Origin of the sequence: Streptomyces zhihengii (assembly GCF_016919245.1) — a bacterium.
Classification (GTDB): Bacteria; Actinomycetota; Actinomycetes; order Streptomycetales; family Streptomycetaceae; genus Streptomyces; species Streptomyces zhihengii.
The window spans coordinates 5,389,750-5,505,092 of sequence record NZ_JAFEJA010000001.1; the positions used below are offsets into that span (position 1 = coordinate 5,389,750).

Annotated in this window: 87 protein-coding genes, 2 tRNA genes and 3 pseudogenes (2 of these 92 only partly in view); 47 read left to right on the forward strand and 45 right to left on the reverse strand. The window is 73.3% G+C overall.

The window, feature by feature from the left end; all coding sequences use genetic code 11:
• The 7 genes from JE024_RS22895 to JE024_RS22925 all read left to right on the forward strand — a co-directional run.
• Window positions 1-643: the 3' portion of a dynamin family protein gene (locus tag JE024_RS22895; protein ID WP_205376683.1), read on the forward strand. The gene continues 983 nt to the left of window position 1, outside the view; the window shows 643 of its 1,626 coding nt (coding positions 984-1,626); its start codon lies beyond the left edge, outside the window; the stop codon is at window positions 641-643.
• Window positions 644-650: 7 nt separating this feature from the next.
• Window positions 651-2,465 carry a YfjP family GTPase gene (locus tag JE024_RS22900; RefSeq protein WP_205375379.1) on the forward strand — a complete coding sequence of 605 codons (1,815 nt, stop codon included), beginning with the start codon at window positions 651-653 and terminating at the stop codon, window positions 2,463-2,465.
• A 279-nt stretch (window positions 2,466-2,744) separates the two neighbouring features.
• Window positions 2,745-3,197, forward strand: a complete 453-nt coding sequence (locus JE024_RS22905; protein WP_205375380.1) for a single-stranded DNA-binding protein — start codon at window positions 2,745-2,747, stop codon at window positions 3,195-3,197.
• A 253-nt stretch (window positions 3,198-3,450) separates the two neighbouring features.
• Window positions 3,451-4,911, forward strand: a complete 1,461-nt coding sequence (locus JE024_RS22910; protein ID WP_372449829.1) for a Cys-Gln thioester bond-forming surface protein — start codon at window positions 3,451-3,453, stop codon at window positions 4,909-4,911.
• Window positions 4,912-5,078: 167 nt separating this feature from the next.
• Window positions 5,079-6,743: an energy-dependent translational throttle protein EttA gene (ettA, locus tag JE024_RS22915; RefSeq protein WP_205375382.1), complete on the forward strand. Its 1,665-nt coding sequence runs from the start codon at window positions 5,079-5,081 to the stop codon at window positions 6,741-6,743.
• A gap of 4 nt (window positions 6,744-6,747) precedes the next feature.
• Entirely contained in the window at window positions 6,748-7,230 is a 483-nt protein-coding gene (locus JE024_RS22920) for an acyl-CoA thioesterase (RefSeq protein WP_205375383.1), read from the forward strand.
• A gap of 8 nt (window positions 7,231-7,238) precedes the next feature.
• Window positions 7,239-7,898: a DUF8010 domain-containing protein gene (locus tag JE024_RS22925; RefSeq protein ID WP_205376684.1), complete on the forward strand. Its 660-nt coding sequence runs from the start codon at window positions 7,239-7,241 to the stop codon at window positions 7,896-7,898.
• Window positions 7,899-8,291: 393 nt separating this feature from the next.
• Here JE024_RS22925 and JE024_RS22930 read toward each other — a convergent pair whose 3' ends face one another.
• The 4 genes from JE024_RS22930 to JE024_RS22945 all read right to left on the reverse strand — a co-directional run bounded on the left by JE024_RS22930 (window position 8,292) and on the right by JE024_RS22945 (window position 16,004).
• On the reverse strand, window positions 8,292-9,245 hold the full coding sequence (locus JE024_RS22930) for an ABC transporter ATP-binding protein (RefSeq protein WP_205375384.1): 954 nt from the start codon (window positions 9,243-9,245) through the stop codon (window positions 8,292-8,294).
• On the reverse strand, window positions 9,242-12,028 hold the full coding sequence (locus tag JE024_RS22935; protein ID WP_205375385.1) for an FtsX-like permease family protein: 2,787 nt from the start codon (window positions 12,026-12,028) through the stop codon (window positions 9,242-9,244). The genes JE024_RS22930 and JE024_RS22935 overlap by 4 nt, the downstream gene beginning before the upstream one ends.
• A gap of 1 nt (window position 12,029) precedes the next feature.
• A complete protein-coding gene (locus JE024_RS22940; RefSeq protein ID WP_205375386.1) occupies window positions 12,030-15,395 on the reverse strand; it encodes an FtsX-like permease family protein in 3,366 nt (1,121 codons plus the stop codon).
• Between the two features lie 201 nt (window positions 15,396-15,596).
• Window positions 15,597-16,004: a globin gene (locus JE024_RS22945; RefSeq protein WP_205375387.1), complete on the reverse strand. Its 408-nt coding sequence runs from the start codon at window positions 16,002-16,004 to the stop codon at window positions 15,597-15,599.
• A gap of 148 nt (window positions 16,005-16,152) precedes the next feature.
• On the opposite strand from JE024_RS22945, the gene JE024_RS22950 reads away from it, so the two are divergent.
• Window positions 16,153-17,178 (forward strand): methyltransferase domain-containing protein, encoded by a 1,026-nt coding sequence (locus JE024_RS22950; RefSeq protein ID WP_205375388.1) that lies wholly within the window; start codon window positions 16,153-16,155, stop codon window positions 17,176-17,178.
• A 27-nt stretch (window positions 17,179-17,205) separates the two neighbouring features.
• On the opposite strand, the gene JE024_RS22955 is transcribed toward JE024_RS22950, so the two are convergent.
• The 14 genes from JE024_RS22955 to JE024_RS23020 all read right to left on the reverse strand — a co-directional run bounded on the left by JE024_RS22955 (window position 17,206) and on the right by JE024_RS23020 (window position 36,887).
• Window positions 17,206-18,651, reverse strand: coding sequence for an FHA domain-containing protein (locus JE024_RS22955; protein WP_205375389.1), 1,446 nt, complete (start codon window positions 18,649-18,651; stop codon window positions 17,206-17,208).
• Between the two features lie 72 nt (window positions 18,652-18,723).
• Entirely contained in the window at window positions 18,724-20,085 is a 1,362-nt protein-coding gene (locus JE024_RS22960) for a vWA domain-containing protein (RefSeq protein ID WP_205375390.1), read from the reverse strand.
• A 72-nt stretch (window positions 20,086-20,157) separates the two neighbouring features.
• A complete protein-coding gene (locus JE024_RS22965) occupies window positions 20,158-21,939 on the reverse strand; it encodes a PP2C family protein-serine/threonine phosphatase (protein WP_244883036.1) in 1,782 nt (593 codons plus the stop codon).
• 11 nt (window positions 21,940-21,950) lie between these two features.
• Window positions 21,951-24,494, reverse strand: a complete 2,544-nt coding sequence (locus tag JE024_RS22970; protein WP_205375391.1) for a serine/threonine-protein kinase — start codon at window positions 24,492-24,494, stop codon at window positions 21,951-21,953.
• On the reverse strand, window positions 24,491-25,828 hold the full coding sequence (locus JE024_RS22975; protein ID WP_205375392.1) for a coiled-coil domain-containing protein: 1,338 nt from the start codon (window positions 25,826-25,828) through the stop codon (window positions 24,491-24,493). The genes JE024_RS22970 and JE024_RS22975 overlap by 4 nt, the downstream gene beginning before the upstream one ends.
• Window positions 25,829-25,896: 68 nt before the next feature.
• A complete protein-coding gene (locus tag JE024_RS22980) occupies window positions 25,897-26,964 on the reverse strand; it encodes a glutamate ABC transporter substrate-binding protein (RefSeq protein WP_205375393.1) in 1,068 nt (355 codons plus the stop codon).
• Between the two features lie 11 nt (window positions 26,965-26,975).
• Window positions 26,976-28,379: a GlnX family signal transduction membrane protein gene (locus JE024_RS22985; RefSeq protein ID WP_244883037.1), complete on the reverse strand. Its 1,404-nt coding sequence runs from the start codon at window positions 28,377-28,379 to the stop codon at window positions 26,976-26,978.
• A gap of 559 nt (window positions 28,380-28,938) precedes the next feature.
• Window positions 28,939-29,925 (reverse strand): N-acetylglucosamine kinase, encoded by a 987-nt coding sequence (locus JE024_RS22990; protein ID WP_205375394.1) that lies wholly within the window; start codon window positions 29,923-29,925, stop codon window positions 28,939-28,941.
• On the reverse strand, window positions 29,916-31,181 hold the full coding sequence (locus JE024_RS22995) for a 6-phospho-beta-glucosidase (RefSeq protein WP_205375395.1): 1,266 nt from the start codon (window positions 31,179-31,181) through the stop codon (window positions 29,916-29,918). The genes JE024_RS22990 and JE024_RS22995 overlap by 10 nt, the downstream gene beginning before the upstream one ends.
• A gap of 5 nt (window positions 31,182-31,186) precedes the next feature.
• Entirely contained in the window at window positions 31,187-32,095 is a 909-nt protein-coding gene (locus tag JE024_RS23000; RefSeq protein WP_205375396.1) for a carbohydrate ABC transporter permease, read from the reverse strand.
• Window positions 32,096-32,098: 3 nt separating this feature from the next.
• Window positions 32,099-33,058, reverse strand: coding sequence for a carbohydrate ABC transporter permease (locus JE024_RS23005; protein ID WP_205375397.1), 960 nt, complete (start codon window positions 33,056-33,058; stop codon window positions 32,099-32,101).
• On the reverse strand, window positions 33,058-34,395 hold the full coding sequence (locus tag JE024_RS23010) for an ABC transporter substrate-binding protein (RefSeq protein WP_205375398.1): 1,338 nt from the start codon (window positions 34,393-34,395) through the stop codon (window positions 33,058-33,060). The genes JE024_RS23005 and JE024_RS23010 overlap by 1 nt, the downstream gene beginning before the upstream one ends.
• A 77-nt stretch (window positions 34,396-34,472) precedes the next feature.
• Window positions 34,473-35,675 carry an ROK family transcriptional regulator gene (locus tag JE024_RS23015; protein ID WP_205375399.1) on the reverse strand — a complete coding sequence of 401 codons (1,203 nt, stop codon included), beginning with the start codon at window positions 35,673-35,675 and terminating at the stop codon, window positions 34,473-34,475.
• 141 nt (window positions 35,676-35,816) lie between these two features.
• The gene (locus JE024_RS23020; protein WP_205375400.1) at window positions 35,817-36,887 is read right to left on the reverse strand and encodes a mechanosensitive ion channel family protein; all 1,071 of its coding nucleotides are present in this window, start codon (window positions 36,885-36,887) and stop codon (window positions 35,817-35,819) included.
• A 250-nt stretch (window positions 36,888-37,137) separates the two neighbouring features.
• Between JE024_RS23020 and JE024_RS23025 the strand changes: the two genes are divergently transcribed.
• A complete protein-coding gene (locus JE024_RS23025; RefSeq protein WP_205375401.1) occupies window positions 37,138-37,674 on the forward strand; it encodes an HNH endonuclease in 537 nt (178 codons plus the stop codon).
• A 160-nt stretch (window positions 37,675-37,834) separates the two neighbouring features.
• Here the strand turns inward: JE024_RS23025 and JE024_RS23030 are convergent, their stop codons facing one another.
• Window positions 37,835-40,756, reverse strand: coding sequence for a glycoside hydrolase family 84 protein (locus tag JE024_RS23030; protein ID WP_205375402.1), 2,922 nt, complete (start codon window positions 40,754-40,756; stop codon window positions 37,835-37,837).
• Window positions 40,757-41,027: 271 nt separating this feature from the next.
• On the opposite strand from JE024_RS23030, the gene JE024_RS23035 reads away from it, so the two are divergent.
• The 5 genes from JE024_RS23035 (at window position 41,028) to JE024_RS23055 (ending at window position 45,811) form a co-directional block, all read left to right on the forward strand.
• Window positions 41,028-41,282, forward strand: coding sequence for a hypothetical protein (locus tag JE024_RS23035; protein ID WP_205375403.1), 255 nt, complete (start codon window positions 41,028-41,030; stop codon window positions 41,280-41,282).
• 11 nt (window positions 41,283-41,293) lie between these two features.
• Window positions 41,294-43,423, forward strand: coding sequence for a 4-alpha-glucanotransferase (gene malQ / locus JE024_RS23040; RefSeq protein WP_205375404.1), 2,130 nt, complete (start codon window positions 41,294-41,296; stop codon window positions 43,421-43,423).
• A 23-nt stretch (window positions 43,424-43,446) separates the two neighbouring features.
• A complete protein-coding gene (locus tag JE024_RS23045) occupies window positions 43,447-43,677 on the forward strand; it encodes a hypothetical protein (RefSeq protein ID WP_205375405.1) in 231 nt (76 codons plus the stop codon).
• 235 nt (window positions 43,678-43,912) lie between these two features.
• Complete coding sequence (locus JE024_RS23050; protein WP_205375406.1) at window positions 43,913-44,833, forward strand: DMT family transporter; 921 nt, start codon at window positions 43,913-43,915, stop codon at window positions 44,831-44,833.
• Between the two features lie 54 nt (window positions 44,834-44,887).
• The gene (locus JE024_RS23055; RefSeq protein WP_205375407.1) at window positions 44,888-45,811 is read left to right on the forward strand and encodes a LysR family transcriptional regulator; all 924 of its coding nucleotides are present in this window, start codon (window positions 44,888-44,890) and stop codon (window positions 45,809-45,811) included.
• A gap of 218 nt (window positions 45,812-46,029) precedes the next feature.
• Here the strand turns inward: JE024_RS23055 and JE024_RS42330 are convergent, their stop codons facing one another.
• From JE024_RS42330 to JE024_RS23105, 13 genes and pseudogenes are all read right to left on the reverse strand, one after another.
• On the reverse strand, window positions 46,030-46,338 hold the full coding sequence (locus JE024_RS42330; protein WP_372449830.1) for a cytochrome P450: 309 nt from the start codon (window positions 46,336-46,338) through the stop codon (window positions 46,030-46,032).
• 71 nt (window positions 46,339-46,409) lie between these two features.
• Window positions 46,410-47,498 (reverse strand): annotated as a pseudogene (locus tag JE024_RS23060) (cytochrome P450); the annotation flags it as partial.
• The gene (locus JE024_RS23065; protein ID WP_417842524.1) at window positions 47,420-48,568 is read right to left on the reverse strand and encodes a selina-4(15),7(11)-diene synthase; all 1,149 of its coding nucleotides are present in this window, start codon (window positions 48,566-48,568) and stop codon (window positions 47,420-47,422) included. The pseudogene JE024_RS23060 and the gene JE024_RS23065, both read right to left, overlap by 79 nt.
• Window positions 48,569-48,747: 179 nt before the next feature.
• Window positions 48,748-49,363 (reverse strand): annotated as a pseudogene (locus JE024_RS23070) (GTP-binding protein).
• Window positions 49,344-49,703 carry a DUF742 domain-containing protein gene (locus JE024_RS23075; protein WP_205375408.1) on the reverse strand — a complete coding sequence of 120 codons (360 nt, stop codon included), beginning with the start codon at window positions 49,701-49,703 and terminating at the stop codon, window positions 49,344-49,346. The pseudogene JE024_RS23070 and the gene JE024_RS23075 overlap by 20 nt, the downstream one beginning before the upstream one ends.
• A pseudogene (locus tag JE024_RS23080) lies at window positions 49,700-50,114 on the reverse strand (roadblock/LC7 domain-containing protein). Before JE024_RS23080 ends, JE024_RS23075 begins: the two are co-directional and overlap by 4 nt.
• Window positions 50,111-50,320, reverse strand: a complete 210-nt coding sequence (locus tag JE024_RS42335) for a hypothetical protein (RefSeq protein WP_372449831.1) — start codon at window positions 50,318-50,320, stop codon at window positions 50,111-50,113. The pseudogene JE024_RS23080 and the gene JE024_RS42335 overlap by 4 nt, the downstream one beginning before the upstream one ends.
• Before the next feature lie 180 nt (window positions 50,321-50,500).
• Window positions 50,501-50,983: an ATP-binding protein gene (locus JE024_RS42340; RefSeq protein ID WP_372449832.1), complete on the reverse strand. Its 483-nt coding sequence runs from the start codon at window positions 50,981-50,983 to the stop codon at window positions 50,501-50,503.
• A gap of 25 nt (window positions 50,984-51,008) precedes the next feature.
• Complete coding sequence (locus tag JE024_RS42345; protein ID WP_372449833.1) at window positions 51,009-51,539, reverse strand: hypothetical protein; 531 nt, start codon at window positions 51,537-51,539, stop codon at window positions 51,009-51,011.
• Between the two features lie 338 nt (window positions 51,540-51,877).
• Window positions 51,878-54,451: an aminopeptidase N gene (pepN, locus tag JE024_RS23090; protein ID WP_205375409.1), complete on the reverse strand. Its 2,574-nt coding sequence runs from the start codon at window positions 54,449-54,451 to the stop codon at window positions 51,878-51,880.
• Window positions 54,452-54,610: 159 nt separating this feature from the next.
• Window positions 54,611-55,642, reverse strand: a complete 1,032-nt coding sequence (locus JE024_RS23095; RefSeq protein ID WP_205375410.1) for an aspartate-semialdehyde dehydrogenase — start codon at window positions 55,640-55,642, stop codon at window positions 54,611-54,613.
• 236 nt (window positions 55,643-55,878) lie between these two features.
• Complete coding sequence (locus tag JE024_RS23100) at window positions 55,879-59,196, reverse strand: S8 family serine peptidase (protein ID WP_372449834.1); 3,318 nt, start codon at window positions 59,194-59,196, stop codon at window positions 55,879-55,881.
• 276 nt (window positions 59,197-59,472) lie between these two features.
• The gene (locus tag JE024_RS23105; RefSeq protein WP_205375412.1) at window positions 59,473-60,012 is read right to left on the reverse strand and encodes a CGNR zinc finger domain-containing protein; all 540 of its coding nucleotides are present in this window, start codon (window positions 60,010-60,012) and stop codon (window positions 59,473-59,475) included.
• A gap of 177 nt (window positions 60,013-60,189) precedes the next feature.
• On the opposite strand from JE024_RS23105, the gene JE024_RS23110 reads away from it, so the two are divergent.
• From JE024_RS23110 to JE024_RS23120, 3 genes are read left to right on the forward strand one after another with little or no spacing between them, the layout of a single operon-like run.
• Window positions 60,190-60,645, forward strand: coding sequence for a VOC family protein (locus JE024_RS23110; protein WP_205375413.1), 456 nt, complete (start codon window positions 60,190-60,192; stop codon window positions 60,643-60,645).
• A gap of 13 nt (window positions 60,646-60,658) precedes the next feature.
• On the forward strand, window positions 60,659-61,663 hold the full coding sequence (locus JE024_RS23115; RefSeq protein WP_205375414.1) for a PNPOx family protein: 1,005 nt from the start codon (window positions 60,659-60,661) through the stop codon (window positions 61,661-61,663).
• The gene (locus tag JE024_RS23120) at window positions 61,581-62,048 is read left to right on the forward strand and encodes an NUDIX hydrolase (protein WP_205375415.1); all 468 of its coding nucleotides are present in this window, start codon (window positions 61,581-61,583) and stop codon (window positions 62,046-62,048) included. The genes JE024_RS23115 and JE024_RS23120 overlap by 83 nt, the downstream gene beginning before the upstream one ends.
• On the opposite strand, the gene JE024_RS23125 is transcribed toward JE024_RS23120, so the two are convergent.
• Together JE024_RS23125 and pepN (JE024_RS23130) are read right to left on the reverse strand one after the other, a co-directional pair.
• Window positions 62,024-63,061: a hypothetical protein gene (locus tag JE024_RS23125; protein ID WP_205375416.1), complete on the reverse strand. Its 1,038-nt coding sequence runs from the start codon at window positions 63,059-63,061 to the stop codon at window positions 62,024-62,026. The two genes, JE024_RS23120 and JE024_RS23125, sit on opposite strands and share 25 nt — an antisense overlap.
• A gap of 858 nt (window positions 63,062-63,919) precedes the next feature.
• Window positions 63,920-66,484 (reverse strand): aminopeptidase N, encoded by a 2,565-nt coding sequence (gene pepN, locus JE024_RS23130; protein ID WP_205375417.1) that lies wholly within the window; start codon window positions 66,482-66,484, stop codon window positions 63,920-63,922.
• A 137-nt stretch (window positions 66,485-66,621) separates the two neighbouring features.
• Between pepN (JE024_RS23130) and JE024_RS23135 the strand changes: the two genes are divergently transcribed.
• Window positions 66,622-67,260, forward strand: a complete 639-nt coding sequence (locus JE024_RS23135) for a mycothiol-dependent nitroreductase Rv2466c family protein (RefSeq protein WP_205375418.1) — start codon at window positions 66,622-66,624, stop codon at window positions 67,258-67,260.
• 117 nt (window positions 67,261-67,377) lie between these two features.
• On the opposite strand, the gene JE024_RS23140 is transcribed toward JE024_RS23135, so the two are convergent.
• The 3 genes from JE024_RS23140 to JE024_RS23150 form a co-directional block, all read right to left on the reverse strand.
• Entirely contained in the window at window positions 67,378-68,013 is a 636-nt protein-coding gene (locus JE024_RS23140; RefSeq protein ID WP_205375419.1) for a superoxide dismutase, read from the reverse strand.
• A 191-nt stretch (window positions 68,014-68,204) separates the two neighbouring features.
• Window positions 68,205-69,638: an amino acid permease gene (locus JE024_RS23145; RefSeq protein ID WP_205375420.1), complete on the reverse strand. Its 1,434-nt coding sequence runs from the start codon at window positions 69,636-69,638 to the stop codon at window positions 68,205-68,207.
• A 167-nt stretch (window positions 69,639-69,805) separates the two neighbouring features.
• On the reverse strand, window positions 69,806-71,224 hold the full coding sequence (locus tag JE024_RS23150; protein WP_205375421.1) for an amino acid permease: 1,419 nt from the start codon (window positions 71,222-71,224) through the stop codon (window positions 69,806-69,808).
• Between the two features lie 263 nt (window positions 71,225-71,487).
• Between JE024_RS23150 and JE024_RS23155 the strand changes: the two genes are divergently transcribed.
• Window positions 71,488-72,075: a biotin transporter BioY gene (locus JE024_RS23155; RefSeq protein WP_205375422.1), complete on the forward strand. Its 588-nt coding sequence runs from the start codon at window positions 71,488-71,490 to the stop codon at window positions 72,073-72,075.
• Between the two features lie 72 nt (window positions 72,076-72,147).
• On the opposite strand, the gene JE024_RS23160 is transcribed toward JE024_RS23155, so the two are convergent.
• On the reverse strand, window positions 72,148-73,590 hold the full coding sequence (locus tag JE024_RS23160) for an amino acid permease (RefSeq protein WP_205375423.1): 1,443 nt from the start codon (window positions 73,588-73,590) through the stop codon (window positions 72,148-72,150).
• Window positions 73,591-73,759: 169 nt separating this feature from the next.
• On the opposite strand from JE024_RS23160, the gene JE024_RS23165 reads away from it, so the two are divergent.
• Entirely contained in the window at window positions 73,760-74,254 is a 495-nt protein-coding gene (locus tag JE024_RS23165; RefSeq protein ID WP_205375424.1) for a ribose-5-phosphate isomerase, read from the forward strand.
• Window positions 74,254-75,060: an Fpg/Nei family DNA glycosylase gene (locus JE024_RS23170; RefSeq protein ID WP_205375425.1), complete on the forward strand. Its 807-nt coding sequence runs from the start codon at window positions 74,254-74,256 to the stop codon at window positions 75,058-75,060. Before JE024_RS23165 ends, JE024_RS23170 begins: the two co-directional genes overlap by 1 nt.
• Before the next feature lie 75 nt (window positions 75,061-75,135).
• Here JE024_RS23170 and JE024_RS23175 read toward each other — a convergent pair whose 3' ends face one another.
• Window positions 75,136-76,365, reverse strand: a complete 1,230-nt coding sequence (locus JE024_RS23175; RefSeq protein ID WP_205375426.1) for a GNAT family N-acetyltransferase — start codon at window positions 76,363-76,365, stop codon at window positions 75,136-75,138.
• Window positions 76,366-76,509: 144 nt separating this feature from the next.
• Here JE024_RS23175 and JE024_RS23180 point away from each other — a divergent pair, with 144 nt between their 5' ends.
• On the forward strand, window positions 76,510-77,616 hold the full coding sequence (locus JE024_RS23180) for a PP2C family protein-serine/threonine phosphatase (protein ID WP_205375427.1): 1,107 nt from the start codon (window positions 76,510-76,512) through the stop codon (window positions 77,614-77,616).
• Here JE024_RS23180 and JE024_RS23185 read toward each other — a convergent pair.
• Window positions 77,573-78,817: a cation:proton antiporter gene (locus JE024_RS23185; RefSeq protein WP_205375428.1), complete on the reverse strand. Its 1,245-nt coding sequence runs from the start codon at window positions 78,815-78,817 to the stop codon at window positions 77,573-77,575. The genes JE024_RS23180 and JE024_RS23185 overlap by 44 nt on opposite strands.
• 197 nt (window positions 78,818-79,014) lie before the next feature.
• Between JE024_RS23185 and JE024_RS23190 the strand changes: the two genes are divergently transcribed.
• A complete protein-coding gene (locus tag JE024_RS23190; RefSeq protein WP_205375429.1) occupies window positions 79,015-79,467 on the forward strand; it encodes an HD domain-containing protein in 453 nt (150 codons plus the stop codon).
• A 117-nt stretch (window positions 79,468-79,584) separates the two neighbouring features.
• Here the strand turns inward: JE024_RS23190 and JE024_RS23195 are convergent, their stop codons facing one another.
• A complete protein-coding gene (locus tag JE024_RS23195; RefSeq protein ID WP_205375430.1) occupies window positions 79,585-80,766 on the reverse strand; it encodes an acyltransferase family protein in 1,182 nt (393 codons plus the stop codon).
• Window positions 80,767-81,207: 441 nt separating this feature from the next.
• On the opposite strand from JE024_RS23195, the gene JE024_RS23200 reads away from it, so the two are divergent.
• On the forward strand, window positions 81,208-81,402 hold the full coding sequence (locus tag JE024_RS23200) for a hypothetical protein (protein WP_147986459.1): 195 nt from the start codon (window positions 81,208-81,210) through the stop codon (window positions 81,400-81,402).
• A 322-nt stretch (window positions 81,403-81,724) separates the two neighbouring features.
• Here the strand turns inward: JE024_RS23200 and JE024_RS23205 are convergent, their stop codons facing one another.
• Window positions 81,725-82,126 carry an amphi-Trp domain-containing protein gene (locus JE024_RS23205; RefSeq protein WP_205375431.1) on the reverse strand — a complete coding sequence of 134 codons (402 nt, stop codon included), beginning with the start codon at window positions 82,124-82,126 and terminating at the stop codon, window positions 81,725-81,727.
• A 191-nt stretch (window positions 82,127-82,317) separates the two neighbouring features.
• Window positions 82,318-82,391 (reverse strand) — tRNA-Gly (locus tag JE024_RS23210).
• Window positions 82,392-82,534: 143 nt separating this feature from the next.
• Here JE024_RS23210 and JE024_RS23215 point away from each other — a divergent pair.
• The 5 genes from JE024_RS23215 to clpX all read left to right on the forward strand — a co-directional run bounded on the left by JE024_RS23215 (window position 82,535) and on the right by clpX (window position 87,186).
• Window positions 82,535-82,611, forward strand: a tRNA-Pro gene (locus JE024_RS23215).
• 163 nt (window positions 82,612-82,774) lie between these two features.
• Window positions 82,775-84,169: a trigger factor gene (tig, locus tag JE024_RS23220; protein WP_205375432.1), complete on the forward strand. Its 1,395-nt coding sequence runs from the start codon at window positions 82,775-82,777 to the stop codon at window positions 84,167-84,169.
• A gap of 251 nt (window positions 84,170-84,420) precedes the next feature.
• Window positions 84,421-85,026 (forward strand): ATP-dependent Clp protease proteolytic subunit, encoded by a 606-nt coding sequence (locus JE024_RS23225; protein WP_205376688.1) that lies wholly within the window; start codon window positions 84,421-84,423, stop codon window positions 85,024-85,026.
• Window positions 85,027-85,076: 50 nt separating this feature from the next.
• Window positions 85,077-85,751, forward strand: a complete 675-nt coding sequence (locus tag JE024_RS23230; protein WP_280521566.1) for an ATP-dependent Clp protease proteolytic subunit — start codon at window positions 85,077-85,079, stop codon at window positions 85,749-85,751.
• Between the two features lie 145 nt (window positions 85,752-85,896).
• Complete coding sequence (gene clpX / locus JE024_RS23235; RefSeq protein ID WP_205376689.1) at window positions 85,897-87,186, forward strand: ATP-dependent Clp protease ATP-binding subunit ClpX; 1,290 nt, start codon at window positions 85,897-85,899, stop codon at window positions 87,184-87,186.
• Between the two features lie 76 nt (window positions 87,187-87,262).
• Here clpX and JE024_RS23240 read toward each other — a convergent pair whose 3' ends face one another.
• The gene (locus JE024_RS23240; protein ID WP_205375434.1) at window positions 87,263-88,234 is read right to left on the reverse strand and encodes a BRI3 family protein; all 972 of its coding nucleotides are present in this window, start codon (window positions 88,232-88,234) and stop codon (window positions 87,263-87,265) included.
• Window positions 88,235-88,371: 137 nt separating this feature from the next.
• Between JE024_RS23240 and JE024_RS23245 the strand changes: the two genes are divergently transcribed.
• The 18 genes from JE024_RS23245 to JE024_RS23330 all read left to right on the forward strand — a co-directional run bounded on the left by JE024_RS23245 (window position 88,372) and on the right by JE024_RS23330 (window position 114,773).
• Window positions 88,372-91,020: a valine--tRNA ligase gene (locus JE024_RS23245; RefSeq protein ID WP_205375435.1), complete on the forward strand. Its 2,649-nt coding sequence runs from the start codon at window positions 88,372-88,374 to the stop codon at window positions 91,018-91,020.
• Between the two features lie 117 nt (window positions 91,021-91,137).
• Entirely contained in the window at window positions 91,138-92,661 is a 1,524-nt protein-coding gene (gene folC, locus JE024_RS23250) for a bifunctional tetrahydrofolate synthase/dihydrofolate synthase (RefSeq protein ID WP_205375436.1), read from the forward strand.
• A gap of 6 nt (window positions 92,662-92,667) precedes the next feature.
• Window positions 92,668-93,021, forward strand: coding sequence for a DUF4233 domain-containing protein (locus JE024_RS23255; protein ID WP_205375437.1), 354 nt, complete (start codon window positions 92,668-92,670; stop codon window positions 93,019-93,021).
• Between the two features lie 93 nt (window positions 93,022-93,114).
• Window positions 93,115-93,525: a nucleoside-diphosphate kinase gene (gene ndk / locus JE024_RS23260; protein WP_205375438.1), complete on the forward strand. Its 411-nt coding sequence runs from the start codon at window positions 93,115-93,117 to the stop codon at window positions 93,523-93,525.
• Between the two features lie 308 nt (window positions 93,526-93,833).
• Window positions 93,834-94,853: a rod shape-determining protein gene (locus tag JE024_RS23265; RefSeq protein WP_020610253.1), complete on the forward strand. Its 1,020-nt coding sequence runs from the start codon at window positions 93,834-93,836 to the stop codon at window positions 94,851-94,853.
• A gap of 153 nt (window positions 94,854-95,006) precedes the next feature.
• On the forward strand, window positions 95,007-96,089 hold the full coding sequence (mreC, locus tag JE024_RS23270; protein ID WP_205375439.1) for a rod shape-determining protein MreC: 1,083 nt from the start codon (window positions 95,007-95,009) through the stop codon (window positions 96,087-96,089).
• Window positions 96,090-96,107: 18 nt separating this feature from the next.
• The gene (gene mreD / locus JE024_RS23275) at window positions 96,108-96,779 is read left to right on the forward strand and encodes a rod shape-determining protein MreD (protein WP_205375440.1); all 672 of its coding nucleotides are present in this window, start codon (window positions 96,108-96,110) and stop codon (window positions 96,777-96,779) included.
• Between the two features lie 16 nt (window positions 96,780-96,795).
• A complete protein-coding gene (gene mrdA, locus JE024_RS23280; protein ID WP_205375441.1) occupies window positions 96,796-98,967 on the forward strand; it encodes a penicillin-binding protein 2 in 2,172 nt (723 codons plus the stop codon).
• Window positions 98,968-98,970: 3 nt separating this feature from the next.
• Entirely contained in the window at window positions 98,971-100,170 is a 1,200-nt protein-coding gene (gene rodA, locus JE024_RS23285; RefSeq protein WP_205375442.1) for a rod shape-determining protein RodA, read from the forward strand.
• Between the two features lie 77 nt (window positions 100,171-100,247).
• A complete protein-coding gene (locus JE024_RS23290; protein ID WP_205375443.1) occupies window positions 100,248-101,762 on the forward strand; it encodes a CYTH and CHAD domain-containing protein in 1,515 nt (504 codons plus the stop codon).
• Window positions 101,763-101,860: 98 nt separating this feature from the next.
• Window positions 101,861-103,786: a TIGR03960 family B12-binding radical SAM protein gene (locus JE024_RS23295; protein WP_205375444.1), complete on the forward strand. Its 1,926-nt coding sequence runs from the start codon at window positions 101,861-101,863 to the stop codon at window positions 103,784-103,786.
• 136 nt (window positions 103,787-103,922) lie between these two features.
• Window positions 103,923-105,107 (forward strand): hypothetical protein, encoded by a 1,185-nt coding sequence (locus JE024_RS23300; RefSeq protein ID WP_205375445.1) that lies wholly within the window; start codon window positions 103,923-103,925, stop codon window positions 105,105-105,107.
• A 127-nt stretch (window positions 105,108-105,234) separates the two neighbouring features.
• Window positions 105,235-106,014, forward strand: coding sequence for a TIGR03936 family radical SAM-associated protein (locus tag JE024_RS23305; protein WP_205375446.1), 780 nt, complete (start codon window positions 105,235-105,237; stop codon window positions 106,012-106,014).
• Between the two features lie 233 nt (window positions 106,015-106,247).
• Window positions 106,248-110,174 carry an Rne/Rng family ribonuclease gene (locus JE024_RS23310; protein WP_205375447.1) on the forward strand — a complete coding sequence of 1,309 codons (3,927 nt, stop codon included), beginning with the start codon at window positions 106,248-106,250 and terminating at the stop codon, window positions 110,172-110,174.
• 571 nt (window positions 110,175-110,745) lie between these two features.
• Window positions 110,746-111,066 (forward strand): 50S ribosomal protein L21, encoded by a 321-nt coding sequence (gene rplU, locus JE024_RS23315; RefSeq protein WP_147986440.1) that lies wholly within the window; start codon window positions 110,746-110,748, stop codon window positions 111,064-111,066.
• A gap of 14 nt (window positions 111,067-111,080) precedes the next feature.
• A complete protein-coding gene (gene rpmA / locus JE024_RS23320) occupies window positions 111,081-111,335 on the forward strand; it encodes a 50S ribosomal protein L27 (protein WP_147986439.1) in 255 nt (84 codons plus the stop codon).
• A 127-nt stretch (window positions 111,336-111,462) separates the two neighbouring features.
• Window positions 111,463-112,899: a GTPase ObgE gene (gene obgE / locus JE024_RS23325; protein WP_205375448.1), complete on the forward strand. Its 1,437-nt coding sequence runs from the start codon at window positions 111,463-111,465 to the stop codon at window positions 112,897-112,899.
• Window positions 112,900-113,039: 140 nt separating this feature from the next.
• Window positions 113,040-114,773, forward strand: coding sequence for a stealth family protein (locus JE024_RS23330; protein ID WP_205375449.1), 1,734 nt, complete (start codon window positions 113,040-113,042; stop codon window positions 114,771-114,773).
• 81 nt (window positions 114,774-114,854) lie between these two features.
• On the opposite strand, the gene JE024_RS23335 is transcribed toward JE024_RS23330, so the two are convergent.
• Window positions 114,855-115,343, reverse strand: partial view of a stealth family protein gene (locus JE024_RS23335; protein WP_205375450.1) — the 3' portion only. The gene runs 2,322 nt beyond the window's last position; the window shows 489 of its 2,811 coding nt (coding positions 2,323-2,811); the start codon falls outside the window, past its right edge; it ends in the stop codon at window positions 114,855-114,857.

Consider the following 115,343-nt stretch of genomic DNA (forward strand, 5'->3'; position numbering starts at 1 on the left):
GCTCACCGGGGCCGTCGAGGAGGCGTACGCCGCACAGCGCGAACGGGTCCGCGGAAGGCTGCGGGCCGGCGCCGTGCTGGCCGGTGACGCCCGCACCCGCTGGCGCGGCTACCCCCGTGACAGCTCGGCGGCCGAACTCCTCGACGCCCTCGTCGCCAGCATGTCCGCCCTGCTGCAGTGCGCCGTCGCCGCCGCCGACGAGCAGGTGGAGAACGCCTGGCGGCGCGAACCGGCAGCGGGCGCCTTCGGATCGGACGGCGGAGCCGACCTGGAGAGCGGCGAGCGGATCGGCATCGCCGTCCGGCGCTGGCGGCGGGTCCTGGAGGAGCTCGCCGAGGAGGAGGTGCGCGGCATGGAACGCAACGCGGCACCCGACGCCGAGACCGTCGCCGCCCTCCTCGCCACCGCCCTGCTCGGCGGCCGGCGCGCCCGCGGCGCGGGCGAACGCCTCGCCGAACGCATCGGCGCCCAGGGCGCGCTGCGTCTGCGCGACAAGGGCGGCGAACTCGTGACCACCACCATCGACGACGTGCTGCACAGCGAACGGGACCGCAGGCTCGCCCCCCTCGACGCGCTCGAGGTGACCCCCGAGCCGCAGGCCGAGCTGATCGCCGCGCTGTCCCTACTGCAGAAGGAGAGGTGAGCGCGGGGTGACCGCCATCACCGACGACGCGAACGAGACCGGCGACCGCTGGGACGACGGACTCATCGCCCGCCGCGCCGAGCGCAGGACCTCCCCGGACGGCGAACCGGAAGCGGAGGACGGCGGCTCCGCCGACGGCCACGACGACCACGACGGCCCGGACTCCACGACGGGCGACGAACCCGGCGCCGACGCCTACGGCGGGCCCCTCAAGCACCGGCTCGACGCGCTGCGCGACCTGCTCGGGCTCTCGCAGGCCCGGCTCGACGGCCGCACGCTCGCGGAGGCCGGCCGGGTACTCGACGAGGCCGCCGCCCGGCGCCGGCTCTCCTCCCGCCACACGGTGGTGGCCATCGCCGGGGCGACCGGCAGCGGCAAGTCGACGCTCTTCAACGCGCTCGCCGGGGTCCGCATCGCCGAGACCGGTCTGCGCAGGCCCACCACCTCGGCGCCCATCGCCTGCACCTGGTCCGAGGGCGCGGCCGGGCTGCTGGACCGGCTCGCCGTGCCGGGACGGCTGCGCCGCCGGCCGCTGGCCGGCGGGGACGGCGACGAGCAGTTGCAGGGGCTGGTCCTCATCGACCTGCCCGACCACGACTCGGCCGTGGTCCGCCACCGCGAACAGGTCGACCGGGTGCTCGCGCTGGTCGACGCCGTCATCTGGGTCGTGGACCCGGAGAAGTACGCCGACGCCGCCCTCCACGAGCGCTACCTGCGACCGCTCGCCGGGCACGCCGAGGTCACCTTCGTGGTGCTGAACCAGATCGACCGGCTGCCCGGGGACGCCGCCGACCAGGTCCTCGACGACCTCCGCCGGCTGCTCGACGACGACGGCATGGCGGTCGGGGAGCACGGCGAACCCGGCGCGACGGTCCTCTCCCTCTCCGCCCTCACCGGCGAGGGCGTCGGGGAACTGCGCGAGATGGTGGGCGCGTTCGTCCAGGAGCGCACCGCTGCGGCGCGCAGGCTCTCCGCCGACGTCGACGCGGCCGCCGCCGCCCTGCGCCCGGTGTACGTGGCCGACGGCCGGACGGGGCTGCACGAACGCGCCCGCGAGGACTTCTCGGCCCGGCTGGCGGACGCCGTCGGGGCCACCGCCGCGGGGGAGGCGGCGGAGCGCGAATGGCGCAGAAACGCCGGGCGGGCCTGCGGGACGCCGTGGCTGCGGCTGTGGCGCTGGTACGAACGCACCCGGATGCCCGGTGCCGCGTCCCTCCAGCCGCCGCCGCCCGCCGAGGACGAACTCACCGCGCGCCAGCGCGTCGAGCAGGCCGTGCGGACCGTCGCCGACGAGGCCGCGAGCGGACTGCCCGTGCCCTGGGCGCAGGCCGTCCGGGAGGCGGCGCAGCGCGGTGCCCAGGGGCTGCCCCAGGCGCTCGACGAACTGGCCGCCCGGGAGGCGGCCGCCGTCGGCGAGCGCCCCCAGCGCCCCCGCTGGTGGCCCGCGGCCGTCCTCGCCCAGGCGGCGATGACCCTGCTTCAGATCTACGGGGCGCTCTGGCTGGTGGGCCAGATCATCGGGGTGCTGGAACCGGGCATCGTGCCGCCGGTGCTGGTGATGCTCGCCGGGATCGTGGGCGGGCCGCTGGTGGAGTGGGCGTGCGCGGCGGCCGCCAGGGGTCCCGCGCGGCGCTACGGACAGGACGTCAGACGGCGTCTGCACGAGGCGGCGGCCGGCTGCGGCAGGGCGAAGGTGCTGGACCCGGTCGCCGCGGAACTCATGCGCTACCGGGAGGTGCGGGAGCGGTACGCGACCGTCTCCGGCCCGGCGGGCACCGGCGCCGGCGGCACCCGGGCCAGGACCCGCGCCCGGATCGGCTGAGCCGCCCGCCGCCCGCCGCCCGCCGCCCGCTGCGCGGCCTTCTGCCCGCCGCCGTCCGCTGCGCGCCCGCCGCCTTCGGGGACGGCCCTCTCCGGGGGTGCCCCCGGAGAGGGTGACGGAGTTGTCCACAACGCGGCCTTCGTCCACAGCTCTCGGCGGGATCCCCGCACCCCGGCCAGCATGGAATCCGGATCACCGACGGGCCTCCGCAGTGGCGGCACGCGGGCCGGGACCGGCGTGTTCTCGCCGGTCGGGGAGCAGGACGGGGAGGCGCACGTCATGAACGACACCCTGGTCACCGTGGTGGGGAATGTGGCCACGAATGTGGAGTACCGGGATACGGCCGCGGGCGGGATGGCGCGATTCCGATTCGCCGTCCAGTCACGGCGCTGGGACCGTACGAGCGGTAACTGGACGGACGGGCCGACCAGTTTCTACACGGTCTTCGCCTGGCGGTCGCTCGCGGCCAATCTGGCCGCGTCCGTTTCCGTCGGCGAACCCCTCGTGGTGCACGGCAGGCTGAAAGTCCGGGAGGAGGACGGGGACGGCCGCCGCCGGACGTACGTCGACATCGACGCGCTGGCCGCCGGCCACGACCTGACCCGCGGCACCGCGGCGTTCCGCCGGGCGCCGCGGCCGGAAGCGCAGGTGAGCGCCCGTCAGGAGAGCGCCGACGGGGCGGAACAGGGGGATCCGGGGGGTGGGCGCAAGCAGCCCGCAGCCGCGATGTAACGCAAAGTCGTGACGATTTGTCGATGCGGTGACGAAGAAAGGCGTGGTGGGGGCCGGTTACCGTCCCCGGTGATAACGATTCCGATTCGGAATGGTTGTGTGACGGTATGAAGGGGGACGCGGCATCTCCCCGTCCATAGGATTCCGGCGTGCTCATCGAGCACTTGAGAGTGCTGGCGAGACTCTCCCACCACGCATCACACGTGTGCGCATCCGCGCGTCCATGCGAACGTCTCGCCCGGAGGGGAATTCTGTGTTTGCTCTGTTCTCTGCTACCGCCACGACCGGGCGGCGCAATGCACGCAGGCGGATAGCCGCCGCGGCCGTCGCCACCGGCCTGCTGGCGATGGGCTCCGTCGCGGGCGCCGGCTCCGCCGCCGCCGACGAGCCCGGCCAGAACCCGGGGGGTGCCGTCGCCACGCTCGACGGTCTGAAGACCTGGGACGACGCCATCCTGACGTACAAGGACGGCAACAAGACCAAGAAGAAGGAGATCTCGGCCGGTCTCTTCGAGATGACCGTCGACGGTGGTGGCGTCCTGCAGACGTACTGCATCGACATCCACAACCCGACCCAGGACAAGGCCAAGTACCTGGAGACGCCCTGGGGTCAGACCTCCCTCGGCGCCAACCAGGACGCGGGCAAGATCCTCTGGATCCTCCAGAACTCCTACCCGCAGGTGAACGACCTCGCCGCGCTCGCGGACAAGGCCGGCATCAAGGGCAAGCTCTCCAAGAAGACCGCCGCCGCCGGCACCCAGGTCGCCATCTGGCGCTTCTCGGACGGCGCCGAGGTCGAGGCCAAGAACAAGCAGGCCGAGAAGCTCGCCGACTACCTCCAGGAGAGCGCGCAGAGCCTCCAGGAGCCGAAGACCTCGCTGACCCTGGAGCCCAGCGCGGTCTCCGGCAAGGCGGGCAGCAAGCTCGGCCCCGTCACGGTGCAGACCAACGCCTCCGAGGTCTCGGTCGCCGGCCCCGCCGACGCCGCCGTCTCCGGCGTGAAGATCACCGACAAGGACGGCAAGCCCGTCACCTCCGCCGCCAACGGCACCGAGCTGTACTTCGACGTGCCCGAGGGCGCGGCCGACGGCTCCGGTTCGCTGACGGTCGAGGCCACCACCTCGGTGCCGGTGGGCCGCGCGTTCGCCAGCGCCAGCAAGTCCCAGACGCAGATCCTGGCCGGCTCCAGCAAGACCACGGTGACCGCCAACGCGACGGCGACCTGGGCCACCAAGGGCGCCATCCCCTCGGTCACGGCCGAGAAGAACTGCGCCAAGGGCGGCGTCGACGTGACCGCCGGCAACGAGGGCGACTCCCCGTTCACCTTCGAGCTCGCGGGCATCAAGCACACCGTCGCGCCGGGTGAGTCCAAGACGGTGACCGTGCCGGTCGCCGAGGACCAGGCCTACGACTTCACCATCACCGGCCCGAACGGCTTCTCCGAGCGCTTCCAGGGTGTTCTCGACTGCGAGACCCAGGGCACCCCGGCGCCCGAGACCCCGGAGAACCCGGACGAGGAGACCCCGTCCTCCGAGCCCTCCCCGGCCACGGCCGGCGGCTCCTCCGAGGGCACCACGGGCGGCGAGGGCGACCTCGCGGCCACCGGTGGCTCCAGCGCGACCCCGATGATCGCCGGTATCGCGGTCGTCCTGGTCGTCGCGGGCGGTGCCGCGATGTTCGTCCTGCGCAAGAAGCGGGCGACCGCCGGTCAGTAACGGCTCGCTCACCCCACGTCCCGGGCCCGGCACGCAGCGCGTGCCGGGCCCGCGGCATGCCCGGCCGGGCGCCGGTGAGCGCCCGGCGCACCGCGGTTTTCGTCCATGGCGCGGCGTACGGCAAGATGGGTGTATCTGCCCACCCACTGCCTGCCGGACGGTTTCTCTTGGCTGAGTACATCTACACGATGCGCAAGACGCGCAAGGCGCACGGCGACAAGGTCATCCTCGATGACGTGACGCTGAGCTTCCTGCCCGGCGCGAAGATCGGTGTGGTCGGCCCGAACGGTGCCGGTAAGTCCACCGTGCTCAAGATCATGGCCGGTCTGGAGCAGCCGTCCAACGGCGACGCCTTCCTGTCGCCCGGGTACACCGTCGGCATCCTGCTGCAGGAGCCGCCGCTCGACGAGAGCAAGACCGTCCTGGAGAACGTCCAGCTCGGCGTCTCCGAGGTCAAGGGCAAGCTCGACCGGTTCAACGCCATCGCCGAGGAGATGGCCACGAACTACACGGACGAGCTGATGGAGGAGATGGGCAAGCTCCAGGAGGACCTGGACCACGCCAACGCGTGGGACCTCGACGCCCAGCTGGAGCAGGCCATGGACGCCCTCGGCTGCCCGCCCGGGGACTGGCCCGTCACCAACCTCTCCGGTGGTGAGAAGCGCCGCGTGGCCCTCTGCAAGCTGCTGCTGGAGGCCCCCGACCTGCTGCTCCTCGACGAGCCCACCAACCACCTGGACGCCGAGTCCGTCCAGTGGCTGGAGGCGCACCTCGCCAAGTACGCCGGCACCGTCGTCGCGATCACCCACGACCGGTACTTCCTCGACAACGTCGCGGGCTGGATCCTGGAGCTCGACCGCGGCCGCGCCATCGGCTACGAGGGCAACTACTCCACGTACCTGGAGACCAAGCAGACCCGTCTGAAGGTCGAGGGCCAGAAGGACGCCAAGCGCGCCAAGCGGCTCAAGGAAGAGCTGGAGTGGGTCCGCTCCAACGCGAAGGGGCGGCAGGCCAAGTCCAAGGCCCGTCTCGCGCGTTACGAGGAGATGGCGGCCGAGGCCGACAAGATGCGGAAGCTGGACTTCGAGGAGATCCAGATCCCGCCGGGCCCGCGGCTGGGCTCCGTCGTCGTCGAGGTCACCAACCTCTCCAAGGCGTTCGGCGAGAAGGTCCTCATCGACGACCTCTCCTTCACCCTGCCCCGCAACGGCATCGTCGGTGTGATCGGCCCCAACGGCGCCGGCAAGACGACCCTGTTCAAGATGATCCAGGGCCTGGAGAAGCCGGACTCGGGCCAGATCAAGGTCGGCGAGACCGTCAAGATCTCCTACGTCGACCAGAGCCGCGCCAACATCGACCCGAAGAAGACGCTGTGGGCGGTCGTCTCCGACGAGCTCGACTACATCAACGTCGGCCAGGTCGAGATGCCGTCCCGCGCCTACGTCAGCGCCTTCGGCTTCAAGGGCCCGGACCAGCAGAAGCCCGCCGGCATCCTGTCCGGCGGTGAGCGCAACCGCCTCAACCTGGCGCTCACCCTCAAGCAGGGCGGCAACCTGCTGCTCCTCGACGAGCCGACCAACGACCTCGACGTCGAGACGCTCTCCTCCCTGGAGAACGCGCTCCTCGACTTCCCCGGCGCGGCGGTGGTCGTCTCCCACGACCGCTGGTTCCTCGACCGGGTCGCCACGCACATCCTGGCGTACGAGGGCGAGTCGAAGTGGTTCTGGTTCGAGGGCAACTTCGAGTCCTACGAGAAGAACAAGATCGAGCGTCTCGGCCCGGACGCGGCCCGTCCGCACCGTGCCACCTACAAGAAGCTCACCCGGGGCTGAGCGCATGGCCCGCCACATCTACCGCTGTCCCCTCCGCTGGTCGGACATGGACGCCTTCGGGCACGTCAACAACGTCGTCTTCCTGCGGTACCTGGAAGAGGCGCGGATCGACTTCATGTTCCGGCTGGCGCCGGGGGACGGGTCGCCGTCCTTCTCCGGCGGATCGGTCGTCGCCCGGCACGAGATCGACTACGTGCGGCCGCTGGTCCACCGGCACGAGCCGGTGGTCATCGAGTCCTGGGTCACCAAGATCTCCGCGGCCTCGCTGACCATCGCCTACGAGGTGAAGGAGGCCGACGACCCGGCCACGGTGTATGTGCGGGCCGCCACGGTCGTGGTGCCGTTCAACCTCCAGGAGCAGCGTCCGCGCCGTATCTCCGCGGAGGAGAAGTCCTTCCTCCAGCGGTACCTGGACGACGGCACGGGCGACCGTGCCGCCGCCGGGGCCGCGGCGGAGGACAGCCCGGAGGACGCCCTCGTCGCATGACCGCGCCCATGCCCGTACCCGTGCAGAGCCTGCGTCTCGCCGACGCGAGGGAGGCGGACGACCTCGCCGCCTTCCTCGCCCGGCTGATCCACTACGACCGGGCGGCCGCCGTCCGGCTCGTCGGACAGGGCGGGGGAGCGGTCGCCGTCTTCGGCCGGCCGCCGTCGTTCGAGGTGCTCGCGATCCGCACGGCCCGCCTGGCGGAGCCGGTGGAGCTGGACGTCACCGTGTCCGCGGGTGAACTCCTGGAGTCGGTGCGCGGCGCCGAGTTCGCCGTCCCCGGCGCGGTCACCGGCCCGCCCTGGGCCGGGGTGCTCCCGCCGCGCGGCGGCTGGGCCGAGGTGCCGGGCCTGCCCGGCGGCCACGACATGCGCGGCGCGGTGGCGGCGGCCGTCGCCGAGTTCCGCGCCCGTGACGAGGCACTGCCGGCCGAGCAGCGCACCCGCGCGGAGCGGGACCGCATCGGCCGGGAGATCTGGTCCCGCGAGGTGGGCGCCACAGGTCTGCCCCTGCGCGCCGTCCACGCCGCCCAGTCCCTGGGCTTCCTGCGCCCCGGCGCCCCGGTCGCCCTGTTCTCCTCCGGCGCGTGGCTGCGCCTGCGGACACCGTACGGCTCGGTGGCGGTGCGCCGGAGCGGCTTCGCGGGCTTGTCCGTGACCCCGCGCTGACGCTCGGCGCGGCGCCTCGCCTCCCTACGGCCGCGGCCGGTTCCCGGGGTCCCCCCGTGCTGAGTCCGTCCGCCCCGAGCGGGGTCCGCACCACGCTGCGCGCGGTGTCCTCACACGCCGGACGGGCTGAGTCCGTCTGCCTCGCGCCGACCCCGCACCACGCTGCGCGCGGTCGCCCCCATCGCCGGCGGGGCTGACACAGCCGGACCCGCATGGGAGTACCTCCCACGGCCGCAAGGCCGTAGGGGGGAGATCGAGGCGCGAGGGTGCGGGGGCGCCGCCCCCCGAAGGCGTCGCGGGAGCGGGGCGCCCCGGCCCGGGGGCCCGAGTCCGTGGCGGGAGCGCCCGCCTCGGGAGGCCCTCCCGTCCGAGCGCCCCCCCGCGGCCCCCGCCTCAGACTCCGTGGTCGTCGGGCCAGACCCCGATGTGGTCGGGTTCCAGTTCCAGGGCCACCCGGTCCCGCATCCCGAGGGACGCCGTGTAGTCGGCGGGGAGCTGGAGGCGGCCGGCGCGGTCGAGCATCGCGTACTCGCGGGCCACCACGGACTCCTGGCCGGTCGCCGCGTCCACCTGGGTGCGGCGCAGGACCTCGGAGGAGGTGCGGCCGTCGCGGATGGCGACCGTGCGGCGGACCTCGTCGGCGACCGCCTGGTCGTGGGTGACGATCACGATCGTCGTCCCCAGCTCCTCGTTCGCCCGCCGGAACGCGGCGAAGACCTGCTCGCCGGTCGCCGAGTCCAGCTCGCCCGTGGGCTCGTCCGCGAGCAGCACCGACGGGGAGTTCGCCAGCGCGACCGCGATCGCCACCCGCTGCTGCTGCCCGCCGGAGAGCTGCTCCGGCCTGCGGTCCGCGTAGTCGGCGGCGCCGAGCATCCCCAGCAGTTCACGGGCGCGTTCCGCCTTGCGCCGGCCGCGTCCGCCGCCCCGGCCGCGGAGCTGCATGGGCAGGGCGACGTTCTGCTCGGCGGTGAGGTACGGCAGCAGGTTGCGCGCCGTCTGCTGCCAGACGAAGCCGACGACCTCGCGGCGGTAGCGCAGCCGTGCCTTGGCGTCCATCGCCAGCAGGTCGCTGCCGGCCACCCGGGCGGCGCCCGCGGTGGGGACGTCGAGCCCGGCGAGGATGTTCATCAGGGTGGACTTGCCGCTGCCGGACGCGCCGACCAGCGCCATCAGCTCGCCCTCCTTGACGAGGAGGTCCAGCCCCTGGAGGGCCTGCACCTCCACCCCGTCCGTGGAGAACACGCGGACCAGCCGGTCGCACGTGATCAGGGCGTCGTGTCCGTAGGAGGGCCGGTCGCGGCGGGCCGCGACCCGCCGCTCCAGCTCCTCCAGCGTGGTGTCGGTCATCGCATGTCTCCTGCCCTGAGTTCCTTGACGGATCCGCGCCGCCCCGCCCACCAGGCCTGCACCCCGGCGACGGCTGCGGCCAGCAGCACCACGGCCGTCGCCGGCAGCGCCAGCGACCACGCGTCGGCCCGCAGCGACACGTCGTCCACGGGCGCCACGCCCGGGGCCGCCGCCAGTGCGAGCCGCACCAGGTCCACGCCCGGCGCCAGCAGCCCGATGGTGGCCCAGCCGACGAGCGCGCCGCCCGCCGCGGCGAGCAGCGCCGGCGGCAGCGCCTCCAGGCCCAGCAGGGTCCTGCCCTGCCGGGTGGTCAGGCCCATGGTCCGCAGCCGGGCCAGCAGCGTGGTGCGCTCCGGGGCCGACTGCAGCAGCGACAGCATCAGCGCCAGCACGGCGTAGCCCGCCCCGGCCCCGATCGCCGCCGTGTAGATGCGCTCCGCGCCGGCCTGCAGCGGGGAGTCGGTGAAGCCCGCCCGGGCCTCGGCGCGCAGCCGTACGGTGAGGTCCCCGCCGAGTTCCCGGGCGGCGGCCCGCAGGGCCTCGCCGTCCACCTGCCCGCCGGTCACCAGCAGCGCCGAGGGGGCGCGGCTTTCGAGCCGGGAGCCGTCCACGACGAGGAACTCCTTCGACGCGACGGCGGGCGTCCGCTCCCGTACCGCGGCGATCTCCACGGTGAAGGTGCCCGCGACCGCGTCGATCCGGTGCCGCCCGCTGCCCAGCCAGGCGGCGACGCCGGGGGAGGCCACGGCGCGCAGCACCTGAGGGTCCGCGCCCGGCCGGAGCGCGGCGGCGGGGAACTCGCCGAGATCGAGCCCGCGCGCCAGCGAGGCGTACGCGTCGGGGTCGGCCGCGACCAGGGACACGGCGGGCGCGTCGGCCTGGCGGCCGGCGGCGGGCAGCGTCAGCGCGTGCTCGATCTGCACCGCCGTCACCGAACGCACACCGGGCACGGCGCGGACGGCGCGCTCCGCGCCGGGGGGCAGGGCGACGGAGTCGCCCTCGCCGGACACCCGGGCGTCGGCGCCGGTCGCGAGGAGTGCCGCCCGGGCCCGCGCGTCGTCCACCCCGGCCAGCACCGAGCCGCCGAAGCCGGCCGTGGCCAGTGCCAGCAGCAGGGCCAGCAGCGGCAGCGCCCCGACGGCCGAGGAGCGGCCCGCCCTGGCGAGCGAGAGGTAGCCGACCGCGCCGCGCAGCCGCGCCGCCGGCCGGGCGGCCCAGCGCAGCGGCAGCGGGTAGAGCCGGACCAGGACCAGTGCGGCGATCAGGGCCACCAGCACCGGGGCGGCGCTGGTGAGGTGGTCGCCGGCGTCGGAGGTGCCGCGGCGGCGCAGCGCGGTCACCGCGCCCACGGCGAGGACCAGCAGGGTCAGTTCGGCGACGGTCCGGCGGCGGCCCGGCCGGGCCAGCGTCAGGTCGTCCCGGCCGCCGTGCGCGAGGGGCACCCGGTGCCCCACGACGGCCCGCACCGGCAGCGCCGCGCACGCCACGGCGGCCACCGCCGCCGCGGCCGCCACCGCGTACCCGGTCCGGGCGTCGTCGACGGCGAGCACCGCGAGCGCCAGACCGAGCGCGGCGGCGGGCACCGCCACGACGGCGGTCTCCGCGAGCAGCCGTCCGCCGATGCCCGCCAGCGATCCGCCGCGCGAGCGCAGCAGCGCCAGCTCGGCGCGCCGGCGCGCGGCGAAGAGTCCGCCCGCCATGGCGACCACGACGACGGCGACCGAGCCGATCCCGAACGCCGCGACCGCGACGACGGGGGAGATCGCCGACCGCATCGCCTCGAAGTCGCCGAGGACGCCGTCCAGGTCGGTGGTGACGTCCGCGTTCTCGTCGATCGTGTCCTTCAGCCGGATCAGGCCCGGCCCGTCCTCCAGGGCCGCGAGCCGCTCGGTCAGCTCCGGCACGTCCTGGGCGGTGAGACGGGCGGTCTCCGGCGCGACGCGCCAGTAGGGCTGCGGTGCGCCGAGGGTGCCGAGCAGCGCGGGGGCCGCGTCCGGGGCGAGCAGCAGGGCGGCCCGCCAGTAGACGCTGGGCGGGGACCCTGGGGTGGCGCCCAGGCCGGGGGCGCCCAGCACCTCGTTGAACGACCAGTAGCTCCCCTGCGGCGAGCGCGGCTCGACGATGCCGGTGACCCGCACCGTGAGCGCGGGCCCGTTCGCCCCGCCGACGTGGATCACGGAGCCCGTCTCGATGCCGAGGGTCTTCGCCGTCCGCGTGGTGACGGCCGCCTCGACCTCCGTGGTGCGGGAGGTGACGTCGCCGCCGGCCCGGGGCAGCCGCCCGTCGGTGACGGCGGAGTGCTCGGCCAGCCCGTTCTGGGCCACCAGCGTCATGTGCGGCGGCACCGCGTCGGGGCGGGGCAGCCAGGTGTCCAGGGCGGGCAGCGGCACGCCGGTCTGCACGCCGTACGACGACTCGCCGGGCACGGCGCGCAGCGGGCCGCCCAGGGCGTCCAGCACCTTCTCGTACGCCTCGGCCAGCGCCCCGGACCGCAGGCTCGCCTCGCGCGCCTCCTCTGACCCGGTGAGACCGGGGCCGGGCGTGGTCACCTCCAGCACGCTGCGGGTGGTGGGGGCGTCGGTGACCGTGTGGCGCAGGCCGCGGTTCTCGTAGGCGTCCACGGCGCGCGGGAACGCGGCGGCCAGGAAGGCGGTCAGCAGCACGAGCACGCCGAAGGCGGCGGCCGTGCCGGGCGCGGTGCGCAGCCGGGTCCGCACCCAGGGCGCGACGGGCCGCGGGCGCCGGGAGCCGGCCCCGGGGCGGGATGCGGGTTGCCTGGTCATGTCAGTTGTCCCCCTGGTGGCGCAGTGTCACCGCGGGGTCCGGGCGGCGCAGGGCGATGACGGCGACGATCAGCAGCGGCAGCGCCGCCACACCGGCGAGCAGCAGCGCGACCCGCCCCACGGGCAGTTCGACCAGGACCCCCGGCACCGGCTGGGTCGCCTGCCCGGTCAGCACGATCAGCGGCACGACCGCCCGTGTCAGCACGGCGCCCAGGGCCACGCCGACGAGCAGCGCGATACCGATCAGCACCCCCTGCTCCGCGGCCATCAGCCGGGCGAGCCTGCGGCGCGGGGCGCCGAGGGCCCGCAGCACCGCGAACTCCGACGACCGCTCGCGCAGCGACCCGGCGGCGCTCACCGCGAAGCCGACGGCGGCCAGGGCGGCGGCGACCACGGCGACCGCGAGCAGCGCCGAGCGGGGTCCGGCGCCCAGCGGGTCGCCGTGCAGCTCGGCCGCCGTCTCGTCGCGGACCAGTACCTGCGCGCCGTCCGCGTCCGGGAGCGCGCGCAGCGCCGCGGCCACGTCGTCGGACCGGCCCGGCTCGGTGGACAGCCACCACTCGGACGGGGTCAGCGAGGCGCTGCCGTCCTGGGCGAGGACGGCGTTGACGGTCCGGAAGTCCAGCAGGACACCGCCGCCGTCGGCGGCCGCGGCAGCGGTCCGGTCCGCGCCGTCGAGGGCGGCCGCGCCCGCGCCGGTGCCCGTCGTCGGCAGCCGCCGGACCACTTCCGCCACGGTGACCCGCAGGTCCCGGCCGCCGAACGTGAGGTCCACGCTCTCGCCGCGCGCCGCTCCGGAGGCGTCCAGGAACGCGTCGGTGACCACGGCGGGGATCTCCTCCGGCGCGGGCGGGCGCACGGCGTCGACGCGTACGCCGAAGTCCGCGGCGGACAGGGCGCGGCCCCAGGCGTCGGTGCCCAGCGGGTCGGGCGCCGCGGTCCAGCCGACGCTGAGCGGGGCGGCGGCCGTCGCCGCGGGCCGCAGCGCCACCGGCTCCCCGGCCGTCGTCCCGCTGCTCCCCTGGTACACCGCCTCCCAGCGGGCCTCCGATGCGCCGGCGACGGGGCGCGGGGCGCCGTCCTCCCCGGCGGCCAGGACGCGTTCGACGGTCAGCCGGTGCTTCTCCGCCCGCTCCGGGACGGGGGTGTCGAGCAGCCGTATCCCGGTCAGCGCGAGCGGCCCGGCCGGCGGGGCCTGGCCGCCCGACGCCGTGGTGCCCAGGTCCAGGGTCACCGGATGGACCCGGCCGTCGACGGGGACGGTGCCGGCGGCCACCCGGTGGGCGATGCCGTAGCGGTCCTCCAGCACGGCCACCACCGGGATCCGCGTCCCCGACGGCGAGGCGCCGCCCCGCACGCCCTCGGCCGAGATCCGCAGGTCGAGCACGGCACGCCGCGCGTCCTCGGGCAGCGGCAGACCGGGGCGGCCGCCCCCGGCCGGCTCCAGGGCACCGAGCACCGCGTCGAGGTCGCCGTCCGCGAGGTCGCCGCGCATCAGCAGACGGTCGCCCGCGCCCGTGGTGTCCAGCGCCAGCACCGTCGCGGTGCGGTTCGCCGACAGACCGACGGACGCCCGCACGGCGGGGGCCGCCGCGCGCACGCCGGGCAGGGCCGCGTACCGTCCGGCGTCGCCCGGCCCCGCCGTGCCGGTGTCCAGCACCCGCACCGAGGTGCCCGAGCGGAAGTCGGCCTGGTCGTCCTGCGAGCGGTCCCACGAGGCGCTCTGCCCGATCGCGAGCATGCCCATCGCCACCGCGAGCACCAGCAGCAGCACCGGGCCCGCGCCGCGCAGCGGGCGCCGGCTGAACTGCCAGCCCGCCAGCGCCAGCGGCAGACCGCGGCCCGCCGCCGCCCACCGCTCGGCGAGCCGGGCGACCGGCGGCAGCAGCCGCAGGGTCAGCACGGTGCCCGCCAGCAGGGCCAGCGCGGGCGCCACGACCAGCAGCGGGTCGATCCCGAGCTCGCCCTCCCGGTCGCCGCTCAGCGCACCGCCGCCGGCGGCCCCGGTCTGCCGGTCGAGCTGCCAGAACGCGACCGCCGCGACGGCCAGCAGCCCGAGGTCGGCGCCGGCCCGCACCGGGCCGGGCAGCGTGCGGCCACGGCCCCGCCGGGGCCCCTCGCCGCCCGCGCCGAGCGCGGGGGCCACCACGGCCGCGGCGCAGCACACCGCCACCGCGACGGCCACCAGCCACACCTGGGCGGCCGGCGCGTCACCGACCCGCAGACCGCTGTCGCCGAGCGAGGAACGGGACGCGAGCAGCCGGGTCAGCGGCCCCGCGAGCAGCGGCGCGCACACGGCGGCGGGCAGCGCGAGCAGCAGCGCCTCGACGGAGGCGAGCCCGGTGATCCGCCCCCGGGACGCGCCGCGCGCCCGCAGCAGGCCGGTCTCCCCGGCCCGCTCGCTGCTCAGCAGCCGGGCCACCAGCAGCAGGGTGTAGCCCGCGAGGACCACGAGCTGCACGGCCACGATCAGCAGGGTCGAACGGGCCACCAGCAGGGCCCGCTCGCTCTGCGCCAGCACCGTCGGCAGCGAGGTGCGCACCGTCACGGACCCGGCGAAGACGGGGTCCTTGCCGAGCGCCTCCGGCCCCGCGACGGCGGCCGTGTGCAGTGCGCCGATCCGGTCGGTGGTCATGGTGCGGAAGTCGGCCCGGGCGATCCACGCCGAGTCGCCCGTCCCGGTGCGGCCCGAGGCGAGCAGCCCCGGATCGGCGAACAGGGGCCCGTAGGTGGTGAAGACGGCGGAGCGCACCCCGCGTCCGGCGAGCGGGTCGAGCTGCCAGTACGGGTCGGCCGGGTCGGCGACCCGGTACACGCCGACGATCTCGGCGGCGAGCGGCTTCTCGGTGAGCCGGTCGGTGAGGTCGAGCCGTGCGCCCACCGTCAGGTCCAGCAGCTTCGCGGCCGCCTCCGGCAGGGCGACCTGGACGGGCCCGTTCGCGCCCGCGGGGCCCGGCAGCCGCCCGGCCACGATGTCGACCCGCGCCGGGTCCAGGGCGGCGAAGTGCGTGAGATCGGGTTCGCCCTTGCGCGCCTCGGGGCTCTGCAAGGACCGCGGCAGCGCGTAGGCGCCCGAGCGCTCCAGCTTGCGGACGGTGACGGGCAGGCCGTCGAAGGAGGCCGCGGCACCGCGGGCGACGGCCTCGTCGGCGGCCTCGCGGTGTTCGCCCGGGGTCCGGGCGCCGACGGTGAGGGCGGCGCCGGCCGCCTCCCGGGTGCCGAGGGTGTGGCGCAGGGCGGCGTCGCCGACCGATCCGGAGAAGGCGGCGAGCGCGGACAGCACACAGGTGGTCAGCACGACGGCGAGCAGCGCCGCGGCCAGCAGCAGTCTGTGCGCCCTGACGCGCAGCAGTACGAACCCCGTCACTCGTCCCCCGCCCCGGCCCGCTGCCCCCGGCCGGTCCGGCGAGGCGGTACGGGCGGGCCGCCCCTGAGTACTCCGGAGATGCTTTCAGAGGACACCTGCCGGGGGTAACCGCTTGCCGGACGACCTTGACCCGATCGTGACCGTTATCCGGCGCCCGGTGACCGGAATGTGTGGCTCCGTGAGCGCTGGGTGAGAACGTGGCTACTGATCCGGGGCGTTGACCATCGACGCGGCCGCGTAGGTCAGGTAGCTCCACAACTGGTGCTCGTGCTCGGCGGAGAGGCCCAGCTCGTCCACCGCCACCCGCATGTGCTTCAGCCACGCGTCGTGCGCCGCCCGGTCGACCGTGAAGGGGGCGTGGCGCATCCGCAGCCGCGGGTGCCCGCGGTTGTCGCTGTACGTCCGGGGCCCGCCCCAGTACTGCATCAGGAAGAGCACCAGCCGCTCCTCGGCGGGACCGAGGTCCTCCTCCGGGTACATCGGCCGCAGCAACGGGTCGTCGGCGACGCCCTGGTAGAACCGGTGGACGAGGCGTCGAAAGGTCTCCTCGCCGCCGACCTGCTCGTAGAAGGTCTGCTCCTGAAGCGTCCCGCGCGGAATCTCGTTCACCCGTCCATCGTCTCAGACACCCCGGCCGAGTCCTCAGGCCCTAGGACCCCTGAATCCCCCTTGATCCCGACCGGTCCCGCCCCGCCGCCGCGGGGCACGGCCGCCCCGGCGGCTCGCCCCGGATGTCCGGGCGAAGGACAGTGGAGACATGGCCGCACACGCCGGACCGCCGCACGGCCCGCGCCCCGGCGCCGGGGCGGATCCGTTCGCCCGCGCCGGCGCCGAGGCGCGGGCCGCCATGGTGCGCGAGATCGTCCGCGGCGGAGGACTGGCGGACCCGGCCTGGCGGGCGGCCTTCGAGGAGGTGCCCCGCCACCTCTTCGTCCCCAGCTACTTCGTGGTCGAGGGCGGGGTCTACGAACGGCTCTGGCGCGAGGACCCCGACCCGGGGCGGCGCGCCCGGTGGCTCAGCGGGGCGTACGAGGACGGGCCGCTCGCCACCCGGCTGCGCGACGGCGCCCTGCTGACGTCGTCGAGCCAGCCGTCCCTGATGGCGGTGATGCTCGACGCGCTCGAACTCCGCGGCGGCGACACCGTGCTGGAGATCGGCGCGGGCACCGGCTACAACGCGGCACTGCTCGCGCACCGGCTCGGCGACGACGCGGTCACCACCGTGGACCTCGACCCCGACATCACCGAGTCCGCCCGGTCCCATCTGGCCGAGGCCGGCCGCCGGCCCGTCGTGGTCACCGGCGACGGCGCCCGCGGCTGCCGTGAACGGGCGCCGTTCGACGCCGTCGTCGCCACCTGCACGCTGCCGTCGGTGCCGCCCGACTGGCCCGCCCAGTGCCATCCCGGCGCCCGTATCGTCGCCCCGCTCTCCACCGGGCTGATGGCGCTGCGGGTCGGCGCCGACGCGGACGGGCGGCCGAGCGCCGAGGGGCGCTTCCTGCGGACCTCCGCCTACTTCGTGCCCCTGCGCGGCGGCATGGGGGTGCCCGAGAACAGCGCGGGCGGACTGCCCCGCCGGGCGATCGAGAACGAGCTCTTCCGCTTCCTGCTGACGCTGACCGCCGACAGCCTCGACCCGCGCGAGGCGCTCTCCCTGTGGGAACGCGAGCACCGGCCCCGGCGGGACCGGTTCGGCGTCACCGTCCGCGGGGGCCGTCAGTGGGCATGGCTGGACGACCCGGAGGGTCCGTACGTCTGGCCGCTCGGCGGGCCGGAGGCGTGACGCCCCCGGCCCGGCGGGCCGGAGCCGTCAGCCCCGGCGGACGGTGATCGTCGTCCAGGCGCCCACGTGCACCCGGTCGCCGTCCTGGAGCGGGATCGGCACATAGGGCTGGATCGGGTCCTCGGCGCCGTTGAGCGTGGTGCCGTTGGTGGAGTTCTGGTCGACCACCGCCCAGCTCCCGTCCGGCTGCTGCACCAGCACCGCGTGCTGGTGCGAGACGCCCGGGTCCTCCGGGGGCACCGACAGGTCGATGTCCGGGGACTCCCCGGTCGAGTGCCGGCGGCGGCCGATGCTGACCTGGTTGCCCGAGAGCGGAAGCCGGTGCTCCGGCGAGTAGGCCGGCAGGTTCAGGCCGGTCGCCTCGGGGCCGCTGCGCTGCATCATCGCCATGAAGTAGTCGCGGTCCGGTGCGATCACGGCCGTCCAGCCGGCCGGCCCCTGCGCCTGGGACGGGAAGTGCGGCGGCTGCTGCCCCTGGGGCGCCCCGTGCGGGCCGCCCTGCGGCGGCGCCTGGTGCGGCGGCGGACCCTGGTGCTGCCCCGGCGGGGGCTGCTGCCCGAACGGCGAAGGGCTCTGCGGACCCTGAGGCGCCTGAGGACTCTGCGGACCCTGGGGGCCCTGAGGCGCCTGGGGGCCGGCCGGCGGCGGGGGCGACTGGGTGCGCGACGGGGGCGACAGCATCCAGTCGTCACCGCCGGTGTGCTGCGGCGGCGCGGGCGGCGACGGCTGCGGGTACGCGGGCGGAGCGGGCGGCCCGCCCTGCTGGAACGCCGACGGCACGGGCGGCGGGAACCCCTGCGGGGGCTGCTGCCCGCCCGGTCCCGGGAACGGACCGGGGGCCGCGCCCTGACCGGGGTTCGAGAACGGGCTCGGACCGGGGCCCTGGTCGGGGTTCGGGAACGGGCTCGGACCGGGGCCCTGGTCGGGGCCGGGACCCTGCATCGGGCCGGGGCCCTGACCCGGGGCGGGACCGGGACCGTGGCCGGGGCCCTGGGACGGGTCGTGGCTCAGCGGCTCCGCCGGGCGGTTCATCTGCGAAGGACGCGAGCCCTGGTAGTCGAAGGGGTCCCGCGGCGGACCGGGCGGCGGCCCGGGCTGCGCCTGGAAGCCGGGGGGCAGATTGAGCCCGGGCTGCGGCGGCGGGGAGATCGGGGTGTACGAGGTGGCCGTCTGCGTCAGGAAGTTGTACCGGCACTCCTCGCAGAACGGCGCCATCGCCTCACGCGGCGTACGGCACTGCGGGCAGAGCTCGGCCTGCGCCGTCGCGTGCGGGTCGCCGGCCGGTCCCGGAGGGCCGTCGGCGGGGCCGGGGTAGCCGTCGCCCCCGGGGCCCGGGTAGCCGTAGGCGGGAGGCGGCGGGGGAGGGGGCGGCGGTACGGCTCCGGCCGCGGCGCCGGGGCCGGCCATGCGGTGGCCACAGACCTCGCACCAGTCGTCGGAACCCGACTGGTGTCCGTTCGGGCAGGTCGGCATGTCGGCGCTTCCCCCTCTCCTTCTCCGGCCCGGGGGCCGTTTCGCGTCTGCTCGTGCGTGCTGTCGCGCGCGTTACTTCTTCACGCGAACGGTCTTGGTGGAGCGCGTCTCGAGCGTCATCTCGTCCGCGTCCGCGACCTTCGCCTTCAGTCGCACAGTACCCGTCGCCACGTCGACCACGTCCACCACCTTCGAAAGGAGTTTCGCAGTGTCCTCGTTGCCGGAGCGGGCCGCCAACTGCACGGCGCGGCCCAGTTTGGCCGTCGCTCCCCCTATGTCACCCGATTTGCGCGCTTGCAGCCCTTGTTGGATGACCTGGGCCAGTTCGGCCTGCCCGGTGTAGTGCGCCACCTGAGCGTTGATCGCCGTCGACGCGGCGAGGTCGTCCGTCCACACCGCGCGCACCAGGCCCTGCGAGAGGACCTCCGGAGCGCCGCCGCCGGGAGCGGGCGCGATCAGCGAGACCCGGGCCGCGAGCATCTCCTGCCCCACACCGGCCTCGGGGACCCGCACGCAGACGTGGTAGTCGCGGGACTCGTCGCCCCAGGACCCCGTCGGGTAGTCGCCGGCCCGCGGACCGGCCCCGGTGCGACGGCCGGTGAGGTCCTCCACGGTGGGCGCGACCTGCTTCACGAAGACGATCTCCACGCCGACCGGGGTCCACAGCCGCAGCGCCACGTCCGCGACCCCCTTGCCCATCGCCTTCTCCATCATCGAGGTGAAGTCGGCGGCCAGACCGGCCGGATCGGCGACGATGTCGGCGGTGCCCAGCAGCGCGGAGGCGATGCCGGTGACCTCCTTGACCTCCCAGTCCGTGCCCACCCCGCGGGCGTCGCAGGTGAAGCGGCCCGCGCACGCGTCCAGCGCGGCCCGCAGCTCCTCGGGCGACTCGTGCTCGTTGCGCCCGTCGGTCAGCGCGATGCCGTGCCGGATCGTCAGGTCCGCGGAGGAGAGCAGCCGGTCCGCCAGCCGCAGCCAGGTGCCGATCGCCGTGCCGCCGCCGGCGGTCAGCCGGCGCAGTGCCTCCTTGGCCTGTGCGCGCGTGGCCGGGCCGGCGACCGCGAGCCGGCCGTTGCCCGGGTAGACCTCGGTCGCCTTGTGGGTGCCCGCGACCACCGCGAACGCGACGCCGTCGTGCAGCGTGTCGACGGCGGCGGCGGTCGCGTCCCGGGCGTTGCGCATCTTCGTGGGCGGATAGTCCATCGAGCCGGAGCAGTCGACCATCAGGACCACGCCCGCCGAGGGCGCGGCCTGCCCCGGCAGGGCCGAGGGGGCCGATGTCGCGCCCGTCAGCGGGATGCCGCCCGTCGTGCCGCCGCCGGTGGACGTCACGGTGACGATCGCGTTGACCTCACGACCGCCCTCCGGGAGGTAGGCGTTCTGGTAGACGTCGACGGAGAACTGCGGCACCTGGGACTTGGAGAAAACGGCCATCTGATCGGCTCCTCGGGGCTCCATCGGGCAAGGACGCGGGGGCGGTGCGACGGGCGGGCCGGGGGCCCTCGGCTACGGCGTCGCGGGGACCGGCGGGGCCGGGTCGCCGGCCGGCACGGCGAACGGGAGCACCGCCACCGTCACGTTGTCGTGGCCACCGCCGTCGAGCGCGTGGCCGACCAGCATCTGCGCACTGTGCAGCGGACGCAGCGCCGCGTCCCCGGGCACCACCCGGGCCATGTCGTCGGCGCCCTCGGCGTAGTTCCACAGGCCGTCCGTGCAGACCACGACGACACCGGGGCGGTCGGGCTTGAACGCCTGGGTGTGCGGGTCCAGTTCGTAGGCGTCCGCGCCGAGCCAGCCGGTGATGGCGTGGGCGCGCTCGTCCGCGTACGCCTCCGCCTCGTTCATCAGGCCGGCGGCGACCATCTGGGCCGCCCAGGAGTCGTCCTCGGTCAGCCGGGCGGGCGCCACGCTGCGGTCGTCCGGGACCCAGTAGGCGCGGCTGTCGCCGACCCAGCCGACGATCAGCAGACCGCCGGCCGACACGGCGCCGACGATCGTGCAGGCGGGCGCGTTCCGGTGGCGGCCGGACTCGGGGTCGGGGTCGTCCGAGGCAAGGGAGTTGACCGCCTCCGAGGCCGCGACGATGGCCTCGCGCATCGCCTGCTGCGGGTTGGTGCCGAGCGGCAGGACGGCCAGCAGCCGCTCGTTGGCGGCGCGCGCGGCGGCGGCGGACGCCTCGTCGGGGCGGGTCGCCGAGGACACCCCGTCGCAGACGACGGCGACCACGGCGGGCGAGCCGTCGGGGAGGGCGGTCGACGAGACGGCGAACGCGTCCTCGTTGCGGTGGTGGCGCAGGCCCCGGTCGCTGACGGCCGCGACCGAACCGAGCTCCTGCTCCATGTGGTCGCGCTCGCGCGGCTGTGCGTGACCGCAGTTCTCGCAGTAGCCGTCGGTGTCCACATGGCCCGCCCGGCAGGCCACGCACAGCTTGCCGCCGGCGGCGGCGGGGGCGGGCGGCGGCTGAGCGGTCCGCGGGTCCACGGCGACGGCCGTGCCCGGCCGGGGGGCCGCCAGCTCGAAGTCCTCCGAACGAGGGGTGTCGTAGCGCACCTGGGCGGTGTCCTGCCCGGCGGCGGGGTGTCCGGCCCCGCCCTCGACCGGGCCGGGCGCACGGTCGTGCCCGCCGCCCGAGGGCCCGGGCACCGTGCCGGTGGCCCGCGGCGCCTCCGCCGGCAGAGCGCCGGCGCCGGGGGCGGCCGGACCAGCGGGGCCCGTCGGCGTGCCGCCGTACGCGGCGCCGTCACCGGAGGCCCCCGCCGGGCCGGTGGCCGGGGCGCCGCCGGAACCGGCCGCGGGCGGCACGGCCGGGCCGTACCCGGGGGCGGGGGCCGCGGCCGACGGCGGTGCGGGCGGGGTGGGCTGCGGGCCGGCGGGAGGGGCGGGCGGCATCGGCGGGGCCGCCGGCGCGGCACCGTGCGCGCCGGCAACGGCCGCCGGAGGCACCGGCGGTGGCGGCGGGGTGGGCCGGGCGCCGGCCGCACCGGCCGGAGGTGCCGGCGGCGGGGTGGGCGCGGCGCCCGACGGGGGAGTGGCGGCCTGGGCGCCGGCGGAGGTGGCCGCGGACTCGGCGAGGTCGGCGGGGTGCTGGGTGGGCGGGGACATGCCCGAGGTGTCGGTGCCGGCGGCCGTGGGCCACTCCACCGGGGTGCCGAGCGCCTGGGTGGGGCGGTCGGTGCCCGGCGCCGCGAGGGCCGACAGGTCGTACCCGCAGGCCCCGCAGAACCGGTCGCCCGACTCCACCGGCTCCTCGCAGCCGGGGCAGGACTGCCCGTCGGCCGACTGGTGCATCTGCGCCATCATCACACCCACGTCCGGGGGCGGTAGCGGTTCGCCCGCTCCACCAGCTCTATCCGTTCCTCGCCGCGCTGGGCGAGCCGGGCCAGGACCCGGTACGAACGCTCCAGCCCGAAGCGCAGACCGCGTTCGTCCAGCGGGCTGCCCAGCAGCGCCGGCGGTCCGTCCGGACCCGGCGCGGCGGCGGGCGCCGCCGCCGTGGACGGCCCGGCTCCGGGACTACCGGAGATTACCCAGTCGAGCGCGGTGCCGAGCACCTCGGTCGCCAACTTCTCCCGGCGCACCGCGTCCAGACCGAACGCCGCCAGGGCCTCCACCTGCGCCGCGGACGCCGTGAGGTCGGCGAGCAGCGCCTCGTGCGCGGCGCGTCGCCGCAGCCGCGAACGCACGGCGGCCACCCGGGCGGCCGTGTAGTGGATGGACGCCTCGGGCACCGACTCCAGCGTCCGTACGGCTCCCGGCCGGTCGCCCGCCGCGAGCTGCACCCGGGCGAGCCCGAACGCCGCGCTGACGAAGCTCGGGTCCGTCGTCCACACCAGGCGGTAGTAGTCCGCCGCGTTGTCGAGCTGGCCGAGCACCTCCGCGCACAGGCCGAGCGCCAGCTTGGGCGCGCACTCGCCGGGGAACGCGTCGTACACCGCGTCGAAGGAGAGCGCCGCCGTCTCGTGGTCGCCGTGCACCAGCGAGGCGACGCCCCGGTACCAGACGACCCGCCAGTCGTCGGGGTGCCGGCTCTCCAGGGTGGCGAGCGTGCCCGACGCCGGGGTGGCCTCGCCCAGTTCGAGGCGGGCGCGCAGCTCGCGCAGCAGCGTCTCCGTGGAACTCGCAGGCACCCCCTGGAGCGCGGTGATCAGCTCGGCCGGGGCCGAGGCCATCAGCCCCGCGAGGAAACCGGCGTTGGGGTCGTGGGGGTCGACGCGGGGGACGGGGAGCGCCAGGGCGCCGGCCCGGGTGTCCAGGGGCGCCAGGTGCGCGGCACCCTGCGGGGCCGGTGCCGCGGGGGTGCCCGCCGCGCGCTGCGCGGGCAGCGCGGCGCCCGGGGGCAGCGCGGGCGCGCCGCGCGCCGCGCGGCCGGTCCGCCGTGCGCCCAGCGCGGAGGTGTCCTCGGTGAGCTCGGCGAACAACACGGTGTCCGTCACCCGCAGTTCCGGGCCGAAGAGCGTCGACAGCGCGGGGCGCGGCCGCCCCGTCTGCATGGCGACGACCTCCCGGAGCACCCCGGTGAGCTGGTCGGCCATCTCCTGCGCCGAGGCGAACCGGCGCGCCGGGTCCGGGTCGGTGGCCCGCACCAGCAGCCGGTAGAACGACTCGTAGGTACGGAAGACGGGGATGTTCCCGGGATCGGGCAGGCTGTCGACGAAGACGTTCGTGTAGCCCTGGAAGTCGAACGTCATCACCGCGAGGGTGCGGGCGACCGTGTAGAGGTCGGAGGCGACCGACGGCCCGACCTCGGCCACCTCGGGCGCCTGGTAGCCCACCGTCCCGTAGATCGCCGACTCGTCGTCGTCCATCCGGCGGACCGCGCCCATGTCGATCAGCTTGAGCTGGTCCTGCTGCTGGATGGCGTTGTCGACCTTGAAGTCGCAGTAGAGGAGGTTCCTGCTGTGCAGATGGCCGAGCGCCTCCAGCGCCTCGATGCCGTACGCGCAGGCCTGCTCGACCGGCAGCGGGTCGCGCCGCCCGTCCGGGCCGCGGCGCGCGTTGGCGATCTCCTTCAGCGACTTGCCGCCGACGTACTCCATGACGATGTAGCCGTCGAGGGAGCCGGTGCGCTGGTCGAGGTGCTCGACGAAGTTGTAGATGCGCACGATGTTGGAGTGCTCGATCTCGGCGAGGAAGCGCCGCTCGGAGATCGCCGCCGCCATCGCGTCCTGGTCGCCCGTGTCCAGCAGGCCCTTGAGGACCACCCAGCGGTCCGACACCGCCCGGTCCACCGCCAGGTACACCCAGCCCAGACCGCCGTGCGCGAGACAGCCCGCGACCTCGTACTGGCCGTGGACGATGTCGCCGCCCTTGAGCTTGGGCACGAAGGAGTACGGGTGGCCGCACTTGGTGCAGAAGCCCTCGGTGCGCCCCGGCCGGTCCCCGCGGGCGCGCCCGACCGGCGCCCCGCAGTCCGAGCGGGAGCAGAACCGCTTGCGCTCGGGGACCTCCGGGTCGGTCATCACCGCGGACCGGGGGTCGGGCCGCGGCACGTCCGGCACGGCGACCAGACCCGCGCCGAGGCGGTTGCGCCCCGAGGCGGCCGTCGACGAACCGGAACTGCGCACCGACACCGACCGGGAGGACGCGCTGCCGCCCGTCAGCGAACGCGACAGCCGGCCCGACACCGATCTGCGCGACGTCGACGACCGCGACGACGCCCGCCCGCTGCGCGCCGACACCGAGTCCCGTCCGCCGGCGGTGAGGCCGGTGGGCGGCGAGGACACCATGCCCGTGGACGACACGACGGGCGCGAGCCCGCAGGTGTCGCAGTACAGCTCGCCGCCGCCCATGTCCTCGTAGGAGCCCTCGCAGCCGGGGCGCTGGCAGTTCGTGTTCTCGCTCATGAATCCCCCCTGCTGTCCTGAAGGCCGTGCCCGTCCGCTCTCGGCACGAGCACCTCGGCCGCCGCCTGCTGGTAGCGCAGCACGGCCTGCTCGGCCACGCGCAGATCGCACGGCGCGCTCCAGAGCATCCGCCGCGCCGCGTCGTACCGCTCGATCAGCAGCGGGTCCTCGGCCAGGCCGTGCCGGGCCACCTTCGCCTTGTACGCGTCGAGCCGGCCCCGCAGTTCGGCGCGGACCGCCAGCGGCGCGGTGACGGCGGTCAGCGACTCGCGGGCCCGGTGCAGCTCGTCCTCCGCGTCCCGTTCCAGCGACTCCAGCAGCGGCGACAGCCGGTGCCAGCGGGAGTGCCGGCGGTACTCGGCCGCGGTGGCGAGCCGCTCCTGGAGCGCGGTGGGCGGTCCGCTGACGGCGGGCACCTCGGACGCCGCGATCTTGGCGAGCACCTCGCCCCGGGCCGCACGGGCCTCGGCGAGGGTGCGGTCCGCCCGGGAGAGCACGTCCCGCAGCCGCAGCAGCCGCTCCTCGGAGTCCTGGCGGACCCGGAGCACCGCCTCGATCTCCCGGCGGACGTCCTCCAGGTCGCGCGCCGCCCGGTCGTAGCGGTCGGTGTCGGGGCGGCCGCCGCCCGGCGCCGAACTGCCCGGCGCGGGGCGCCAGAAGGCCAGCGGGTCGGAGACGACCTGGGCGCGCAGGGTCGCCAGCTCGGCGGTGATGGACTCCAGTTCGTCGCCCGAGGGGTGCTCGCCCGGCCGCACGCCGACCGAGTGGGCGAGCGAACGGGTGCGCCGCAGCTCGGCGGAGAGCAGGTCTATCCGGGCCGGCAGGGCCGACCAGACGGCGTCGGCGGTGATGATGGTGTCCAGCGAGGAGGCGTAGAGGGCGTTCATCCGGGCGACCAGCTCCTGGAGGGTGAACTCCTCGGAGAGCAGGGCCGGACCGGCGATGTCCGGCGACGGCGGCACCGCCTGGCCCGCGACGGTGACGCTGCGCCCGCGCAGCCGCCCGGTGAGCTCCACCAGGTCCTCACGGCTGGACCAGCGCCGCCGGGCGCGCAGTTCGCGCATGGCGGTGAGCGCTCCCGAGTAGGCGTCGAAGTAGGTCCACAACTGGGTGATCGACTGTTCGGCGGCCGCCCAGCGGTCCTTGGTGACACCGGTCAGCTCGGCGCCCTCCAGGAGCCGGCGGCCGGCGTGGTCCTGGAGCGCCAGGAGCGAGGTCTCGACGGCCTCGTGCTCCGCGCCGAGCCGCGCCAGCGCGCGGTCCACCTCGTCCCGGTCCATCACCGGCCCGTGGGGGGTCCCCGCCGCGCCGGAAAAGGGTCCCGCGACGCCCATCGATCACCTCTCCGATCCGTGCGTGTCCTGGCCTTCGGTCGTGCCCTCCGCCTGTCCCGCCCCGGGGCCTACCCCGCCCGGTACTTGGGCTGCGGGGGCGCCGTGATGCCCGGCAGGTCGTCCTTCAGCCAGCGGTCGTACGCCGCCATCCATGGGCCCTTGCGGTACTCGTCCAGCACGTGGTTCACCCGGCGCACCACGTCGTCCTTGCCGAGCTTGGTGGCCACCCCGTAGTACTCGGTGGTGAAGGGGGCGCCCTTCAGCTCGACCGAAGGGTCCTGGGCCGCCTGGCCGGCCGCCAGCGCGTTGTCGGTGACGACGGCGTCCACCAGGCCCTGCTGGAGTCTGACCAGGCAGTCGAGCTGGTTCGGCACGGTGAGCAGGTCCTCGTCCTCGGGACCGCCGTCGTGCTCGTCGCGGAAGACGGCGCCGTAGGCGTTCTTCTCCATCGCCTCGTAGGCGGTGGAGCCCTCGGCCGTGCAGACCCGCTTGCCCGACAGGGAGTCGTCGTAGCCCGTGATCTTCTGCCCCTTGGGCGCGAGGACCTGCTGCCCCGCCTGGAAGTAGGCGGTGGAGAAGGCGACCTGCTCGATCCGGGCGCAGTTGATCGTCATGGTGCGCACCACGATGTCGACCGCGCCGCTGTCCAGCGCGGCGATGCGCTGGTTGGTCGGTATCGCGCGGAAGATGATGGCGTCCTCGCTGCCGAGGATGTCCGCGGCGATGGCGCGGGCGAGGTCGATGTCGAAGCCCTCCAGGCGCCCGGCCGAGGCCTTGGCGACGCCGTCGGCCGTCTCGCTGGGGTCGAGCGGCCTGCGGAAGCCCCACTGGTAGCTGTTCTGGTCGACGCCGACGACGAGTTTGCCGCGCTCCTTGATGGCGTCGATGTTGGGCCCGCCGGCGGTCGACGGGCGCAGGGACGCCTCGGGGTCGGCGCAGTCGTCCGCCTTGGCCGGCAGGGCGCTGCCGCGCCCCGCGGGATCGGCGCCCAGGACGTCCGCGCCCCCGTGGGACAGCGGCAGCAGCGTGACGGCGGCGGTCAGCGCGCAGGCGGCGGCCATGCCGGCGACACCGCCCCAGCCGCGCAGCCCGGCACGGACACCGCGCCGGCGGGCGCCCGTCGGCTCCTCGGTCATCGCTCCCCCTCTCACCGGTACTCCGAAAGCCTGCGGTTGATGCCGAGCACGGCGGCGACCGCGCCGAGCACGGCCAGCAGTGCCGCGCCGGCGGCGAGGCCCGTGAACGCCGAACCGGCGGATCTCGCGGACGCGGTGAACTCCCGCTGCTCGTGGTCCAGCGCCTCGGCCAGCGCGGTGTCGAGGGCGTCGAAGGACTCGTTGGTCGAGCCCTCGCCGCCGATGACCCGGGTCACCGCTCCGTCGTAGTCGCCGCCCTGGTCGGCCTTGGTGACGTCGGCGTGCCTGGTCCGCCAGGTGGCGACCGTCTCCACCGCCTTTTCGACCGGCGCCCGGCCGGCGGTGTCGTCGGCGTGGCGCAGGGCGCCGTCCAGCGACTCGCCGAGACGGTCCATCGCCTCCGCGTACTCCACGGCGTACTTGTCGGCCTTGCCGTCGTCGGTGAGCACGGCGCCGCGGGCGACGAGGGTGAGGTTCTCGCTGGCGCGTGCCTGGAGCGCCTGGACGCGGGCCTCGCCGAGCACGTCGAGCGAGCGCTGGGCGTGCACCTCGGCGTCGTTCAGCCGGGCCCCCGCGAGGGCCTGGGCGGCCACCAGCCACACCATCACCAGCCCGGCCGCGACGGTGGTGGCGAGCAGGCCTCGGTTGAACACGCGGTTGGTGCGGCGGTAGTTGCGCCGCTGGGCCCAGCCGAGGACGGCCAGCGCGGCGACACCGGAGGCCACCGACGCCAGGGGCCAGAAGCGCGCCTCGTCGTAGTCGGCGCGCAGCCGGGTGGACTCGGCGAGGTGGAGCCTGCGTGCCGCGGGCAGCAGGTCCTCGGTCATCAGATCGCTGGCGAACCGCAGATACGCGCCGCCGAGCGGGTGGCCCAGGCGGTTGTTGGCGCGCGCCGTCTCCATGTAGCCGGTGTAGCGGGGGAGATGCTCGTTGAGATGGGCGATCTGGCGGCCCGACTCGCTGTCCGCGTCCGTGTGGGTGGCGGCGGTGACCAGCAGCCGGGAGGCGCGGGCGATGTCCTTCTCGTAGCGCTCCTTGACCTCGCGCGGCTCCTCGGCGCCGGAGAGGAAGCCGGTGGACGCGGCGGTGTTGGCGTCGGCGAGCGAGCGGTAGACGGAGGCGGCGTCCTGGCTGAGCGGCTGGCTGCGGCCCACCACGTCGTCGGCGGCGGCCGACCGGGCGGAGACCTCCAGGGCCGTGACCGCGCCGAACACCACCATCAGCGCGGCGAGTACGGCTCCGATGATCTGGAGCCGGCCGGGCTCGGTCGTCGCGGCGGCGCGCAGCCGCCGGACGACCTCGGCCCGGGAGCCGAACCCTCCGGCGCCGGGCCCCGGGAGGGGCGGCGGCGCGGGCGCGGGCGCGGGTGCAGGAGCCGGCTGAGGCGCTGTGCCCACCGTCGGCGGGTGTGTCACGTGACCTCCCCCTCGGTCGATGACGGCCCGCTCCCCGGCGGGTCCTCGGATGACTCCCGGCCAGCAGTATGGCCGCAGGGGACTGCTTCACACCAGAATTGACTGGATCTTGATCGACTCGTCGCGGCGCGCGGCGACGACCGCCGTGCCTGGCCCGACCCCCCTCTGTGTCCCCACAGTGAATACGCTCCCCGCCGCCGCACGGTTCCCACCGATCGGGTGAATCCGGGCGACCCCGGGGAGGGGGCGTCAGGCTGCCCGTGCGGGGTGGGTTCCGGGGGCGTCACGCCGCCCCGTGCGGGGCGCGCCCCGTGGGCCATCACGTCGCCGGGGCGGGGGCGTTGGCCTCCCAGGCCCGCGGCCCCGAGAGCGCGGGGGCCCTCCGCGGGGGCTCCGCCCCCGCACCCCCGCGCCTCAAAGGCCGGCGAGGCCGGGAAAGCCGGCCCGTCCGGCGTTCGAGGGCGCCGCGCGGAGCGCGGTGTCGCTCCACGGACCGGCACGCGGGGCAACGCACCCCCCACGGAAGCGGACCCGCCCCCGCACAGCACCCCCGGGGGCCTCACGCGCCGAAGTGCGCCCGCAGTCTCGCGTGGGCCTCCGGTGGGGACGGGGTGCGGTCGAGACCGAGGAGGGCCGCGCCCAGGACCGGAGGGGCGGTCACCACGCGGACCACCGCCCCGGGGGCCTTCAGCGCCAGCAGCTCGGCGATGTCCGCGTCCAGTTGGGGGTGCCGGGCCGCGAGCACGCTCCCGCCGAGCACCAGCGGAGTCTCCTCGCCGAGGAGTCCGAGCCGGCCGAGCGCGACGGACGCCATCGCCACGATCTCCTCGGCCTGGCGCCGCACCAGCGACCTCGCCACCGGGTCGCCCCCGGCGCTCGTCGCGAAGAGCACCGGGGTCAGTTCGTGGCGGCGGACCGCCGCCACCCTGCCCAGGTGCAGGGCCTCGATCAGCGCGTACACCGAGCCGAGACCGAAGTGCGCGGGCAGCGTGCGGGCGAGGTCGGTGGGTTCGCCCCGGCCGTCCTCGGCGCGCGCGGCGTACCAGAGCGCCTCCTCGGCGAGGCCGCCGCCGCCTCCCCAGTCCCCGGAGAGCTTCCCGATCGCGGGGAAGCGCGCGGTGCGCCCGTCGGGCAGCATGCCCACGCAGTTGATGCCCGCCCCGCACACCACGGCGACCCCCCGCGGCTCGTCGACCCCGGCGCGCAGCAGCGCGAACGTGTCGTTGCGGACCTCGGTGGTGTCCCCCCAGCCGCGCGCGTGCAGCGCCGCCGTCAGCTCGGCCTCCTCCACCGGGAGGTCGGCGTTGGCGAGCGCGGCGAGGACGTGCTCGGCGCGGTCGACGGGGGTGCCCGCCGCACGGGCCGCGGCCCGTGCGGCGCCGACCGCCGCCGCGAGGACGTCGACGGCGGCCTCGACCCCGACCCGCGGGGGCTGGAAGCCGCCCGCGCGGCCGGTGCCCAGCACGGTCCCGTCGGCGGCGACGAAGGCGGCGTCCGTCTTGCTGTTGCCCGCGTCGATGGCGAGGACGGTCGCGTTCACGCCCACGCGAGGTGCTCCCGGTTGTGTGCGAGCAGGCTGTCGGTGAGCCGGTCGGCGTAGTCGTACTGGCCGATGAGCGGATGCGCCAGCAGGGCCCGGAAGACCCGGTCGCGGCCGCCGCGCAGGGCCGCCTCCAGGGCGAGGTCCTCGTACGCGGTCACCTGGGCGATCAGCCCCGCGTAGAGCGGGTCGAGCCGCGGCACGGGCAGCGGTGCGGCGCCGTCGGCGCCGACCCGGGCCTGCACCTCGACGACGGCGTCGTCCGGCAGGAACGGCAGCGTCCCCCGGTTGAGGGTGTTCACCACCTGCACCCGGTCGCCCGCCCCGCCGAGCAGGGAGGCGGCGAGGTCCACCGCGGCCTCCGAGTAGAAGGCCCCGCCGCGCTTGGCCAGCAGCTCCGGCTTCTCGTCGAGCGCGGGGTCGCCGTACATCTCCAGCAACTGCCGTTCCATGGCGGCGACCTCGGCGGCCCGCGAGGGCTTGGTGCGGGACTCCTCGACGACCTCGTCGTGCGCGTAGAAGTAGCGCAGGTAGTAGGAGGGGACGACCCCGAGCCGATCCAGCAGGTGCCGCGGCAGCCGCAGGTCGGCGGCGACGGCCTCGCCGTGTTCGGCGAGCAGCTTCGGCAGCACGTCCTCGCCGTCGGGCCCGCCGATGCGCACACCGGTCTCCCAGGTGAGGTGGTTGAGCCCCACGTGGTCGAGGTGCACCTGCCCCGGCGCGACGTCCAGCAGCTTCGCGAACTTGCGCTGGAGCCCGATGGCCACGTTGCACAGGCCGACCGCCTTGTGCCCGGCGCCGAGCAGCGCGCGGGTCACGATCCCCACCGGGTTGGTGAAGTCGATGATCCAGGCGTCCGGGTTGCTGCGGCGCACCCGTTCGGCGATGTCCAGGACGACCGGGACGGTGCGCAGCGCCTTCGCGAGGCCGCCCGCGCCCGTCGTCTCCTGGCCGACGCAGCCGCACTCCAGCGGCCAGGTCTCGTCCTGCTGCCGTGCGGCCTGGCCGCCGACGCGGAGCTGGAGCAGGACGGCGTCGGCGCCCTCGACCCCGGCGTCGAGGTCCGAGGTGGTGACGATCGTCCCGCCGTGGCCCTGCTTGGCGAAGATCCGCCGGGCCAGGCCGCCGACGAGTTCCAGCCGGTCTGCGGCCGGGTCGATCAGGACGAGTTCGGTGATCGGCAGGGTGTCGCGCATCCGCGCGAAGCCGTCGATCAGTTCGGGGGTGTAGGTGGAGCCGCCCCCGACGACTGCGAGTTTCATTGTTCCTAGCCCTTCACTCCGGTCAGGGTGACGCCCTCGATGAACGCCTTCTGCGCGAAGAAGAAGACCACGATCACCGGTGCCATGATCAGCACCGTCGCGGCCATGGTGAGATTCCAGTCGGTCTGATGGGCGCCCTTGAAGGACTCCAGGCCGTAGCTCAGGGTCCAGGCGGCCGGGTTCTCGGAGGCGTAGATCTGCGGTCCGAAGTAGTCGTTCCAGCAGTAGAAGAAGTGGAAGAGTGCCACCGCCGCGATGGCGGGCTTCGCCATCGGCAGGACGATCCGCAGCATGGTGCGCAGTTCCCCGCAGCCGTCGATGCGGGCGGCCTCGGTGTACTCCCGCGGGATGGTCAGCAGGAACTGGCGCAGCAGGAAGATCGTGAAGGCGTTGCCGAAGCCGAACGGGATGATCAGCGGCCACAGCGTGCCCGCCAGGTCGAGCTGCTTCGCCCAGAACAGGTACATCGGCACCACGACCACCTGCGGGGGCAGCATCATCATGGCGATGACCAGCATCATCGCCAGGTTGCGGCCCCGGAAGCGGAAGACGGCCAGCGCGTAGGCCACCGGGATGCTGGAGCCCACCGCGAGCACCATGCCGAGGCCCGCGTACAGCAGGGTGTTGCGCCACCAGGTCAGGAAGCCGGGGGTGTTCCAGACGGTCGCGAAGTTCCCCCACTCCCAGGTGTGCGGCCACAGGTCGCGGGTGAGGGCCTGGTCGTCGCTCATCACGGCGGTGAGCAGGACGAAGACGAACGGGAGCAGGAAGAAGAGCGCGGCGGCGACGGCGAGCGAGTGGACGGCCACCCACTCCAGCGCGGCCCGGCGCCGGGCCGCGCGCCGGGCGGCGCCCGTACCGCCGGCCGCGGGAGGGGAGACGGCCGGTGCCGGCGGCGTACTGGTCAGGGTCATCGTTCAGTCCTCCGCCGACAGGAAGCCGGAGCGGCGCCGCATCAGCACCGCGGTGAACGCCATCGCCAGGGCGAACAGCACCAGCGCGACCACGCACGCCGCTCCCGTGTCGAAGCGCTGGAAGCCCAGGTTGTAGACGATCTGCGGGACGGTGAGCGTGGTCCGGTCGGGATAGCCCGGCTCGAACTGCTGGCCGGATCCGCCGATCACTCCGCTGGCGACCTTCGCGGCCACCAGCGGCTCCGTGTAGTACTGCATGGTCGCGATCACGCCGGTGACCACCGCGAAGAGCACGATGGGCGAGATGTTCGGCAGTGTGACGGACCGGAACCGCTGCCACGGTCCCGCGCCGTCCAGCTCCGCCGCCTCGTACTGCTCCTTCGGCACGTCGAGCAGCGCCGCCATGAAGATCACCATCAGGTCGCCGATGCCCCACAGCGCCAGCAGCGTCAGCGACGGCTTGGACCACGCCGGGTCGGTGAACCAGCCGGGCGCCGGCAGCCCCAGCGACTCCAGGATCGTGTTCGCCGGTCCCGTACCGGGGTTGAGCAGGAAGACGAACGACATGGTCGCGGCGACCGGCGGGGCGAGGTAGGGCAGGTAGAAGAAGGTCCGGAACAGCCCGGCACCCGTCTTGATCTTCGTGATCAGCAGCCCGATGCCGATCCCGAAGAGGACCCGCAGCGACACCATCACGGCGACCAGCCACAGAGTGTTGCGCAGCGCGGGCCAGAAGTAGGGGTAGTCGCCGAAGACGTACGCCCAGTTCTTGAAGCCCACCCAGGTCGGCGGGGCGAACCCGTCGTACTTCATGAAGGAGAAGTAGACGGTCGACACCAGCGGGTACGCGAAGAAGACGGCGAAGCCGATCAGCCAGGGGGAGAGGAACGCGAGCGTGCGCAGCGCGCTCCTCCGGCGCCGGGCCCGCAGCCCGGGCGCCGCGGCGTGGACGGCGGCGGTCATCAGCGTGCCTGCTCGTTGTCCTTGTCGACCTGGGCGTCGGCCTTGCGCAGCCCGGCGTCCAGGTCCTTCTCCCGGCCGGCCTCCCAGCGCACCCCCAGGTCCTGCGCGGTGAGCAGGAAGGCCCCGCCGTTCACCGAGGAGGGCGCGTGGGAGCTGCCCGGGTGCTGGGCGATGGAGACGAACGTGCGGTACAGGGGGTCGTCGCCCAGGGCGGGCGACTTCAGCGCGGCCTGGGTGGAGGGCACGTTGTGGATGGCGTTGGCGAAGGAGACCACCGCGTCGGTGTCGGTGGACAGGTACTTCACCAGTTCCCAGGCGGCGTTCTGCTTCTCGCTGACCCGGGCGATGCCGAGGATCGTGCCGGACAGGTAGCCCTTGCCGTACTGGTCCGCCTGGTCGTCCGGCACGGGGAAGGGCGCGGCGCCGATCTCGAAGTCCAGCTCCGCGTCCGAGGCCATCTTGCCGCGCCACTCGCCGTCTAGCTGCATGGCGACCTGGCCGGTGTGGAACGGGTGCTTGGGGCCCCACTCGTCGCCCAGCGACGCGCGGAAGCGCTCCAGCCGCGCGTAGCCGCCGAGCCGGTCGGCGAGCTTCTTCTGCCAGGTGAACAGCGCCTTCACGGCCGGGTCCCCGGCCAGGGCGGACTTCCCGTCCGCGTCGAAGTACCGGACGCCGAACTGCGAGGCGTAGTGCTCGAAGGTGGTCTCGTAGCCCTGGAAGTTGGGCATGAACCCGAGCTGCTCGTAGGAGTCGCCCTTGCGCTTCGTGAGCTTCTCGGCGACCGCGTCGAACTCGGAGAGGGTCTTCGGCGGGGCGGTGATCCCGGCCTCGGCGAACGCCTTCTTGTTGTAGTAGAGGCCGTAGGCGTCGCCCAGCAGCGGCACCGCGCAGCGCTTGCCCTCGTGCTCGGTGTACTTGGCCATCTGGGGCAGGAAGGTGGTCGCCGGGTCGATGCCGGACTTGTCGAGGAACGGCTTCAGATCGGCGAGCGCGCCCGTGGCGCAGAAGCGGCCGACGTTGTCCGTGGTGAACGAGGAGACGACGTCGGGCGCCTGGGAGCCGCCGGCCCGCAGCGCCTGGTTCAGCTTGTCGTCGGTGATGCCCTTCACGGTCTTCACCGTGATGTTGGGGTGCTTCGCCTCGAAGGACTCGATGTTGGCCTCGATCGCGGCGACCTCGGAGGGCGCGGACCAGCCGTGCCAGAAGGTGAGGGTCGTCCGCGCCTTCGGGTCGTCCGACGCGGCGTCGCCGGCCGACCCCGTGCAGGCCGTGGCGAGGAGCGATATCGCGGCGGTCGCCGCGAGCGCGGCGGCCGTGGTCCGGCGGATTCTGGGCATGGCGGTGTCTCCCTGTGACGGAGGGCCGGGGGAAGGGGAGAAGCGGGGAACGGGAGGGGAAGCGGGGCGGCGGGGGGTCAGCGCGAGGTGTCGAAGACCTCGTCACGGGTGGTGGCCAGGGCGCTCTCCAGCGCGCCGCGCAGCACCGGGCCGCTGCGCACGGTGCCGGAGACCAGCCGGGGCCGGGCGGCGGCGAGTTCGGTGAGTTCGGCGCGGACCCGGGTGCGCAGCGGCTCCCCGCCGGCGGCGATGACGTCGCCGGAGAGCACGACGAGCTCCGGGTCGAGCACGGCGACCAGGGAGGCGAGACCGGTGGCGAGGCTGGTCGCGTAGGCGTCCAGCAGCTCCCCGTACACCCCCGAGTCCGCCTCGGCGGCACGGGCGAGCAGCGCGGTGGCGACCCGGGCGTGCGGCCCGCCGCCGACGCCCTGGATGCCGAGCTCGCGGGCGAGCGCCGGCAGCGCCTGGGCGCCGGCCAGCTCCTGGAAGCCGCCGCTGTTGGCCTTGGTCACCTGCCGGACCAGCGGAGCGCCGGGCACCGGCAGGAAGCCGACCTCGCCGGCGCCGCCGGTGAAGCCGCGGTGCAGCCGCCCGCCGATGACGAGGGCGGCGCCGAGGCCCTCCTCGTTCCACAGCAGGACGAAGCTGTCGTGGCCGCGGGCCGCGCCGAGCCGCTGTTCGGCGACGGCGACCAGGTTCACGTCGTTCTCGTACTCCACCGGCATCGGCAGGGCGGCGGCCAGCTCGTCGAGGAGCGCGGGCGCGTGCCAGCCGGGCAGGTGGGAGGCGTACCGCAGCCGGCCGGTGGACGGGTCGAAGGCGCCGGGGGTGCCGACGACCAGGCGGTGGACGTCGGCACGGGTGATGCCGGCCGCCTTGACCGCGCCGTCCAGCGCGTCGGTGACCTGCCGGACGACGCTGTCCGCGCGCCGGCCGGGGGTGGGCAGCTCGTACTCGCCGGCCACCGCGCCGGTGATGTCGGCGACGGCGGCCCTGATCCGCTGCGGGGTGACGTCCAGGCCCGCGGCGTACGCGGCGCGGGCGTTGACGGCGTAGAGCTGGGCGCTGGGGCCGGGCCTGCCCTCGGTGGTGCCGGTGACGACGACCAGCCCGGCGGCCTCCAGCCGGGCGAGGAGCTGGGACGCGGTGGGCTTGGACAGACCGGTGAGGTTGCCGATCCGGGTCCGGGAGAGCGGCCCGTGCTCCAGCAGCAGATCGAGCGCGGCACGGTCGTTCATGGCGCGCAGGACGCGGGGCGTCCCCGGTGTCGTTCCGGCCATGGCGAGCCTCCGTGAGCCACACTGTTAGGAAAGTTTCCTAATCGGCAGAAGGCAAGGTAGGGCGCACCTCCGGGCGCCGTCAACAGCCGACACCCCCCGAACCGCGCGGTTCGGGGGTGTCGGCGTGCGGAGCGCCCGCGGCTACTTCGACAGGTTGGCCTGCGGCGGTATCGGGGAGGCGGCCAGGGACTGGGGGGAGGTCTGCGAGGCGAAGGCCGACGGCGCGGACATGCCCGCGGTGGGGTCGGCCGCGGCCTCCTCGGCCGGCTGCGGCAGCCCGCCGACGATCCGGATGCCCTCCGCGTCGAACGCCCGCTTGATCCGCCAGCGCAGCTCGCGCTCCACGCCGAGCGCCTGGCCCGGCATGGTCTTCGCCGCGACCCGGAACGTCATCGAGTCGAGCAGCACCTCGGTCAGGCCCAGCACCTCGACGGGGCCCCAGAGCCGCTCGTTCCACGGCTCGCTCTTGGCCAGGTCCTCCGCGACCTCGCCGATGACGGACTTCACCCGGTCCAGGTCCTCCGTGGGCCGGACGGTCACGTCGACGGCCGAGGTCGCCCAGCCCTGGCTCATATTGCCGATGCGCTTGATCTCGCCGTTGCGCACGTACCAGATCTCGCCGTTGTCGCCGCGCAGCTTGGTGACCCGCAGGCCCACCTCGATGACCTCGCCCGAGGCCACCCCCGCGTCCACGGAGTCACCGACGCCGTACTGGTCCTCCATGATCATGAACACGCCGGAGAGGAAGTCGGTGACGAGGTTGCGCGCGCCGAAACCGATCGCCACACCCGCCACACCGGCGGAGGCCAGCAGCGGCGCCAGATTGATGTTGAACGCCCCGAGGACCATCAGCCCCGCGGTGCCGAGGATCAGGAACGACGCGATCGAGCGCAGGACGGACCCGATGGCCTCCGAGCGCTGTCTGCGCCGCTCGGCGTTGACCAGCAGCCCGCCGAGCGCGGTGCCCTCCACCGCCTGGGCGGAACGGTTCATCCGCTCTATGAGCTTGGTCAGCGCGCGGCGCACCAGCATCCGCAGCACCAGCGCCACCGCCAGGATCAGCGCGATCCGCAGCCCGGTGTTCAGCCAGGTGGACCAGTTCTCCTCCACCCACCCCGCCGCGTCGCTCGCCCTCTCGGCGGCCTCCTCGAAGGTGACGGGTGCGGGTTGCGGAGCGGTGTCCGCGCCTACGGCGGACCAGAACGCGGTCACAGGGGAACCTCCAGGCGTGCGACGGGGAGCCTCAACAACAGTAACGGGGGCCGCCCGGCGGCCCTCTGTCCTCACCGCGCCGAGAGACGAGGCTCACCACGGAGGAAGAGAAGGGGCACCGGAGTCTGTGGTGCAAAACACCTCCAGCCCGTTACGCGCACGTGGTGGCGTTCGGAGCGGCCATGAGGCGAAACTGAAGACAGATCGTCCCGGCGCGAGCCACGCGCCGCCGGCGTACAAGGAGGCATCCGTGCCGCATGTCCTGGTCCTCAACGCGTCGTACGAGCCACTGGGCGTCGTACCGCTCCGCCGCGCTCTCGTCCTCGTCCTGGAGAACAAGGCTCTCTGCCTCGAGGAGTCCGGCGCCTTCATGCACAGTGCGACCCGTGTCGTCGCCGCGCCCAGTGTGGTCAGGCTGAAACGGTTCGTACGGGTCCCCTACCGGGGGCCCGTTCCGCTCACCCGCAAAGCGCTCTTCGCCCGCGACGGCGGGCGCTGCATGTACTGCGGTGGCGTCGCAACCAGCGTCGACCACGTGGTTCCGCGCAGCCGAGGGGGGCAGCACGCCTGGGACAACGTGGTGGCGGCCTGCCGCCGCTGCAACCACGTCAAGGCGGACCGGCACCTGCGCGAACTGGGCTGGCACCTGCGCCACCAGCCCGCACCGCCCAGCGGGCTCGCCTGGCGGATCATCGGCACCGGACACCGGGACCCGCGCTGGCTGCCCTACCTCCAGCCCTACGGCGCGGACGACGCGATGGCACGGATCGACGGGATCTCCGCCTAGCGGCGGGGTGCGGGTGTCCGGGGCGCGCCGGCCCCGGTTACGGCACGGCCTGCGGCCGTGTCCTCAAGCGCCGGACGGGCTGGATCCTCCAGCCCGTCCGGCGCTTGAGGACACCGCGCGCAGCGCGGTGCCGTCAAAAGCGCCGCCCGCACCGGACCTCTCAGCGTTCCGCCACCGCGTACGTCTCGACGCCGAAGAGGGAGTACCCGAAGCGCGTCGCGCGCTCGTCGCCCTGGACCCGCACGAAGCGGGTGTCCTCGGCGTCCAGGCGGACGCTCTCGCGGCCGCCCCTGCCGTCGGTGACGGTCGCCGCCGTGCGCCAGGTGACGCCGTCGGCGGAGACCTGTATGCGGTAGGCCGTCGCGTACGCGTCCTGCCAGTGCAGGACGACCTGCCCCACCCGCGCCGGGCGGGCCAGCTCCACCTGCCACCAGGCGCTCGGGCCGGTGGGCGAGGACCAGCGGGTGGCGCCGTCCCCGTCGGCCGCCGCCGAGGCCGGGAAGTCGGCGGTCTCCTCGCCGGACGCCGAGGCCCGCGCGCCCGGCGCGCGGGCCAGGTCCGGTCCGCCGGTCCGCGGGAACGCGCGCACGGTCAGCGTGGACTGCTGGCCGGCGAAGGCGATCGGCACCCGGTACTCGCCCGCCGGGGTGTCCTCGGGGACCGTCACCTCGACGGGGACGGTCGTCCTGGTCCCGCGCGGCACGGTGGTGCGCTGCGGCACCCGCACCTCGATGCCCGCCGGGGCCCGCGCCGTCAGCTCGCCGCGCACCTCGCCGGGCCGCTGCGCGGTCAGCCGTACGTCCGCCCGCAGCGGGGCGCCGCCGATCTCGGCGCCGGCCTGTTCGCGGTCGAGCGCGAGGCCGGCCGCCGGCTCGTCGGCGAACCACGGGACGAGCGAGCGCACGGACACCGGCCGGGGGCCGTCCGGCGCGACCCGCAGCGCGTCCACCGTGAGCTCCTTGACGTCCGTCTGCGTCCAGCCGCCCGCGGAGAGCGGGGCGAGCCGCCGCCAGCCCTCGCCGGGCACATGTCCTTCGAGGTGGCCGGGGGAGGTGTGCCCCGGCTCGGTCATCGTCGTCACGGCCGTCACCGGGCGGGGCCTGCCGAGGCTGACGGAGCCCTCGCCCGCCCCCGCGCCCGCGCGGTCGGCTCCCGTCCAGGCCCGGGACTCCTTCTCCGCCCGGTCGAGGAACGCGCCGAGCACGCCCTTGCCGACGGTGACCCGGCCCGCCGCGAGCTCCCGCCGGAGCGGTTCCAGCGCGAGGGAGGCGTCCCACGCGGCCTGCCCGTCCCCGCGGGTCTGGGCCAGCAGCATGTCGACGGCCTTCTCGCCCGCCCGCCCGTAACGGGCGAGCTGGTCCAGCCACGGGCGCACCTCCTCGGCGAGATCCCCGCCCGCCGTGGTGCGCAGGTTCCCGGGCGCCTCGCGCATCACACCGAAGGCGGCCCGCAGCGCGACGGCCGCCCGCTCCTGCGCCTGGGCGTCCGTGGTGGCGCGGGTGCGCCAGAACTCGTCCAGCAGCGGCCGCAGATACGCCGATTCGGCGTCGGGGCTGAGGACCGAGGAGGCGTCGTTGCCCGCCAGCGCCCCGAGCGCCTCGCGTGCGCGGGCGTCGGGGCCGGCCAGGTCGTCGAGCGCGGCCCGCCAGGACTCCTGGGGCCGGTAACCCTTCGGGTTCCAGGCGAAGTCGGCGGCCGTGAAGAGCGGGACGCGGGAGGCCGACGCCTGCTCCATGGCGTTGACGAGGAGCGCCGCCGAGCCGCCGGCGACCGCCGGTTCGCGGCCCGTGTAGGGGCCGAGGAAGATCCGGTCCTGGGCGTAGTCGTTGACCGGGTAGTTGTCCATGGTGACCAGCGGATGGCCGAAGGCCCGCCGCGTCTCGGTCAGTTCCCGCCCGGTGATGGTGCGGGGCACCACGCCGACGCCCGTCCACGCCACCCGGATGCCGTCGTCCAGCTCGCCGGCGAGCGCGCGCCGGTAGTCGGTGACGCCGTCCTGGTAGTACTCGGTCGGCACCACGGACAGCGGCTCCGCGCCCGGGTGACGGTCCGCCAGGTGCCGCGCGACCGCGTCCGCGACCCGCGCGTGCGCCTCCGCCGCCGCCCGCGGGCCCGAACCGAAGGCCCGCGCGTCCCGGTCGCAGTGCCACTCGCTGTAGCTCACGTCCTGGAACTGGAGCTGGAACGCCCGTACGCCGAGGGCCCACATCCCGTCGATCTTGCGGGTCAGCGCCCGGATGTCGCCGTCGTCGGACAGGCACATGGACTGGGCCGGCGCCACCGCCCAGGCGAGCACCACGTGGTTGCCCCGGGCCCGCTCGGCCAGCTCCCTGAACTCCGCGCGCCGGTCCGCGGGATAGGCCTCGCGCCACATCGCCGTGCGGTACGGGTCGTCGCCGGGGGCGTAGAGGTAGCGGTTCTGCTTGGTGCGGCCCATGAAGTCGAGCTGCTCCATGCGCTGCCGGTGCGTCCAGGGCGTGCCGTAGAAGCCCTCCGTCGTGCCGCGCACCGCCGTCCCGGGCCAGTCGCGGATCACGACGCGCGGGACGCCGTCGTCCGTGAGGAGCTGGCGCAGCGTCTGCACGCCGTGGAACAGGCCGTCGTCGCCGACCCCGTCGAGCGCGACGGTGGCCCGGCCCGCCACCTCGCCGGCGGCCAGGCGGTAGCCGCCGGCGGGGAGATCCGTGACGTCCGCCGCGCGCAGGGCGCGCAGCGCCGCCGCGGCCTCGGGGCCGCCGACGCGGAACACCGGGCCCCGGCCCGGCAGCGTCTCGTGCACGGTGCGCACCCCGGCGCGGCGCAGGACGTCCTTCAACAGGCCGACGGCGTACGGGTCGGCGCCCGGTGCGGCGGCCACGGTCGCCTCGGCGCCCAGCGCGAGGAAGCCCTCGCCCGCGCGCAGCGACTGGGGGCGGGGCCAGACGGACGGGACGGCCGAAGCGGCCTCCGGGTCCCGGGCGGTGCCCGCCGGTGACGCGGGATCGCCCGGTGCCGCCACCGCTCCCTGGGCGCCGCCCAGCAGACCGCCGATGACGGCCACCGCGAGCGCCGCCGCTGTACGCCTTCTCCCCGCGAGCCGCACGCCCGTGACTCCCCTCGGTCTCCCGTTCCGGTGGGCTCCGAGCCCACCACCCCGCCGCGAGGGTGTCAATGCGCGTGGTCGTTGCGCACCTTTTGCCCCGTGGTGGTGGATGATCGGAACCGCGTCCGTCGCCGGGGACGGCCGCCTGGGCCGGGAACGCGATGTGACCTGGGCCACGTTGACCGAACGTCGACGTCTGGGGCCGTGCCCACTGGGTAGGGCCCCAGTGACCCGTTCACGACCGTTCACGTTCCGCTTGGAGTGATTCACCGTGGCCGCATCCGCCCAACTGCTGCTCGACGCGCTGTCCAAACAGGTCCCGGCGCAGCCGCAGCCCCCGATGACCTGCCCGCTCGCGCTCGACGCCCAGCCGCCGCTGGCCTATGACGTACCGCTCACCAGCGAGCCCCCGCTCGCGCACGCCGCCCCCCTCACCAGCGAGCCCCCGCTCGCCGACCTCGCCCCCCTGACCAGCGAGCCGACCGCCCCGGCCACCGCGGGCGGCTCCGACTGCACGGGCATGTAGAAGGAGTCCGCATGGGCCTTGCCCGGCTCGCCGCGCTGCACGGCGTCGCCACCACGTTCTCGCCGTCCCCCGGCGTCACCGAGGTGGTCCCCGACGACACGGTCGTCGCCGTCCTCGGCGCGCTCGGCGTCGACGCCTCGACGCCCGGGGCGGTGCGTGCCGCCCTGGAGGCGGCCGACCGCGTCCGGGCGGACCGGCTGCTGCCGCCGACGGCCGTGCTCTGGCAGGAGCCCGCAGGCCCCCGCCTCCCCGCCGCGCTCACCGCTCTCCCCGCCGGCACGGAGCTGCGGGTGACGACGGAGCAGGGCCCGGAGCTCTCCCCGGCCGCCCCCCTGGGCCCGGGCGCCCCGGCCCCGGCCGGGTGGGCGGCGCTGCCCCACGGGGTCCACCGGCTGCGCGCCGAGGCCCCCGACGGGCGGGCCGGGGAGACGACGCTGATCGTCGCCCCCGGCGAGGCGCCCCGGCCGGGCGGGCGGTCCCACGGCTTCCTGGTCCAGCTCTACTCGCTGCTCTCCGGCCGCTCCTGGGGCATGGGCGACCTCGGCGACCTGGCCGAGCTGGCGACCTGGTCGGGGCGCGCCCTCGGGGCGTCCTTCGTCCAGGTGAACCCGTTGCACGCCGCCGTGCCGGGCGCCCCCTCCGACCCGTCCCCCTACCGGCCCTCGTCGCGCCGCTTCCCCGACCCGGTCCATCTGCGGATCGAGGACGTCCCCGAGTACGGCGGCGCGGACCCGGCGCAGCGCGCCCGGCTGGAGGAGCTGCGGGAGGAGGCGGCCGGACTGCGCGGCGCCGTCCTGCGCAAGGGCGCGCTGATCGACCGGGACGCCGTGTGGGCGCTCAAGCGCGAGGCGCTGGAGATCCTCCACACCGTGCCGCTCGGGCCCGGCCGGCACGCCGCCTACTGCGACTTCCTCGCCGAGCAGGGCCGCGCCCTGGAGGACCACGCGACCTGGTGCGCGCTCGCCGAGGTGCACGGCCCCTCCTGGCGCGACTGGCCGGCCGGGCTGCGCGACCCCGCGTCGCCCGAGACCGCCCACGCGCGGAGCGAGCTGATGGCGCGGGTCGACTTCCACTCCCGGCTGGTGTGGCTGACGGACACCCAGCTCGCCGCCGCCGGGCGGGCGGCCCGCGAGGCGGGGATGGCGGTGGGCGTCGTCCACGACCTGGCGGTCGGCGTCCACCCGGACGGCGCCGACGCCTGGGCCCAGCAGGACGTCTTCGCCGCCGGGATGTCGGTCGGCGCCCCGCCGGACGCCTTCAACGCCCGCGGCCAGGACTGGGGGCTGCCCCCGTGGCGCCCCGACGCGCTCGCGGAATCGGGCTTCGCCCCGTACCGCGGTCTGCTGCGCGGGGTGCTGCGCAACGCGGGGGCGCTGCGCATCGACCATGTGATGGGTCTGTTCCGGTTGTGGTGGGTGCCCGCGGGCGCCCCGCCCACCGAGGGGACGTACGTCCGCTACGACGCCGAGGCGATGCTCGCGGTCCTCGTCCTGGAGGCGCACCGGGCCGGTGCCGTCGTCATAGGAGAGGACCTCGGCACGGTCGAGCCGGGCGTGCGCGAGGCGCTCGCCGCCCGCGGCGTGCTCGGCACCTCGGTGCTCTGGTTCGAGCGGGACTGGGACGGCGACGGCCTGCCGCTGCCGCCGGAACGCTGGCGCGAGGGCTGTGTCGCCACCGCCACCACCCACGACCTGCCGTCCACCGCGGCCCGGCTGACGGGCGGCCACGTGGACCTGCGCCACCGGCTCGGTCTGCTGACCCGCCCCCTGGAGGAGGAGCGGGCCGAGGACACCGCCGATGTGCAGGCGTGGCTGGCGATGCTGGAGGGGTCGGGGCTGCTGCCCGAGGGCGCGGACGACGAGGAGGGCGGCATCCGGGCGGTCTACCGCTTCCTGCTGCGCACCCCGGCCCGGATGGTCGGCGTCTGGCTGCCCGACGCCGTCGGCGACCTGCGCCCGCAGAACCTGCCCGGCACCTGGGACCAGTACCCGAACTGGCGGCTGCCCGTCGCGGACGCCGAGGGCCGGCCGGTGACGCTGGAGGAGCTCGCGGCCTCGCCCCGGCTGCACCGCTTCTTCGACGTGTTCGGCGGATTCGGGGTCGGGGGGTCCCGTACGGCACCCCCGGGCGCGCGGCCCTGAGAGCCGTTCGCTACGTTGGCACCGTGGACAAGAAGAACGCCTTGCGCGCCGGCGCCGTCGCGGCCGGTACGACGCTGATGATGCTGCTGATGTCGTCCCCCGCGCTCGCGCTCACCCCGGACGACGGAGACGACCCGGGTACCGGCCTGAGCGTGGCCGAGACCCTCGGCCTGTACGTCGTGGCGCCGATCGTGCTGTTCCTGGTGATCACGGGCCTGGTGATGGTGCTCGACAAGTCCAGGAAGCAGAGCTGACGACGCGCTGACGCCGCTGTCCGAGACGCCCCGGGTGCAGGCACCCGGGGCGCTTTCGTGTGCCCGGAGCCGGGCCGCCGGGCCGCCCCCGCCGGCTCGGAGCCGGCCGCTCCGTCCGGCCGTCGCCCCGACTGTTCAGCTCCGCTGAAAGGAATCATCGGAATTTTTCGATGGACCTGAGGGGTCGACCCGCGTCACGGTGGTGATGTCCACGTCACCCATGGAGAGGTACCCGATGCCCACGTCAGCCCCCGGCCGTGTCCGCCCCGACGGGACGCGGGCCGCGCCGGGGCCGGGCGCCGGGCTGCTGCTCGCCGCGCTCGCGACGGTGGTGTGGTCGGGCAGCTTCATCACCTCGCGGGCCCTGCACGACTCGGTGCCCCCGGTGCAGGCCGCCTTCTGGCGGTGGGTCGTGGCCGTCGCGGCCGTGGCGCCGTTCGCCCTGCGGGCGGCCTGGCGGCAGCGGGCGCTGATCCGGGCGCGTCTGCCGTACCTGCTCGTCGCCTCGCTGCTGGGGGTCACGCTCTACAACACCCTGGTCAACCAGGCCGGACTGACCACCACCGCGGGCAACATGGGCATGATCATGGCCGCTTCCCCGGTGCTGATGGCCCTCTTCGACCGGTTCGGCGGCGTGCGGCTCGGCCCGCGCCGCACGGCCGGGATGCTGCTGGCCTGCGCCGGAGTGGTGCTGCTCGTGGGGGACGGGACGCCGTCCTTCGACCCCGGCCCCGGCGATCTGTGGATGTTCGGCGCGGCCCTCAGCTTCGCCGCGTACAGCGCGCTGCTGCGGCGCCGGCCCCCGGAGATCGACGCGGCCGTCTTCCTGTTCGCCACGTTCGTCACGGGCACCCTGCTGCTCGCGCCCGCCTTCGCGGCCAGCGTCGTGCTCCAGGGCGGCTTCGAGCCGACCACGGGGACGGTCGGCCCGCTGGTGTACGTGGGCGTCTGCTCCTCAGCCGTCGCCTTCTTCGCCTGGAACCGGGCCGTCGCGCTGGTCGGCCCGGCCCGCGCGGGAGCGGTCTACCAGCTCCAGCCGGTGTGCGTCGCCCTGCTCGCCCACGTCCTGCTGGGGGAGTCGCTCGGGAGCGTCGGGCTGCTCTGCATGGCGCTGATCCTCGGCGGGGTGGCGCTGGCGGCCGCCCGCGAGACATGAGCCGCGGAGCCGCGGCGGTCCGGCGGGCGCCGGCGGCCGGATAGCGTGCGCCCCATGACGGAGTGGGACATCAGGAAGCTGCGGATCCTGCGCACGCTCGACGAGCGGGGGACCGTGACCGCCGCCGCCGAGACGCTGCGGATGACGCCCTCCGCCGTCTCCCAGCAACTGTCGAACCTGTCCCGGCAGCTCGGGGTCCCGCTGCTGGAGGCGGACGGCCGGCGGGTGCGGCTCACCGGCGCCGCGCGGCTGGTGCTGCGCCACGCGGAGGAGGTCTTCGCCCAGCTCGAACGCGCGGACGCCGAGCTGGCCGGCTATCTGCGGGGCGAGACGGGCACGGTGCGGGTGGCGGCCTTCCCGACCGCGGTGACCGCCCTGGTCGTCCCGGCGGTGCTGCGGCTGCGCGCCGAACACCCCGGACTCGACGTCCGGGTGCGCGAGGCGGAGGCGGCCGAGGCGTACGAGCTGCTCTCGGCCGGCCGGGCGGACCTCGCGCTCTCGCTGGCGGCCCAGGCGCCCACGGTCCGCGACCCGGCCTTCACCCTGGTGCCGCTGCTCGCGGACCCGCTCGACGTGGCGCTCCCCGCGGACCACCCCCGGGCCTCGGCCGAGGGGCTGCGGCTCGCGGATCTCGCCGGCGAGCCGTGGATCTTCGGCGGCAGCGGCCCCTGGTCGCGGATCACGCTCACCGCCTGCGAGGCGGCCGGCTTCGTGCCGGAGCAGGCGCACTCGGCGGCCGGGTGGACGGCGATCCTCGCCATGGTCGAGGCGGGCATGGGCGTCGCGCTGGTGCCGCGGATGGCGGCCGCCGGGCGCCGCCGCGGGGTGGTGATGCGGGTCCTCGCCGAGGACCAGCCGCGCCGCCACGTCCTCGCGGCGCTGCGCCGGGGCGCGGAGGCGGCCCCGGGGACCGCCCGCGTCCTCGCCGCCCTGCGCGCCGCCGCGCGCGAGCCGGAGACGGCGGCGCCGGCCCGCTGACCGCCGGGCGGGAGCCGTGCGGCCGGGGCCGACGGCCGGCCGTCGCCGCGAGCCGGCGTCTGCCGGACCCGCCCGCTCGACCTCCGCCGCCCGCCGGGCGTGCGGCGGGAGCCGCACGGCCGGGCCCGCCCATGGCGCCGGGCCCCATGGCGCCGGGCCCCATGGCGCCGGGCCCCATGGCGCCGGGCCCCACGGCGCCGGGCCCCGCGCGGCGGGGGTCAGGCGTCCCTGGGGGTCACCACCATCGGCATCAGGTCCGCGTGGGCCACCGCCGAGGCGACCTCCTTCGGGACGTGGCCGGGGGCCGGGCGCAGCGACCAGCGGGACAGGATCGTGGCCAGCGCGATCGTCGCCTCGGTGTACACGAACGCGTCACCGATGCACTTGCGGTTGCCCGCGCCGAACGGGACGTAGGCGGTGCGCGCGATCTCCCCGCGCCGCTCGGGCAGCCAGCGGTCCGGGTCGAAGCGGTCGGCGTCCGCGTACACCCCGGGGTCGCGGTGCAGGGCGTAGAGGCTGAAGCCCACCTCGGTGCCGGGGGCAGCCGATAGCCGCCGAGTTCCACCTCCGCGGTGGTGCGGCGCATCAGCATGGTGACGCCGTGCAGCCGGATCACCTCGTCGAGGACCCGGCGCACGCCCTCCAGACGGGGCACGTCCTCGACGGAGACGGGGCGGTCGCCCACGACGTCCTTGATCTCGGCGACCAGCGCCGCCTCGACCTCGGGGCTCCCGGCGAGCTCGTGGAACGTCCAGGACAGGGTCGCGGCCGTGGTCTCGGCGCCGGCGAAGAGGATGGTGCTCAGCTCGTCCCTGACCTCGACGTCGGAGAGGGCGTCGCCGGTCTCGCCGTCCCTGGCCTCCAGCAGGACCGACAGCAGGTCGCCCTGCCCGCCGGACCCCGAGCGGCGGGTCTCGGCGACGACCTCGTCGATGACCTTGCGCAGGGTCGTGGCCGCCGCGTCGAAGTCGCGGTTGGCCCGGATCGGGAAGCGGTCGAGGAACCGCGGCGAGGCCGCCCGCATCAGCAGGTTCTTCAGGACGACCGGCAGGTTCTCGCGGACCGCCACCACCGCGGGCCGGCCCAGGTCGGTGGAGAACAGCGTGGTGGCGAGGGTCTCGATGGAGTACTGGGCCATCACCGCCTCCAGTTCGACGGTCTGCCCCGGTGTCCAGGAGTCCGCCAGCGCCCGGGCGTTGTCGCTCATCGCCCCGGTGTACTGGGCGATGCGCTGCGGGTGGAACATCGGCTGGATCAGCCGCCGGTGCCTGCGGTGCACCTCCCCGTCGGAGTTCGCGAGGCCGTTGCCCGCGAGCGGGCGCAGCCGGTCGAAGAAGCGGCCCTTCTCGAAGCTGCGCGCCTGGCGCACCGTCACCTCGTGGACGAGCTCGGCCGAGGTGGCGACGTACATCGGCAGCGTGCCCAGGTTGACGCGCACCAGGTCGCCGGAGTCGCGCAGCGACCTCAGGAAGCCGAGGGGCTCGCGCCAGAGGCTGAGCGCGTGGCCGAGGAGGGGATGCCTCCCGGTGCCACGGGCACCGATCGCAGGTCGGCCGCGGGAGTTCCGGCGAGGGTCACGGGAGAATCCTTTCCGCTGGGGTGGAGGGGTTACAGGGCGGCACGTGCCGCGGCGGGGGCGGCGCAGGCGGCCGGATCGGCGTCGGGCGCGGGCACCAGGTCCCACCACCAGTCGACCGCCGGTATCCCGAGGGGCTCGTGACGGCCGTCGGTCGGGGCGTCGCTGAAGACCGGCGGCAGGTTCGCCGGGTCGTCCGGCGTGGTGTAGCGCACCGAGGTGATGCCCCAGTCCTGGGCGCCGCGGATGAAGCTGGACAGGCTCGCGAGGTACCGGCGCAACTGCGGGCTGCCCTCGCGGGAGAGCTGCTCCGCCAGCCGTACGTAGAGGCACATCACCCGGTCGCGCTGGGCGATCGCGGTCCGCAGCGCCTTCTTCGGGGACAGGCCCTCCTCCTCCAGCACGCGCAGGGCGTTGAGGTAGTAGCCGGAGGACCGGCGCTCCTTGTGGTGGGAGAAGATGTCGTTGTCCCAGGTGATGATGAACGAGGCCATCTCGGCGGCGGCGCGCACCGCGGTGCGGTCGCGCTCGTGCGGCTGGAGCTCGTAGCCGTGGCCCATCTCCAGCATCGGCAGCACCACCGAGGTCGCCCCGTCGTACAGCCGCATCAGGGTGTAGTCGTTGAGGTCGGGCACGGTGCCCGCGCGGCGGTGGGCGGCCTCCCAGACCACGGAGAAGAAGTACTCGCGCAGGGCGTCGATCCAGCGGGCGGTCTGCCCGGCGGTGCCGTAGCGGTCGACGCGCAGACGCAGGTCGCGCAGTCCGGCGGCGAGCGGGTCCTCCGTCATCATCGGCGCCTCGGGGTTCTGCGCCACGCGGATCAGGCGGTGCAGCAGCCCCGCCAGGTCGCCGGGCCGGTGCCCCAGTTCGCCCTCCTCGCAGTGGCCGTCGTCGACGCCGAACAGCCACAGCACGAAGTCGGCGAGGAGGGAGACGACCTCCTCGCGCCCCTCGGGCAGGATCCGCGCCGAGAAGGTGCCGATGTCCTGGACCACGAGCTTGGCGCGCAGCCCGTCCGAGCCGATGCGGAAGGTCTCCGCCCACGCCGCGGTCTGGACATCGATGTCCGCGTGCCGTGGGTGGATGGCCGGCGGTATGGGCGTGAAGATCGGCGGGATGGTGGGGCCCGTCTCGGGGGTCACGGCGGCCTGCCTCTCGATGCGGGTGCGTCGCGTCAACAGCGTTGTCACATGCGCAACGTGCACCACAGAGTGATCAACTATTGCGCATCGTACTCAGCCATCTTGGCCGATCCAATAGGACGATCCCCCGGCAGAACAGCACGAAGCGGGCGGCAATTGGCCGGAATCCTTGCCTGGAGCACCAAGGATTCCGGCCATGCCGCCCGCTGTGGTGAGCTTCAGCCCTGGTGGGCGCTCGCCAGCGTCTGGAGATACCGCATCAGCGCCATCAGCACGTCCCGGCTGGACGCCCGCGAACGCGCGTCGCACAGCACGATCGGCACGTTCGCCGGCAGGTCGAGCGCCCCCGCAGCTCGTCCACCGGGTAGGCGGGCGCCTCCGGGAAGGAGTTGACGGCCACCACGAAGGGCACCCCCGCTCCTCCAGTCGGCCGATCACGTCGAAACTGACCTCCAGCCGGCGGGTGTCGACCAGCACGACGGCGCCCAGCGCGCCCTCGAACAGGCCGCGCCACAGGAACCAGAAGCGCTCCTGGCCCGGGGTGCCGAACAGGTAGAGCACCAGCTCCTCGTTGATGCTGATGCGTCCGAAGTCCATCGCGACGGTCGTCGAGGTCTTGCGCTCCACGCCCGCCGTGTCGTCGACGCCGACCCCGGCCTGGGTCATCGTCTCCTCGGTCGTCAGGGGCCTGATCTCGCTCACCGAGCCGACCAGGGTCGTCTTGCCGACGCCGAAGCCGCCCACGATGACCACCTTGACGGCGGCCGTCGCGGTCGCCGGCAGCACATCCTCGCTCCGCGGCCCAAGAGCCTGCTCAGAGCTTTCGAAGTCCATCGATCACTGCCTCAATCAAAGCGCGGTCGGGGAGTACGGCCGCGCGGACGGGTGCACGGGCCAGCACCTTGTCGTCGGCCAACAGGTCGCTGAGCAGCACGGTGACCACACTCACCGGCAGGCTCAGATAGGCGGAGATCTCGGCCACCGACAACGGCGCCTGGCAGATCCTGATGATCGCCGCGTGCTCCGGCTGCATTCCGGGCTTGGGCCCCGACCTGGCCACGATGAGGGTGACCAGGTCTAAGGCGGTGGGCGAGGAGGAGCCGCTCCGGCCGCCCGTAATCACGTACAGACGTTCCGGGCTGGCGTCCTCCCAGTCCGCGCCCGCGTCGCTCACGCGGTCGGTCCTTCATGCCGCGGCGGCGTGCTCAGGTGCTCTCCGATCCGCAGTACGAGGTCCCGCATGCGCTGGCCCATCAGCCCCGCGTCGACGCCCTCGTCGGCGAGCACGGCGAGGTAGGCACCCGCGCCGCCGCCATCAGATAGAAGAAGCCGCCGTTCATCTCGATCACCACGAGGCGCATCTGGCCGTCACCGTGCGGGAGTTCCGCGGCCACGGCGCCCGCCAGGCTCTGCAGGCCCGCACAGGCGGCGGCCAGCCGGTCCGCGGTGTCGGTGTCCGAGCCGTACTGCGCCATCCGCAGTCCGTCGGCGGAAAGGACGACGACGTTCCGGTCTGCGGTACGCCCTCTGCCAGGTCCTTGAGCATCCAGTCCATGTTGGTCTGGTGGGACTGCCGCTGAATCATGGCTGCTCGTTTCCGTTGTTCGTCTTGGAGGTGTCACCGGACAGGCCGTTCTGGAAGGCGGCGAGCCACATGCCGGGCTGCACCGCCGGTTCGGCTTCCGGCTCGGGCTCCGGTGCGGTCGGGTGGGCTGCGAATGCTTCGGCAGGGGCACTGACACGTGACTTGCGGCGCCGCTGGGGCAGCCCGCCCGCCGTCCGCTCCGTCACCGTGAGTGCCTCCTCGTCCCGGGGAGTGGCTGGCTCGGGCCCGTGGCCTCCCGCTGCGGCCGCGCGGGGGCGGGCGCCCGGGGCGGCAGGGGGCCGGGGCGGGGGCGGAACCGGTGGCCCGGGGGCCGGACGCCGTGCCGATGCCGTGCGCCAGACCGGTGGCCGACGCGGAGGTGGTGATCAGGTCCTGCGGCACGACGAGGACGGCACGCACGCCGCCGTAGGCGGACGAGCGCAGCGAGACCTGGAAGCCGTACGCCTGCGCCAGCCGGCCGACCACCGCGAGGCCCAGGCGGGGGTCTCGCCCAGGTCGTTGACGTCGATGCCCTGCTGGGCCTGGCGGAGCATCCGCTCGGCCCGCTGGCGGGCCTCCTCGCTCATGCTGACGCCGCCGTCCTCGATCTCGATGGCGATGCCCGACTGGACGTCCACCGCGGTGAGATGGACCCGGGTCTGCGGCGGCGAGTAGCGGGTGGCGTTGTCCAGCAGCTCCGACAGGGCGTGGATGAGCGGCTCGACGGCGGAGCCGACGACGGCCACCTCCGACACGGTGTGCAGCTCGACGCGCTGGTAGTCGATGATGCGGGACATCGCGCCGCGCATGACGCTGTACAGCGGGACGGACTTGCTCCACTGGCGCCCGGGGCGCGCGCCGCCGAGCACGGCGATGGAGTCGGCCAGCCGCCGATCAGCGCGGTGCCGTGGTCGATGCGCAGCAGGTCGCCGAAGACCTCGGGGTCCGGCCGTGCCGGTCCTCCATCTCCCGCAGCTCCTGGGCCTGCTGGTGGACGATGGCCTGCACGCGGCGGGCGATGTTCACGAAGGCGCGCTGCGCGGATCCGCGCAGGTCCTCCTCGGCGCTCACCGCGTCGACCACGGAGCGCAGCACCGCGCGGTGCTCGGCCGAGACGTCGAGCGAGGCGAGCACGTCCTCGGGGAAGGCGCCCTTGCGGAGTTCACCCACCACATGGGGCAGCAGTTCGCCGGCGAGACGGCTGGTCTCGGCCGACTGGCGGGCGTTCTCCGCCTCCTGCGCGGCGAGCCGGTCGCGGAGCTCGGCGATCACCTGGCCGCGCCGCACCACCTCCGCGCAGGCCAGACCGACGGCGACCACGGTCACCGCGGAGACGATCACGACGGGCGTGCGGGCCGATGCGGAGACCAGGAAGACGGCCACGATCGCGGCGGCGACGGTCGCGGCAACGGGCAGTTGCCACACGAGGCCGGACCTCGGCCGCGGACTTCCGGTCGACGTTCCCTGTCGAACCATCAGCATCCTCAGAATCGAACGGGAAAGATCATATGACGACGGGCGGGAGCATATCCCGGTCAGAGACGGGCTGTTGACGCCGGGGCGAGCCGGTGGCGCGATGTCGGCGGCCGAAAACACAAGGAGGCGCGCCGGGCTCCGAGAGCCCGGCGCGCCTCTATTCCCGGAAGTTCCGGTTCCTCCTGGGGTTTTGCGGCACGGCCCGCGAAGGGCGCCCGAGTCCCCGTGGACTTGGGCGCCTTCGCAGATGTCCTGTGCCGGGCCGCCGTTTCCGCGGCCCCGCGGTGCTACCGCGCCGCCGCCGCGTCCGCGGCCTGGGCGCGCAGCGCCCGCTCGACGCCGGACCGCGACTCCGACACCAGCCGGCGCAGCGCGGCGTTGGGCTGAGCCGAGGCCAGCCAGGCGTCGGTCGCGTCCAGGGTCTCCTGGGAGACCTGGAGCGCCGGGTAGAGCCCGATCGCGACCTGCTGGGCCATCTCGTGGCTGCGGGACTCCCACACCCCCTTGACCGCCGCGAAGTACCGCTCCGTGTACGCGGCGAGCAGCTCGCGCTGGTCGGTCTGCACGAAGCCGGCGATCACCGACTCCTGCACGGCGTTGGGGAGCTTGTCGCCCTCCACCACCGAGACCCAGGCCTCCTCCTTGGCGGCCCCGGTCGGGCGCGCGGCCCGTGCGGTGGCCGCGTGGCGCTCACCGGCGGCCGTGCGGTCCCGCTCGTACTCGCCCGCGATGTCGTCCTCGTCGAGGACGCCCGTGGCGGCCAGGCGCTCCACGAACGCCCAGCGCAGCTCGGTGTCGACGGTCAGACCCTCGATCGTCTCCGTCCCGTCCAGCAGGGCCTGGAGCAGGTCGAGCTGCTGCGGGGTGCGGGCCGTCGCCGCGAACGCCCGCGCCCAGGCGAGCTGGTGGTCGCTGCCCGCGTCGGCCGCGCGCAGATGCGCCAGGGTGGCGTCCGTCCACTGCGTCAGACCCGCCTCGCGCCAGGCCGGGTCGGCGTACTGGTCCACGGCGAGCTTCACCTGGCGGTGCAGCGACTGGACCACGCCGATGTCGGACTCCTTGCCGATGCCGGACAGCACCAGTGCCAGGTAGTCGCGGGTGGCGAGCTCCCCGTCGCGGGTCATGTCCCAGGCCGAGGCCCAGCACAGCGCACGGGGCAGCGACTCGGCGAAGTCGCCGAGGTGCTCGGTGACCTGCCGCAGCGACTCGTCGTCCAGGCGCACCTTGGCGTAGGACAGGTCGTCGTCGTTGAGCAGCACCACGGCCGGACGGGCACGGCCCACCAGGGCCGGGACCTCGGTCAGTTCGCCGTCCACGTCCAGCTCGACCCGCTCGGTGCGCACCAGCTTGCCGGCCTCGTCGAGGTCGTACAGGCCCACCGCGATCCGGTGCGGGCGCAGCACCGGCTCGCCCTTCGCGCCGGCGGGCAGCGCCGGGGCCTCCTGCCGCACCGCGAAGGCGGTGATCGCACCGGACTCGTCGGTGGTGATCTCCGGGCGCAGCACGTTGATGCCGGCCGTCTCCAGCCATGCCTTCGACCAGGTCTTCAGGTCGCGGCCGCTGGTCTCCTCCAGCGCGCCGAGCAGGTCCGACAGACGGGTGTTGCCGAAGGCGTGCCGCTTGAAGTAGCCCTGCACGCCCCGGAAGAACTCGTCCTGGCCCACGTAGGCGACGAGCTGCTTCAGGACGGAGGCGCCCTTGGCATAGGTGATGCCGTCGAAATTCACGAGAACGTCATCGAGATCGTTGATCTCGGCCATGATCGGGTGCGTCGACGGGAGCTGGTCCTGCCGGTAGGCCCAGGTCTTCATGGAGTTCGCGAACGTGGTCCAGGAGTGCGGCCACTTCGAGCCCGGGGCGTGCGCCTGGCAGGCGATCGAGGTGTAGGTGGCGAACGACTCGTTCAGCCACAGGTCGTTCCACCACTCCATGGTGACGAGGTCGCCGAACCACATGTGCGCGAGCTCGTGGAGGATCGTCTCGGCGCGCACCTCGTACGCCGCGTCCGTCACCTTCGAGCGGAAGACGTACTGGTCGCGGATGGTCACCGCGCCCGCGTTCTCCATCGCCCCGGCGTTGAACTCGGGCACGAAGAGCTGGTCGTACTTGGCGAACGGGTAGGCGTAGTCGAACTTCTCCTGGAACCAGTCGAAGCCCTGCCGGGTGACGTCGAAGATCGCGTCGGCGTCCAGGTACTCGGCGAGCGAGGGCCGGCAGTAGATGCCCAGCGGGACGCTCTGCCCGTCCTTCTCGTAGGAGCTGTGGACGCTGTGGTACGGGCCCGCGATCAGCGCGGTGATGTACGTCGAGATCCGCGGCGTCGGCTCGAAGCGCCAGACGCCGTCCTCGGGCTCGGGGGTCGGCGAGTTCGAGATCACGGTCCAGCCGTCGGGGGCCTTCACGGTGAACCGGAAGGTCGCCTTGAGGTCCGGCTGCTCGAAGTTCGCGAACACCCGGCGGGCGTCCGGGACCTCGAACTGTGTATACAGGTACGCCTGCTGGTCGACGGGGTCGACGAAGCGGTGCAGGCCCTCACCGGTGTTGGTGTACGAGCAGTCCGCGACGACCGTGAGCTCGTTGTCCCCGGCCTTCAGGTGCTTCAGCGCGATCCGCGAGTCCCGGAAGACCGCGGCCACGTCGAGCGCGTGGCCGTTGAGCACGACCTCGTGCACGGCGGGGGCGACCAGATCGACGAAGGTCTCCGCCCCGTCCTCGGCGGAGGCGAAGCGTACGGTGGTCCTGGACCGGTAGGTCCCGCCCTCCTGCGCTCCGGAGAGATCGAGGTCGATCTCGTAGGAGTCAACGGTGAGCAGGCGCGCACGCTGCTGCGCCTCGTCACGGGTCAGGTTTGTGCCAGGCACCCGGTCATCTCCTCGGTTTGCGATGTTTGCGGCCATCCTTCCACGCGGCACCCCCCTCGCGCCCGGGGGAATCGGCGCCGCTGCGCGTGGCTCCGGGGCGGGCACGCCGAAGGGGCGGGCGCCCTCGCGGCGCCCGCCCCCTCGGTGTCGTCCGGCGCCTCAGCCGGCGCGCAGCTCGTCCGCGACCAGCTCGGCGATCTGCACCGCGTTCAGCGCGGCGCCCTTGCGCAGGTTGTCGCCCGACAGGAACAGCGCGAGACCGTTCTCCGCGGTCTCGTCGACACGGATGCGGCCCACGTAGGAGACGTCCTTGCCGGCCGCCTGGAGCGGCGTGGGGATCTCGGAGAGCTCCACGCCCGGCGCGTCCTCCAGCAGCTCCTGGGCGCGCTCCACGGTCAGCGGGCGCGCGAAGCGGACGTTGACCTGGAGCGAGTGGCCGGAGTAGACCGGGACGCGCACACAGGTGCCGGAGACCTTCAGCTCGGGGATCTCCAGGATCTTGCGGGACTCGTTGCGGAGCTTCTGCTCCTCGTCCGTCTCGAAGGAGCCGTCGTCGACGATCGCGCCGGCCAGCGGGAGCACGTTGAACGCGATGGGGCGCTTGTAGACGCCGGGCTCGGGGAAGTCCAGGGCCTCGCCGTCGTGGGTCAGCTCCGTCGCGCGGCCCGCGACCTCCTTGACCTGGCCGTCGAGCTCGGCGACGCCCGCGAGACCGGAGCCGGACACGGCCTGGTAGGTCGTGGCGATCAGCGCGGTGAGGCCGGCCTCCACGTGCAGCGGCTTGAGCACCGGCATGGCCGCCATGGTGGTGCAGTTCGGGTTGGCGATGATGCCCTTGGGGCGGTCCTTGACCGCGTGCGGGTTCACCTCGGAGACCACGAGCGGGACGTCGGGGTCGCGGCGCCAGGCGGAGGAGTTGTCGATCACCACGGCGCCCTGGGAGGCGACCTGCTCGGCGAGCGCCCGGGAGGTCGCGCCGCCGGCGGAGAAGAGCACGATGTCGAGGCCGGTGTAGTCCGCGGTGGAGGCGTCCTCGACCGTGACCTCGCGGCCCTCGTAGTCGAGGGTGGAGCCCGCGGAGCGCGCGGAGGCGAAGAGGCGCAGCTCGTCGACCGGGAACTTGCGCTCGGCGAGGATCTTGCGCATGACCGTGCCGACCTGCCCGGTGGCTCCGACGATTCCGACCTTCACGAGGACTCCTCCGTACGTGTGCTGCGCGCTCCGGTGCGTGGCGCGCCGCTCCATGATGCGTATGTCCGGGTCCGCCTTGTCCAATCGATTGTCCGAGGGGCGGGACGTGTGAGACGCGCCATGCCGGTGCGGAGCGGGGCCGCGGGGCATCCGCCCCGCCGATGGGCCGGCCGGGGCCTCATGCCGACGGGGCGGGGGCCTCGGGCCCCCGCCCCGTCTCGTTCACCGCCCTGCGGTCAGCCGGTGACCTTGGAGATCACCACGCTGCCGGCGCCCGCGGCCGTGCCCCGGGCGTTGACCAGGGAGACCTCGCCGAAGAACTGGCGTCCCTCGGGTGCGGCACCGCTCACCACGACCTGCGCGCCCACGGCCGCCGTCGCGCCGTTGGCCAGCGACACCGGCTTGGTGCCGTCGACCTTCAGCGTGCCGAGGGACGGGGAGAAGAACACGTCGCGGTAGTCGAACTCGGTGGTCCCGGCCGGGACCGAGTAGCCGTCGACCACGATCCGGTAGGTGCCGGCGGCCGGCTTCACCAGGCTCACCGCCTCCTCCGAGTCGCCGTCCGCGGCCTGGCCGACCTGGGTCGTGCCGCGGTAGACCGTGAGGTCCAGGTCCGCGCCGGTGTCCGAGGTGGAGCCGATGGCCACGTCCAGGCGGTCTACGCCCTCACCGAGGGTGACGGTGTAGACCTGCGACTCGCCGTTCTTGATCGACGGACGGGCGACCTTGGCGGAGCCGAGGGCGCCGCCCGCGAGCTTGCCCTCGATCGGACCGAAGTCGTTCGTGACGTTCCACTGCACGTCCGCCGGGACGCCGATCTGCGCCTCGGGGAGCGTCTGCACCGCCGGGGCGAAGGAGGCGCCGAGCACCGTGGCGTCCAGCTTGTACGGGTTGTCCAGCAGCGGCGAGGTGCGACGGGACTCGACCTCGATCTCCCACACGCCCGGGGTCGGGTTCGGGTAGGTGCGGACGTCCGGACGGCAGGTGTTCGCCGGGTTCGGGTAGTTCGGGTAGCAGTTCACCGTGGACGTCGGGTCGACCGGCGTGCCGTACGGGTGCAGCGCGATGAAGCGGGTCTGGCTGTCCGCCGCGAGTCCGCTCAGGGACACCTCGAGGGTCTTGGCGCCCTCGGGGACGGTCACGAAGTAGGACTTGTGGCTGTTGCGCTGCACGGAGCCGGCTTCGGAGATGCCGAACGCGGGCTTGGCCAGCGCCTGGGAGGCGACGACCGTCGTCAGGATCTGCTTGTCCTTGCCGACCGTGGCGGCGTCGTCGGCGACCAGCACGGCGCTGTGGACACCGGCGGTGCGGGCCTTGGCCTGCACGGTGACGGTGACGGGCTGGCCGAGCGGCAGCTTGACCTTCTTGCCGCTGAGCAGCTTGAAGGTGCCGTCGTTGTTCAGCCAGGTCAGCGTGTGCGCCACGGCCTTCTTCGGGCCGGTGGTGCGGGTGATGGTGACGTCGTACGTGCGCGCCTTGCCGACCTCGAGGCCGCCCTCGCGGTCGTACAGGCCGGTGCCGAAGCCCGGCGTCTTGAGCGCGAAGTCGATCGCGGTGTCGACCGGGGCCTTGACGCTGTACTCGTGCGCCTCGGCGCCCTTCTTGATGGCCTTCCACGCGTCGACGATGTCGATCAGGCCGGAGCCCTGCTCGTGGGCCAGCACGCCGTCGATGGTCTTGGCGGTGCTGGTCAGCGCGGTGCGCAGCTTGGCCGGGGTGAGCTCGATGTCCTTCTGCTTCGCGGCGGAGAGCAGCAGGGCCGCGGCGCCCGCGGTCTGCGGGGACGACATCGAGGTGCCCTGGAGCATCGAGTAGCCGGGCGGGAGCTGGTAGCCGGCCTCGGCGACGGGGCCGCCGGCGATCCAGGTCTGCGTGGTGTTGATCGAGGCGCCGGGGGCGACGATCGTCGGGGTGAAGCCGCCGTCCTCACGCGGGCCGCGCGAGGAGAAGGGGAGCATGGCGTACTTCTTGTCGACGCCGGAGCCGTAGTTGGCGGCCCAGGTCTCCTTGGAGATCGACGCGCCGACCGAGATGACCTTGTCGGCCACGGCCGGGTCGCCCAGCGTGTTGGTGCCGGGGCCGGAGTTGCCCGCGGAGATCACGAGCTGGACGCCGTAGGTGTCGATCAGGCGGGTGTAGAGCTCGGCGCGCGCGTTGTTGCCGTCGTTCAGCGCCGGCAGTCCGCCGATGGACATGTTGACGATGTCCACACCGCGGTTGATGACCAGGTCGGCCATGCCCTCGGTGAGCGCGATGTTGGTGCAGCCGCCGCTCCAGGTGCAGGCGCGGGACGAGACCAGCTTGGCGCCCGGGGCGGCGCCGTTCATCTGGCCGCCGAAGAGGCTGTTGGCGGCGGTGATGCCGGCGACGTGGGTGCCGTGCGAGCCCTCGATGACACCGATGCTCACGAAGTCGGCGGTGGCGCCGGCGGCGTTGTAGACGACGTCCTTGCGGACCTCGAGCACGAACGGGATCCGCTCGGCGACCGGGGTCTTCGGGTCGTCGGTGCCGAAGTAGCCGATCTGGAAGCCGTTGCGGTACGGCTTCATGACGGTGTCGTTGGTGAAGTCGCCGTCGTTGTTCAGGTCGACCCGCGCGGTGCGGGTGCCCTCGTCGTACAGCACGCCCCAGGTGTCGGTGGTGTCGCCGTCACGGTTGAGGTCGCCGGCCATGTCGCCGCCGAGGGTGGCGGACTCCTTGAACTGGCGGTACTTGAACGAGCCCGAGGGGGCCTTCCAGGTGCGGCCGTCGGCCGTGAACACCGGTCCGCTGACGGAGGCGTCCATGCGCAGCCAGGTGCCGTCGCCGTCGGCGACCGGGTCGGTCGCGGTGACCCAGTCGACGATCTTGCGCTCACCGGTCGTGGTCTTCTGCAGCGCGGGGTGCGCGACGTCGACACCGGAGTCGAGGATGCCGATGGTGACGCCGCGGCCGTCGGCCTTCGGGTTCTGCTTGACGAAGTCCACCGCACCGGTCTCGAAGGACGGGTTGTACGGGTTCTTCGCCGGGGTGTTCTTGCCGGGCGCCGGGTAGAGGCCGACCTGCGCCGCGGCGATGCCGACGGACTTCACGGTGTCGGCGGCCGGCGTCGGGTCGTCCAGCTCGATCTCGTGCTTGAGGTCGATGCCGTGGACGGACGACAGCTTGGCGGCGGCCTTGAGCGCCGCCTCGGCCTTGTCGGTCGGCAGGGTGGCCCGGACGTAGCCGAGCTCGTCGAACGTCCTGCCCACCGTGGCGCCCTGCACCGCGTCGAGCTGGCCGGCGACCTGCTCGGTCGCGCCGGGCGCGGTGGCGACCATCACGGTCACGGTCTTCTGGCCGGTGGCCTCGGCCTCGGCGAGCAGATTCTCGTCCGCCTGCCCGATCTTGTCCGATGCCTGGGCGGCCTTCACGCCGTCCGAGCCTGCCGGGTCGGCGGCGGGAGCGGAGGCGACGGCCGGGCCGACGCCGGCGGCGACGAGGGCGGCCACCATGGAGGCTGCCGCGGCCACGCGTGCCGCACGTCTGCGGCCGACGGAGCGCCCTGTTGTGGAGCTCTGGGACTGGGGGGTCATCAGCATCCCTGTTGGTGAATGAGACGGTCCGGAATTCGGTGCCGGATGACCGCTCAGCCTGTCGTAAATGACAGGACTTTGTGGAGAGTTGACGGAGACGTGAAGTGGTCATGGCGGCTATCCGCCACCGTTCGGCGTACGCCACGACGGTCAAACAGGCACACATGTGCCTGAACTGATCCGTCCGTTCGTGGTTCGCCGACGGCGCCGCGCATCCCCCGAACGAGTCGGCCGTGACCCGGACGCGCCGTTCGCGTCGATTTCCGGACGCGCCGGCTACGCCTCGCGGCCGCGCGCCCAGTGGCGGGACGCCTTGGCCCGGTTCCCGCAGACCGCCATCGAGCACCACCGCCGGGTGCCGTTGCGCGAGGTGTCGAAGAAGTGCAGGACGCAGCTCTCGTGCGCGCAGGCGCGGATCCGGTCCGGGGCGGTGCGCAGCAGGTCGAGGTGCCCGCGTGCCGCGGTCCACGCCGGACCCCAGGCCGGGTCCGCGAACTCGGCCTCCTCGCCGGGCCCCGCGGCCGTGAGGGTGGCCCGGATGCGGCCCCGGCCGAGCACCGCGTCGACGCGGGCGGCGGCGTCGGCGCCGCCGCCGTCCACCAGCGAGGCGAGCGCCTCGCGTGCGGTCAGCGTGTGTTCCAGGGTGGCCGCGTCCGCCGTGAAGCGTCCGGCGAGGCCGTTGGCCGCGAGCCAGATCCGCAGGCCGGCGACGGAGGTGAGGAGGTCCTGGAGCTCGCCGTCCCGCATCCAGCGGGTGTTGAGCAGATCCAGCGAGACCGGTTCGCCGGTGAGGGGGCGGGGGTCGGCGGCGGTCATGCGGATTCCTTCGCTCCATTGCGTTGACCGGCACCAGGGTACGGGGCGCCGGCCGTCCCTCCTCCAGCTAACCACTCATGCCGCCGTGAACGGTTGCGGCGACGTCGGGCTAACCGTTAAGTTGATGGTGAGCGGTTAGCCATCGAGGTGGGCCGCCCCGACGCAGAGAGGTCCTCCATGACGACCAGCAGCGCCCTCGTCACCGGCCACGTCGGCCTCAACGTGACCGACATCGACCGCTCCCTCGTCTTCTACGGGGACGTCCTCGGCTTCGACGTCATCGGCGAGGGCAAGGAGGACGGCCGGCGGTACGCCTTCCTCGGGCGCGACGGCACCCTCGTCCTCACGCTCTGGCAGCAGGCCGATGCCGCCTTCGAACCCACCCGCGCCGGACTGCACCACCTCGCCTTCGAGGCCGGCTCCATGGCGGACGTCCGCGCCGCCGAGAACCGGCTGCGCGAGCGCGGCGTCGCCTTCGCCCACGACGGCGTCGTCGCCCACGGCGAGGGCACGGCGTCCGGCGGCATCTTCTTCCACGACCCCGACGGCACCCGGCTGGAGATCTTCGCCGCCACCGGCGCCGAGAACGCTCCCGCGCCCACCGAAGCCGCCCCCACCTGCGGCTTCTTCTAGAAAGGCGAACGCCGTGGACCTCAGCCCCGGCCCCTACCACGAGGGCTCCCTCGCCGTGCAGCGCCGCACCGGAGCGCTGGAGGCCGCCGCGCACGTGGGCCGTTCCATCGGCAGCGGCATCAAGCCCGTCGCCGCCGCCTTCCTCGGGCTCCAGCCGATGCTGGTGCTCGGCGCGGCGGACGGGGCCGGCCGGATGTGGGCCTCCCCGCTCACCGGGCGGCCCGGGTTCCTGAGGGCCACCGGCGCGCACACCGTCTCCGTCGCCGCCGCGCTCCCGGAGCACGACCCGCTGGCCGGGGCCCTCACCCGGGGCCCCGTGCCCGCCGGCGCGATCGTGCTCGACCCCCGCACCCGCCGGCGGATGCGGATGGGCGGCACCGTCACCCCCTCGCCGCGCGGGCTGCTCCTGGAGACCGGCCGGGTCTTCGCCAACTGCCCCAAGTACATCCAGCGCAGGGAACTGCTCGCCACCGGCGACGGCACCGCGCCCCCGGCGCCCCCCGTGCGGAGCGGGGAGCGCCTCACCCCCGGCCAGCAGGCGTTCCTCCGCGCCGCCGACACCTTCTTCGTCGCCACCGGCACCCCCGACGGGGTGGACGCCAGCCACCGCGGCGGCGGCCCCGGCTTCCTGGAGGTCGCCTCGCCCACCGAACTGAGCTGGCGGGACTACCCGGGCAACGCGATGTTCCTGACCCTCGGCAACCTGGCCCGCGACCCGAGGGCCGGACTGCTGCTCCTGGACTGGAGCACCGGCACCACGCTCCAGCTGACCGGCACCGCCCGCACCGAGCACACGCACGGCGGCGGGCGCACCGTCCGCTTCACCGTCACCGGCACCCTCCAGGCCGAGGGCGCCTCGCCCCTGCGCTGGTCGTCCCCCGAGTACTCGCCGGCGAACCCGCCCACCGGCCCCGCCGCGCCGGTAACCTCGGCTGATGAAGCAGCAGTTGAGAGTCGCGGCGTACGCGGTGTGCATACGGGACGGACAGATCCTGCTCGCCCGCTGGGTGGCGCGTGACGGCACCCGGCGGTGGACCCTGCCCGGCGGCGGGATGGACCACGGCGAGGACCCGATCGACACCGTCGTCCGCGAGGTGGAGGAGGAGACCGGCTACCGGGCCGGGATCACGGCCCTGCTCGGCATCGACTCGGAACGCCGCACCCACCCCCGCGGATTCGGCGCCGCCGCCGACTTCCACGCCCTGCGGATCGTCTACGAGGGCCGGGTCACCGGCGGCGAACTGCGCCCCGAGACCGGCGGCTCCACCGACCTGGCCGCCTGGCACCCCCTGGACGGTGTCGCGGCGCTCGACCGCGTCCCCCTCGTCGACACCGGCATCGGCCTGTGGCGGGACCGGCCCCCCGCCGGCCGCGCCGCTCAGCGCGGCAGCACCACCACATAGGCGGCCGGCTCCCGGTCCGCCGCGGCCATCAGCGCCGTACGCACCACCACCCCCTGCTGCTCCGGGGCCTCCCGCAGCTTGCGGGGCGTCAGATGGACCACGGTGATGCCGAGACGCTCCAGGGTGTCCCGCTTCTTCGCGTACTCGGACCAGAGCGTGTCCTCGTCGTGCCGCGGCGCCCGGGTGTCCAGCTCGACCGCCACGGCCTGGTCGGGCCAGTACGCGTCCACGCCACCGAGGTGCGGCCCGCCCGGAAGCCGCAGGTCCACGTTCCACACCGGCTCCGGCAGCCCCGCCGCCCGCACCAGCGCGTACAGCCTGCCCTCGGCCAGCGCCCGCCCCTCCGCCAGCAGGGCGTCCACCGCGTCCACCACGTGCGGGCGTCCCAGCAGCCGCGCGTCGCTCAACTCCCGCACCAGCGCCGCCGGTTCGCAGTGCCCGCCGCGCACCGCCTCGGTGAGCAGCAGCCGGACCGCCCCCGGGTCGGTGAGCCCGCTCACCGTGTCCGCCACCGCCCGCGCCGCGGGGGCCACCGGCACCCCGGTCACCTCCTCGGCCACCGGCATCGTGTGCGTCCGCACCAGCCGCGCACAGCCCGTCGACCGCAGCCGCCGGCTCCGCGGCACCAGGACGTCGATCGCCTCCAGCGAGCGCAGCGTCGGCGCCCCGGAGAAGCCGCGCAGCGCGAGGGCCGCCGCCCCCGTGATCACCACCTCGCCGTACGGCCCGGCCGCCGGACGCTGCCCCGGCAGCACGGCCCTGGCCGGGCGGACCGGGCGCCCCGCGTACAGCAGGACCGCCCGTAGCCGCTCCTCGCTCGTCGGCGGCCCGGACCGCAGCAGATACACCCCGGGCAGCAGCACCTGCCAGGGCCCACCGGCCCGGCATCGCTCCGCCACCCGCGCGGCCGACACCCCCCGCTCCCTCAACCGGGCCCCGGACACGACCAGTTCGGCCGGCCCGGTGGGGGTTGCGGGGGAGGAGGACTGGGGGAAGGTCTCGCACTGTTCCATGCGAGGGGGATGCCCGCCGCCCGCCACCCCCCGAACCTCTGTTACACCCTCGTCGACAATTCGGGACGACCCCGTCCTAAAGTACGCACGTTCGACTGCCGATGGGGGGCGCTGACGCGCCCGGCGGTTCCGGGGGTGCTGCCCGTGCGGGGGTTGCGCGTGGGCCGTGAGCCAGGGGCCGCGGCCCTGCCGCGCCTTCCCAGCCCCCCCCGGCGCCCCAGCCGACCGCGTGAAGCGCGGTGCGGGCCCTCGGGGTGCTGCTCCCTCCCGGGGCCGCCCCGCACGCGCGCCGCCTTCGCGGGGGCTCCGCCCCCGAGCCCCCGCGCCTCAATCGCCGGCGGGGCTGACAACGTCAGCCCCGCCGGCGATTGAGGCGACCGCGCGGAGCGCGGTGCGGTCCCGTCGAGGCACGGCCGACGTTCACAGCCCGTCCGGCGTTTGAGGACACCGCGCGGAGCGCGGTACGGGTCCGGGCGGAGCCCGGTTCGGGAAGGGGCGGGGAAAGGCCCCGCGCAGCGGCCCCACCACCCCGGGCCCCGGGACGCGCGGGGCCCCGACCCTCAGGGCTCAGCGCGGGAAGCGCCCCGAACGCGGGAAGCGCCCCCACCTCAGGGGCCACCCCGGGGGAAGCGCCCCCGAAACCGGGAGCGCCCCGGGGGCAGCGCCCCCAGCCGAAGCGCCCCCGAACGGGAGCGCTCCGAACCGGAAGCGCCCGCCTCGGAGCCCACCCCAGGGGAAGCGCCCCGAAACCGGGAGCGCCCCCGACTCAGGGGCGACCCCGGGGGAAGCGCCCCCAACCGAAGCGCCCCCGAACGGGAGCGCCCCCAACCCAAGCGCCCCCGCCAGGAAGCCCCCGGGCTACCCGCGAGCGTCGCGCGCCTGGGCGCGCACCGCGCGGGCGAGGTCGTCGCGGGATTCGAGGACGAGGCGCCGCAGCGCCGGCGCCGCCGACTCGTGTGCCGCGAGCCACGCGTCCGTCGCCGCGAGCGTCGCCTCGGGCTCCTGGAGCGACGGGTACAGGTCGCGCACCACGTCCATCCCGATCTGGATCGACCGCTCCTCCCACACCCGCGCGATCGCCTCGAAGTACTTCGGCGCGTAGGGCGCGATCAGCTCCCGCTGCGACGGCTGCGCGAAGCCCGCGATCGTCGCCTCGACCAGCGCGTTGGACAGCGCGTCGGACTCCACGAGCGCCGCCCACGCCTGGTCCTTGACCGCGGCCGACGGCCGCGACGCCAGGCAGCGGACCTCGTGCCGCTTGCCCGACGCGGTGTCGTCCCGCGCCAGTTCCGCCGCGATCGCCGCCTCGTCGGCGGCCCCGTGCGCGGCGAGCGGCGCGAGGAACGCCCAGCGCAGCTCCTGGTCCACGTCGAGGCCGTCGACGCGCGCCGTGCCGTCCAGCAGCCCGCTCAGGAGCCGGAAGTCCTCCGGCCCGCCCGCGACGGAGGCGAAGAACCGCGCCCAGGTGAGCTGGTGCTGGCTGCCGGGCTCGGCCCCGCGGAGCTCGCTCAGCGCGCCCGCGGCCAGCAGCCGCCCGCCCTCCTCGCGCCAGTCGGGCGCCGCGTAGTGCACGAGGGCGCCGCGCGCCCACGCGTGCAGCATCTGGAGCACGCCGATGTCCGTCTCGCGGCCGGCGAACCGCAGCACCAGGTCCACGAAGTCCCGGGCCGGCATCAGCGCGTCACGGGTCAGGTTCCACAGCGCGGACCAGCACAGCGCACGCGCCAGCGGGTCGTCGATGTCGCCGAGGTGGGCCCGCAGCGTGGCGAGCGACCCCTCGTCGAAGCGGATCTTGCAGTAGGTGAGGTCCTCGTCGTTGACGAGCACCAGGTCGGGGCGTTCGGCGCCGGCCAGGCCGGGCACCTCCGTGCGGGCGCCGGTGACGTCCGCGCCGGCGCTCGCGTACCGCACGAGCTTCGCGCCCTCGACCCGGTAGAGCCCGACGACGACCCGGTGCGGCCGCAGTGTGCCGCCGTCCTGGGTGACGGCCAGTTCCGTCACCCGGCCCTGCGCGTCACAGCTCAGCTCGGGGGTCAGCGAGTTGACGCCCGAGGTCTCCAGCCAGGCCCGCGACCACTCCTTCATGTCCCGGCCCGAGGTCTCCTCCAGGACGGAGAGCAGGTCGCCGAGGCGGGTGTTGCCGTAGGCGTGCCGCTTGAAGTAGCGCCGCGCGCCCTCCAGGAAGGCGTCCCGTCCCACGTACGCCACGAGCTGCTTGAGCACCGAGGCGCCCTTCGCGTACGTGATGCCGTCGAAGTTGAGCTTGGCGGCCTCCAGGTCCTGGATGTCCGCCGTGACCGGGTGGGTGGAGGGGAGCTGGTCGGCGCGGTAGGCCCAGGCCTTGCGGTTGTTGGCGAAGGTGACCCAGCCGTTGGTGAAGCGGGTGGCCTCGACCATCGAGAAGGAGCCCATGAAGTCGGCGAAGGACTCCTTCAGCCACAGGTCGTCCCACCACTGCATGGTGACCAGGTCGCCGAACCACATGTGCGCCATCTCGTGGAGGATCACATTGGCCCGGCGCTCGTAGGACGCCTGCGTCACCTTGCCCCGGAAGACGAACTCCTCGCGGAAGGTGACGCAGCCCGGGTTCTCCATGGCGCCGATGTTGTACTCGGGCACGAACGCCTGGTCGTACTTCCCGAACGGGTACGGGTAGTCGAAGTGCTCGTGGAAGAAGTCCAGGCCCTGCTTGGTGACGAGGAAGATGTCGTCCGCGTCGAAGTGCCGGGCGAGCCCCTTGCGGCACATCGCGCCCAGCGGGATCCGCAGGGTGGTGCCGTCGGGGAGCGTGCGCTCGTACACGTCCGTCTCGTAGTGGTACGGACCGGCGACCACGGCCGTGATGTACGTGGAGATGGGCCGGGTCTCGGCGAAGCGCCAGACCCCGTCGGCGTCGCGCGCGCCCTCCCCGTTGCTCCACACCGTCCAGCCCTCGGGGGCCGTCACCTCGAAGCGGAACGGCGCCTTGAGGTCCGGCTGCTCGAAGTTGGCGAAGACCCGGCGGGCGTCGGCCGGCTCGTACTGGGTGTAGAGGTAGACCTCGCCGTCCTCCGGGTCGACGAAGCGGTGCAGGCCCTCGCCGGTCCGGCTGTAGGCGCACTGCGCGTCCACGACCAGGACGTTCTCGGCGTCCACGGCGTCGAGGGCGATGCGCGCGCCGTCGAAGGCCGCCGCGGGGTCCAGCTCCCGGCCGTTGAGGGTGATGCCGGTCACGGCCGGGGCGACGAGGTCGACGAACGCCGGGGCACCGGGCTCGGCGGCCCGGAACCGGATCGTGGTGACGGAACGGAACGTACGCGGCCCCGCCCCCTCCTCCGCGTCCCCGACGGCGGACCGTACGTCGAGGGCGACGTGGTACGCCTCGACGGACAGCAGCTCGGCCCGGGTACGGGCCTCGTCGCGGGACAGATTTTCACCGGGCACGGGCACTCCTTCGTGACTCGTCGGAACAGCGGCGATCCTTTCATGCGGCCCCGGCGGCCCATACGGGGGAATCCCTCGCGTGCCGCGCGTGTTCCCCCCGGAGGCACGCAGGGTGCCGCCCTGATACGAGGAGTGACATGTCGGACAACGGCAAGACACCGGTGGACTTCTGGTTCGACCCGCTGTGCCCCTGGGCGTGGATCACGTCCCGCTGGGTCCTGGAGGTCGAGAAGGTCCGTGACATCGAGGTCCGCTGGCATGTGATGTCGCTCGCCGTGCTCAACGAGGACAAGCTCGACCAGGTGCCCGAGGAGTACCGGGAGATGCTGGAGACCAAGGCGTGGGCCCCGGTGCGCGTCGTCGTCGCGGCCCAGCAGGAGCACGGGGACGAGGTCGTCGGCAAGCTGTACACCGCGCTCGGCACCCGTTTCCACAACAAGGGTGAGGGCCCGACCCTCACGGCGATCCGCGAGGCGCTGGAGGACGTCGGTCTGCCCGTCTCGCTGGCCCAGTACGCCGACAAGGACACCTACGACGCCCAGCTCCGCGCCTCCCACACCGAGGGCATCACCAAGGTCGGCCAGGAGGTCGGCACCCCGGTGATCGCCGTGCCGGGCGCCGACGGCGAGCAGGTCGCCTTCTTCGGCCCGGTCGTCACGCCCACGCCCCGCGGCGAGGCGGCGGCCCGGCTGTGGGACGGCACCCTGCTGGTGGCCTCCACGCCGGGCTTCTACGAGATCAAGCGCACCCGCACCCAGGGGCCGTCCTTCGAGTGACGGCGCCGCGCACGGAAGACGGCCCCCGCGAGTCCTGTCCTCGCGGGGGCCGTCCTTCTTCCGCCTGCCCGGTGAAGGTTGAGAAGACGATCACGAGCAGGGCGTCCTGGGATCGCCTCAGGGGGTGATCAGCGGGGTGCGGCCCTTCGCCTCGGTGAAGCGCTTGGCGACGTCCTGCCAGTCGACGACGCGCCACATGGCTTCGATGAAGTCGACCTTCTGGTTCTTGTACTGGAGGTAGAAGGCGTGCTCCCAGGCGTCGAAGACCAGGATCGGGACGCTGCCCTGGCCGACGTTGCCCTGGTGGTCGTAGATCTGCTCGACGATGAGCCGCCCGCTGACCGGCTCGTAGGCCAGCACACCCCAGCCGGAGCCCTGGGTGGTGGCGGAGGCCTTGGTGAGCTGGGCCTTGAACTTGGCGAAGGAGCCGAAGGACTCGGCGATGGCGTCCGCGAGTTCGCCGGTGCCGTCCTTCTCCAGGGGCTCGCCGCCGCCGTCGCCGGTCATGTTGTGCCAGTAGATGCTGTGCAGGATGTGGCCGGAGAGATGGAACGCGAGGTTCTTCTCCAGCCCGTTGATCGAGCCCCAGGCCTCCTTGTCGCGCGCCTCCGCAAGCTGTTCGAGGGTGTCGTTGGCGCCCTTCACGTACGCGGCGTGGTGCTTGTCGTGGTGGAGCTCGATGATCTCGGGGCTGATGACCGGCTCGAGCGCCGCGTAGTCGTACGGGAGTTCAGGAAGCGTGTAGATGGCCATGGTGGCGGTGGTCCCTCCGGCTGCCTTCTTATTGCACATCTTATGCAACTGCACGCTACCAGCAGGAGTGGCGCCGGATGATCAGCCGATGGTCGTAGGCCGCGGGTCGCGCCATGGGCGGTCGCCCGCACGCGAAGGACCCCCGGCCGTCACGGCCGGGGGTCCTTCGCGTGCGGGTGCGCCGGGGCTGCTCAGCCGGCGGAGCCGGCCCGCTCGGCCTCGTCGGCCGTGCGCGACTCGCGGCGCTTCTGGAGGGCCAGGCCGCCGGCCGCCAGCGCCACGGTCAGGATGCCGGTGCCCAGCAGCTGGAGCCTGGTCGCCTCCTCGCGCAGCATCAGCACGAAGACGGCGCCCATGCCCAGCAGGGCGATCCAGGTCAGCACCGGGAAGAGCCACATCCGCACGACCAGCTTCTCCGGCTCCTCGCGCTCGGTACGGCGGCGCAGGATCAGCTGGGAGACGGCGATGAAGATCCAGACCACCAGGATGATCGCGCCGATCATGTTGAGCAGCCACTGGAAGACGTCCTCCGGCCGCCAGTAGCTGAGCAGCACGCACAGGAAGCCGAACACCGACGAGACCAGCACGGCGACCCGCGGCACACCGCCGAAGGTGCGGCCGACGGCCTTCGGGCCCTGGCCGCGGGCCACCAGCGAGCAGGCCATCCGGGAGGCGCCGTAGATGTTGGCGTTCATCGCCGACAGCAGGGCCACGAAGACGACGATCTGGAGCGCGGTGGCCGCGCCGGGGATGTCGAGGTGGGCCAGCGTGGTGACGTACGGGCCCTTGTCCGGGTCGGCGACGTCCGGGTCGTTCCACGGCACCAGGGTGACGATGACGGCCATCGAGCCGATGTAGAAGACGGCGATCCGCCACATCGCCGTGCGCACGGCCTTGGCGACGCCCTGCACCGGGTGCTCGGACTCGGCGGCGGCGATGGTCACGGTCTCCAGGCCGCCGTAGGCGAAGACGGAGGCCAGCAGGCCGACGACCAGGCCGTCGACGCCGTTCGGCAGGAAGCCGCCGTCGCCGGTCAGGTTGGCGGTGCCGGGCGCCTCGGTGCCGGGCAGGACACCGGCGATCGCCAGCACGCCGATGCCCAGGAAGAGCGCGATGGCCCCGACCTTGAGCGCGGCGAACCAGAACTCGAACTCGCCGAAGTTCTTCACCGCGGCCAGGTTGGTGCCGCAGAACACCAGCATGAACAGCGCGACCCAGGCCCACTCGGGCGTGCCCGGCAGCCAGTTGGTCATGATCTTGGCCGCGCCCATCGCCTCCAGGCCCACGGCCACGCAGAGCAGGAACCAGAAGGCCCAGCCCGCGGTGAAGCCCGCCCACGGCCCGATGGCGCGCTCGGCGTGGACGGAGAACGAGCCGGAGGCGGGGTTCGCGGCGGACATCTCGCCGAGCATCCGCATCACGAGCATGACGAGCAGCCCGGAGAGCGCGTAGGCGACCACGATCGACGGGCCCGCCGCGGCGATGCCGGCGCCGGAGCCCACGAAGAGCCCGGCGCCGATGACACCGCCGAGGGCGATCATCGAGAGATGGCGTTGCTTGAGGCCGTGCGAGAGCTGCGCGGCATCCGGCTGGTCGGCGGGCGCGGGCGCGGTGGTCCGAGACATGAGCGGGCCCTGTTCATCGGCAGAGACGGGGGAGCAGCCGACAGTCTGGACGCGGCATCCGCTCACAGGGAACGGATGTCCGCTATACGGGCACGATGTTCACACAACGCCACCACGCCGACACCGGCCGGCCCGGGCGCCGCCCGGCCCGCCGCCACCGCCCCGCCTCAGCCGCCCGTTCCACCCGCAGGCCGCTCCGGCCGCCCCCTGCGGGCGAGTGCCTCGCGCACCGCCGAGACCAGCAGCACCGCGCCGGTCGCCCCGGCGGACCACAGCAACTGCGGCCGGGCTCCGTCGTCGCACAGCATCAGCACCAGCACGGCCGCCATCGCCGCCAGCGCGGCCCACGTGAGATAGGGGAAGGCCCACATCCGCAGGGCGAGCGCCTCGGGCGCCTCGCGTTCGATGCGCCGCCGCAGCCGCAGCTGCGAGACCGCGATCAGGGCCCAGACGAACAGCAGCACCGCGCCGACCGCGTTGAGCATGTAGGCGAACACCGCGTCCGGCCACTTCAGGTTGAGCAGCACGGAGACGAAGCCGAACGCCACCGAGGCGAGCACCGCCCGGCGCGGCACCCCGCCGCCGGAGACGGTGAGCAGGCCCCGGGGCGCCTCCCGGCGTTCCGCCAGCGAGAAGATCATGCGGGAGGAGCCGTAGAGATTGGCGTTGAGCGCCGACAGCAGGGCCACGAAGACGACGATCTCCATGATCCGCCCGGCACTCGGCACGCCGATGGAGTCGAGCACGGTGACGAAGGGGCTCACGCCCGCCTTCTGCGCCGTCCACGGCAGCACCGTGACGATCACCAGCATCGAACCGACGTAGAAGAAGAGGATGCGCACCACCGCGCTGCGCACCGCCCGGCCGACCGCGCGGGCCGGGTCCGCGGTCTCGGCCGCGGCGATGGTGACGACCTCCAGGCCGCCGAAGGCGAAGACGACCACCAGCACCCCGGACACCACTCCGGACCAGCCGTTCGGCAGGAAGCCGCCGTCGCCCGTGAGATGGGAGAGGCCGGCCGGCTCGGTGTCCGGCAGCACGCCGAATACGGCGAGGGTGCCGAGCAGCAGGAAGAGCACCAGGGCGCCGACCTTGAGGGCGGCGAACCAGAACTCGAACTCCCCGAAGTTCCGTACGGCGGTGAGGTTGGCCGCGGTGAAGACCACCATGAAGAGGAGCACCCAGCCCCACTGGGGCACCGACGGCGCCCAGCCGTGGGCGATCTGCGCGGCGGCGGTCGCCTCGGCGGCCAGCACCACCACGAGCAGGAACCAGTAGAGCCATCCCGCGCTGAACCCGGCCCAGCGTCCCAGCGCGCGTTCGGCGTGCACGGAGAAGGAGCCGGACGCGGGCATCGCGGCGGACATCTCGCCGAGCATCCGCATCACCAGCATCGCCAGCGCACCGGCGATCAGGTACGAGACGACGATGGCCGGACCGGCGACCGAGATCCCGGCGCCGGAGCCCACGAAGAGCCCCGCGCCGATCACCCCGCCCAGTCCCAGCATCGTCAGATGACGCTGTTTGAGGCCGTGTTCGAGGGGCTCGGCCCCGGTGGTCACGGCCTGGGGCGACGCGTCGTGCATGGTGCGGTGTGCTCTCGGTTCGCTCGGGTCCGGTTATGGAGTCCCTACAGTCTCGGCCAGTGGCGGCCCGCCAGGCAAAACGGGCCGTCACCGCCGGGACCTCAGTGACGAGCATCACGCCCGGCCGTGTGTGACGACAGGCGTTTGTGTGATCTCCACCAACACCCCAACCGCCGCTTTGTCGGCGGCTGATGGTGATCCGGTCGGTCGCCCTGGGCTACGGTCGGCCTGTTCCCACCTGCCCTCACCCCGCGGAGACCTTGATGAGCACTGCTGCCGCCCCCGTCCGATCCGGCATCGTCCTGGCCGATCTGGTCCCCGCCTCCCGGGTGCGGGACATCGCCCTGGTCGCCGGCGGCGCCGTCCTCACCGGCCTCGCGGCCCAGATCTCCGTCCCGGTCCCCGGCTCCCCGGTCCCGGTCTCCGGCCAGACCTTCGCCGCCCTGCTGGTGGGCACCGCGCTCGGCGCCCGCCGCGGCTTCGCCTCGCTCGCGCTCTACGCCGTCGCCGGCATGGCGGGCATGCCGTGGTTCGCCGAGGGCGCCTCGGGCTGGTCCATGCCGTCGTTCGGCTACATCCTCGGCATGCTGCTGGCCGCCACCGTCGTCGGCGCCCTGGCCCGCCGCGGCGCCGACCGCACCGTGCTGCGCACCGCCGGTTCGATGGTGCTCGGCTCGGTGATCATCTACGCGGTGGGCGTCCCCTACCTGGCGCTCGCCACCGGGATGTCGCTGCCGGCCGCCGTCTCGGCCGGTCTGGTGCCGTTCCTCATCGGTGACGCCCTGAAGGCCGCCCTCGCGATGGGCGCCCTGCCGGCCGCCTGGAAGCTCGTGGGCCGCCGCCAGGGCTGAGCCCGCGCGCCACGCCACGACGGCCCCGGTCCGCACCTGCGGACCGGGGCCGTCGTGGCGTGTCAGGGGGGATCAGCCGGAGGTGACCCGCGCGGCGTTCCTGCGCCGCCGGTCCAGCACCAGACCGATGGTGACCACGATCGCGGCGACCAGCATCGACAGCAGCGCGACCTCGCGGTTGGCGTCGTCGAAGACCATGTAGCCGAGCACGAAGACGATGCCCGCGGCGGCCGCCCAGGTGAGATAGGGGAAGAGCCACATCCTCACGGTCAGCTTCTCCGGCGCCTCGCGCAGCAGGATCCCGCGCATCCGGAGCTGGGTGAAGCAGATGACCAGCCAGACGAACAGCGCGACCGCGCCCGAGGAGTTCAGCAGGAAGAGGAAGACCGTGTCCTTCCACATGTAGTTGAAGAAGACGGCGACGAATCCGAAGACCACCGAACCGAGGATGGCGGCGGTCGGCACGCCCTTGGCGTTGACCTTGGCGAAGGCCTTGGGGGCGTCGCCGCGCTCACCGAGCGAGAAGGCCATCCGGGAGGCCGTGTAGAGGCCGGAGTTCAGACAGGACAGCACGGCGGTCAGGATGATGACGTTCATGATCTGGCCGGCGTGGGCGATGCCGATGGAGTCCAGGGCGGCGACGTAGCTGCCCTTCTCCTGGATGCTCTCGTCGTCCCACGGCAGCAGCGTCAGCACCACGAAGATCGAGCCGAGGTAGAAGACGGCGATACGCCAGATGACGCTGTTGGTGGCCTTGGTGACCGCGCGCCGCGGGTTCTCCGACTCACCGGCGGCCAGCGTGACGATCTCGCTGCCCATGAAGGAGAAGACGACCAGCAGGACACCGGTGAGGATGGATCCCGCGCCGTGCGGCATGAATCCGCCGCTGTCGGTGAGATGGGCGAAGCCCGCGCCCGGGTTGTCGGATCCGGGCAGCACGCCGAAGACGGCCAGCAGGCCGATCACCACGAAGGCGCCGATGGCGACGACCTTGATGCCGGCGAACCAGAACTCGAACTCGCCGTAGGAGGCGACCGACGCCAGGTTGGTGGCGGTCAGCACCACCATGACGATCAGCGCCCAGGCCCACTGGGGAACGGCCGGGATCCAGCCCTCCAGGATCACCGCCCCGGCGGTGGCCTCGACGGCGAGCACCACGACCCAGAAGAACCAGTACAGCCAGCCGATGGAGAAGCCGGCCCAGCGGCCGAGGGCGCGGTCGGCGTAGGCGGAGAAGGAACCCGAGTTCGGGCTGGCCGCGGCCATCTCGCCGAGCATCCGCATCACGAGCACGACCATCAGGCCGACGAGCGCGTAGGAGACGAGGATCGCGGGGCCCGCGGCGGCGATGCCGGAGCTGGAGCCGACGAACAGGCCGGCTCCGATGACACCGCCGATGGCGATCATGGACAGATGGCGGTTCTTGAGACCGGCCTTGAGACCGTCGGCGGAGGGCGACTGTCCCGGGGTGGGGGACTGGTCGCCTTCCTTTGTGAGGGTCGTCTGCGACGTCATGGACGAATCCTTATGTCTTGGTGCCGCTCGGGTTACGAACTCGGGAATTGAAGCTCAGTACGGCCCAGTACGGAAGACCCGATTCCGTTTCGTTGCACTCGTCACGCCGGTGAGTCCCGGGCGCGGCCCCGCGCCGGACTGCGTCTGCCCCCCGTGCCACACTCGAACCATGCGCGTGTACCTCGGTTCCGACCATGCCGGATACGAACTCAAGAACCACCTCGTCGAGTGGCTCACCGCCCACGGGCACGAGCCCGTGGACTGCGGTCCGCACATCTACGACGCCCAGGACGACTACCCGCCCTTCTGTCTGCGTGCCGCGGAGCGGACTGCCGCCGACCCCGGCTCGCTGGGCATCGTGATCGGCGGCTCGGGCAACGGCGAGCAGATCGCCGCCAACAAGGTCAAGGGCGTCCGGGCCGCCCTCGCCTGGAGCGAGCAGACGGCCGCCCTCGGCCGCGAGCACAACAACGCCAACGTGGTCGCCGTCGGCGGCCGTATGCACTCCCTGGAGGAGTCGACGAAGTTCGTCGAGATCTTCCTCTCCACGCCGTACTCGGGTGAGGAGCGTCACACCCGCCGGATCGAGATGCTCTCCGCGTACGAGACCACCGGCGAACTCCCCCCGATCCCGGCCCACCACCCGCAGGAGCCGACCGCCTGATGCCCGAAGGGCACACGATCCACCGACTGGCCGCCGACTACCGGGAACGGTTCGGCGGCCGGTCCGTGCGGGTGACCAGCCCTCAGGGCAAGTTCACCGACTCCGCCGCGCTGCTCGACGGCACGGTCCTGGAGCGCACCGAGGCCCACGGCAAGCACCTCTTCCTGGGCTTCCCCGGCGACGAGTGGGTCCACATCCACCTCGGCCTCTTCGGCAAGGTCACCTTCGGCGACGCCCCCGCCCCGCCGCCCACCGACACCGTCCGGCTCCGGCTGGCCAATCCGGCCTCCTGGGTCGACCTGCGCGGCCCCACGGCCTGCGCCCTGCTCACCGACGGCGAGAAGCAGGCGGTCCACGACCGCCTCGGCCCCGACCCGCTGCGCCCCGGTGACGACCCCGCCCGCGCCTGGGCCCGGATCTCTCGCTCCCGCACCTCGATCGCCGCGCTCCTGATGGACCAGAAGGTCGTCGCGGGGGTCGGCAACGTCTACCGCGCCGAGGTCCTGTTCCGGCACGGCATCGACCCCTACCGGCCGGGCCGGGACCTCACCCGCCGGGCATGGGACGCCGTCTGGGCCGACCTCACCGCCCTGATGCGCGACGGCGTGCGCGACAACCGCATCGACACCGTCCGGCCCGAGCACACCCCCGAGGCGATGGGCCGTCCGCCGCGCGTCGACGACCACGGCGGCGAGGTCTACGTCTACCGCCGGGCCCGGCAGGCCTGCCATGTCTGCGGCGGCGAGATCAGCACCGCCGCCCTCGCCGCCCGCAACCTCTTCTGGTGCCCCGGCTGCCAGCGCTGACCGGGCCCCCGGCGCCGGGCGGCCCCGGGCCCCCGGCGCGGGCCGGGCGCCGGAGGAACCCCGCGCCGGACGGCGTCAGAAGCCGTGCGGCAGCCACGGAGCGACCGCCGAGCCGAAGGCGTGCGACGCCCTCGCGAGCGCCCCCGCGCGCAGCTCCCGGACCCGCCCCGCCCCGGCCAGCGAGGCCAGCGACACCCCGCCCAGGTAGGCCGCGCCCAACTCCCGCACGGACAGGGCCAGATCGGGCGCGTCGGCGGTCCGTTCGCAGACCGCCCCCTCGGGGCCGCCGGACAGCCGCCAGCGCCCGGTGTTCCAGGGGCAGAAGGCGTCCTCGACGTCGAGCACCAGGTCGACGGGCACCAGGTACGCGCGCGCCCCGAGCGCCGCGCCCACCTCGACCGGGCGCAGGTACAGGGAGTCCCGCACCCGCACCCCGCAGCGCCGGACGTCCGAGACCAGGTGCAGCAGCGGATCGTCCACCGGCCGGTTGCGCGAGCGCACGGACGTCGTCAGGTCGATCTCGCAGAGGAAGCGCCACAGCGCCGCGTACACCGCCGGCTCGGCCGCGTCGATGTGCCGCACCAGGACCGCGCCCTCGGGCCCCTCGGGGGTCCAGTGGGGCTTGTTGTGGAAGCGGACGTAGCCCACCGCCTCCCCGTCCCGCTCGGCGAGCACGCACTGCATCGGCGAGGCGCCCTCGCGCCCGGACGGCGGGTCGAGCAGCGGCAGCCGCTCCCAGCCCTCGTCGCGGGCGAGCATCCCGGGGCGGGAGCCGATCGTGTCCCGGTAGATCCGCTCGCACGCCTGCGCCCCCTCCGCGGGATCCGTGAACCGCAGGCGCACGTCCTCCGCGCCCGGCGGCACGGCCACCCGCACCCGCGAGGAGTCGATCTCCACGGCGAGCTGATGCGTCGCCGTGCCGTATCCGAAGCGGCCGTAGATGTCCGGCTCGGACGCCGTCAGCACCGCGAGCGGCTCACCCAGCGCGCGGACGTCGTCGAGCTGGCGCCGCATCATCGAGGTGAGGATCCCGCGCCGGCGGTGGGTCGCCGCCACGCTCACCATCGTCACCCCGGCCGCGGGCACCAGGGCGCCGCCCGGCACCGTGAGCCGGAAGGCGAACGACCCGGCCGTGCCGACGCATTCGTCCCCGTCCCACACGCCGACCGAGCGCGCCGGGTCCGTCAGGTCCTGCCAGAGGCGGCGCTCCTCGCCGGCCTCCGCCACCCCGCCGAACGCCAGCTCCAGCCTGTCGTACCACCGGTCCCACTCGGACCGCACCAAGGGCCTCAGCCGTGTCGTCATAGGCCATCCCTACCAGCCGTCTCCGAAGGGCCGCGACCCGATTTCGAACGCAATGTCTCGGGGTACCCCTGCACGGATGGCGGACGTGTGGATAGGGTCCACCGGGTGGCCCGCCGCGCGACAGCAGACTCGTTCACGGCCCGGATGCGCAAAGCCTTGCACCGGGCCCGCACCGTGCTGCGCCGTTCCGCCGTCGACTACTTCCGCGGCGACGGCTCCGACCGCCTGGCACTCGCCGGGCTGCTGCTGACCGTCCCCGCCATCGTCTGGGCCACGGTCACCAACCCCGTCTGGTGCTCGCCGGTGGTCCTGGTGCTGCCGATCGTGGCCGGCGGGCTGCTGCTGCGACCGGCGAGCCTGCTCGCCCTCTACGCCGCCGCGGCCGCCGGACTGATCGTGGAGTCCGCCGTCCTCGGCCCGTACACCGAGGGCCCCGTCGGCGTCACCCCGGGCACCGTGCTCGCGGTCGCCGCCTGCGGTCTCTTCGGGCTGCTCATAGCCCAGTTCAGGGCCCGGGTCGGCGTGCCGTGGCGGCGCGGCGGCACCATGCTCTTCGACCTGCGCGAACGGATCAGGGTGCAGTCCGCCCTGCCCCGGCTGCCGCAGGGCTGGCACCGCGAGATGTCGCTGCGCCCGGCCGGCGGCCAGTCCTTCTCCGGCGACTTCGTCGTCGCCGCCCGCACCTCCGGTGGCCGGACCCTGGAGGTCGTGCTGACCGACGTGTCCGGCAAGGGCATGGACGCGGCCTCCCGGGCGCTGCTGCTGTCCGGGGCCTTCGGCGGGCTCCTCGGCTCCCTGCCGCCGCACGGCTTCCTGCCGGCCGCCAACGCCTATCTGCTGCGGCAGGACTGGGACGAGGGCTTCGCCACCTCCGTCCACCTCGTGCTCGACCTGGACTCCGGCGACTACGAACTGCTCTCCGCCGGGCACCTGCCGGCGCTCCAGCTCCACGCGGGCAGCGGCCGCTGGGAGGAGATGGCGGCCGAAGGGCCGCTGCTCGGGATCTACGACGGGGCGCAGTTCGACCCGGTGAAGGGTTCCCTGCGCCCCGGCGACGTGCTGATGCTGTTCACCGACGGCCTGGTGGAGGCCTCCGGGAGGGACATCGGCGAGGGCATCGACCGGCTCACCGGCGAGGCCGACCGCTATGTGGCCTCCGGCTTCGAGGGAGCCGCCTGGCACCTGATCGAGGCCGTGGCCAAGGACGTCAACGACGACCGGGCACTGCTGCTGCTGTGCCGTCGGGGATGAGCGCGGCGCTCCCGGCACCGCCGTCCCCGTCGTCCGCAGCGCGGTCCTCCTTCCCGTCGCCCCCGTCGCGTCCCGGCAGGTAGCGCGCCAGCCAGTGCGAGCGGCCGGCCGCCAGCGGGCCGAGGACGGCGAGCAGCAGGACGTAGCCCGCGATGAACGGGGAGAGCCGGGAGTCCAGTCCGGCCGCCGCCGCCATGGTGGCGAGGATCAGCGCGAACTCGCCGCGGGCCAGCAGCGTGGTGGAGATGTTCGCCGCCTCCGGTTTCCCGAAGCGGTACAGCCGGGCGGCCGCCAGTCCTGCCAGCACGTTCATCACCAGGGTCACGGCGACCGCGGCGAGGACCGGCCAGAGCACGACGGGCAGGTCGCCGGGGTCGATCGACAGGCCGAAGGCGAAGAAGAAGATCGCGCCGAAGGCGTCCCGCAGCGGGTGCACCAGTCTGCGGATCCGCTCGCCCGACGAGGTGCTGCCGAGCATCAGGCCGACCATGAACGCGCCGATCGCGTCCGCGACCCCGAACCACTCCGAGACCCCGGCCACGAACACGGCGGCGCCGAGGAAGGAGATGACGAGCAGTTCGTCGTCGGGGGTGGAGAAGAGCCGGCCGACCAGCCGGGTGCCGAAGCGGGCGGCCAGCGCCAGCAGCAGCAGGAAGGCGAACGCCTTGGCGCCGTCGCCGACGGCGGCGGCCAGGCTGTCCGCGCCGGAGAGGATCGGCTGGAGCGCGGCGAGGTAGAGCGCGAGGAAGATGTCCTCGACGACGATGATGCCGAGGATCGGCTTGGTCTCCCGGTTGCCGAGGCGGCCGGTGTCGACCAGGACCTTCGTCACGATCGCCGACGAGGAGATGCCGAGCACTCCGGCGAGCACCAGCGCCTCCGAGGTGCCCCAGCCGAGCGCGAAGCCGAACGCGAGGCCCGCGCCGACGTTCAGCGCGAGATAGGTGCCGCCGGCCAGGGCCATCTTGCGGCCGCCCGCTTTGAGGTCGTCCAGATGGAACTCGAGACCCAGGTAGAAGAGCAGCAGCACGAGGCCGAGCGCGGAGAGCATCTCCAGGTCGTGCGGGTCGGCGATGAGGACGACGCCGGGGGTGTGCGGGCCGAGGATGATCCCGGCCACGATGAACAAGGGGATGGTGGGCAGACCGATCCGCCCGCCGAGGCGGGCGAGGACGGCTGCGGCGAGGAAGGCCCCGCCCATGGCGATGAGGGTGTCCGCGTGTCCGATGGGCTTGTCCTCCGTTCAGTCATGAGGGCGTCAAGGAAGCGTCAATGTTTAGTTTGCCAAATGATTTACATGGCAACAATGAGTGCTGACACCCATTGACGCGCTTGACACCGGCACCCGGATCGTCCACGGGCGGCCGGCGCCCGGGCACCGGCCCGTAGAGTCACGGCATGACCGAGACGCTCAGCCCGGCCGAGATCGAGGCCCTCGCCCGCGAGGTTCACGCGGGACAGACCGACAAGGCGGGGCGGCCCTACGCCGAGCACATCGCCGCCGTCGCCGAGGGCGTGCGCGCCCGGGGCGGGAGCGAGGAGCAGATCGCCGCCGGCTGGCTCCACGACGCCGTCGAGGACGACCGGCTCAGCCGCGCCCGGCTGGAGAGTGCCGCGCTCCCGCGGGCCGTCAAGGACATGGTCCTCGCGCTCACCAGGGGCGAGGGCGAGGACCTGTCGTCGTACACCCGGCGGGTGCTGGACACCCCGGGCGCGCTGCTGGTCAAGGAGGCCGACCTGGCGCACAACACGGACCCGGCGCGCCTCGCGGCCCTGGACGCGGCCACCCGGGAGCGGCTCACGGAGAAGTACGCGCGGACCCGGCGGCTGCTCGGACTGCCGGGCGCCTGACCGGCCTGACCGGCCGGATCCGCCGGATCCCGCCCGTCCCACCGGGCCGTCCCGCTAGGTCCCGCTCCGTCCCGCCCCGGACGGGGGCGCCAGCAGCTTCCGCCCGGACGGGGGGCGCTAGCGGCGCGGTCCCGCCTCGGCGGGGTCGTCGCGGAAGGCCCAGGCCATGTCCGGCTCGGTGACGGGCTTCATCAGCCTGCGGACGGGCGGCGTGCACAGCAGCGTCACGGCGGCGGCGGCCGTGAGCGAGACGGTCACCAGCCCCGCCGGCCCGCCCAGCCAGGCGTTCTCCTCGAAGACGCCGGCGTAGTCGGCGGCCCGCACCAGGAAGCCGTGCAGCAGGTAGCCGCAGATCGTGCCCGCACCGAGCGCCGTCATCCAGGAGCGGCCGGACGGCACCCAGGCGAGGAACGCGACGGTCAGCACCAGGGCGCAGGCGCACAGGGCCAGGAACACCACGCTCCCCGACCACCACGGCACCCCCTCGCCGATCTCCTGGACGCTGCTGTTGCGGTAGAACCACCCGGTGCTCATGCGCGGGGCCACCCAGTACGCGAACGCCCCGGCGACGGCGAGCAGCGGCAGCGACAGCAGCCGCACCTCGCGCCGCCGCACGAGCTGGAAGTGCTCGGGCTTCAGGCACAGGCCGATCACGAAGAACGGCAGGAACTGCAGCAGCCGGGAGAGGTCGAGATCGTCGCCGATGCCCGGCGTCAGGGCCGCCGCCAGCGCGATCCCGAACGCGACCGGCACCGGCCACCGGATCACCCGCCACAGCGGGGTGGTGAGCCGCCACACGAACAGCGCCGCGAGGAACCACGTCAGGTAGTACGGGTCGAGCAGGCTGATCGGCTGGTCCGGCTTGCCGCCCGCGTACCGGGCGAACAGCGAGTACGCCACCTCGAAGACGACGTACGGCAGCGCGATGCCCGTCAGCAGCCGGCGGAGCTGGTGCGGCTTGCCCCGGTAACTGCGGGAGAAGTAGCCGGAGATCAGGATGAACGCCGGCATGTGGAAGGTGTAGACGAGCATGTACAGCGCACGGGTCGCCCGGCTGCCGTCCATCACCGGCTCCCAGGCGTGCGCCACGGCCACCAGCACGATCGCCAGGTACTTGGCGTTGTCGAACCAGGCGTCCCGCCCGGCGGGTCTCGGCGGCTCCGGCGCCGTGGGCAGGGCAGACTTCCGGCCTGCCGTGGCGGGGGCGACAGCGGTCGCCGTCCCCGTCGCGGGGGTGGGTCCCGACTCCGGAGCCTCGGGGAGCGGAGCCCTCTGATATCCGTGCGCTGCGTGGAACATTCAAGGCACCATAGCCGTGCCCATTCGCAGGAGTAAAACACCTCGGCGTTGCGGTCCATTCACATGCGACACCGCCACCGAACGTGCACTATGCCCCAATTAATCCCCATTGAACCGGGCATATCACCCCGGTCGAGGAGTGATCTGAATTACCCCGTGACCGGCCTCCGTATTTCCTGTGACCGACATGTGTGGGCCTGGAAACGATCACCGTGAATTCCTGCCCTTCATTTCCGTCGATTCACCCGGCCACGTGCGGGCGCCGGGCGCGGCGGCCGCTCGCGGGGGCTGGGCGGGGGCACGGTGTTGGCGCGATCTCGACGGGGACGATTCGTCACCCGGCAGCAGGGGCAGGGAGGTTGGTGGCACGATGGACCGGGCGGGGGTGGTGGGCCGTACACCCCGGGCCGGGTAGGCGGACCGACCGAGGGTGTGATCAGTGTGGCCATTTCGCTGTCTGTGGTGGTGCTGTTGTTGGTCATCCTCGTGGTGATGATCCGCGGCGGGTCCATCAAGGCCGGGCCGGCCGTCGTGGCCGTGCTGTTCGGCTTCTTCCTGGCGTCGACGGGCATGGCGCCGTCGATCAACCGGTTCATGAACTCACTGGCCGACACCATCAACCAGATAACGTTCTGAGCCGCCACCGGCGGCCCGCGAGGGCTCCGGCGGTACGCGGTCCCCGCAGCGCCCGGATACACCCGGGCGCCCTTTCGCGCGCTCCCGCGCCGACACACGCCCGCGCCCGAGCCGCGCACGCCCCGCACACCCGCCCGAGCCGTTAACTCCCGCGCCCGCGCACTTCCCGAGCCGTTAACTTCCCGCGCCCGCGCACTTCCCGAGCCGTTAACTTCCCGCGCCCGAGCCGCGCCCGCGCACTTCCCGCGCCCGAGCCGGCACATCCGCCCGTGGCGACAGGCTTCCGCCAAGGTCCCACGCGCCCGGCGCCCGCAGGCCCCGGCTACGCCGCCTTGCCCGCGGCCCGCTTGGTGCCCTTGGTGCCCTTGCTCCGTGCGGCCCCGGCGCCCGCGCGCGCGGAGCGGGCCGTCGCGGCGCGCCGCTTCGGCGGCGGACCGCCGGCGCTCTCCGGTTCCCGGGCCGTCTCCTCCGCCCCGGCCCGCCCGGCCCCGGCCGCCGCCCCCAGCGGCCAGCGGAACTCGATCTCCAGCTCGATCTCCCCGTCCTCGACCTCGATCTCGATCTCGCTGCGCAGCTCCTCCGGGATCCGCAGGCTCAGCCGCCCCGGCCCCAGGTCCAGCTCGGCCTCGCCGCCCTCCCGCAGGGCGGCCGCCAGCGCGGCGAGGAGGTCGGCCGCCTCCAGGCGGGACAGGGAGCGCTTCTGCTCGTACGCGAGGTCCTTCATGTCGGCCTCCGGCCCGGCGGAAACGGTGGACGAGCTCAATTCTCGTCCCTCCCGCCCGATCGGACATGTCCGCGCAGGACGCCCGCCGCGGCACCCGCCGCACCGCCCGCCCGCCGACGGGCGCGGGACGTACCCGGGAAACGCGTCAGGGCCGGTCCGGAGAGGAATCTCCGGACCGGCCCTGGACGACATGGAGCGGGCGACGGGAATCGAACCCGCGTAGCTAGTTTGGAAGACTAGGGCTCTACCATTGAGCTACGCCCGCAAGCAACGCGCCGCAGGTCATGACCGCCGCGGCACGAAGAGCATCGTAGCGGGTCATCCCCGCCCCGCGCACACCCCTTCCCGGGCCGCCGCAAATCGGGCGGGCGACCGGCCCCGGTGCATGTACCCTACGGTTCGCACCGACGGGGTGTGGCGCAGCTTGGTAGCGCGTCCGCTTTGGGAGCGGAAGGTCGTCGGTTCGAATCCGGCCACCCCGACCAGCAAGATCACGTTGTGAGGGTCCTCCTGCTTGCCGTTACTATGCAAGCTGCGTGCCCGTGTGTCTGATGTGCCGGGCCCGATCCGCTGAACCGCCGAACGCGGGACGACCGTGTCCGGCTGCCAGCAGACCCCTTAGATGTCAGCCACCAAGGAGACCGAACCGTGAAGAGCGCCGTGGAGACCCTGAACCCGACCCGGGTTCGGCTCACTGTCGAGGTGCCCTTCGAGGAGCTCAAGGACAGCCTCGACGCGGCGTACAAGAAGATCAACCAGCAGGTCACGGTCAAGGGCTTCCGCAAGGGCAAGATCCCGGCCCGAGTGATCGACCAGCGGTTCGGCCGTGGTGCGGTGCTGGAGGAGGCCGTCAACGACGCGCTCCCGAAGTTCTACACCGAGGCGGTCAACGAGGCGGAGATCAACCCCCTCGGCCAGCCCGAGGTCGACATCACCGAGCTGAAGGACGGCGAGACGCTGAACTTCACCGCCGAGGTCGACATCCGCCCGACCATCGAGATCCCGGACTACTCCGGCATCGAGGTCACCGTCGACGCCGTCGAGGTGACCGACGAGGACATCGAGAAGTCCGTGGAGCAGCTCCGCGAGCGCTTCGCCTCCACCAACCCGGTCGAGCGCGCGGCCGCCGACGGCGACGTCGTCACGATCGACCTCGAGGCCAAGGTCGACGGCGAGGTCCTGCCCGACGGTGTCGCCAACGGCGTGTCCTACACGATCGGTTCGGGCGAGCTGCTCGACGGCATCGACGAGGCCGTCACCGGCCTGGAGGCCGGCGGCGAGGCCACCTTCACCTCGCAGCTGAAGGGCGGCTCCGCCGAGGGCAAGGACGCGGAGGTCACCGTCAAGGTCACCGGCGTCTCCGCCCGTGAGCTCCCCGAGCTGGACGACGACTTCGCGCAGCTCGCCTCGGAGTTCGACACCCTCGACGAGCTCAAGGCGGACAGCCGCAAGCGCCTCGAGAACATGAAGCAGTACGACCAGGCCACCCAGGCTCAGGAGCGCGTCCTGGAGAAGCTCCTGGAGCTGGTCGAGGTCCCCGTCCCCGAGAAGCTGCTCGAGGACGAGATCAACACCCGTAAGCACAACCTCGAGCACCACCAGCTCGGTCAGATGGGTCTGACCCTCGACAAGTACCTGGAGATCCAGGGCAAGTCCGCCGAGGAGTTCGACGCCGAGACCAAGGAGCAGGCGGTCAAGGGCATCAAGACCCAGTTCGTCCTCGACGAGCTGGTCAACAAGGAGAAGCTGAACGTCAACCAGGAGGAGCTCACCGAGCACCTCATGCGGCGTGCGGCCTCCTCCGGCATGAGCCCCGACCAGTTCGCGCAGGCCGTCGTCGAGGGCAACCAGGTGCCGATGCTCGTCGGCGAGGTCGCCCGCGGCAAGGCGCTGGCCGTCGTCGTCGAGTCCGCCAAGGTGACCGACACCAACGGCGAGCTCGTCGACCTCGAGGACGACGAGGACGAGGCGGAGACCGCCGAGGCCGCAGCCGCCGGCGACGACGCCGCCGACGACGAGAACACCGCGAAGAACGAGGCCTGAGCCTCGCTCCCACGCGTGGACGGGCTCCGGGTGCCGCAGGGCGCCCGGAGCCCGTCGTCGTAACGGCCCCATGCGGCCGGCGCCCCGGAGCTTGCGCTCCGAGCGAACAGTTCGGGAACCGGGATGGCTCTGTCCGACCTGCGCGTTAGGGTCCATGAATACGAGGGCAGGGTTGTCCCCGCCCCCCGGTACCAAGACGCTGAGACGGCCGAAGCCGTCAGAGACGAGCAGGTGGACACGTGACGAATCTGATGCCTTACGCCGCCGGTGAGCCGTCAATCGGCGGTGGCCTCGGCGACCAGGTCTACAGTCGGCTGCTCGGCGAGCGCATCATCTTCCTCGGCCAGCAGGTCGACGACGACATCGCCAACAAGATCACGGCGCAGATGCTGCTCCTTGCCGCCGACCCGGACAAGGACATCTACCTCTACATCAACAGCCCCGGCGGCTCGGTGACGGCCGGCATGGCCGTCTACGACACCATGCAGTACATCCCTAACGACGTCGTCACCATCGGTATGGGCATGGCGGCCTCGATGGGCCAGTTCCTGCTGACCGGCGGCGCCGCCGGCAAGCGCTTCGCGCTGCCGAACACGGACATCCTCATGCACCAGGGTTCGGCCGGTCTCGGCGGTACCGCATCGGACATCAAGATCCAGGCCGAGTACCTGCTCCGGACGAAGAAGCGCATGGCCGAGATCACCGCCCAGCACTCCGGGCAGACGATGGAGGCGATCATCCGCGACGGTGACCGCGACCGCTGGTTCACCGCGGAGGAGGCCAAGGACTACGGCCTCATCGACGAGATCATCTCCGCCGCTTCGGGTGTGCCCGGCGGCGGCGGCACCGGCGCCTGAGGCGCCCCGCCCCCGCACCGCCCCGCCCGAGCCCGCAGAACGCCACCAGGATGGTGAACACCCACATGAGCAACTTCTCCGCGAGCGGCCTCTACACCGGCCCGCAGGTGGACAACCGTTACGTCGTCCCGCGCTTCGTCGAGCGCACCTCGCAGGGCGTGCGCGAGTACGACCCGTACGCGAAGCTCTTCGAGGAGCGCGTGATCTTCCTCGGCGTGCAGATCGACGACGCCTCGGCCAACGACGTCATGGCGCAGCTGCTGTGCCTGGAGTCGATGGACCCGGACCGCGACATCTCGATCTACATCAACAGCCCCGGCGGCTCGTTCACGGCGCTGACGGCCATCTACGACACGATGCAGTTCGTGAAGCCGGACATCCAGACGGTCTGCATGGGCCAGGCGGCCTCCGCCGCGGCCGTGCTGCTGGCCGCCGGTACCCCCGGCAAGCGGATGGCCCTGCCGCACGCGCGCGTGCTGATCCACCAGCCGTCCTCGCAGACCGGCCGTGAGCAGCTCTCCGACCTGGAGATCGCGGCCAACGAGATCCTGCGGATGCGCGAGCAGCTCGAGGAGATGCTGGCGAAGCACTCCACGACGCCGATCGAGAAGGTGCGCGACGACATCGAGCGCGACAAGATCCTGACCGCCGAGGACGCGCTCGCGTACGGCCTCGTCGACCAGATCGTCTCGACCCGCAAGAGCACGGCCGCAGCGGCCGCCTGACCGTTTCCGGCGCCTTTGGCGCGGTACACGACAATGTGAACCGCGCCAAGGGGGGCCCGAACGGGGGGCCAGGCAAGGTACCGTCGGATATGAGGCACCAGGAGTGGCTGAACCAAGCCGCTCCCAGGCGAAGGGGAAGCACCTCGTGGCACGCATCGGTGATGGCGGCGACCTGCTCAAGTGCTCGTTCTGCGGAAAGAGCCAGAAGCAGGTGAAGAAGCTCATCGCAGGCCCCGGTGTGTACATCTGCGACGAGTGCATCGACCTCTGCAACGAGATCATCGAAGAGGAACTCGCGGAGACGAGCGAAGTGCGCTGGGAAGAACTTCCCAAGCCCCGCGAGATCTACGAGTTCCTGGAGAGCTACGTCGTCGGCCAGGAGCCGGCCAAGAAGGCGCTCTCCGTCGCGGTGTACAACCACTACAAGCGCGTCCAGGCCGGCGAGAACGGCGGCGCGCAGGGCCGGGACGACGCGATCGAGCTCGCGAAGTCCAACATCCTCCTGCTGGGCCCCACGGGCTCCGGCAAGACGCTGCTGGCCCAGACGCTCGCGCGCATGCTCAACGTCCCGTTCGCCATCGCCGACGCGACGGCGCTCACGGAGGCGGGCTACGTCGGCGAGGACGTCGAGAACATCCTGCTGAAGCTGATCCAGGCGGCCGACTACGACGTCAAGAAGGCCGAGACGGGGATCATCTACATCGACGAGATCGACAAGGTCGCCCGTAAGAGCGAAAACCCGTCGATCACCCGGGACGTCTCCGGCGAGGGCGTGCAGCAGGCCCTGCTGAAGATCCTGGAGGGCACCACCGCCTCCGTCCCGCCGCAGGGCGGACGCAAGCACCCGCACCAGGAGTTCATCCAGATCGACACGACGAACGTGCTGTTCATCGTGGGCGGCGCGTTCGCCGGTCTGGAGAAGATCATCGAGTCGCGGGCCGGCGCCAAGGGCATCGGCTTCGGCGCGACGATCCGCTCCAAGCGGGAGATCGAGGCGAGCGACCAGTTCCAGGAGGTCATGCCGGAGGACCTGGTGAAGTTCGGGATGATCCCGGAGTTCATCGGCCGTCTCCCCGTGATCACCTCGGTGCACAACCTGGACCGCGAGGCCCTGCTCAAGATCCTCGTCGAGCCGCGCAACGCGCTGGTCAAGCAGTACCAGCGCCTCTTCGAACTCGACGGCGTCGAGCTGGACTTCGACCTCCCGGCCCTGGAGGCCATCGCCGACCAGGCGATCCTCCGCGGCACCGGCGCGCGCGGGCTGCGCGCGATCATGGAGGAGGTCCTGATGTCGGTGATGTACGAGGTCCCGTCCCGCAAGGACGTGGCCCGCGTGGTCATCACCCAGGACGTCGTCCACAACAACGTCAACCCGACGCTGGTGCCCCGCATCGTCAAGGACGACGGCAACGGCCGCCACGAGAAGAGCGCGTAGCCCTCACCGGCCCGACGACAAAGGGGCGCCCCCACCGATCCGATCGGCGGGGGCGCCCCTGTCGTGCGGCGTCCGGTCAGAGCTTGACGCGGATCTCCTTGCGGAGCTGGGCCGTCGTGGTCGCGGCCTCCTCGGGCTCGGTGCCCTTGCCCGTCATGAGGCTCGCCAGGTCCATCGGCATCGCGAAGCCGACGGTGCTGTGGTCGCCCCAGACGCAGACGGCCATCGTGACCTCCTTCGGGCCCGCCGCGCCGCCCGATTCCCCCGCGCCGGTCTTCGACTTGATCTGCTGGCACTTGAGGATCGCGCCGTCGGCCTCGGCGGGGGTGTAGGTCTTCGGCTCGCCGACGAGCTGGGCGTCGTCGTCCTTGTCCTTCTCGGCCTCCGCCTTGATGTTGGCGAACACGCTGTCGACGACCTTCTCGGGGTCCTCGATCTCGCCGTAGGCTCCGCCGAACTGGAGCATCTTGCCGGCGAGCGGGTTGCTCTCGTCCTTGACCTGCCATGCGGCGTTGACGGACTTGGCGTTCTTCACGCCGTTCTGCTCGGCGTTCTTGAGGAAGTCCTCGCCGCCGTCGCTCTTGTCGCTGCCGGGCGTCAGCTTGTACTCGCCCAGCACCGTCGCCGGCGTGGTCAGCTTGTGCGGGCCGTCGTCCGCGACGTCCGCGCCGCCCCCGCCGAGCAGGAAGTACGCGCCCACACCCAGCGCCGCCACCACGGCCACCGCGCCGAGGATGAGGCCGGTCTTCTTGCCGCCGCCGCCCTGGGCCGGCGGCGGGGGCGGGAAGCCGCCCGGCTGCTGGCCGTACTGGGGCTGCTGGCCGTAGGGGCCGGGCTGCTGGGGAGCGCCGTAGGGGCCCGGCTGCTGGGGCTGCTGCTGCGGGTAGCCGTAGCCGGGCTGCGGCGGGACGCCCTGCGGGGCCTGCTGCGGGTACCCGTAGCCGGGCTGCGGGGCCCCAGGCGGCTGCTGGCCGTAGGGTCCCGGCTGGCCGTAGGGGCCGGGCTGCTGCGGCTGGCCGCCGTACGGGCCCGGCTGGTTGTAACTCATTACGGGTTTCCCCCTCGTGATGTTTATGTGTTGCGAACATCCTGGCCTAAGCCCGCTTCCGACGGGGCGGGCGGGGTCACACCGTTACGGAAGAATCGCGTTTCAACACCACCCCGTGACACCCCTAAACTGGGCCCGTGACCGAGAACTCATCGCAGCCCACAGCGCCCACCTCCGAACTGCCGACCCAGTACGCGCCGGCCGACGTAGAGGGGGCGCTGTACGAGCGCTGGGTGGAGCGGGGTTACTTCGAGGCCGACGCCAAGAGCGACAAGCCGCCGTTCACCGTCGTCATCCCCCCGCCGAACGTCACCGGAAGCCTCCACCTGGGCCACGCCTTCGAACACACGCTCATCGACGCCCTCACCCGCCGCAAGCGGATGCAGGGGTACGAGACGCTGTGGCAGCCCGGCATGGACCACGCCGGCATCGCCACCCAGAACGTCGTCGAGCGCGAGCTCGCCAAGGAGGGCAAGTCCCGGCACGACCTCGGCCGTGAGGCGTTCATCGAGCGCGTCTGGCAGTGGAAGGGCGAGTCCGGCGGCCAGATCTCCGGCCAGATGCGCCGTCTCGGCGACGGCGTCGCCTGGTCCCGCGAGCGGTTCACCATGGACGAGGGCCTGTCCCAGGCCGTCCAGACGATCTTCAAGCGCCTCTACGAGGACGAGCTGATCTACCGCGCCGAGCGCATCATCAACTGGTGCCCGCGCTGCCTGACCGCGATCTCGGACATCGAGGTCGAGTACCAGGACGACGACGGCGAGCTCGTCTCCATGACGTACGGGGACGGCGAGGACACCATCGTCGTCGCCACCACCCGCGCCGAGACGATGCTCGGCGACACCGCCGTCGCGGTCCACCCCGACGACGAGCGCTACCGGCACCTGATCGGCCGGCAGATCAAGCTGCCGCTCACCGACCGCTCGATCCCGGTCGTCGCGGACGCCCATGTCGACCCGGAGTTCGGCACCGGCGCCGTCAAGGTCACGCCCGCCCACGACCCGAACGACTTCGAGATCGGCCAGCGGCACGACCTCCCGTCCCTCGCCGTCATGAACGAGCGCGCCGTCATCACCGTCCCCGGCCCCTTCGAGGGACTGGACCGGCTGGAGGCGCGCAGCGCCATCGTCGCCGCGCTGCGGGCCGAGGGCCGCATCGTCGCCGAGAAGCGCCCGTACACCCACTCGGTCGGCCACTGCTCCCGCTGCAAGACCACCATCGAGCCGCGGCTGTCGCTCCAGTGGTGGGTCAAGGTCGCCCCGCTGGCGAAGGCGGCCGGCGACGCCGTCCGCGACGGCCGGGTGAAGATCCACCCGCAGGAGATGGAGAAGCGGTACTTCGACTGGGTCGACAACCTCCACGACTGGTGCATCTCGCGCCAGCTCTGGTGGGGCCACCGCATCCCCGTCTGGTACGGCCCGGCGGGCGAGGTCGTCTGCGTCGGCCCCGACGAGGAGCCGCCCACCGGCGAGGGCTGGCACCAGGAGACCGACGTCCTGGACACCTGGTTCTCCTCGGGCCTGTGGCCGTTCTCCACGCTCGGCTGGCCCGAACAGACCGAGAGCCTCGCGAAGTTCTACCCGAACTCCGTCCTGGTCACGGGCTACGACATCCTCTTCTTCTGGGTCGCCCGGATGATGATGTTCGGCCTCTACGCCATGGACGGCACCCCGCCGTTCCACACCATCGCCCTCCACGGCATGGTCCGCGACCAGTTCGGCAAGAAGATGTCCAAGTCCTTCGGGAACGCGGTCAACCCGCTGGACTGGATGGACAAGTACGGCTCCGACGCCCTGCGTTTCACCCTGGCCCGCGGCGCCAACCCGGGCGTCGACGTCCCGATCGGCGAGGACTGGGTCCAGGGCTCGCGCAACTTCGCGAACAAGATCTGGAACGCCACCCGCTTCGCGCTGATGAACGGCGCCACGGTCGAGGGCCCGCTGCCCTCGCCCGAGGAGATGTCGTCCACGGACCGGTGGATCCTGTCGCGCCTCAACAAGACGGTCGCCGAGGTCGACGCGTTCTACGAGGACTACCAGTTCGCCAAGCTCTCGGAGTCCCTGTTCCACTTCGCCTGGGACGAGGTCTTCGACTGGTACGTCGAGCTCTCCAAGACGACCTTCTTCGCCGGCGGCGAGCAGGCCCGGGTGTCCGGCCGGGTCCTCGGCGAGGTCCTCGACGTGATGCTGCGCCTGCTGCACCCCGTCGTCCCCTTCGTCACCGACACCCTGTGGACGACGCTGACCGGCGGCGAGTCGCTGGTGATCGCCGACTGGCCCTCCACTGTGCAGGTTCCTGGCGCTGACGCGCCGGGCGGCTTCCGCGACGAGGCCGCCGAGCGGGAGATCGCCCTCGTCCAGCAGGTCGTCACCGAGGTCCGCCGCTTCCGCAGCGACCAGGGTCTCCAGCCCGGCCAGAAGGTCCCGGCCCGGCTCTCCCTGGACGGCACCGCGCTGGCGCCCCACGAGGCGGCGATCCGCCAGCTCCTGCGTCTCCAGCCGGAGGGCGAGGGCTTCCACGCCACCGCCTCCCTGCCGGTCGCCGGGGCCACCGTCGCCCTGGACCTCTCCGGCACGATCGACGTCGCGGCCGAGCGCAAGCGCCTGAGCAAGGACCTGGGCGCGGCCGAGAAGGAGGTCGCCCAGGCGAACGCCAAGCTGGGCAACGAGGCCTTCCTGGCCAAGGCGCCCGACCAGGTCGTGGAGAAGATCCGCACCCGCCTGTCCACCGCCGAGGCCGAGATCGCCCGCATCACCGGCCAGCTCGCGGCCCTGCCGCAGTCCTGAGCGCACCGCCGCCGCGGCCCCCGCCCCCTTCCCGGGAGCGGGGGCCGCGGCGCGTTCCGGGCCGCCCCGCCCCCGGCGGCTGCACGGGCCGGCCCCGGCCCTCCGTACACTGGCCGGGTGAGTGAGCCCCGCCCTTCCGACCGGCCCGACGACTCCGGATCCGACGATCTCTTCGAGGCGATCGTCGGCGAGGAGACCCAGCGCGATCCCGATCTGGCGGTGATCGAGGCCGGCAGCCGCACCCTGCGCACCCAGGCCGGCATCCCGCAGAGCGAACAGGTGCCCGCCCGGCCCGCCGACCCGGAGGTGGACAAGGCCCTCCGCGAGGTCGAGGCCGATCTGGCCACCCGCTGGGGCGAGACCAAGCTGGAGCCCTCGGTCGCCCGGATCGCCGCCCTGATGGACGTGCTCGGCGAACCGCAGCGCGCCTACCCCTCGATCCACATCACCGGGACCAACGGCAAGACGTCCACGGCCCGCATGATCGAGTCGCTGCTCGCCGCCTTCGAGCTGCGCACCGGGCGGTACACCTCGCCCCATGTGCAGTCGATCACCGAGCGCATCAGCCTCGACGGGGCGCCCATCGCCCCCGAGCGCTTCATCGAGACCTTCCGCGACATCACCCCGTACGTGGAGATGGTGGACGCGAGCCAGGAGTACCGCCTCTCCTTCTTCGAGGTGCTGACGGGCATGGCGTACGCGGCCTTCGCCGACGCGCCCGTGGACGTCGCCGTCGTCGAGGTCGGCATGGGCGGGAGCTGGGACGCGACGAACGTGATCGACGGCTCGGTCGCGGTCGTCACCCCGATCGACCTGGACCACACCGACCGCCTCGGCTCCACGCCCGCCGAGATCGCGGGGGAGAAGGCCGGCATCATCAAGCAGGGCGCGACCGTCGTCCTGGCCCAGCAGCCGGTCGACGCCGCCCAGGTGATGCTGAAGAAGGCCGTCGAGGCCGATGCGACGGTGGCCCGCGAGGGCCTGGAGTTCGGCATCGTCTCCCGCGAGGTGGCCGTCGGCGGCCAGCTCCTGACGCTGCGCGGCCTGGGCGGAGAGTACGAGCAGGTCTTCCTCCCGCTGTACGGCGCCCACCAGGCGCACAACGCCGCGGTGGCGCTGGCGGCCGTGGAGGCGTTCTTCGGCGTCGGCGCCGAGCAGCAGGGGCTGCTGGACATCGACACCGTCCGCCGGGCCTTCGCCTCCGTGGCGTCCCCCGGCCGGCTGGAGGTCGTCCGCCGCAGCCCCACCGTCGTCCTGGACGCCGCGCACAACCCGGCGGGCGCGCGGGCGACGGCCGACGGCATCACCGAGTCGTTCGGCTTCTCGCGCCTCATCGGCGTCGTCGGCACCAGCGCCGACAAGGACGTCAGGGGGCTGCTGGAGGCGTTCGAGCCGGTCTTCGCCGAGGTCGTGGTCACCCAGAACTCCAGCCACCGGTCGATGGACGCCGACGAGCTGGCCGCGATCGCCGTCGAGGTCTTCGGCGACGACCGGGTGGTCGTGGAGCCGCGCCTGGACGACGCGCTGGAGGCGGCGATCACGCTCGCCGAGGAGGAGTCGGAGTTCGCCGGCGCGGGTGTGCTGGTGACCGGCTCCGTGATCACGGTCGGCGAGGCCCGGCTGCTCCTGGGAAGGGCCTGACACCCCATGCGTACGCTCTGTGCATCCACCCTGATCGGTGAGTTCTTCGTGATCGGCTTCGCCGGTCTGGTGGCCATGAAGGCGGACGGCGCCTCGATGACCGCGGTCTGGACGGTCTGCGGCGTCGCGATGCTGCTGTCGCTGCTGCTGTGCGGCATGATCACCCGTCCGGGCGGGATCCAGCTCGGCTGGGCCCTCCAGGTCGCGCTGATCGTCGGCGGCTTCGTCGTCCCGGCGATGTTCTTCCTCGGTGTGGTGTTCGCCGGACTGTGGTGGGCCTCGGTCCACTACGGCCGGAAGATCGACGAGGCGAAGGCCCGCTGGGCGGCCCAGGCATCGGCAGGGCCTGACGCTGCGTAACCGGGGTCCCGTCGCGCAGGGTAGCCTCAGGGGTGCCTGCCGCCCGGACCCCGTGGCGCAGACCTCTGACCCGCACATGAAGGAGCCCGCACCGTGAGCCAGCGCACGCTCGTCCTGCTCAAGCCCGACGCCGTACGCCGGGGACTGATCGGGGAGATCATCGGCCGCATCGAGGCCAAGGCCGGCTGGACCATCAGCGCTCTGGAACTGCGCACCCTCGACCAGGCGACGCTGGAGCAGCACTACGGCGAGCACCGGGGCAAGCCGTTCTACGAGCCGCTGGTCGGCTTCATGGCCTCCGGTCCGGTCGTGGCCATGATCGTCGAGGGCGAGCGCGTCATCGAGGGTGTACGCCGCCTGGCGGGTCCGACCGACCCGATCGAGGCGGCTCCCGGGTCCATTCGCGGGGACTTCGGCACCATCGTCCGCGAGAATCTGATCCACGCCTCGGACTCCGAGGAGTCCGCCATTCGGGAGATGAAGATCTTCTTCCCGGAAGCCTGACCGCTTCTCCCGAAAAGGCACGCAATGCCGCTCCGGCCGGGGCTTTCGCTGACGCGCCATCAGTCGCGGGGCGTTCTTGACCTGGGGGCGACCGAAGGAATTTCGGTCGCCCTTCGGTATATGCCGGAGGATTGCGGGAACGCATCGCCCCGACGCATCGTCACCACATACAGAGGTGGACCAGCGCGCCGTATCCGGGTGGACGGCACTACGATGTAAGCCTCCACGCCACAGCACCCACCTCGCCATCCTGATAAGCCATCAACGCTCGATTTGGGAAGGCCAGACGCATCCTCATGGGGAACAACATGTCGTTCATCGGCCGTGACATGGCTGTCGACCTCGGGACCGCCAACACGCTGGTGTACGTCAGAGGCCGGGGGATCGTTCTCAACGAGCCGTCCGTCGTCGCGATCAACACCAACACGGGCGGCATTCTCGCGGTCGGCGCCGAGGCGAAGAAGATGATCGGCCGGACACCGGGCAACATCGTTGCCGTCCGGCCGCTGAAGGACGGCGTCATCGCCGACTTCGAGATCACCGAGCGGATGCTCCGCTACTTCATCCTCAAGATCCACAAGCGCCGCTACCTCGCCAGGCCGCGCGTCGTCGTCTGTGTGCCCTCCGGCATCACGGGCGTCGAGCGCCGCGCGGTCATCGAGGCGTCCACCCAGGCGGGCGCCCGGCAGGTGCACATCATCGAGGAGCCCATGGCCGCGGCCATCGGCTCCGGGCTCCCGGTGCACGAGGCGACGGGCAACATGGTCGTCGACATCGGCGGCGGGACGACCGAGGTCGCCGTGATCTCCCTCGGAGGAATCGTCACGGCACAGTCCATCCGCGTCGCCGGCGACGAACTGGACAACGCGATCATCCAGCACATCAAGAAGGAGTACTCGCTCCTCCTCGGTGAGCGCACCGCCGAGTCCATCAAGATCACCATCGGTTCCGCGTACGACATGGACAAGGACGAGCACACCGAGATCCGGGGCCGCGACCTCGTCTCCGGTCTGCCCAAGACCGTCGTCATCTCGGCCGCCGAGGTCCGCAAGGCCATCGAGGAGCCGGTCAACGCCATCGTCGACGCCGTGAAGACCACCCTCGACAAGTGCCCGCCGGAGCTCTCCGGCGACGTCATGGACCGGGGCATCGTGCTCACCGGCGGCGGCGCCCTGCTGCGCGGGCTCGACGAGCGGCTGCGCCGCGAGACGGGCATGCCGATCCACATCGCCGAGGACCCGCTGGACTCGGTGGCCCTCGGATCCGGCAAGTGCGTCGAGGAGTTCGAGGCGCTCCAGCAGGTGCTGGACGCCCAGCCGCGTCGTTAGGCAGCCGGCGGCCCGCATCCCGCCGGGCCGCCGCTCCGCCGTACGGGGGGTGCGAACGACCTCGGAAGGGGGTTCTTCCGTCTCCGTCACGGCCGCAGGACCGTTCCACATACGAACACCACCATTCCGACGAGGAAGGCACGGCCGCCGCACGTGAGGGACACGAAAGAGAGCCGGCTGCTCCTGGTGCTGCTGATCGCCATCGCGTTCGCACTGATCACGGTGGACATCCGCGGCGGCGAGGAGTCACCGGTGGACGGAGCCCGACAGGCCGCGGCAACGGTCTTCGGCCCCGTCGAGAACGGGGTCGCGGCGGCCGTCGACCCGATCGGCAACGCCATCGGAGCCGTACGCGACTCCGGCGAGCGCCACGACCGCATCAGCGAACTGGAGCGGGAGAACGCCGAGCTGAAGCAGCGCCTCGGCAGCGACGACCGCAACCGCAGCAGGCTCCGCGAACTGGACGGCCTGATCCGGACGGCGGCGGCGGGCCAGTACGGCATCAAGGGCGCCGAGGTCATCGCCATAGGAGCGGCCCAGGGCTTCTCCTGGACGGTCACCATCGACATCGGCGCCGACGACGGCATCACCCGCGACATGACCGTCATCAACAGCGACGGACTCGTCGGCCGGGTCACCACCGTCGGCCCCCGCGCCTCCACGGTGCTGCTCGCCAGCGACCCCGACTTCACCGTCGGCACCCGCATGGAGAAGAGCAACGAACTCGGCTTCGCCACCGGCCAGGGCGACCGGCCGCTGATGGTGCAGCTCCTCAACGGCAAGGCCAAGGTGAAGAAGGGCGACCGGCTCGTCACCTTCGGCTCCCAGGGCAACAAGCCGTTCGTCCCGGGCGTCCCGGTCGGCGAGGTGGTCGGCGTCGACCCGGCCGGCGGCGACCTCACCCGCGACATCCACGTCCGCCCGTACGCCGCGTTCAGCAAGCTCGACATCGTCGGCGTCGTCGTGCAGGCCCCGCGCACGGATCCCCGGGACACCGTCCTGCCGCCCAAGCCCGAGAAGGCCCGCCCGACGCCCACCGTCACGGTGACCGTCACGCCCGGCGCCGACGGCTCCGTCGAGGGACAGGCCGACACGCAGCCCCAGGGGCAGACCGACGGCCGGGTCCGCGAGCAGCAGGACGGACAGCCGCAGACCCCGGACGACGCCGGGACCGCCCAGGACGGCGGAGCGGACCCACCGGGCCCCACAGGCACCGCCGGCCCGAACGACGAGTAAACAGGAGCTGATCCGTCCATGCGTGTCAACCGGATGCTGCTCTCCACGACGCTGGTCGTGGTCGCCCTCGTCATCCAGGTCACCGTCCTCGCCCGCCTCCAGCTTCCCGGCGCCGTCCCGGACCTGATGCTGCTCACCGTCCTCGGACTGGCCATGGTCTACGGCCATGTCGCGGGCGCGCTCATCGGATTCGGCGCCGGCCTCCTCGCGGACATCGCGCCGCCCGCCGACCACGCGGCCGGGCGCTACGCCCTCGTGCTGTGCGTCATCGGCTACCTCGCCGGCCTGATCAAGCCCGACAACGGGCAGCAGCTCCGCTCGGCGACCGGCCCGATGGCCGTCGTCGTCGGCGCCGCGGTCGGCTCCACCCTGCTGTACGCCGGAGTGGGCGCACTCGTCGGCGACACCGCCGCGCGCCATGTCGGGCTCGGCGGCCTGCTGTTCACGGCCGCCGTGTACGACCTGATCCTCGCGCCCTTCACCGTGCCCCTGATCATGTGGCTGGCCAGACGCAGCGACAACGATCCGCTCGCCGAGAACCAGAACAGCGGCGGCACCGACGTCGCCTCCGGCTGGCTGTCGTCCGGCACCGGTCTGCGGATCGGCGCCCAGCGCAGCGGCCTGCGGATCAAGGCGGCACGGACACGGGCGGCACGCGCCGGCCGCATCAAGGGAGTCAAGCGACTGTGACCGAGGGGGCAGCAGCGTGAGCAACATTCCGGAGACCGGACGGACCCCCCGGGTCCAGATCCGTCTCGTCATCATCCAGGTCCTCGTCTTCTCCCTGCTGCTCACGCTCGGCGGCCGGCTCTGGTACCTCCAGATCCGCAACGGCGACGAGTACGCGGACGAGGCCAGCGGCAACCATGTGCAGCGGGTCGTCACCCCCGCCGTGCGCGGCTCGATCCTCGACGCCCGGGGCGTGGCCCTCGCCGACAACGAGACCCGGCTGGTCGTCTCGGCGTCCCGCACCGAGCTGATGAAGATGAAGGACGACGGCAAGGGCGTACTGACCCGGCTCGCCGGCGTGCTCGGCATGAAGCCGAAGGACGTCATGGACAAGGTCCGGCTCTGCGACGCGAAGACCCCCCAGCCGTGCTGGAACGGCTCCCCGTACCAGCCGATCCCGGTCACCGACGAGGCCACCACCCAGCAGGCGCTCCAGATCCGCGAGCGGACCGAGGACTTCCCCGGCATCACCGCCGAGCCCGCCGCCGTGCGCCGCTACACCGCGCCCGCCGACGCCCGCACCTCCCAGGTCCTCGGCTACCTGTCGCCCGTCACCGACGACGAGATCCAGAAGGCCAAGGACTCCGAGTCGCCGTACCTGCGCTCCGACCAGGTCGGCCGGTCCGGCCTGGAGCGCACCTACGACGCGGCGCTGCGCGGCAAGGCCGGCGTCACCTCCTACGAGGTCGACAAGCTCGGCCGGGTCATGGGGGAGGCGGAGTCCGACCCGGGTGTCCCCGGCTCGAACCTGGTCACCAGCATCGACGCCCGGGTCCAGGCCGTCGCCGAGTCCGAGCTCCACAAGGCGATGAAGGCCGCCCGGCTGGAGACCGACAAGATCACCGGCCGCCCCTACGAGGCCGACGCCGGCGCCGTCGTCGTGATGGAGTCGCGCACCGGCCGGGTCGTCGCCATGGCCTCGCAGCCCGACTACGACCCCAACGCCTGGGTCGGCGGCATCTCCGGCAGGGACTACGCCAAGCTCACCGGCAAGGACTCCAACTTCCCCCTGCTCAACCGGGCCATCCAGGGCCAGGCCGCCCCCGGCTCGGTGTTCAAGGTGGTGTCGGCGAGCGCCGCCGTCCGGGCCGGCCACGACTTCGACGACCGCTACAACTGCAGCAGCTCCTACAGCCTCGGCAGCCGGAGCTTCGCGAACTTCGAGTCCCAGGGACACGGCCCCATCACCCTCGGGGAAGCCCTGAAGTTCTCCTGCAACACCGTCTTCTACGCCCTCGGCCACGACGAGTGGAAGCGCGACGGCGGCACCAAGCCGAAGAAGAACGCCCACGACTGGTTCTACCGGACGGCGCACGACTTCGGCTTCGGCAGCGAGACCGGCGTCGACCTGCCCAACGAGGTCAAGGGCCGCATCCCGGACCGCCAGTGGAAGAAGGACTTCTGGGAGGCCAACAAGGACTCCTGGTGCAAGGAGGGCAAGAAGGGCGGCAGCTACGTCGAGCAGATCGCCTACGAGAACTGCCTGGAGGGCAACCAGCTCAAGGCCGGTGACAGCATCAACTTCTCCATCGGCCAGGGCGACATCCTCGTCACGCCCATCCAGATGGCGACCGCCTACTCCGCGATCAGCAACGGCGGCACCCTCTACAACCCCACCATCGGCAAGGCGATCGTCAGCCCCGACGGCAAGCGCGTCGAGGAGATCCCGCCCCAGGCCCACGGCAAGCTGCCGATAGGGAAGAAGACCATCAACGACCTCGACAAGGGTCTGCGCTCCGTCGTCGGCCCCGGCGGCACCGCCTCCTGGCGGTTCGGCGGCTGGCCCCAGGACAAGATCCCGATGCGGGCCAAGACCGGCACCGCCCAGGTCTACGGCAAGCAGACCACCTCGTGGTTCGCGACCTACACGGACGACTACACGATCGTCATGACCATCTCCCAGGGTGGTACGGGCTCCGGCGCCTCCGGTCCCGCGGTCCGCAAGATCTACGAGGCGATGTACGGCCTCGACGAGCAGGGCAACCAGGACCTCAAGCGGGCCCTGCTGCCCACGCCCCAGAAGGACCTGCCCAAGATCTCCCCGGACGGCTCCATCGACGCCCCCGAGGTCAGGCCCTACGTGCCTCCGAAGCCGGCGGACCCGGCCGACGCACAGACGCTCGCGGGCGCGCCCGCACGGAGGGACTAGGACATGACAGGCGCAGGCGGATTCTCCGTCTCCGGATACGGACCCGAGCGCGGGGGACTGTGGTCCCGGCTCAGCGCCCGCGACTCGGTCGCCCGCCGGCTCGACTGGCCGCTGATGTTCTCGGCGCTCGCGCTGTCGGTCATCGGCACGCTGCTGGTGTGGTCCGCCACCCGCGGCCGCACCGAGCTGAACGACGGCGACCCGTACAGCTTCCTGATCAAGCACAGCCTCAACATCGGCATCGGCTTCGCCCTGATGGTCGCGACCGTCTGGCTCGGCCACCGCACCCTGCGCGGCGCGGTCCCCGTGCTCTACGGCCTCTCCGTGGTGCTGGTGCTGCTGGTCCTCACCCCGCTCGGCGCCACCATCAACGGCGCGCACGCCTGGCTCGTCATCGGCGGACTGTCGCTCCAGCCGTCCGAGTTCGTGAAGATCACCATCATCCTGGGCATGGCGATGATGCTCGCCGCCCGCGTCGACGCCGGCGACCAGCTCCACCCCGACCACCGCACGGTCGCCAAGTCGCTCGCCTTCGCCGTGCTGCCCATGGCCATCGTCATGCTGATGCCCGACCTCGGCTCGGTCATGGTCATGGTCGTCATCGTGCTCGGCGTCCTGCTGGCCTCCGGCGCGTCCAACCGCTGGATCCTCGGGCTGATCGGCGCCGGCGCGGCGGGCGCGGTCCTGGTCGCCGCCCTCGGCGTGCTCGACGAGTACCAGATCAACCGGTTCGCCGCCTTCGCCAACCCCGAGCTGGACCCGGCGGGCGTCGGCTACAACACCAACCAGGCCCGCATCGCCATCGGCTCCGGCGGCCTGTACGGCGCCGGCCTCTTCAACGGCCACCAGACCACCGGCCAGTTCGTGCCCGAACAGCAGACCGACTTCATCTTCACCGTCGCCGGCGAGGAGCTCGGCTTCGTCGGCGCCGGGCTGATCCTGGTGCTCCTCGGCGTCGTGCTGTGGCGCGCCTGCCGGATCGCCCGCGAGACCACCGAGCTCTACGGCACCATCGTCGCCGCCGGCATCATCGCCTGGTTCGCCTTCCAGGCCTTCGAGAACATCGGCATGGCGATGGGCATCATGCCCGTCGCCGGCCTCCCGCTGCCCTTCGTCTCCTACGGCGGCACCTCGATGTTCGCCGTGTGGATAGCGGTGGGGCTCCTCCAGTCGATCCGGGTGCAGAAACCCATAAGCGCCTGAGAAACCCGGCCGCCGCGCCCTGGGCGCGGCGGCCGGGCGCACTCCCGCCACGGGCCCGTCCGCACTAGATTCGGGTCATGGCGGACAAGCGCGAGATCGAGCGAAAGTACGAAGCCGGCCCGGACACCCGGCTCCCCGACCTCAGGAAGATCTCCGGCGTCACCGACGTCGAGGAGCGGGGCGTCACCGAACTGGACGCCGTCTACTACGACACCGAGGGCCTGCGGCTCGCCGCCGCCTCCGTCACCCTCCGGCGCAGAACCGGCGGCGCCGACGCCGGATGGCACCTGAAACTGCCCGTCGAACCCGGCGTCCGCGACGAGATCGCGGCCCCCCTCTCCGACACGGTCCCCGCGGAACTCGCCGCCCTGGTGCGGGTCCACACCCGCGGCACCGGCCTGCGGCCCGTCGTACGGCTGCTCTCCGTCCGCGACGTGCACCACCTCCTGGACGCGGACGGCGCCCTGCTCGCCGAGCTCAGCCGGGACGCCGTCGTCGCCGAACGCCTCGACGGCGGGGGCGGCACCGCGCAGTGGGACGAGATCGAGGTGGAACTCGCCGACGACGTCGACCGGGCCTTCCTCGACGCCGCCGACAAGAAGCTCCGCAAAGCCGGTCTGCGCCACTCCGCCGCCTCCTCCAAACTGGCCCGCGCCCTCGGCGAGACCGGCAGCGCACCCGAGCCGCCCGCCCCGCTCCCCGACCCCCGCACCGCGGGCGACCACGTCCTCGCCTACCTCCGCGAGCAGGCCGGTGCCCTGACCGCCTACGACCCCGGGGTCCGCCGCGACCTGCCCGACGCCGTGCACCAGATGCGCGTCGCCACCCGCAGGCTGCGCAGCGCCCTGCGCACCTACCGCAGGATCGTCGACCGGGAGGCCACCCAGCCGCTCATCGACGACCTCAAGTGGCTCGCCGGCGAACTCGGCGCCGCCCGCGACCAGGAAGTCCTCGCAGAACGCCTGCGCGACCGCGTCGGCGAGCTGCCGGACACCCTCGTCCTCGGCCCGGTCGAGGCGCGCCTGACCGTCTGGGCCGCGGCCGGCGACCAGGACACCCGCCGCACCGCGCTGGCCGCCCTCGACAGCGACCGCTACCTCGGCCTGCTCGACCGGCTCGACGCGCTGCTGGCCGGACCGCCGCTCCTCAAGGCGGCACGCAAGGCACCGGACGCCGCGATCCCCGACGCCGTGCTGCGCGAGTACCGCCGCGTCGAGCGCCGGGTCGAGCACGCCCTCGGGCTCGACCCGGGCCCCGAACGGGACGTCGCACTGCACGAGTCGAGGAAGGCCGCCAAGCGCGCCCGCTACGCGGCGGAGGCGGCCACCCCCGCCCTCGGCCGCCCGGCACGGAGATTCGCCAAGCGGATGAAGGCCGTGCAGAAGGTCCTCGGCGACCACCAGGACAGCGTGGTCGCCCGGGACGCCGTCCGCGACCTGGCCGTCGCCGCCCACGCGGCGGGGGAGTCCGCCTTCACCTGGGGACTCCTGTACGGCCACGAGCAGGCCCGGGCGGCCGAGCGGGAGGCGGAGCTGCCCGAGGCGTGGTCCGCCGCCGCCGAACCCGGACTGCGGGCGGCGCTGACGTCCTGAGCCGGGGCGGGCGGGGCGGTTCACCGGCGCCGTACGAGGGGCGCCCCCGGTGGCGTTACGCTTGAGAGTCGCCCCCGCCAGCTCCACGAAGGTTCCAGATGTCTGCCGAGTCGGTCTTCCCACAGCTCGAAGCTCTGCTCCCGCACGTGCAGAAGCCCATCCAGTACGTCGGCGGTGAACTGAACTCCACCGTCAAGCCGTGGGAGTCCTGCGACGTCCGCTGGGCGCTCATGTACCCCGACGCGTACGAGGTCGGCCTGCCCAACCAGGGCGTCATGATCCTCTACGAGGTCCTCAACGAGCGCGAGGGCGTCCTCGCCGAGCGCACCTACAGCGTGTGGCCCGACCTCGAAGAACTGATGCGCGAGCACCGGGTGCCGCAGTTCACCGTGGACTCCCACCGGCCCGTCGGCGCGTTCGACGTGTTCGGTCTGAGCTTCTCGACCGAGCTCGGCTACACCAACATGCTCACCGCGCTGGACCTGGCGGGCATCCCGCTGGAGTCCGCCGACCGCGGCCTCGACGACCCGATCGTGCTGGCCGGCGGACACGCCGCCTTCAACCCGGAGCCGATCGCCGACTTCATCGACGCGGCGATCATCGGCGACGGCGAGCAGGCCGTGCTCGACATGACCGAGATCATCCGCGCCTGGAAGGCCGAGGGCCGTCCCGGCGGCCGCGAGGAGGTCCTCTTCCGGCTCGCCAGGACCGGATCCGTCTACATCCCGCGGTTCTACGACGTCGAGTACCTGCCGGACGGCCGCATCGGACGGGTCGTGCCCAACCGCTCCGGCGTGCCGTGGCGCGTCTCCAAGCACACCGTGATGGACCTCGACGAGTGGCCCTACCCGAAGCAGCCGCTCGTGCCGCTCGCGGAGACCGTCCACGAGCGGATGTCCGTCGAGATCTTCCGCGGCTGCACCCGCGGCTGCCGCTTCTGCCAGGCCGGCATGATCACGCGCCCCGTGCGGGAGCGAAGCATCACCGGCATCGGCGAGATGGTGGACAAGGGCCTCAAGGCGACCGGCTTCGAGGAGGTCGGCCTGCTGTCGCTGTCCAGCGCCGATCACAGCGAGATCGGCGACATCGCCAAGGGCCTCGCCGACCGGTACACCGAGGACAAGATCGGCCTGTCGCTGCCGTCGACCCGGGTGGACGCCTTCAACGTCGACCTGGCCAACGAGCTGACGCGCAACGGCCGCCGCTCCGGTCTGACGTTCGCCCCCGAGGGCGGCTCCGAGCGGATGCGCAAGGTCATCAACAAGATGGTCTCGGAGGAGGACCTCATCCGGACCGTCGCCACCGCCTACGGCAACGGCTGGCGCCAGGTGAAGCTGTACTTCATGTGCGGCCTGCCCACCGAGACCGACGAGGACGTCCTGCAGATCGCCGACATGGCGATGAACGTCATCCAGAAGGGCCGCGAGGTCTCCGGCTCCAACGACATCCGCTGCACGGTCTCCATCGGCGGTTTCGTGCCCAAGCCCCACACCCCCTTCCAGTGGGCCCCGCAGCTCTCCGCGGAGGGGACGGACGCCCGGCTGGAGAAGCTGCGCGACCGGATCCGCGGCGACAAGAAGTACGGCCGCTCCATCGGCTTCCGCTACCACGACGGCAAGCCCGGCATCGTCGAGGGCCTGCTCTCGCGCGGCGACCGCCGCGTGGGCGCCGTGATCCGCGCCGTCTACGAGGACGGCGGCCGGTTCGACGGCTGGCGCGAGCACTTCAGCTACGACCGCTGGATGGCCTGCGCGGAGAAGACGCTGCCCGGCTTCGGCGTGGACGTCGACTGGTACACCACCCGCGAGCGCACCTACGAGGAGGTCCTGCCCTGGGACCACCTGGACTCCGGTCTCGACAAGGACTGGCTCTGGGAGGACTGGCAGGACTCCCTCGACGAGACCGAGGTCGAGGACTGCCGCTGGACGCCGTGCTTCGACTGCGGTGTGTGCCCCCAGATGGACACCCACATCCAGGTCGGCCCGACGGGCAAGAAGCTGTTGCCGCTGACGGTCGTCAAGTAGCCGTCCGCCCCGCTCGGGGGAGGCCCGGTCCGGAGGGAGACCTCCGGACCGGGCCTCGTCCCGTTTCCGGGCGCCTTCCGGGCGTACCCGCGGGGGATGGCGCATCCAGGCAGCGCCGGATTGCGTCCTGCCTGGCATGGACCTGAACAAGCCCGCGGATCCGCCCCCGCCGCCGCCCGTGCCGTACGAGGGCGGGGAGGGGTGTCTGACCGTCGCCGTCAGGGTGCCGGTGCGGATCGTGGTGCTGGTTCTCGTGGTGCCGGTGCGGATGCTGTGGGATCTGCTCGCGCTCTGCGGCCGGGCCGTGCACACGGCCCTGCTCAGGCCGCTGGGCAACGCGCTGACCTGGTTCTTCGACCAGGTGGTCGCGCCCGTCGCCCGTGCGCTCGGCGTCGCGGTCCTCTGGCTGGGCAAGGCGCTCCTGCTCTGGCCGCTGATGGCGCTGTGGCGGTACGTGGTGGTCCCGGTGGTGAAGTACGGGCTGGTGGTGCCGGTGTCGTGGAATTATCGGCGGGTGCTCACCCCGCTCGGGCACGGGCTGGTGTGGACGCTGGGGCGGTTGGCGGCGGGGATCGCCTGGCTGGCGCGGACGCTGGGCGCGGGCGGGCGGTGGCTCGCCGTCGGTGCCGGCCGGGTGCTCGGGGTGCTGGTCGTCGTCCCGCTGGTGGCGCTGTGGCGGTACGTGGTGGTGCCGGTGGTGAGGTACGGGCTGGTGGTGCCGGTGTCGTGGATTTATCGGCGGGTGCTCACCCCGCTCGGGCACGGGCTCGCGTGGGCGGCCCGGGGGCTCGGGGCGGGTGCCGTCTGGACGGTGCGTACGGCCGTCGCCGGGCTCGTCGCGCTGCTGCGAGTGCTGCTCGTGGTGCCGGCCGGATGGCTGTGGCGGCGGGTCGTGGTGCCGGTGGGGCGCGAGATCGGGGCGGCGCTCCAGGTCGGCTGGCGGGTGGCCGGCTTCCTCTCCCGTGCCGTGGGCCGCGCGCTGAAGTGGCTGGCCTGGCAGCTCGCCGGGCGTCCGGCCGCGTGGTTCTACCGGGCCGTGTGCGTCCCCGTCGGCCATGGGGTGCGCGACGCGGTCTGGCGGCCCGCGCGCCGGGCCGCCGCCGAGGCCGGACGGGCGGTCCGCGCCGCGCTCGCCGGGGCCCGGGCGACCGTCCGGCAGGCGCGCCGGGACGCCTGGCGCGCCCTGGTCGGCGGACCCCGTGCTGCCGAGCCCGTGCCCGGTCCGCCGCTTCAGGCGCGTAATCTGGTGGGTACGCAACAACCACAGACCGTTCCCGGCGTGGCGGCCGGCACCGAGACCTCGCTCCCCGAGCGGGCGTGAGCCGGGCCCGGCCCCCGAAGGAACCCCCCGCACGTCCGAGGGCGGCGCGCCACCCGCGCCCGCTCCGCACCGAGGAGAAGAACCACTGGGCAAGCGACAGCCCGAAGGCCCGCCGCCCGCACCTGCGGTGCAGCGCATCCGACTGCGCTACACCAAGCGCGGCCGCCTCCGGTTCACCAGCCACCGTGACTTCCAGCGCGCCTTCGAGCGGGCGCTGAGGCGAGCCGAGGTGCCCATGGCGTACTCGGCGGGCTTCACCCCGCACCCGAAGGTGTCGTACGCCAATGCCGCACCCACCGGCACGGGCAGCGAGGCCGAGTACCTGGAGATCGCCCTCACCGCACACCGCGACCCGGCCCGGCTGCGCGAGCTGCTGGACGAGTCGCTGCCGGCCGGCCTCGACATCACCGACGCCGTGGAGGCCCGCACCCCGGGTCTCGCGGACCGGCTGACCGCGTCCGTCTGGGAGCTGCGGCTGGAGGGCGTCGAGCCGGAGGGGGCCGAGAAGGCCGTCGCCGCGTTCCTCGCCGCCGAGACCGTGGAGGTCCAGCGGAGGACCAAGAACGGCATGCGGACCTTCGACGCGCGAGGTGCCGTCGCCGGTCTTCAGGCGGGTCGTCCACAGCCTGATAGGCCGGGGGACGGGCCCTGTGCGATACTGCGGCTGGTTGTTCGGCACGTGACACCTGCCGTACGACCCGACGACGTCCTGTCCGGTCTCCGAGCTGTGGCCGACCTGGCGCCGCCGGTCCCCGCAGCGGTGACCAGGCTGGCGCAGGGGCTCTTCGACGAGGAGTCCGGCACGGTGACCGACCCGCTCGCGCCCGACCGCGAGGCTGTCCCGGCCGCTTCACCCACGGCCGCCGGAACCGCCTCTGCGACGGCGCCGGAAGGTCCCGCCGCGTAAGGACGGTCGTCGATGCGCTGCTCTGGTACTCGGGAGCCACCTGGGTCGGGCCGCGCAAGGACACAGGAGACTTTCGCCAGGCCGTGCGTACATCGCGTACGGAACCGGCGAGCCATACATCAGCTCCCGTGCGGCGCCCGCGCCCCGGACGGCGGCACCGCGCACATCACGCGGGCCGCGGCCGGACCGGATCCAGGCGCGGCGCCCGGGGGCACGACGGGAGAAACGCCCGCATGCTCGAACAGCCGAACGAGTCCGGCTCTGCCGGTAACCCGCAGAACGACGATCACACCAGCCCGAGCGACACACTGCCGCCGCGCCGCCGGCGCCGCGCCGCGTCGCGTCCGGCCGGCCCCCCGGAGACGGCCGAGGCCACCGGGACGGAGACCGCCGCCGCGTCCGCGGTGACGGACGAGCCCGCTGCCGCCGCTCCGGTCGAGGAGGCGCCCGCGCCGCGTACGCGCCGTCGGGCGACCCGTAAGACGGCCGCGCCCGAGCCGACCGTCGTGGAGGAGACGCAGCCCGAGGCCGAGGCCGAGGCCGCTCCGGTCGAGGAGGCGCCCGCGCCGCGTACGCGGCGCCGTGCCACCCGTAAGACGGCCGCGCCTGAGCCGGTCGCCGTGGAGGAGACGCAGCCCGAGGCCGAAGCCGCTCCGGTCGAGGAAGCGCCCGCGCCGCGCCGTACCCGCCGCCGCGCCTCGGCGCCCGCCGGTGCGCCCAAGGCCGAGACCGCGCCCGAGCCCGTCGTCGTCGAGGACGCCGCCGTGGACGAGGAGCCCGAGGAGGAGACGCAGCCCGAGGCCGAAGCCGCTCCGGTCGAGGAGGCGCCCGCGCCGCGTCGTACCCGCCGCCGTGCGTCGGCGCCCGCCGGTGCGCCCAAGGCCACCGACGCCCCCGAGGTCACCGAGGCGGCCCCGGCCGTGAGCGAGCCCGCCGAGGCCGCCGTCGCCGAGACCGCCGCTCCGGCCGAGGAGGCGCCCGCGCCGCGTACCCGCCGCCGCGCCACCCGCAAGGCCACCGCGCCCGCCGGGGCGCCCCGGGCCGCGGCCGAGGAGACCCCCGCCGCGGGCGAGAGCCTGCCGGAGGGCGTCGCCGAGCAGATCGCCGCCGAGGAGACGAAGGTCGCCGCCGCGGAGAAGGCCGCCACCCGCGGCCGGACCGGCCGGAAGGCCGCCGCCCCCGAGTTCACCTCGGGCACCGACGAGCGCCCGGCCAAGGGCCGCCGTGCCGCACGCCCCGCCGTGCCGACCTTCCAGGCCCCGGTCTTCGCCGAGCCCATGTTCCAGACCCCGGAGACCGCGGCCGCCGCTGCCGCCGCCGCGGCGAGCGCCCCGGCCGAACCCCGCGAGGACGAGGCCACCGCGCCGGTGGCCGAGGAGACCGGCGGCCGCCGTCGCCGTCGCCGCCGTGGCGAAGCCGCCGCCGTGGTCGAGGCCGTCGAGACACCCGCCGAGCAGGCCGGGCCCGCCGAGGCGGAGCCCGAGACCGAGACCGAGCCCGAGCAGGCCGAGGACGCCCACGGCGAGGACTCCGACGACTACGAGGACCGTCCCTCGCGCCGTCGCCGCCGCGGCGGACGCCGCCGTCGCCGGGGCGAGGCCACCGAGGCCGACGACGCCCAGGACGAGGCGTCCGAGGAGCCGGAGGCCGCCGACGAGTCGCAGGACGAGGGCGACGACGAGGACGAGGAGTCCACGGACACCCCCTCCGCCGCCGGCACGTCCAGCAGCCGCCGTCGCCGTCGCCGTCGCCGTCGCAGCGGTGACGCCGCCGGCGAGGGCGAGGCGGGCACCGACGACCCGGAGCGCACGGTCGTCAAGGTCCGTGAGCCCCGCAAGGAGGAGGAGCCGAGCGACGAGGTCCAGTCCATCAAGGGCTCGACCCGTCTGGAGGCGAAGAAGCAGCGCCGCCGCGAGGGCCGCGAGCAGGGCCGCCGCCGGGTGCCGATCATCACCGAGGCGGAGTTCCTGGCCCGCCGCGAGGCCGTCGAGCGCGTGATGGTCGTCCGCCAGAGCGGCGAGCGCACCCAGATCGGCGTCCTCGAGGACAACGTGCTCGTCGAGCACTACGTCAACAAGGAGCAGGCCACCAGCTACGTCGGCAACGTCTACCTGGGCAAGGTCCAGAACGTGCTGCCGTCGATGGAGGCCGCGTTCGTCGACATCGGCAAGGGCCGCAACGCGGTGCTGTACGCCGGTGAGGTCAACTTCGACGCCCTCGGCATGTCCGGCGGTCCGCGCCGGATCGAGGCCGCGCTCAAGTCCGGCCAGTCGGTCCTCGTCCAGGTGACGAAGGACCCGATCGGCCACAAGGGCGCCCGTCTCACCAGCCAGGTCTCGCTGCCCGGCCGCTACCTGGTCTACGTGCCCGAGGGCTCGATGACCGGCATCAGCCGCAAGCTGCCCGACACCGAGCGGGCGCGTCTGAAGACCATCCTCAAGAAGATCGTCCCCGAGGACGCGGGCGTCATCGTGCGCACCGCCGCCGAGGGCGCGAGCGAGGACGAGCTGCGCCGTGACGTCGAGCGGCTCCAGTCGCAGTGGGAGGACATCAAGAAGAAGGCGAAGAGCGGCAACGCCCCGACGCTGCTCTACGGCGAGCCGGACATGACCGTCCGGGTCGTGCGCGACATCTTCAACGAGGACTTCTCCAAGGTCGTCGTCAGCGGTGACGAGGCGTGGGAGACCATCCACGGCTATGTCTCGCACGTGGCGCCCGACCTGGCCGACCGCCTCCAGCGGTGGACCAGCGAGACCGACGTCTTCGCCGTCCACCGGATCGACGAGCAGCTCATGAAGGCGCTGGACCGCAAGGTCTGGCTGCCGAGCGGCGGCTCGCTGGTGATCGACAAGACCGAGGCGATGATCGTCGTCGACGTCAACACCGGCAAGTTCACCGGCCAGGGCGGCAACCTGGAGGAGACCGTCACCAGGAACAACCTGGAGGCGGCCGAGGAGATCGTGCGCCAGCTCCGGCTGCGCGACCTCGGCGGCATCGTCGTCGTCGACTTCATCGACATGGTGCTGGAGTCCAACCGGGACCTCGTCATGCGCCGCCTGCTGGAGTGCCTGGGCCGTGACCGGACCAAGCACCAGGTCGCCGAGGTGACCTCGCTGGGCCTGGTCCAGATGACCCGCAAGCGCGTCGGCCAGGGCCTGCTGGAGTCGTTCTCCGAGACCTGCGTCCACTGCAACGGCCGTGGCGTCATCGTGCACATGGAGCAGCCGTCCACCTCCGGTGGCGGGGGCGGCGGCAAGCGCTCCAAGAAGCGCGGCCGCGGCGGTTCCGGTGCGGACCACGGCCACGAGCACGAGCACGAGCACGCCGTGACCCCGGCCGCCGAGCCGGAGGAGACGGAGACCGAGGCGGAGGTCGCGGCCGAGGCCGCGGCTCCCGCGGCGCTCGCCGAGCCCGAGTTCGCCCCGGACGAGGAGCTGTACAGCAGCGCCGCCGAGGCCGAGGCCGCCGCGACGCGCGGCCGCGGCCGCCGCCGGGCGACCCGCAAGGCCACGGCTCCCGCCGGTGCGCCCAAGGCGGCCGAGCCCGTGGTGGCGGAGCAGGCGCAGGCGCCCGTGGAGGAGCCTGCCGCCGAGCCCGTGGCCGAGCCTGCCGCCGAGCCGGTCGCGGCGGAGAAGGCCCCGGCGGGCCGCACCCGCCGCCGTGCGACCCGTGCGGCGTCCGCGCCGGCCGGGCCCCCGGCGGCGGCCGAGCCCGCCGAGCCGGTCGTGGTCGAGGCCCCCGCGGCCGCGGAGACCGAGCCGGAGCCGGTGGCCGAGCCCGAGCCCGTCGCCGAGGCGCCGGTCGCGGCTCCGCCGCGCGCACGCCGCCGGGTGACCCGCAAGGTCAGCGCGCCGGCGGGTTCGCCCGCGGGCGCCGACGAGGCCGCCGTCGTCGTGGTCCCGGCCGAGACGAAGGCCGAGGAGCCCGCCGAGGCGGCGGGCGAGCCGGCGGCGGAGGAGGCAGGGGCTCCGGCCCCGGCGGCCAAGAAGGCGGCCCGCAAGACCGCCAAGAAGGCCACCGCGAAGAAGGCGGCGGCCAAGAAGACCACCGCCAAGAAGACGACGGCCAAGAAGACGACCGCGAAGAAGGTCTCGAAGAAGACCGTCGCGGCCGAGCAGTCCTCGTCCGCGGGGGTCTCCGCGAGCACGTCGCAGGAGTAGGCGGCAGCGGGGCGTGTCCCCGTCGCGCTTACGCGGCCCGTCACCGGTTCCCACCGGTGACGGGCCGCGGCCGTTCGGCGGGCGCCCTCGGGGGTGGGGAGCGGCCCTTGAGCGGGCGGCCCCGGCGGCGGGACGCGGCCGAGGGGCGGGTGTCCGGGCGGTGGGGAGCCGGCCCTTCGGCGGGATCCCTCGGCGGTGAGGAGCGGCCGTCCGGCGGGCGGCCTCGGAGGCGGGCTGCGACCCTTCGGCGGGCGCCCTCGGCGGCGGGACGCGGCCGATCAGCCGGGGCCTCGGCGGCGGCTGAGTGCGGCCGGCGGGGGAGGGGCGGGCGCCGTGGCCGGGGGCCGTCGCGCAGGCCGGCAGGGGGCGCGGGGGCCGGTTTGACCGGTGGGGGACGGATCCGTAACCTTGTCCATCGGCGTGTTTCCTTATGCGCCCATCCCTGAGCACCTCCCTTCCGGTCCGCCGGGAGAGGCCGCTCGTCCGCATCGGACCATCCCGATCATCCGGGCCCCGGCCCGTACGCGCGGCTGGCATCAGGGATTTCGTTCCGAGCGAGAGAGAGATCCGCGTGTACGCCATCGTGCGCAGCGGTGGTCGCCAGCACAAGGTTGCTGTCGGCGACATCGTTGAGGTTGACAAGATTTCCACTGCCCAGGTTGGCGACACGGTCGAGCTCTCGACCCTGCTCGTTGTCGACGGCGACGCCGTGACCAGCGACCCGTGGGTGCTGGCCGGTATCAAGGTCACGGCCGAGGTCGTGGACCACCACAAGGGTGCGAAGATCGACATCCTTCGCTACAAGAACAAGACCGGCTACCGCCGCCGCCAGGGTCACCGCCAGCAGTACACGGCGATCAAGGTCACCGGCATCCCCGCGGCTGCGAAGTAAGGGACTGAGGAGACATGGCACACAAGAAGGGCGCATCGTCCACCCGGAACGGTCGCGACTCCAACGCTCAGCGGCTCGGCGTGAAGCGCTTCGGCGGTCAGGTCGTCAGCGCCGGTGAGATCCTGGTCCGCCAGCGTGGCACCCACTTCCACCCCGGTGCGGGCGTGGGCCGTGGCGGCGACGACACCCTGTTCGCGCTCCTGCCCGGTGCGGTGGAGTTCGGCAGCCACCGTGGTCGCAAGGTCGTGAACATCGTTCCGGTCGCCTGACCGGTTCAGTTCCGAGGGGCGGACCTCACTTCCCGTACGGGAAGCGGGTCCGCCTTTCGTTTGTTGTAGAGACAGACATTTCCATCGGTTTTTCCGCAGGACCCACCCATTCACTGGAGGCACACCCATGACCACCTTCGTGGACCGCGTCGAGCTGCATGTCGCCGCGGGTAACGGAGGCCACGGCTGTGCCTCCGTGCACCGGGAGAAGTTCAAGCCCCTCGGCGGCCCGGACGGCGGCAACGGCGGCCGCGGCGGCGACGTCATCCTGGTCGTCGACCAGTCCGTGACGACGCTGCTGGACTACCACCACAGCCCGCACCGCAAGGCCACCAACGGCAAGCCCGGCGAGGGCGGCAACCGCTCCGGCAAGGACGGCCAAGACCTCGTGCTGCCCGTGCCGGACGGCACCGTCGTCCTCGACAAGCAGGGCAACGTCCTCGCCGACCTGGTCGGCCAGGGCACCACCTACGTCGCCGCCGACGGCGGCCGCGGCGGTCTCGGCAACGCGGCGCTCGCCTCCGCCCGCCGCAAGGCCCCCGGCTTCGCGCTGCTCGGTGAGCCGGGCCGGGCCGGCGATGTCGTCCTGGAGCTCAAGACCGTCGCCGACGTGGCGCTCGTCGGGTACCCGAGCGCGGGCAAGTCCTCGCTGATCTCGGTGCTCAGCGCGGCCAAGCCGAAGATCGCCGACTACCCCTTCACCACGCTCGTCCCGAACCTGGGTGTCGTGACCGCCGGTTCGACGGTCTACACGATCGCCGACGTCCCCGGTCTGATCCCGGGCGCCAGCCAGGGCCGTGGCCTGGGCCTGGAGTTCCTGCGCCATGTCGAGCGCTGCTCGGTGCTGGTGCACGTCCTGGACACGGCCACCCTGGAGTCCGACCGGGACCCGGTCTCCGACCTCGACGTCATCGAGGAGGAGCTGCGCCAGTACGGCGGCCTCGACGACCGTCCGCGCATCGTCGTCCTCAACAAGATCGACATCCCGGACGGCCAGGACCTCGCCGACATGATCCGGCCGGATCTTGAGGCGCGCGGCTACCGCGTGCTGGAGGTCTCCGCCGTGGCCCACAAGGGCCTGAAGGAGCTGTCGTTCGCTCTCGCCGAGATCGTCGCCGAGGCGCGTGCGGCGAAGCCGGTCGAGGAGGCGACCCGTATCGTCATCCGCCCGAAGGCGGTCGACGACGCCGGGTTCACCGTCACCGCGGAGGAGGACGACCTGTACCGGGTGCGCGGCGAGAAGCCGGAGCGCTGGGTGCGGCAGACGGACTTCAACAACGACGAGGCCGTCGGCTACCTGGCCGACCGCCTCAACCGCCTCGGTGTCGAGGACGCCCTGATGAAGGCCGGCGCCCGGGCGGGCGACGGCGTCGCGATCGGCCCCGAGGACAACGCGGTCGTCTTCGACTGGGAGCCGACGATGATGGCCGGTGCGGAGATGCTCGGCCGCCGTGGCGAGGACCACCGCCTGGAGGCCCCGCGTCCGGCCGCCCAGCGCCGCCGGGACCGCGAGGCGGAGCGGGACGAGGCACAGCGCGAGTTCGAGGGCTTCGACCCCTTCTGACGGCACCCGCCCGGCGGCCCTTCCGGGCCGCCGGGCCGGGCGGTACTCCGGCGCCTCCCGGCGGAACGGCGTCGCTCCCGCACCCGTCATACTGGACGAGTTCACGTTGTTTTCCCTTGATGTTCGAGGAGTCGCCCGCCGTGCGAAATCCCGAGGCACCCAGGCTGCTTGGGGTCTACCGCCGAGCCGTCCCGGAGAGCGTGAGGCGGGCGATCGTTTCGCAGGTCGACGCCGACATGCGCCGCCGCCTGAAGATGCGCATCGCCAACGGCACCGCCGTCGCCGAGCGCATCCGCGCGGGCCGCGTCGCCCGGCGCTACGAGGCCCTCGCGTCCGGGCCCGACCGGGCCGTCGTCCCGATCGGCCAGGAGCCGAAGGTCGCCCTCGTCGACGAGGGCATGACGCCGCTCCGGGCCCGCCGGGAGAACCTCGCCCTGGTGCTGGGCGCCCTGGAGGGCGCCGGGATCGAGCACTTCTGCGTCCGCGGCCGCTCCGAGACCGCCTCCGCGGTCGCCGTCCGCGTCGAGGACCGCGAGGCCGTGCTGAAGGCGCTCGCCGCAGCCTGCTCCGACAAGCCGGGATACGCCACCGTCGTCCGCGGCAACGGCGCCGTGCCCCAGGCGTCCCTGCCGGGCTACGAGGCGTCGACCTGGCGCCGGCTGCGGGACGCCGACGTCGTGCGGGTCACCTGGTACCGCACCGACCTGACGCGCCAGCTCAAGCTCGGCACCCAGTACGGCTGCGACATCGAGTTCTGGTTCGAGGAGGAGGGCGAACTCACCGCCCCCCGCCCGGGCAAGCTGGCCCAGGCCCTGCCGCTGACGGGCGACACCGTCACCGTGTCCGAGTCGTACTTCACCAGCCTCGCCCCCCGGGAGTCCGAGGACGGGGCCCTGGTGCCGACCCGGCCCGAACTGGCCGTGGTCCACACCGACGAGGTCACCTTCCCCGTCGACGTCGTCTACACCTGGGTCGACGGCGCCGACCCGGCGTGGCTGCGGCGGCGGGCCGAGTTCTCCGGCGAGGGCTACCACGCGGAGGCCGCCAACGCCGCCCGCTACCTCAGCCGCGACGAGCTGCGCTACTCGCTGCGCTCGCTCCACATGTACGCGCCCTGGGTGCGCACCATCTACCTGGTGACGGACGACCAGACGCCCTCCTGGCTGAACACCGAGGTCCCCGGCCTGAAGGTGGTCTCCCACAAGGACGTCTTCCGCTCCTCGGGCGGGCTGCCGACGTTCAACTCGCACGCCATCGAGAGCCAGTTGCACCACATCGAGGGCCTCTCGGAGCACTTCCTCTACTTCAACGACGACGTGATGCTCGGCAACGAGGTGACGCCCGGGGACTTCTTCCTCTCCAACGGCCTCACCAAGTTCTTCCCCTCGCCGGCCCTGGTGCCGCTCGGGGAGAAGACCGCCGGCGACCCGCCCGTCGCGGCGGCCGGCAAGAACAACCGCCGGCTGATCGAGGAGCGCTACGGCAAGGTGCTCGTGCAGAAGATGAAGCACATGCCGCACCCGCTGCGGCGCAGTGTGCTCACCGAGATCGAGACGGAGTTCGAGTTCGAGTACCGCGCGACCGAGGGCAGCCGGTTCCGCAGCATCGACGACATCTCCATCGCCTCCTCGCTGCACCACTACTACGCGTACCACACCCAGCGGGCCCTGCCGTCGGCGCTGCCCTACACGTATCTGGACCTGACGCACCCGTGGACGGAGGCCCGGCTCGGCCGGCTGCTCGCCAACCGCGACAAGACGGTGTTCTGCGTCAACGACACGGTCTCCACCGAGCAGGACGTGACGGGCCAGAAGGACCTGATCACGCCGTTCCTGGAGGCGTACTTCCCGGTGCGGAGCCCGTTCGAGAAGTAGCGGTCCGCTCCGCCCCACGAGAGAGGGCCCGCACCGTCCGTCCGGACGGTGCGGGCCCTTCGCCGTGAGGTCCGGCGGCGGTCAGTCGCGCTCGAAGCGCGAGCGGACCGGGAAGTAGGCGTTCAGGAAGGCGCGCAGCACGCGGTCCTGCTCGTCCACCGGCACCTCGGCGTCGGCCGACTCGCCGATGCAGAACACGTCGTGGCTCCGCGAGGCCAGCAGCCGGCTGAGCACGGTGTGGTGCTCGTAGTTGCCGACGTTGATGTAGCTGCACGAGATCAGCGCGGGCACCGAGCGGCCGGTGAGGTAGCCGTAGTGGTGGTGCAGCGACGAGGTGAGGGACAGGTCCGTGTTCGCGCGGAACGGGTTGCGGGCGGTGGCCGACACCTCCTCGGGGAAGCGCTCGGCGATCTCCGCCAGCACGCTGCGGCGCAGCGGGTGCGGGGCGTGCAGGAAGCCGTGGGTGGCGACCCGCCCGAACGCCTCCTCCAGCAGGGCCCGGTTGTTCTTGGCGGCGGCGAAGTAGCCCTCGTCGTCGGGCGACGGGTCGCTCGGCGGCACCGCGGTCGG

Bases quoted from the DNA above. Each gene is read 5' to 3' on its own strand.
- JE024_RS22905 (WP_205375380.1), top strand. From the start codon at position 2,745: ATGAACGACACCCTGGTCACCGTGGTGGGGAATGTGGCCACGAATGTG.
- JE024_RS22920 (WP_205375383.1), top strand. From the start codon at position 6,748: ATGGCCCGCCACATCTACCGCTGTCCCCTCCGCTGGTCGGACATGGAC.
- JE024_RS22925 (WP_205376684.1), top strand. From the start codon at position 7,239: ATGCCCGTACCCGTGCAGAGCCTGCGTCTCGCCGACGCGAGGGAGGCG.
- JE024_RS22930 (WP_205375384.1), bottom strand. From the start codon at position 9,245: ATGACCGACACCACGCTGGAGGAGCTGGAGCGGCGGGTCGCGGCCCGC.
- JE024_RS22935 (WP_205375385.1), bottom strand. From the start codon at position 12,028: ATGACCAGGCAACCCGCATCCCGCCCCGGGGCCGGCTCCCGGCGCCCG.
- JE024_RS22950 (WP_205375388.1), top strand. From the start codon at position 16,153: ATGGCCGCACACGCCGGACCGCCGCACGGCCCGCGCCCCGGCGCCGGG.
- JE024_RS22955 (WP_205375389.1), bottom strand. From the start codon at position 18,651: ATGCCGACCTGCCCGAACGGACACCAGTCGGGTTCCGACGACTGGTGC.
- JE024_RS22960 (WP_205375390.1), bottom strand. From the start codon at position 20,085: ATGGCCGTTTTCTCCAAGTCCCAGGTGCCGCAGTTCTCCGTCGACGTC.
- JE024_RS22965 (WP_244883036.1), bottom strand. From the start codon at position 21,939: ATGCACCAGTCGGCCGACGGGCAGTCCTGCCCCGGCTGCGAGGAGCCG.
- JE024_RS22970 (WP_205375391.1), bottom strand. From the start codon at position 24,494: ATGAGCGAGAACACGAACTGCCAGCGCCCCGGCTGCGAGGGCTCCTAC.
- JE024_RS22975 (WP_205375392.1), bottom strand. From the start codon at position 25,828: ATGGGCGTCGCGGGACCCTTTTCCGGCGCGGCGGGGACCCCCCACGGG.
- JE024_RS22980 (WP_205375393.1), bottom strand. From the start codon at position 26,964: ATGACCGAGGAGCCGACGGGCGCCCGCCGGCGCGGTGTCCGTGCCGGG.
- JE024_RS22995 (WP_205375395.1), bottom strand. From the start codon at position 31,181: ATGAAACTCGCAGTCGTCGGGGGCGGCTCCACCTACACCCCCGAACTG.
- JE024_RS23000 (WP_205375396.1), bottom strand. From the start codon at position 32,095: ATGACCCTGACCAGTACGCCGCCGGCACCGGCCGTCTCCCCTCCCGCG.
- JE024_RS23005 (WP_205375397.1), bottom strand. From the start codon at position 33,058: ATGACCGCCGCCGTCCACGCCGCGGCGCCCGGGCTGCGGGCCCGGCGC.
- JE024_RS23010 (WP_205375398.1), bottom strand. From the start codon at position 34,395: ATGCCCAGAATCCGCCGGACCACGGCCGCCGCGCTCGCGGCGACCGCC.
- JE024_RS23015 (WP_205375399.1), bottom strand. From the start codon at position 35,675: ATGGCCGGAACGACACCGGGGACGCCCCGCGTCCTGCGCGCCATGAAC.
- malQ (WP_205375404.1), top strand. From the start codon at position 41,294: ATGGGCCTTGCCCGGCTCGCCGCGCTGCACGGCGTCGCCACCACGTTC.
- JE024_RS23050 (WP_205375406.1), top strand. From the start codon at position 43,913: ATGCCCACGTCAGCCCCCGGCCGTGTCCGCCCCGACGGGACGCGGGCC.
- JE024_RS23055 (WP_205375407.1), top strand. From the start codon at position 44,888: ATGACGGAGTGGGACATCAGGAAGCTGCGGATCCTGCGCACGCTCGAC.
- JE024_RS23100 (WP_372449834.1), bottom strand. From the start codon at position 59,196: ATGACCCCCCAGTCCCAGAGCTCCACAACAGGGCGCTCCGTCGGCCGC.
- JE024_RS23105 (WP_205375412.1), bottom strand. From the start codon at position 60,012: ATGACCGCCGCCGACCCCCGCCCCCTCACCGGCGAACCGGTCTCGCTG.
- JE024_RS23110 (WP_205375413.1), top strand. From the start codon at position 60,190: ATGACGACCAGCAGCGCCCTCGTCACCGGCCACGTCGGCCTCAACGTG.
- JE024_RS23120 (WP_205375415.1), top strand. From the start codon at position 61,581: ATGAAGCAGCAGTTGAGAGTCGCGGCGTACGCGGTGTGCATACGGGAC.
- JE024_RS23125 (WP_205375416.1), bottom strand. From the start codon at position 63,061: ATGGAACAGTGCGAGACCTTCCCCCAGTCCTCCTCCCCCGCAACCCCC.
- JE024_RS23135 (WP_205375418.1), top strand. From the start codon at position 66,622: ATGTCGGACAACGGCAAGACACCGGTGGACTTCTGGTTCGACCCGCTG.
- JE024_RS23140 (WP_205375419.1), bottom strand. From the start codon at position 68,013: ATGGCCATCTACACGCTTCCTGAACTCCCGTACGACTACGCGGCGCTC.
- JE024_RS23145 (WP_205375420.1), bottom strand. From the start codon at position 69,638: ATGTCTCGGACCACCGCGCCCGCGCCCGCCGACCAGCCGGATGCCGCG.
- JE024_RS23150 (WP_205375421.1), bottom strand. From the start codon at position 71,224: ATGCACGACGCGTCGCCCCAGGCCGTGACCACCGGGGCCGAGCCCCTC.
- JE024_RS23155 (WP_205375422.1), top strand. From the start codon at position 71,488: ATGAGCACTGCTGCCGCCCCCGTCCGATCCGGCATCGTCCTGGCCGAT.
- JE024_RS23160 (WP_205375423.1), bottom strand. From the start codon at position 73,590: ATGACGTCGCAGACGACCCTCACAAAGGAAGGCGACCAGTCCCCCACC.
- JE024_RS23165 (WP_205375424.1), top strand. From the start codon at position 73,760: ATGCGCGTGTACCTCGGTTCCGACCATGCCGGATACGAACTCAAGAAC.
- JE024_RS23170 (WP_205375425.1), top strand. From the start codon at position 74,254: ATGCCCGAAGGGCACACGATCCACCGACTGGCCGCCGACTACCGGGAA.
- JE024_RS23175 (WP_205375426.1), bottom strand. From the start codon at position 76,365: ATGACGACACGGCTGAGGCCCTTGGTGCGGTCCGAGTGGGACCGGTGG.
- JE024_RS23180 (WP_205375427.1), top strand. From the start codon at position 76,510: ATGCGCAAAGCCTTGCACCGGGCCCGCACCGTGCTGCGCCGTTCCGCC.
- JE024_RS23185 (WP_205375428.1), bottom strand. From the start codon at position 78,817: ATGGGCGGGGCCTTCCTCGCCGCAGCCGTCCTCGCCCGCCTCGGCGGG.
- JE024_RS23190 (WP_205375429.1), top strand. From the start codon at position 79,015: ATGACCGAGACGCTCAGCCCGGCCGAGATCGAGGCCCTCGCCCGCGAG.
- JE024_RS23195 (WP_205375430.1), bottom strand. From the start codon at position 80,766: ATGTTCCACGCAGCGCACGGATATCAGAGGGCTCCGCTCCCCGAGGCT.
- JE024_RS23205 (WP_205375431.1), bottom strand. From the start codon at position 82,126: ATGAAGGACCTCGCGTACGAGCAGAAGCGCTCCCTGTCCCGCCTGGAG.
- JE024_RS23225 (WP_205376688.1), top strand. From the start codon at position 84,421: ATGCCTTACGCCGCCGGTGAGCCGTCAATCGGCGGTGGCCTCGGCGAC.
- JE024_RS23230 (WP_280521566.1), top strand. From the start codon at position 85,077: ATGGTGAACACCCACATGAGCAACTTCTCCGCGAGCGGCCTCTACACC.
- JE024_RS23240 (WP_205375434.1), bottom strand. From the start codon at position 88,234: ATGAGTTACAACCAGCCGGGCCCGTACGGCGGCCAGCCGCAGCAGCCC.
- JE024_RS23255 (WP_205375437.1), top strand. From the start codon at position 92,668: ATGCGTACGCTCTGTGCATCCACCCTGATCGGTGAGTTCTTCGTGATC.
- JE024_RS23265 (WP_020610253.1), top strand. From the start codon at position 93,834: ATGTCGTTCATCGGCCGTGACATGGCTGTCGACCTCGGGACCGCCAAC.
- mreD (WP_205375440.1), top strand. From the start codon at position 96,108: ATGCGTGTCAACCGGATGCTGCTCTCCACGACGCTGGTCGTGGTCGCC.
- rodA (WP_205375442.1), top strand. From the start codon at position 98,971: ATGACAGGCGCAGGCGGATTCTCCGTCTCCGGATACGGACCCGAGCGC.
- JE024_RS23290 (WP_205375443.1), top strand. From the start codon at position 100,248: ATGGCGGACAAGCGCGAGATCGAGCGAAAGTACGAAGCCGGCCCGGAC.
- JE024_RS23295 (WP_205375444.1), top strand. From the start codon at position 101,861: ATGTCTGCCGAGTCGGTCTTCCCACAGCTCGAAGCTCTGCTCCCGCAC.
- JE024_RS23300 (WP_205375445.1), top strand. From the start codon at position 103,923: ATGGACCTGAACAAGCCCGCGGATCCGCCCCCGCCGCCGCCCGTGCCG.
- JE024_RS23310 (WP_205375447.1), top strand. From the start codon at position 106,248: ATGCTCGAACAGCCGAACGAGTCCGGCTCTGCCGGTAACCCGCAGAAC.
- rpmA (WP_147986439.1), top strand. From the start codon at position 111,081: ATGGCACACAAGAAGGGCGCATCGTCCACCCGGAACGGTCGCGACTCC.
- obgE (WP_205375448.1), top strand. From the start codon at position 111,463: ATGACCACCTTCGTGGACCGCGTCGAGCTGCATGTCGCCGCGGGTAAC.